The sequence below is a fragment of the Paenarthrobacter aurescens genome, from assembly GCF_025421775.1.
Classification (GTDB): domain Bacteria; phylum Actinomycetota; class Actinomycetes; order Actinomycetales; family Micrococcaceae; genus Arthrobacter; species Arthrobacter aurescens_B.
This window is the reverse complement of the sequence record NZ_JAOEFX010000009.1, coordinates 1-112675: the sequence shown is the minus strand read 5'-3', so window position 1 is coordinate 112675 and position 112675 is coordinate 1. Positions and strand designations below refer to the sequence as shown.

The 112675-nt window shown below is 63.4% G+C and carries 113 protein-coding genes and 1 tRNA gene (1 of these 114 cut by a window edge); 51 read left to right on the top strand and 63 right to left on the bottom strand.

Annotated elements, in window-relative coordinates:
- Positions 1-153: the 5' end (the start) of a sigma-70 family RNA polymerase sigma factor gene (locus tag N7568_RS18415; protein WP_261611225.1), read on the bottom strand. It extends 1476 nt beyond the left edge of the window; 153 of the gene's 1629 nt are visible here — the first part of the coding sequence; its start codon is at positions 151-153; its stop codon lies beyond the left edge, outside the window.
- Between the two features lie 145 nt (positions 154-298).
- Here N7568_RS18415 and N7568_RS18410 point away from each other — a divergent pair, with 145 nt between their 5' ends.
- Positions 299-880, top strand: a complete 582-nt coding sequence (locus tag N7568_RS18410) for a hypothetical protein (protein WP_261611224.1) — start codon at positions 299-301, stop codon at positions 878-880.
- Positions 881-883: 3 nt separating this feature from the next.
- On the opposite strand, the gene N7568_RS18405 is transcribed toward N7568_RS18410, so the two are convergent.
- The 4 genes from N7568_RS18405 to N7568_RS18390 all read right to left on the bottom strand — a co-directional run bounded on the left by N7568_RS18405 (position 884) and on the right by N7568_RS18390 (position 5286).
- Positions 884-1240, bottom strand: coding sequence for a GNAT family N-acetyltransferase (locus N7568_RS18405; protein ID WP_231340820.1), 357 nt, complete (start codon positions 1238-1240; stop codon positions 884-886).
- Positions 1237-2592: an acyltransferase family protein gene (locus tag N7568_RS18400; RefSeq protein ID WP_261611223.1), complete on the bottom strand. Its 1356-nt coding sequence runs from the start codon at positions 2590-2592 to the stop codon at positions 1237-1239. Before N7568_RS18400 ends, N7568_RS18405 begins: the two co-directional genes overlap by 4 nt.
- 88 nt (positions 2593-2680) lie before the next feature.
- Entirely contained in the window at positions 2681-3871 is a 1191-nt protein-coding gene (locus N7568_RS18395) for a M20 family metallopeptidase (protein WP_261611222.1), read from the bottom strand.
- Positions 3868-5286, bottom strand: a complete 1419-nt coding sequence (locus N7568_RS18390) for an MFS transporter (RefSeq protein WP_261611221.1) — start codon at positions 5284-5286, stop codon at positions 3868-3870. The genes N7568_RS18395 and N7568_RS18390 overlap by 4 nt, the downstream gene beginning before the upstream one ends.
- A 112-nt stretch (positions 5287-5398) precedes the next feature.
- Between N7568_RS18390 and N7568_RS18385 the strand changes: the two genes are divergently transcribed.
- Together N7568_RS18385 and N7568_RS18380 are read left to right on the top strand one after the other, a co-directional pair.
- Positions 5399-6454 carry an Lrp/AsnC family transcriptional regulator gene (locus tag N7568_RS18385; RefSeq protein ID WP_261611220.1) on the top strand — a complete coding sequence of 352 codons (1056 nt, stop codon included), beginning with the start codon at positions 5399-5401 and terminating at the stop codon, positions 6452-6454.
- Positions 6451-6870: a VOC family protein gene (locus N7568_RS18380; RefSeq protein ID WP_261611219.1), complete on the top strand. Its 420-nt coding sequence runs from the start codon at positions 6451-6453 to the stop codon at positions 6868-6870. Before N7568_RS18385 ends, N7568_RS18380 begins: the two co-directional genes overlap by 4 nt.
- Here the strand turns inward: N7568_RS18380 and N7568_RS18375 are convergent.
- From N7568_RS18375 to N7568_RS18355, 5 genes are all read right to left on the bottom strand, one after another.
- On the bottom strand, positions 6867-7259 hold the full coding sequence (locus N7568_RS18375; RefSeq protein ID WP_261611218.1) for a DUF1304 domain-containing protein: 393 nt from the start codon (positions 7257-7259) through the stop codon (positions 6867-6869). The genes N7568_RS18380 and N7568_RS18375 overlap by 4 nt on opposite strands.
- 39 nt (positions 7260-7298) lie before the next feature.
- On the bottom strand, positions 7299-8174 hold the full coding sequence (locus N7568_RS18370) for a class II fructose-bisphosphate aldolase (protein WP_261611217.1): 876 nt from the start codon (positions 8172-8174) through the stop codon (positions 7299-7301).
- On the bottom strand, positions 8174-9640 hold the full coding sequence (locus tag N7568_RS18365) for a GntP family transporter (protein ID WP_261611216.1): 1467 nt from the start codon (positions 9638-9640) through the stop codon (positions 8174-8176). The genes N7568_RS18370 and N7568_RS18365 overlap by 1 nt, the downstream gene beginning before the upstream one ends.
- Positions 9641-9742: 102 nt before the next feature.
- On the bottom strand, positions 9743-10645 hold the full coding sequence (locus tag N7568_RS18360) for an NAD(P)-dependent oxidoreductase (protein WP_261611215.1): 903 nt from the start codon (positions 10643-10645) through the stop codon (positions 9743-9745).
- A 25-nt stretch (positions 10646-10670) separates the two neighbouring features.
- Positions 10671-12194, bottom strand: coding sequence for a four-carbon acid sugar kinase family protein (locus N7568_RS18355; protein ID WP_261611214.1), 1524 nt, complete (start codon positions 12192-12194; stop codon positions 10671-10673).
- A gap of 131 nt (positions 12195-12325) precedes the next feature.
- Between N7568_RS18355 and N7568_RS18350 the strand changes: the two genes are divergently transcribed.
- Both N7568_RS18350 and N7568_RS18345 read left to right on the top strand, forming a co-directional pair.
- A complete protein-coding gene (locus N7568_RS18350; protein WP_261611213.1) occupies positions 12326-13126 on the top strand; it encodes an alpha/beta fold hydrolase in 801 nt (266 codons plus the stop codon).
- A gap of 71 nt (positions 13127-13197) precedes the next feature.
- The gene (locus tag N7568_RS18345; protein WP_261611212.1) at positions 13198-13899 is read left to right on the top strand and encodes a FadR/GntR family transcriptional regulator; all 702 of its coding nucleotides are present in this window, start codon (positions 13198-13200) and stop codon (positions 13897-13899) included.
- On the opposite strand, the gene N7568_RS18340 is transcribed toward N7568_RS18345, so the two are convergent.
- On the bottom strand, positions 13900-14868 hold the full coding sequence (locus tag N7568_RS18340; protein WP_261611211.1) for an AraC family transcriptional regulator: 969 nt from the start codon (positions 14866-14868) through the stop codon (positions 13900-13902).
- Between the two features lie 161 nt (positions 14869-15029).
- Here N7568_RS18340 and N7568_RS18335 point away from each other — a divergent pair, with 161 nt between their 5' ends.
- The 7 genes from N7568_RS18335 to N7568_RS18305 all read left to right on the top strand — a co-directional run bounded on the left by N7568_RS18335 (position 15030) and on the right by N7568_RS18305 (position 23299).
- A complete protein-coding gene (locus tag N7568_RS18335) occupies positions 15030-15188 on the top strand; it encodes a hypothetical protein (RefSeq protein ID WP_261611210.1) in 159 nt (52 codons plus the stop codon).
- A gap of 114 nt (positions 15189-15302) precedes the next feature.
- Positions 15303-16091 carry an SDR family oxidoreductase gene (locus tag N7568_RS18330; protein WP_261611209.1) on the top strand — a complete coding sequence of 263 codons (789 nt, stop codon included), beginning with the start codon at positions 15303-15305 and terminating at the stop codon, positions 16089-16091.
- 52 nt (positions 16092-16143) lie between these two features.
- Entirely contained in the window at positions 16144-17385 is a 1242-nt protein-coding gene (locus N7568_RS18325; protein WP_261611208.1) for a styrene monooxygenase/indole monooxygenase family protein, read from the top strand.
- A gap of 27 nt (positions 17386-17412) precedes the next feature.
- The gene (locus tag N7568_RS18320) at positions 17413-19158 is read left to right on the top strand and encodes a flavin reductase (RefSeq protein WP_261611207.1); all 1746 of its coding nucleotides are present in this window, start codon (positions 17413-17415) and stop codon (positions 19156-19158) included.
- 25 nt (positions 19159-19183) lie between these two features.
- The gene (locus tag N7568_RS18315) at positions 19184-20812 is read left to right on the top strand and encodes a phytoene desaturase family protein (RefSeq protein WP_261611206.1); all 1629 of its coding nucleotides are present in this window, start codon (positions 19184-19186) and stop codon (positions 20810-20812) included.
- Between the two features lie 7 nt (positions 20813-20819).
- On the top strand, positions 20820-21626 hold the full coding sequence (locus tag N7568_RS18310; protein ID WP_261611205.1) for a cyclase family protein: 807 nt from the start codon (positions 20820-20822) through the stop codon (positions 21624-21626).
- Positions 21623-23299 (top strand): thiamine pyrophosphate-binding protein, encoded by a 1677-nt coding sequence (locus N7568_RS18305; RefSeq protein WP_261611204.1) that lies wholly within the window; start codon positions 21623-21625, stop codon positions 23297-23299. The genes N7568_RS18310 and N7568_RS18305 overlap by 4 nt, the downstream gene beginning before the upstream one ends.
- 66 nt (positions 23300-23365) lie before the next feature.
- Here N7568_RS18305 and N7568_RS18300 read toward each other — a convergent pair whose 3' ends face one another.
- The 3 genes from N7568_RS18300 to N7568_RS18290 are packed head-to-tail and all read right to left on the bottom strand — an operon-like array spanning position 23366 to position 26843.
- A complete protein-coding gene (locus N7568_RS18300) occupies positions 23366-24394 on the bottom strand; it encodes a LacI family DNA-binding transcriptional regulator (RefSeq protein ID WP_261611203.1) in 1029 nt (342 codons plus the stop codon).
- A complete protein-coding gene (locus N7568_RS18295; RefSeq protein WP_261611202.1) occupies positions 24391-25971 on the bottom strand; it encodes a glycoside hydrolase family 43 protein in 1581 nt (526 codons plus the stop codon). Before N7568_RS18295 ends, N7568_RS18300 begins: the two co-directional genes overlap by 4 nt.
- Before the next feature lie 5 nt (positions 25972-25976).
- Entirely contained in the window at positions 25977-26843 is an 867-nt protein-coding gene (locus N7568_RS18290) for a PmoA family protein (RefSeq protein WP_261611201.1), read from the bottom strand.
- A 301-nt stretch (positions 26844-27144) separates the two neighbouring features.
- On the opposite strand from N7568_RS18290, the gene N7568_RS18285 reads away from it, so the two are divergent.
- The 5 genes from N7568_RS18285 to N7568_RS18265 all read left to right on the top strand — a co-directional run bounded on the left by N7568_RS18285 (position 27145) and on the right by N7568_RS18265 (position 33876).
- Positions 27145-28455, top strand: a complete 1311-nt coding sequence (locus tag N7568_RS18285; RefSeq protein WP_261611200.1) for an ABC transporter substrate-binding protein — start codon at positions 27145-27147, stop codon at positions 28453-28455.
- Positions 28456-28488: 33 nt separating this feature from the next.
- Positions 28489-29439 carry a carbohydrate ABC transporter permease gene (locus N7568_RS18280; RefSeq protein ID WP_261611199.1) on the top strand — a complete coding sequence of 317 codons (951 nt, stop codon included), beginning with the start codon at positions 28489-28491 and terminating at the stop codon, positions 29437-29439.
- A gap of 9 nt (positions 29440-29448) precedes the next feature.
- Positions 29449-30345 (top strand): carbohydrate ABC transporter permease, encoded by an 897-nt coding sequence (locus tag N7568_RS18275; protein ID WP_261611198.1) that lies wholly within the window; start codon positions 29449-29451, stop codon positions 30343-30345.
- 68 nt (positions 30346-30413) lie between these two features.
- The gene (locus N7568_RS18270) at positions 30414-32396 is read left to right on the top strand and encodes a pectinesterase family protein (RefSeq protein WP_261611197.1); all 1983 of its coding nucleotides are present in this window, start codon (positions 30414-30416) and stop codon (positions 32394-32396) included.
- A complete protein-coding gene (locus N7568_RS18265) occupies positions 32365-33876 on the top strand; it encodes a pectate lyase family protein (protein WP_261611196.1) in 1512 nt (503 codons plus the stop codon). The genes N7568_RS18270 and N7568_RS18265 overlap by 32 nt, the downstream gene beginning before the upstream one ends.
- A 70-nt stretch (positions 33877-33946) precedes the next feature.
- Here N7568_RS18265 and N7568_RS18260 read toward each other — a convergent pair whose 3' ends face one another.
- On the bottom strand, positions 33947-34378 hold the full coding sequence (locus N7568_RS18260) for a universal stress protein (RefSeq protein WP_261611195.1): 432 nt from the start codon (positions 34376-34378) through the stop codon (positions 33947-33949).
- Between the two features lie 162 nt (positions 34379-34540).
- On the opposite strand from N7568_RS18260, the gene N7568_RS18255 reads away from it, so the two are divergent.
- Both N7568_RS18255 and N7568_RS18250 read left to right on the top strand, forming a co-directional pair.
- Positions 34541-35347: an SDR family oxidoreductase gene (locus N7568_RS18255; RefSeq protein WP_261611194.1), complete on the top strand. Its 807-nt coding sequence runs from the start codon at positions 34541-34543 to the stop codon at positions 35345-35347.
- Positions 35348-35455: 108 nt separating this feature from the next.
- Positions 35456-35665 (top strand): dodecin, encoded by a 210-nt coding sequence (locus tag N7568_RS18250; protein ID WP_011773002.1) that lies wholly within the window; start codon positions 35456-35458, stop codon positions 35663-35665.
- 60 nt (positions 35666-35725) lie between these two features.
- Here the strand turns inward: N7568_RS18250 and N7568_RS18245 are convergent, their stop codons facing one another.
- Positions 35726-36610, bottom strand: coding sequence for a helix-turn-helix transcriptional regulator (locus N7568_RS18245; protein WP_261611193.1), 885 nt, complete (start codon positions 36608-36610; stop codon positions 35726-35728).
- A gap of 201 nt (positions 36611-36811) precedes the next feature.
- On the opposite strand from N7568_RS18245, the gene N7568_RS18240 reads away from it, so the two are divergent.
- Genes N7568_RS18240 through N7568_RS18220 form a run of 5 tightly spaced genes read left to right on the top strand, consistent with a single transcriptional unit; the run spans position 36812 to position 41519 of the window.
- The gene (locus tag N7568_RS18240) at positions 36812-37633 is read left to right on the top strand and encodes an aldo/keto reductase (RefSeq protein WP_261611192.1); all 822 of its coding nucleotides are present in this window, start codon (positions 36812-36814) and stop codon (positions 37631-37633) included.
- 13 nt (positions 37634-37646) lie between these two features.
- Positions 37647-38618: an aldo/keto reductase gene (locus tag N7568_RS18235; RefSeq protein WP_253465660.1), complete on the top strand. Its 972-nt coding sequence runs from the start codon at positions 37647-37649 to the stop codon at positions 38616-38618.
- The gene (locus N7568_RS18230) at positions 38615-39655 is read left to right on the top strand and encodes an NAD-dependent epimerase/dehydratase family protein (protein ID WP_261611191.1); all 1041 of its coding nucleotides are present in this window, start codon (positions 38615-38617) and stop codon (positions 39653-39655) included. Before N7568_RS18235 ends, N7568_RS18230 begins: the two co-directional genes overlap by 4 nt.
- Positions 39652-40482, top strand: a complete 831-nt coding sequence (locus tag N7568_RS18225) for an aldo/keto reductase (RefSeq protein WP_261611190.1) — start codon at positions 39652-39654, stop codon at positions 40480-40482. The genes N7568_RS18230 and N7568_RS18225 overlap by 4 nt, the downstream gene beginning before the upstream one ends.
- Positions 40483-40484: 2 nt before the next feature.
- Positions 40485-41519: a lactonase family protein gene (locus N7568_RS18220; protein ID WP_261611189.1), complete on the top strand. Its 1035-nt coding sequence runs from the start codon at positions 40485-40487 to the stop codon at positions 41517-41519.
- Between the two features lie 74 nt (positions 41520-41593).
- Here N7568_RS18220 and N7568_RS18215 read toward each other — a convergent pair whose 3' ends face one another.
- The 4 genes from N7568_RS18215 to N7568_RS18200 all read right to left on the bottom strand — a co-directional run bounded on the left by N7568_RS18215 (position 41594) and on the right by N7568_RS18200 (position 43806).
- Entirely contained in the window at positions 41594-41824 is a 231-nt protein-coding gene (locus N7568_RS18215) for a hypothetical protein (protein ID WP_261611188.1), read from the bottom strand.
- A complete protein-coding gene (locus N7568_RS18210; RefSeq protein WP_261611187.1) occupies positions 41821-42018 on the bottom strand; it encodes a hypothetical protein in 198 nt (65 codons plus the stop codon). Before N7568_RS18210 ends, N7568_RS18215 begins: the two co-directional genes overlap by 4 nt.
- A 239-nt stretch (positions 42019-42257) precedes the next feature.
- Positions 42258-43295 carry a hypothetical protein gene (locus N7568_RS18205; RefSeq protein WP_261611186.1) on the bottom strand — a complete coding sequence of 346 codons (1038 nt, stop codon included), beginning with the start codon at positions 43293-43295 and terminating at the stop codon, positions 42258-42260.
- Position 43296: 1 nt separating this feature from the next.
- On the bottom strand, positions 43297-43806 hold the full coding sequence (locus N7568_RS18200) for an RNA polymerase sigma factor (protein WP_261611185.1): 510 nt from the start codon (positions 43804-43806) through the stop codon (positions 43297-43299).
- Positions 43807-43955: 149 nt separating this feature from the next.
- Between N7568_RS18200 and N7568_RS18195 the strand changes: the two genes are divergently transcribed.
- On the top strand, positions 43956-44933 hold the full coding sequence (locus tag N7568_RS18195) for a serine hydrolase domain-containing protein (protein ID WP_261611184.1): 978 nt from the start codon (positions 43956-43958) through the stop codon (positions 44931-44933).
- On the opposite strand, the gene N7568_RS18190 is transcribed toward N7568_RS18195, so the two are convergent.
- From N7568_RS18190 to N7568_RS18155, 8 genes are all read right to left on the bottom strand, one after another.
- Positions 44930-45976 carry a HoxN/HupN/NixA family nickel/cobalt transporter gene (locus N7568_RS18190; RefSeq protein WP_261611183.1) on the bottom strand — a complete coding sequence of 349 codons (1047 nt, stop codon included), beginning with the start codon at positions 45974-45976 and terminating at the stop codon, positions 44930-44932. The genes N7568_RS18195 and N7568_RS18190 overlap by 4 nt on opposite strands.
- Complete coding sequence (locus N7568_RS18185) at positions 45976-46899, bottom strand: urease accessory protein UreD (RefSeq protein ID WP_261611182.1); 924 nt, start codon at positions 46897-46899, stop codon at positions 45976-45978. The genes N7568_RS18190 and N7568_RS18185 overlap by 1 nt, the downstream gene beginning before the upstream one ends.
- 199 nt (positions 46900-47098) lie before the next feature.
- Positions 47099-47716, bottom strand: a complete 618-nt coding sequence (ureG, locus tag N7568_RS18180; RefSeq protein ID WP_261611181.1) for an urease accessory protein UreG — start codon at positions 47714-47716, stop codon at positions 47099-47101.
- A 21-nt stretch (positions 47717-47737) separates the two neighbouring features.
- The gene (locus tag N7568_RS18175; protein ID WP_261611180.1) at positions 47738-48409 is read right to left on the bottom strand and encodes an urease accessory protein UreF; all 672 of its coding nucleotides are present in this window, start codon (positions 48407-48409) and stop codon (positions 47738-47740) included.
- A gap of 138 nt (positions 48410-48547) precedes the next feature.
- Positions 48548-49021 carry an urease accessory protein UreE gene (gene ureE, locus N7568_RS18170; RefSeq protein WP_261611179.1) on the bottom strand — a complete coding sequence of 158 codons (474 nt, stop codon included), beginning with the start codon at positions 49019-49021 and terminating at the stop codon, positions 48548-48550.
- 8 nt (positions 49022-49029) lie between these two features.
- On the bottom strand, positions 49030-50760 hold the full coding sequence (ureC, locus tag N7568_RS18165) for an urease subunit alpha (protein ID WP_261611178.1): 1731 nt from the start codon (positions 50758-50760) through the stop codon (positions 49030-49032).
- The gene (locus tag N7568_RS18160) at positions 50757-51125 is read right to left on the bottom strand and encodes an urease subunit beta (RefSeq protein ID WP_261611177.1); all 369 of its coding nucleotides are present in this window, start codon (positions 51123-51125) and stop codon (positions 50757-50759) included. The genes ureC and N7568_RS18160 overlap by 4 nt, the downstream gene beginning before the upstream one ends.
- A gap of 7 nt (positions 51126-51132) precedes the next feature.
- The gene (locus N7568_RS18155; RefSeq protein ID WP_261611176.1) at positions 51133-51435 is read right to left on the bottom strand and encodes an urease subunit gamma; all 303 of its coding nucleotides are present in this window, start codon (positions 51433-51435) and stop codon (positions 51133-51135) included.
- A gap of 200 nt (positions 51436-51635) precedes the next feature.
- Here N7568_RS18155 and N7568_RS18150 point away from each other — a divergent pair, with 200 nt between their 5' ends.
- Positions 51636-52157 (top strand): flavin reductase family protein, encoded by a 522-nt coding sequence (locus N7568_RS18150; protein WP_261611175.1) that lies wholly within the window; start codon positions 51636-51638, stop codon positions 52155-52157.
- Here N7568_RS18150 and N7568_RS18145 read toward each other — a convergent pair.
- Both N7568_RS18145 and N7568_RS18140 read right to left on the bottom strand, forming a co-directional pair.
- A complete protein-coding gene (locus N7568_RS18145) occupies positions 52154-53254 on the bottom strand; it encodes a D-TA family PLP-dependent enzyme (RefSeq protein ID WP_261611174.1) in 1101 nt (366 codons plus the stop codon). The genes N7568_RS18150 and N7568_RS18145 overlap by 4 nt on opposite strands.
- Before the next feature lie 40 nt (positions 53255-53294).
- The gene (locus tag N7568_RS18140; RefSeq protein WP_261611173.1) at positions 53295-54299 is read right to left on the bottom strand and encodes a LacI family DNA-binding transcriptional regulator; all 1005 of its coding nucleotides are present in this window, start codon (positions 54297-54299) and stop codon (positions 53295-53297) included.
- A 169-nt stretch (positions 54300-54468) separates the two neighbouring features.
- Between N7568_RS18140 and N7568_RS18135 the strand changes: the two genes are divergently transcribed.
- On the top strand, positions 54469-54843 hold the full coding sequence (locus N7568_RS18135; protein WP_231339654.1) for a hypothetical protein: 375 nt from the start codon (positions 54469-54471) through the stop codon (positions 54841-54843).
- A 3-nt stretch (positions 54844-54846) separates the two neighbouring features.
- Here the strand turns inward: N7568_RS18135 and arfA are convergent, their stop codons facing one another.
- Positions 54847-56382: an arabinosylfuranosidase ArfA gene (gene arfA / locus N7568_RS18130; protein WP_261611172.1), complete on the bottom strand. Its 1536-nt coding sequence runs from the start codon at positions 56380-56382 to the stop codon at positions 54847-54849.
- A 125-nt stretch (positions 56383-56507) separates the two neighbouring features.
- Here arfA and N7568_RS18125 point away from each other — a divergent pair, with 125 nt between their 5' ends.
- Positions 56508-57128 carry a class I SAM-dependent methyltransferase gene (locus N7568_RS18125; RefSeq protein ID WP_261611171.1) on the top strand — a complete coding sequence of 207 codons (621 nt, stop codon included), beginning with the start codon at positions 56508-56510 and terminating at the stop codon, positions 57126-57128.
- A 67-nt stretch (positions 57129-57195) separates the two neighbouring features.
- Here N7568_RS18125 and N7568_RS18120 read toward each other — a convergent pair whose 3' ends face one another.
- The 7 genes from N7568_RS18120 to N7568_RS18090 form a co-directional block, all read right to left on the bottom strand.
- A complete protein-coding gene (locus N7568_RS18120) occupies positions 57196-57681 on the bottom strand; it encodes a hypothetical protein (RefSeq protein ID WP_261611170.1) in 486 nt (161 codons plus the stop codon).
- A gap of 198 nt (positions 57682-57879) precedes the next feature.
- The gene (locus N7568_RS18115; RefSeq protein ID WP_261611169.1) at positions 57880-58473 is read right to left on the bottom strand and encodes a hypothetical protein; all 594 of its coding nucleotides are present in this window, start codon (positions 58471-58473) and stop codon (positions 57880-57882) included.
- 83 nt (positions 58474-58556) lie between these two features.
- Positions 58557-59048 (bottom strand): hypothetical protein, encoded by a 492-nt coding sequence (locus N7568_RS18110; protein ID WP_261611168.1) that lies wholly within the window; start codon positions 59046-59048, stop codon positions 58557-58559.
- A 190-nt stretch (positions 59049-59238) separates the two neighbouring features.
- On the bottom strand, positions 59239-59844 hold the full coding sequence (locus N7568_RS18105) for a hypothetical protein (protein WP_261611167.1): 606 nt from the start codon (positions 59842-59844) through the stop codon (positions 59239-59241).
- 93 nt (positions 59845-59937) lie between these two features.
- Positions 59938-60528, bottom strand: coding sequence for a hypothetical protein (locus N7568_RS18100; protein WP_261611166.1), 591 nt, complete (start codon positions 60526-60528; stop codon positions 59938-59940).
- A 23-nt stretch (positions 60529-60551) separates the two neighbouring features.
- A complete protein-coding gene (locus N7568_RS25980; RefSeq protein WP_261611165.1) occupies positions 60552-62570 on the bottom strand; it encodes an alpha/beta hydrolase family protein in 2019 nt (672 codons plus the stop codon).
- Between the two features lie 125 nt (positions 62571-62695).
- Positions 62696-62768: transfer RNA gene (locus tag N7568_RS18090), tRNA-Lys, on the bottom strand.
- A gap of 239 nt (positions 62769-63007) precedes the next feature.
- Between N7568_RS18090 and N7568_RS18085 the strand changes: the two genes are divergently transcribed.
- Positions 63008-63667 carry a hypothetical protein gene (locus N7568_RS18085; protein ID WP_231339664.1) on the top strand — a complete coding sequence of 220 codons (660 nt, stop codon included), beginning with the start codon at positions 63008-63010 and terminating at the stop codon, positions 63665-63667.
- 236 nt (positions 63668-63903) lie between these two features.
- Here N7568_RS18085 and N7568_RS18080 read toward each other — a convergent pair whose 3' ends face one another.
- On the bottom strand, positions 63904-64635 hold the full coding sequence (locus N7568_RS18080) for a hypothetical protein (RefSeq protein ID WP_261611164.1): 732 nt from the start codon (positions 64633-64635) through the stop codon (positions 63904-63906).
- A gap of 194 nt (positions 64636-64829) precedes the next feature.
- Between N7568_RS18080 and N7568_RS18075 the strand changes: the two genes are divergently transcribed.
- The gene (locus tag N7568_RS18075) at positions 64830-65447 is read left to right on the top strand and encodes a DUF47 domain-containing protein (protein ID WP_261611163.1); all 618 of its coding nucleotides are present in this window, start codon (positions 64830-64832) and stop codon (positions 65445-65447) included.
- Between the two features lies 1 nt (position 65448).
- Entirely contained in the window at positions 65449-66465 is a 1017-nt protein-coding gene (locus N7568_RS18070) for an inorganic phosphate transporter (protein ID WP_261611162.1), read from the top strand.
- A 160-nt stretch (positions 66466-66625) separates the two neighbouring features.
- On the opposite strand, the gene pstB is transcribed toward N7568_RS18070, so the two are convergent.
- The 4 genes from pstB to pstS form a co-directional block, all read right to left on the bottom strand.
- Positions 66626-67405 carry a phosphate ABC transporter ATP-binding protein PstB gene (pstB, locus tag N7568_RS18065; RefSeq protein ID WP_011772968.1) on the bottom strand — a complete coding sequence of 260 codons (780 nt, stop codon included), beginning with the start codon at positions 67403-67405 and terminating at the stop codon, positions 66626-66628.
- A gap of 69 nt (positions 67406-67474) precedes the next feature.
- A complete protein-coding gene (gene pstA, locus N7568_RS18060; RefSeq protein ID WP_261611161.1) occupies positions 67475-68578 on the bottom strand; it encodes a phosphate ABC transporter permease PstA in 1104 nt (367 codons plus the stop codon).
- Positions 68579-69511, bottom strand: a complete 933-nt coding sequence (gene pstC, locus N7568_RS18055; protein WP_261611160.1) for a phosphate ABC transporter permease subunit PstC — start codon at positions 69509-69511, stop codon at positions 68579-68581.
- Between the two features lie 144 nt (positions 69512-69655).
- Complete coding sequence (pstS, locus tag N7568_RS18050) at positions 69656-70777, bottom strand: phosphate ABC transporter substrate-binding protein PstS (RefSeq protein WP_261611159.1); 1122 nt, start codon at positions 70775-70777, stop codon at positions 69656-69658.
- 238 nt (positions 70778-71015) lie between these two features.
- On the opposite strand from pstS, the gene N7568_RS18045 reads away from it, so the two are divergent.
- From N7568_RS18045 to N7568_RS18030, 4 genes are read left to right on the top strand one after another with little or no spacing between them, the layout of a single operon-like run.
- Positions 71016-72143 carry an FUSC family protein gene (locus N7568_RS18045; protein WP_261611349.1) on the top strand — a complete coding sequence of 376 codons (1128 nt, stop codon included), beginning with the start codon at positions 71016-71018 and terminating at the stop codon, positions 72141-72143.
- Between the two features lie 50 nt (positions 72144-72193).
- Positions 72194-72892, top strand: coding sequence for a phosphatase PAP2 family protein (locus N7568_RS18040; RefSeq protein WP_261611158.1), 699 nt, complete (start codon positions 72194-72196; stop codon positions 72890-72892).
- Positions 72893-72924: 32 nt separating this feature from the next.
- Complete coding sequence (radA, locus tag N7568_RS18035; RefSeq protein WP_144653216.1) at positions 72925-74298, top strand: DNA repair protein RadA; 1374 nt, start codon at positions 72925-72927, stop codon at positions 74296-74298.
- Between the two features lie 53 nt (positions 74299-74351).
- On the top strand, positions 74352-74975 hold the full coding sequence (locus N7568_RS18030; RefSeq protein WP_253465598.1) for a Pr6Pr family membrane protein: 624 nt from the start codon (positions 74352-74354) through the stop codon (positions 74973-74975).
- Here the strand turns inward: N7568_RS18030 and N7568_RS18025 are convergent.
- Positions 74972-75682 carry a TetR/AcrR family transcriptional regulator gene (locus tag N7568_RS18025; RefSeq protein ID WP_261611157.1) on the bottom strand — a complete coding sequence of 237 codons (711 nt, stop codon included), beginning with the start codon at positions 75680-75682 and terminating at the stop codon, positions 74972-74974. The genes N7568_RS18030 and N7568_RS18025 overlap by 4 nt on opposite strands.
- A 228-nt stretch (positions 75683-75910) precedes the next feature.
- Here N7568_RS18025 and N7568_RS18020 point away from each other — a divergent pair, with 228 nt between their 5' ends.
- The 6 genes from N7568_RS18020 (at position 75911) to disA (ending at position 85922) form a co-directional block, all read left to right on the top strand.
- On the top strand, positions 75911-77455 hold the full coding sequence (locus N7568_RS18020) for an amino acid permease (protein WP_261611156.1): 1545 nt from the start codon (positions 75911-75913) through the stop codon (positions 77453-77455).
- A 42-nt stretch (positions 77456-77497) separates the two neighbouring features.
- Positions 77498-78385: an urea amidolyase associated protein UAAP1 gene (locus N7568_RS18015; RefSeq protein ID WP_261611155.1), complete on the top strand. Its 888-nt coding sequence runs from the start codon at positions 77498-77500 to the stop codon at positions 78383-78385.
- Positions 78382-79038 (top strand): urea amidolyase associated protein UAAP2, encoded by a 657-nt coding sequence (locus N7568_RS18010; RefSeq protein ID WP_261611154.1) that lies wholly within the window; start codon positions 78382-78384, stop codon positions 79036-79038. The genes N7568_RS18015 and N7568_RS18010 overlap by 4 nt, the downstream gene beginning before the upstream one ends.
- Positions 79035-82739: an urea carboxylase gene (gene uca / locus N7568_RS18005; RefSeq protein ID WP_261611153.1), complete on the top strand. Its 3705-nt coding sequence runs from the start codon at positions 79035-79037 to the stop codon at positions 82737-82739. The genes N7568_RS18010 and uca overlap by 4 nt, the downstream gene beginning before the upstream one ends.
- Complete coding sequence (gene atzF / locus N7568_RS18000) at positions 82736-84610, top strand: allophanate hydrolase (protein WP_261611152.1); 1875 nt, start codon at positions 82736-82738, stop codon at positions 84608-84610. The genes uca and atzF overlap by 4 nt, the downstream gene beginning before the upstream one ends.
- A 235-nt stretch (positions 84611-84845) precedes the next feature.
- A complete protein-coding gene (disA, locus tag N7568_RS17995) occupies positions 84846-85922 on the top strand; it encodes a DNA integrity scanning diadenylate cyclase DisA (RefSeq protein WP_231339680.1) in 1077 nt (358 codons plus the stop codon).
- Between the two features lie 30 nt (positions 85923-85952).
- Here disA and N7568_RS17990 read toward each other — a convergent pair whose 3' ends face one another.
- Positions 85953-86675, bottom strand: a complete 723-nt coding sequence (locus N7568_RS17990; RefSeq protein WP_261611151.1) for a hypothetical protein — start codon at positions 86673-86675, stop codon at positions 85953-85955.
- A 170-nt stretch (positions 86676-86845) separates the two neighbouring features.
- On the opposite strand from N7568_RS17990, the gene N7568_RS17985 reads away from it, so the two are divergent.
- The 4 genes from N7568_RS17985 to N7568_RS17970 all read left to right on the top strand — a co-directional run bounded on the left by N7568_RS17985 (position 86846) and on the right by N7568_RS17970 (position 90530).
- On the top strand, positions 86846-87376 hold the full coding sequence (locus N7568_RS17985; RefSeq protein WP_261611150.1) for a GtrA family protein: 531 nt from the start codon (positions 86846-86848) through the stop codon (positions 87374-87376).
- 79 nt (positions 87377-87455) lie between these two features.
- Complete coding sequence (locus N7568_RS17980) at positions 87456-88406, top strand: A/G-specific adenine glycosylase (RefSeq protein ID WP_261611149.1); 951 nt, start codon at positions 87456-87458, stop codon at positions 88404-88406.
- Positions 88407-88519: 113 nt separating this feature from the next.
- Positions 88520-89002: a hypothetical protein gene (locus N7568_RS17975; protein ID WP_261611148.1), complete on the top strand. Its 483-nt coding sequence runs from the start codon at positions 88520-88522 to the stop codon at positions 89000-89002.
- Between the two features lie 142 nt (positions 89003-89144).
- Positions 89145-90530 carry a cation:dicarboxylate symporter family transporter gene (locus N7568_RS17970; RefSeq protein ID WP_261611147.1) on the top strand — a complete coding sequence of 462 codons (1386 nt, stop codon included), beginning with the start codon at positions 89145-89147 and terminating at the stop codon, positions 90528-90530.
- On the opposite strand, the gene N7568_RS17965 is transcribed toward N7568_RS17970, so the two are convergent.
- The gene (locus N7568_RS17965) at positions 90490-91296 is read right to left on the bottom strand and encodes an AraC family transcriptional regulator (RefSeq protein ID WP_261611348.1); all 807 of its coding nucleotides are present in this window, start codon (positions 91294-91296) and stop codon (positions 90490-90492) included. The genes N7568_RS17970 and N7568_RS17965 overlap by 41 nt on opposite strands.
- Before the next feature lie 65 nt (positions 91297-91361).
- Here N7568_RS17965 and N7568_RS17960 point away from each other — a divergent pair, with 65 nt between their 5' ends.
- Complete coding sequence (locus N7568_RS17960) at positions 91362-91874, top strand: VOC family protein (protein ID WP_261611146.1); 513 nt, start codon at positions 91362-91364, stop codon at positions 91872-91874.
- 11 nt (positions 91875-91885) lie between these two features.
- Here N7568_RS17960 and N7568_RS17955 read toward each other — a convergent pair whose 3' ends face one another.
- From N7568_RS17955 to N7568_RS17905, 11 genes are all read right to left on the bottom strand, one after another.
- Positions 91886-92245 carry a VOC family protein gene (locus tag N7568_RS17955; protein ID WP_261611145.1) on the bottom strand — a complete coding sequence of 120 codons (360 nt, stop codon included), beginning with the start codon at positions 92243-92245 and terminating at the stop codon, positions 91886-91888.
- Between the two features lie 3 nt (positions 92246-92248).
- The gene (locus N7568_RS17950; RefSeq protein WP_024818999.1) at positions 92249-92509 is read right to left on the bottom strand and encodes a DUF4235 domain-containing protein; all 261 of its coding nucleotides are present in this window, start codon (positions 92507-92509) and stop codon (positions 92249-92251) included.
- A 92-nt stretch (positions 92510-92601) separates the two neighbouring features.
- A complete protein-coding gene (locus N7568_RS17945) occupies positions 92602-92778 on the bottom strand; it encodes a CsbD family protein (RefSeq protein WP_144653226.1) in 177 nt (58 codons plus the stop codon).
- A gap of 90 nt (positions 92779-92868) precedes the next feature.
- The gene (gene dhaM / locus N7568_RS17940; protein ID WP_261611144.1) at positions 92869-93546 is read right to left on the bottom strand and encodes a dihydroxyacetone kinase phosphoryl donor subunit DhaM; all 678 of its coding nucleotides are present in this window, start codon (positions 93544-93546) and stop codon (positions 92869-92871) included.
- The gene (dhaL, locus tag N7568_RS17935) at positions 93543-94205 is read right to left on the bottom strand and encodes a dihydroxyacetone kinase subunit DhaL (protein WP_261611143.1); all 663 of its coding nucleotides are present in this window, start codon (positions 94203-94205) and stop codon (positions 93543-93545) included. The genes dhaM and dhaL overlap by 4 nt, the downstream gene beginning before the upstream one ends.
- A gap of 2 nt (positions 94206-94207) precedes the next feature.
- Entirely contained in the window at positions 94208-95209 is a 1002-nt protein-coding gene (dhaK, locus tag N7568_RS17930; RefSeq protein ID WP_261611142.1) for a dihydroxyacetone kinase subunit DhaK, read from the bottom strand.
- A 151-nt stretch (positions 95210-95360) separates the two neighbouring features.
- Positions 95361-95549, bottom strand: a complete 189-nt coding sequence (locus N7568_RS17925) for a hypothetical protein (protein ID WP_261611141.1) — start codon at positions 95547-95549, stop codon at positions 95361-95363.
- A gap of 13 nt (positions 95550-95562) precedes the next feature.
- Positions 95563-97011 carry an FAD-binding oxidoreductase gene (locus N7568_RS17920; protein WP_261611140.1) on the bottom strand — a complete coding sequence of 483 codons (1449 nt, stop codon included), beginning with the start codon at positions 97009-97011 and terminating at the stop codon, positions 95563-95565.
- A gap of 169 nt (positions 97012-97180) precedes the next feature.
- Positions 97181-97690 (bottom strand): amino-acid N-acetyltransferase, encoded by a 510-nt coding sequence (locus N7568_RS17915; protein WP_261611139.1) that lies wholly within the window; start codon positions 97688-97690, stop codon positions 97181-97183.
- Between the two features lie 52 nt (positions 97691-97742).
- Positions 97743-99839 (bottom strand): S9 family peptidase, encoded by a 2097-nt coding sequence (locus N7568_RS17910; RefSeq protein WP_261611138.1) that lies wholly within the window; start codon positions 99837-99839, stop codon positions 97743-97745.
- Positions 99840-99923: 84 nt separating this feature from the next.
- Positions 99924-101132, bottom strand: a complete 1209-nt coding sequence (locus N7568_RS17905) for a glycosyltransferase (protein ID WP_261611137.1) — start codon at positions 101130-101132, stop codon at positions 99924-99926.
- A gap of 57 nt (positions 101133-101189) precedes the next feature.
- Here N7568_RS17905 and N7568_RS17900 point away from each other — a divergent pair, with 57 nt between their 5' ends.
- Complete coding sequence (locus N7568_RS17900; protein WP_261611136.1) at positions 101190-101930, top strand: TetR/AcrR family transcriptional regulator; 741 nt, start codon at positions 101190-101192, stop codon at positions 101928-101930.
- 71 nt (positions 101931-102001) lie between these two features.
- Here the strand turns inward: N7568_RS17900 and N7568_RS17895 are convergent, their stop codons facing one another.
- The 4 genes from N7568_RS17895 to lysS form a co-directional block, all read right to left on the bottom strand.
- Positions 102002-104494, bottom strand: coding sequence for an ATP-dependent Clp protease ATP-binding subunit (locus N7568_RS17895; protein ID WP_261611135.1), 2493 nt, complete (start codon positions 104492-104494; stop codon positions 102002-102004).
- Positions 104495-104865: 371 nt separating this feature from the next.
- Positions 104866-105192 carry a histone-like nucleoid-structuring protein Lsr2 gene (locus N7568_RS17890; protein ID WP_211711044.1) on the bottom strand — a complete coding sequence of 109 codons (327 nt, stop codon included), beginning with the start codon at positions 105190-105192 and terminating at the stop codon, positions 104866-104868.
- A 129-nt stretch (positions 105193-105321) separates the two neighbouring features.
- Positions 105322-105495, bottom strand: a complete 174-nt coding sequence (locus N7568_RS17885; protein WP_261611134.1) for a hypothetical protein — start codon at positions 105493-105495, stop codon at positions 105322-105324.
- A gap of 2 nt (positions 105496-105497) precedes the next feature.
- A complete protein-coding gene (lysS, locus tag N7568_RS17880) occupies positions 105498-107027 on the bottom strand; it encodes a lysine--tRNA ligase (RefSeq protein WP_261611133.1) in 1530 nt (509 codons plus the stop codon).
- 76 nt (positions 107028-107103) lie between these two features.
- Here lysS and N7568_RS17875 point away from each other — a divergent pair, with 76 nt between their 5' ends.
- The 3 genes from N7568_RS17875 (at position 107104) to N7568_RS17865 (ending at position 109779) form a co-directional block, all read left to right on the top strand.
- On the top strand, positions 107104-108000 hold the full coding sequence (locus N7568_RS17875) for an alpha/beta fold hydrolase (protein ID WP_261611132.1): 897 nt from the start codon (positions 107104-107106) through the stop codon (positions 107998-108000).
- 9 nt (positions 108001-108009) lie between these two features.
- Positions 108010-108864, top strand: a complete 855-nt coding sequence (locus tag N7568_RS17870) for an alpha/beta fold hydrolase (protein ID WP_261611131.1) — start codon at positions 108010-108012, stop codon at positions 108862-108864.
- 81 nt (positions 108865-108945) lie between these two features.
- Positions 108946-109779 (top strand): alpha/beta fold hydrolase, encoded by an 834-nt coding sequence (locus tag N7568_RS17865; RefSeq protein WP_261611130.1) that lies wholly within the window; start codon positions 108946-108948, stop codon positions 109777-109779.
- A gap of 38 nt (positions 109780-109817) precedes the next feature.
- Here the strand turns inward: N7568_RS17865 and N7568_RS17860 are convergent, their stop codons facing one another.
- A complete protein-coding gene (locus N7568_RS17860) occupies positions 109818-110687 on the bottom strand; it encodes a DMT family transporter (protein ID WP_261611129.1) in 870 nt (289 codons plus the stop codon).
- A complete protein-coding gene (locus N7568_RS17855; RefSeq protein ID WP_261611128.1) occupies positions 110684-111577 on the bottom strand; it encodes an alkaline phosphatase family protein in 894 nt (297 codons plus the stop codon). The genes N7568_RS17860 and N7568_RS17855 overlap by 4 nt, the downstream gene beginning before the upstream one ends.
- A gap of 71 nt (positions 111578-111648) precedes the next feature.
- Between N7568_RS17855 and N7568_RS17850 the strand changes: the two genes are divergently transcribed.
- The gene (locus N7568_RS17850) at positions 111649-112509 is read left to right on the top strand and encodes a LysR substrate-binding domain-containing protein (protein ID WP_261611127.1); all 861 of its coding nucleotides are present in this window, start codon (positions 111649-111651) and stop codon (positions 112507-112509) included.
- Positions 112510-112675 lie beyond the last annotated feature (166 nt).

Sequence of the window (112675 nt, the reverse complement as noted above, 5' to 3'; positions counted from 1 at the left end):
ATAGTAAGCGACTTTCAAGTGCCGTTCATAGAGCACGTCGAAGGCATCCGTGTCTCCCTGGCGCACCAAAGAAATGATCTGGGGATCGCTGCCGGCGGCCATCGCCAAAGTCGAGGAAGCCCCATCGGCCCGTGCCGCAAATACTTGATCCATAAACAATAGTGTGACATCAGAACGTCAGTGACTTGAATCGAGCGGCGCCACCCTGTAGAGAACTTACTTTTTCGCAACACGATTCCACCCTCCGCGTCACTTGTTAGGCGTGACCTTCCAAACCTCCGGAGCGAATCGAGGATCCATGGACATCAGGCGTCCCCGCCCCTTCCTTAAGCTGATGCGTGCCATCCACAAAAACGCATCGCAGCAACAGGGCGCTATCGTCCGGGGACTGCCACCCCGCCGCTCGGATTTGCTCGCTCGAAAGAAGAATGCGGGACATATCGCCCTCGTCTATGGAGCGGACAGGCCCATCGCCATCCCGGGTGACACCGTCATTTTTACGGCGTGGATCACGAATGACTCAGCCAGCCATCTCAGGGACGTAACACTTGTACCGCGTTCCTTCACGAACGAGGGCATGGAGATGCTCACCTACACCACGGAACCTGTGGACCGGGACCTCCGGATTCGTCACCTGGCTCCCGGACAGTCCGTGATGCGGAGCTTCTCTTACCTTGTGACTGACTCCGATCACATCCATGGTGGCAGCCTCGTCAGTGCGATGCAGGTCCGGGCCACGTGCCGCGGCCACGCGATTTCCGACGAACACGACGCAATTGTCTCCCTCAGCGGTACACGGAAGGACTGGCCTTTCCCGCCGGCCGACCCCGGGCAGCCCCGGAGGCGAAGGAAGGACGCTGCACAGTCTGTGTCCTTTTAGGCCTTACTCGTTGTCCGGTTCGCCCACCGGCTTCTCAGCGGGCCAATCCACGTCCTGTTCGTAGCCCTCGTGCTTTTTCAGGTACGCGGCGATGTACGGGCAATGCGGGATGATGCGCTTGCCGGACGCCACCACATCGTCCAACGCGAAATGTGCCAAGACCTTGGCCAGGCCCTGCCCGTTGAATTGGGGCTTCGTTTCGGTGTGAATGAAGTCAATATGACCCGGGCGGTCAAGGAACTGGGAAATCACCGCCAACTCCCCGTCTACGTGAAGCTCATAGCGGTGAAATTTGTCGTTGCGCACCGTGGTGACGCCCGGGCGGAACGACTCTGCCAGTGAATCCGTGTACTCGGTCATGTTTCGAGATTGGCACGTAAATCCGGCTCTGGCAACGTGGGCACCCCACCCTGTCGCCCTTCCAGGACATTTACTTCAGACGGCGGCTGAGCCGGCGTCGGAACCCTGCCAAGCAGAAGGACGGAAAGGGCGAAGCACGCCGCTCCCCCACCCAACAGGGCCAGCGTCAATCCGTTGAACGCAGCATCCGCCACGGGGACCATAACCACGACGGCGGCGGTCACCACAGCGGCACGAGAGGGACCCCGCGCGTGGCTGGCCGCCGTCGGACGGTTCTCCAAGCGGCCAAAAAGCCACACCACCGGCACCAGCAGGGTGATAACGGCGACGAAGACGGGGATCCGCGCCCACCACCACTCCCCGGTCCCTGCCAAAGGTTTGGGCACGTCGGTTAACAACAGCAGCCCGGACATGCCCACCAGGAGTGGAAGATGCCACAGGTAAACGGTCATGGATCGGTGGCCAGCCACGGAAATGAGTGACTGGATCCAGCGGACTCCCGCGATCCCTTCAAGGCCTTTACGGACGAGTTGGAGTGTGGCCGTCTGTGAGATTCCCAGAAGCAGCAGACACAGGTTGGGCGGATTGATATTCACCACCATGTTCCCCGGGTACACGGCCACACCGGTCGCCACCCCCAGCAGGAGGTTGCTGGACACAATGGCGCCCACCAGCCAAGCGCGGCTGCGCTGTTCGAAGAAGCCATCGGCCATGAGGAAGCCCAATTGCTGGACAGCGCACCACACGAAGATCATATTGGCGAAGGCGATCACGGGAAGCGCCCCGCGGAGGGAATCGACAGTGATGATCAGTGCCACCAAACCGCCGAAAGTCAGAAGCGGGGCGCGTTCATGAAAACGGGCCAGGAGCGGAACGCTTACCTGCGCCGTGAGATATGCGGCAAGGAACCACAACGGCATCGCGGCACCGGCCGTCATTAACTGGATGACTTGTGGGTGGACACCAAGCAGAAGGGCGACCCACAAACCTCCCCACATGAAGGCGAGCAAGGCCATGGCCGGGCGGACCAGCCGCAGCAACCGAAGCTGGGCGAAGTTGAATCCGGTACCACCGCGAGCCTTCAGCCGCCGCCACGACTGCAACGCGGTCACTCCGCCCAGGACAAAGAACAACGGAACGATCATGAGCGCCCAGGCAACGGGCACAAACCAGGCTTCCTCCATGAGGACGTTTTCGGTGGTGACCGTTCCGTCCTTGTGCAAAGCAGGGCTGACCATCATGCAATGGCATGCCACCACCAGCAGCAGGCAGGTGAAGCGGACAAGGTCGATCACCGGGTCCCGTCGCGCAGCCGTTGCCGCGCCGACCGCAGGATACCTGTCCCTCTCCATGGCTCTCCCTACGAGGCACGCACCTGCGTGCTGACTCCATTGTCCGCCCGTGCGGACAATGGAGCCAGCACGCTGACCTTTCGGAGGCCTACCCAGACGCGTTTTGCAGCAGGCGTTTCCGTTGCTCCGCGTCCAGGGCCGCAGCACAGGCGGCCGCGGCCATCCCGAACGACCCGTCCAATACTGCCGTGTCCGCCCCGGCTGACGCGCCGAAAGCGGCGAACTCGGCGGTATGGTGGGCGGCGCCCCGCACGTCGTAACCGACCACCGGGTGAATTGACGGCACCACCTGGGATACGTTGCCCATGTCCGTGGAGGCCACCGGGGCGGAGTCGAACTTCACGTCCCTCCCTTTGGCCTGCATCGCTGCGCGGTAGGCCTGGGACAGGAACTGATCCTGGCGAAGCTCTGCATAGTCGTTACCCTTTGGGGCCACCTGCAGCCTGCAGCCACTCGCCAGGGCACCGGCTTCCAGGCAACGCCGGACCCTGCCCTGGATCAGGCGCAGTTGATCAATGCTTGGCGCCCGCATTTCCACACTCGCCCGCGCACGCCCGGGAATAACATTGACGGCACTGCCGCCCTCAGTGACGATCAGCGACACGATCGATCCGGACGGAAGTTGCTGCCTTGCCAAAGCAATGGCCATCTGCGCGACGACCAGCGCGTCGAGCGCGTTGACTCCTTCGGATGGCGCCGCCGCCGCATGGGCCGGGCGCCCCTCGAACAGCACATCCCACATGGACATGGCCAAGGACGAGCCACCCACTACATCCGCTGCGCCGGCGTGGGCCATCATGGCCAGCGAAACGTCATCGAAGAAGCCTGCCTCAATCAGGTCCACTTTGCCGCCGGTGGTCTCTTCCGCCGGTGTACCGAGAACTTTGACGGTGATGTCCAGCAACTCGGCCGCTGCGGCCAACGCCAGTGCCGCCCCCACCGCGCTGGCAGCGTTGACGTTATGTCCACACGCGTGGCCGATCTCCGGCAAGGCGTCATATTCAACGCAGAGCGCCACAACCAGTTGGCCGGATCCGAATCGCGCACTGAACGCGGTGGGCTCCTCCGGTTGTGTTTCGTCGAAGGTGAACCCGGCCTTGCGGAGTACCTTTTGGACGCGTTTAGCGGCCCGGAATTCCTGGCCGCCAAGCTCCGGGTCGGCATGGATGGCATGGCTCAGGTCCAGGATCTCGGGTCGCCATCGCTGCACTTCGTCTTCCAACATGGCGTGGACGTCCCTTGGGGAGGAAAGCACGACGGCGGCCCGCCCGGCGGTCATGCCGTCACCTCGGCGGACTGTCGCTTCGGGTACCGGGCACTGGCCGCGGCAGCTATCAGGGCCGCAACTGCCAAGGCACCCCAGATGGTCAACAATCCAGCTTCGGTGATGCGCCCGGATTCAACCGCGGCAGAAGACAAGAGCTTGACCACTGCCGCTCCCACAGCGATGCCCACTGACAATGCCAGCTCGTTGAGCCCTGCAGCCGTGGACGTTTCCTCCAGGGGGACGCCTTCCACAGACAGCGACCGGGTGCCCGCTTGGTACATTCCCAGGCTCAGGTTGAACATGGCGAAGCCGATGCAGTACCCGGCAAAGGAACCATGGGCGAGCATCATGACCAGGAAGCCGCCTGCCAGCAGAACGCCTGCAAAGACCAGCGTGGCACGCTCACCGAATCGTCGCAGGGCCCGTGCAGTCAGGAGGGATGACAGCAAGGAAAGTATGGATGCGAGGGCAAGGACAATCGCGATCATCAGCGGGCTGAGGGCGAAGCCGTAACCCGTCTTCCCAGGGTTGGAGTGAAGGAAGATCCCGTTGGTGCCGAAGTAGCTGATGGAAGCGAAGCCGAAGAAAAACGTTGCCACGGAAATGGTGCGGATCCGCGGGTTGGCAAGCATACGCAGGTCCATGAAGCGCTGTCCGGCGGCACCGCTGTAGTCGCGTCTGGCCCAGAAGGCCAGCAGGGCAAGCCCCAACAAGCCAGCCGCGAGGGTGCGGGCATCCAGCCAGCCCCATTCGGGCGCCATGGAGAGTGCCACCACGAAACCAATCAGCCCCAGCGAGCATGCCAGCAACGGCGCAAGGGCGATCCCCTCACGGGTCGGGACCCCGGCGTCGGGCAGTAAGAACGAACAGACGAAAGCGACTACCGCGAACGGAACCGCCACCCAGAATCCGAGCGTCGGATCGGTAACGCCAACAATTCCGGCGAGTAGGCCACCTGCGCCCACCATGATCATGAGCATGCCGATCATGACGCTGACGCCCGTGCGGGTGTGGGCCGGGCTGGTGACGCGGAGGATTCCCATCATGAGCGGGATGAAGCCCACCACGCAGGTCAGCATGACGACGCCGATGGTCACCGTCCATAGCGACGGCCACAGCGCCATTTGTACGACGCCGACCGTCACCACACCCGTGGACCACCGGAGCACGAGACGGTAACCGTAGCTGTCCCCGAGCCTGGAGATGATGGGTGTAAGGACGGCGAAGCTCACGTTGGAGATGAGGAAAATGCCGTTGATGGTGGGGTCGTCAATCTCGAAGACCGGTCCCAGCGCGGGCAGGATGGGGTTCAGGTACCCCTGCGTAACGCCGCTGAGTGATTCGATGAGTGCCATTGCCAGGATCATGCTTGCGATGGTCCTGCGAGAGATGGCCGCTGCCGCAGGTGGTGCTGTCTTGCTTGCCATGAGCTTCCTTGAGTCCGGGGCGGATTCGCCGGTGGTGATGCGAGTCACAACGTTATGACCGTCGATTACACTGGCGTTCAAATCGTTTGAAACCCACACAAGGCAGCCAATATTGAACGAATCATCCACCATCTCGGAACTGGACCTTGAAATCGTCAATGCCCTCCAGATCAATCCACGGGCGGAATGGAGCCGGATCGCGGATGCTCTTGACCTGTCTGGCCCCACGGTGGCCAGGCGCTGGAACGTGTTGGCCGGACAGGGGCTGGCGTGGATCACGCCTTCTCCGGGACAGCGGTACCTCAGCGCCGGCTGGTCGGCGTTTATCCAACTGTCCTCGCTGCCAGGCGAAAGCGAAGCACTGATCCAACGGCTATGCGCGGAGCCCGCCTTCGGCACAGTTTCGATGGTCACGGGCTCGCATGACGTCTTCATGGATTGCTTTGCCTCCAGCCACGAGGAACTGATGGACATCGTGACCGGGTCCTTTCCGAGGCTGCCCGGCGTCACGCACCGGGAGGTTGTCTTCGTCACCAAGCTGTACCGGCAGGCCTCGGAATGGCGCAGCGGAACACTTGAACCCGCACGCGCACGACTGGTCTCAACGGAAGCCAGGCCCGCACCGGCCGGCTACTCGCCGGATCGGCTGGATGCCGCATTGCTGGAGGAACTTTCCAAGGACGGCCGTGCCAGTTGGGCTGATCTGGGTGCCGCATGTGCCGTGTCACCGCAAACCGCTCGACGCCGGGTGGAACGGTTCCTGGCCTCCGGCTACATCACGCTGAGGTGCGATGCGTCCACCGCAGCGAACAGAGGCCTGAGGGAGGTCACGCTGATGCTCAACGTCCCGGCGCAGTACGTTGACGACGTTGGCCGGTATTTCGCCGCGCAAACGAACTGCAGGCTCAGCGCCCAGGTGCTCGGTGCGCAAAACCTGGTGGTCACGTTGTGGGTCCGGGACTACTTGGAGGCGCAGGCGTTCGAACGGGAACTGGCCGAGCGGGCGCCCGGGAGTTCGGTGATCTCACGGCAAGCGGTAGTCCGGACGTACAAGCGTCTGGGTCATGTCCTTGACGAGTCCGGACGAAGCATGAACGTGGTGCCGCTGCCACTGTGGAGGGAGGGGTCTGGACGGGGCAGCGAAACACCGGCAGGATCAGACGCATGACTACGTCCATTTTCGTCAATCTGCCCGTCAGCGACCTTGAAGCGTCCAAGGCCTTCTACACAGCGCTCGGCTACACCATCAACCCGAACTTCACGGATGAGACAGCGGCATGCGTCGTCTTCAGCGACACCATCTATGCGATGCTCCTGACGCACGCCAAGTTCAGCGAGTTCACCAAGCAGCCCATTGCTGACACGAAAAACTCGACGGCGGCAATTGTCGCCATTTCTGCCCCCAGCCGCGAAGACGTGGATGCACTGGCTACCAAGGCTCTCGAGGCCGGTGGATCCGAAACCTACGACGCCCAGGATCTTGGCTTCATGTACAGCCGTGCGTTCCGCGATCTGGACGGCCACCACTGGGAAGTCCTCTGGATGGACGAGGCCGCAGCCCAGGCCGGCCCACCGGAGGCCTAGCCCAGCGTCAGCGCCAACACTCCAAGCACGACGGCGAGCAGCGGCGTTGTGCCTTGGAGCGTTGCTGCGCGGAGGTACTTTTTGCCGCTGGCTGCGAGCACCAGGGCGGCCAGGAGCATGGAACCACAGCTGCTGAAGACGAGGGTCCAGCCCACCTGCGGCGCCCCAGCCCAGACTGCGATGATTCCCACCAGCGCGCCGATGGCCAGGAACAGGTTGTAGAAGCCCTGGTTATAGGCCAGGGGTTTGGTGGTTTCGGCGTCAGCCTGGGAGGTGATGCTGAACGTCTTCCACGTGGCCGGTTTGGTCCAGGTGATGGACTCCATGGTGAAGATGTAGACGTGCAGCAACGCCGCAAGCAGGGCGAAAATCAGGGAGGCCAGGATCATGGTTTGATCCTAGCCTCCCCGTGTTCTTGGCCTGGGCCGTTAGGTACTGAGCAGCTCCAGCGTGGCGCCCGCGAATGTCGCGGCCGAGCCATTCCAGCGCGCCAGCAGACCTTGAAGATTCTCGCCATCAGCCCGGTGTGCTGCGGTTTCAGATTCCAGCGTCGCCAGGATTCCGGTGCGCAGCTCGGTGTTGAAGTTCACCTTGCCCACCTGCATGGAGGGGGCCTTCGCCAGTTCGTCGGCGGGGATGCCGGACGCTCCGTGCAGCACCAACGGCACGTCCGTCCTCGAAGCCACTTCCTGCAGCACGTCCCAGCGGATGTTGGGCTCGCCCTTGTACTTGCCGTGCACGTTTCCGACGGCGACAGCCAGCAGTTGCGCGCCGGTTCGCTCCACGAAGTCGGCCACCTGTGCAGGGTTGGTGAGCCCCGCAACTAAAGTGCCGGCGTCGTGCGCTGAATCAGCGGTACCGAACGCCCTGTCCTCATCGCCCGCAAGGCCGCCGAGCTCCGCTTCGATCACGACGTCGGAAGCACCTTGCGCGTCCAGCGCGGCACGGACCTCACGGACCAGTGCGATGTTGTCCTCATAGGGCAAGGACGAACCATCAGCCAGGACGGCATCCGCACCGGCGGCCACGGAATCGAGGATGATCTTGAGGTCCGAGGCGTGGTCCAACTGGACCGAAACCGGAACGCCGGCGTTGTCGGCAAGGCCCCGCAGTGCTGCAATGAGGCGCAACCCGTTGGGCGTTGAGGCCGTCTTTGGAGCGACGAGCAGAATCACACCCAACTGGGCCTTCTCCGCCGCCGAAACAACGGCCAGCGCGGTGGTGAAGTCGTAGCAGGTGAAGGCCGGAACTGCGGAGCCGGAAGCCAGGGAAGAGTTGACCAGGTGGTCGAGTTTGGCGCGCATCAGTGGGCCAGGCCTCCCACCAGGATCCAGGCGACGTACGTCAGCGCGAAGCCGGCCAGGCCCAGGATGGTGGTGAGGACAGTCCAGGTCTTGAGGCCGTCGGAAACGGTCAGGCCGTAGTAGCGGATCACGGTCCAGAAGCCGGCGTCGGTGACGTGGGACAGGCCCAGCGAGCCGAAGCCGATGGCGATGACGATCACGGCGATCTGGGCCGGCGAGTAGCCACCCTCCATGACCGCGGAAGTAAGCAAGCCGGTGGTCGTCACGATGGCGACTGTGGCCGAACCCTGGGCGGCGCGCAGTGCCAGGGAGATGATGAAGCCGAGCACGATCACCGGCAGGCCGAGGCTGTCCAACGTGTGGGACAGTGCGGCGCCGATGCCGGAGGTGCGGAGGACTTCACCGAACACGCCACCTGCGGCAACCACCATGAGGATGGACGCGATGGGAGGCAGGGCGCCTTCGAAGATCTCGCCTGTTTCCTTGAGGGACCAGTTGCGGCGGACGGCCAGCAGGAAGAAGGAGAGGGCCACGGCGACGAGGAGCGCGAAGAAGGGATTGCCGATGAACGCGGCCACGCCGTACCAGTAGTTGTCCTTGGCGATGGTCAGTGTTCCGACGGTGCCGAGGAGGATCTGGACAATCGGAGCGGCGATCAGGAACATGATGAGGCCGGGACGCGGAGGAGCAATGGCGCGGGCACCGGGACCTTCGTGACCGACGTGGACCAGGGAGTCGGAACCGAATTCCTCCACCTGCTGCTTCACGCCGGGGAGCAGTTCGTAGTCCTTGCGGTTCATGATGCTGGCAACCCAGTAGGACAGGAATCCGAGGGGGATGCAGATGATGAGCGAGATCATCGTGATGAGTCCGATATCCGCGCCGAAGACACCTGCGCCCGCCACGATGCCCGGGTGCGGCGGGACTGCAACGTGGATGGACAGCATGATGCCGGCCATGGGCAGGCCGAACTTGATCGGGTGCACGTTCGCGATCTTGGCAAATGCGTAAACGATGGGGACCAGTACGATCACACCCACCTCGAAGAACACGGGGATCGCCACCAGGAAGCCGACTGCGGTCAGTGCGATGGCAACGCGCTTGGCGCCGAGCTTCTCAGTGAAGTGGGTGGCCAGCGACTGCACGCCGCCGGAAACTTCGATCATGCGGCCAAGGATGGCGCCGAGGGCGATCAGCAACGCGACCTTGCCCATGGTGCTGCCAACGCCAGTGGTCACCACGGTGAAGATGTCCTTCAGCGGGATCTGGGCTGCAACGGCCACCAGGATGCTGACCGCCAGCAGGGCAACGAAAGCCTGGATCTTGAAGCGGATGATCAGCACCAGCAACAGCGCGATACCGGCTGCGGCAATGGTCAGCAGAAGGGGTGTTCCCAGCTCCACTGCGGGCTTAATGGCTGGGGCATCGGCCGCCCGAACCATCAACGAGTTGACGAGGGGATTCATTGGGGGGTGTCTCCTTTGACAAACCAGTCTAAAGAAGACCGGCGGGAGGTGCGACGACGGCGAAGGGGGGACCGCCGTCGTCGCGGGTTCTTGTTGGGGTGGTTAGGCGGTGCGCTTGGACGGCGCGACAACCTTGATGACGGCTGAATCGTCGGCAGCGGCGAGGCCCTGGGCCTGGCCGAGAAGGTAGAGCTGTTCAGCAGCGGCGGCAACGGGCGCGGCGAGGCCGGCGGCACGGGTTGCCTTGCCCACGATGCCCATGTCCTTGACGAAGATGTCCAGGCGGCTGAGGACCTCTGCGCCGTCCTCCGTGTAGGCCTCCAGGATGCGCGGGCCGCGGTTGGAGAGCATGAAGGAACCAGCGGCTCCGGCTTCGAGCGCGGCGAGAGTCTTGGCCTGATCGAGCCCGAGGGCATCGGCGAGGGCCATGGCCTCTGCGGCGGCAGCGATGTGGACACCGCAGAGGAGCTGGTTGACGGTCTTGAGTGCCTGGCCGTCGCCAGGCTTGTCGCCCACGATGCTCAGCGTGGAGGCCAACAGTTCCAGTGCGGGACGGGCCTTTTCGAGTGCCTCGGGCTCGGCGCCAACAACGATCAGCAGGTCACCTTCGCCGGCACGTTTGGGGCCGCCGGACAGCGGAGCGTCCACCAGCGCGACGCCATACTCAGCCAGCTTGGCCACCGTGGCGGGGATGGCTTCCGTGCCCACGGTGCTGCCGAGGATCACGACGGCGCCCGGCTTGAGGACCGAGGCCACGCCATTCTCGCCGAAGAGGACATCGTTGAGCTGTTCGCCGTTGCGGACGGCCAGGAGCAACGCGTCAGCTTCCTGGGAGGCTTCGCGGGCTGAGGCGAAGGTCTTGATCCCGGCTGCGGCGGCGAGTTCCAGGCGGGGCTCGGCGATGTCGAAGCCGTGGACTGTTAATTCGGACGCGAGGCGGGTGGCCATGGGCAGTCCCATGGCGCCGAGGCCCAGGACGGTGACGGTGTAGTTGCTGCTGGTCATGGTGTTCTCCATTGAATTTTTGCTGTTAGAAAGTTGCGCTGAGCTTGCGGGTGACCTGGGTGAGGGATTGGTCGTCGCCCACGTTGCCGGCGAAGACGATGTACGGGATGCCCTTTGCGGGGCCGTCCACTGGCTCCCACAGCGAGACGATGCCCGGGAGCATGGGTCCGCGGACGATTGCGTGGCGGATCTCCAGGCCATGCGCGGCGACGTCCGAGGATGTGATGCCGCCCTTCGCGATGACGAACCGCGGCGGGAAGGTCTTCAGGGTGCGGTTCACAACAGCCACGACGGCGGCCGACACGGTGCGGGCGATCTTCAGGCTCGCTGCGGCGTCGTCGGTCTTGATGAGCAGGCGGCTGGTGTGGACGATGACGTCGCCGTGGCGGAGGGCGTCGACGACGTCGGACACGACGGTTCCGATGTAGGCGTCGGCTTCTGCTTCACCTGCGGTTTCGGTTCCGGCAATGAGTTTCTCGACGTCGATCTCGATGGTGCGCGCGGAGCTGTGCTCGGCTGTGAGGTCATTGAGCTGGCGGGTGGTGACGCCAACGTGGGAGCCGACCACGATCAAGCCGCCGGCGGCGGAGGGAGTGTTGCCCGCAAAGGCTTCCTCGGAGGTCAATGCCGCGCGGATTTCCTGGCCGATCCGGCCGCGGACAAACGGCGGGCCCACGCGGTAGAGGAGTTTCTTGCCGCGGCGTTCGGCTTCCTCGAGGCCAAGGGCCAGTGCGCGGAAGTCGTTTTCGGTGACGATGTCGGCCACGATCGGGGTGGAGTTGGTGGCGGATTCCAGGGCATCGGCGATCGCCTTTGCGGAGATAGTGGAGTCCTGGGCGGAAGCTCCGGCGCGGATGATGTTCAGGTCCAGGACGATCACGTCGCTGGCGGGGAACCGGCCCTGCGACTTCTCCTCGACATACTTGGCCATCTCGGAGTTGGCGAAGCCGAAGCTCGCGTCCTTGGCGAACTCCGTCTCGGCCACCGGAGTGAGGGAGCCGGCATCTTCTCCGGTGCCACGCATGTAGTGCACGCCGCCGATGGTGACGCGACCGGCGTCGGGGAATGCGGGAACGATCACCACGCCGTCGGTGACTTCGCCGGTTTCAGCAGCCACGGTTGCGGCGATGACGTCCGGTTCCAGCGGGTAGTGGCCGCGGAGGGTGGAGTCGCTGCGGCTGACAAAACCCAGGCGCAGCTGAGGACCAACACCTGTGCCGGCTGCTGCCGCCAGGGCGTTGCGCACGATTTCTTCGTTGCGGGCTGCTGCTTCTGCCGGGTCAAGGCTGCGGGTGTTGGTGAGGACGTAGACCGCGGGCTTGGTCCGGTTTTCCCGGATGTGGGTGAAGGCCCACATGAAATCTGCGACCTCCCAGTGGGTGAGGACAGCGAGGTCGGCAACGGACTGCGTGCCGGTGGGGTCGTCGTCGAGGACGACCAGAACGCGGGGAGATGTTGCCGAGGACGCCGCAACGGCGTCGGCAACCAGCTGAGCAGGAATCTGGACTTCCGCCGGGAAAGCGGCCAGAACGTCGGCTTCAAGGGTCACTATGCACTCCATCGTGGGAAATCTCTGTTGCGGTTTAGTGAATGTAAGATGTCAGACATCTAACATTTGAATGCCAGTGTGACACACGGCTCCTCACGGCGCAAGATGCCCGGTGTCACTAGGCTGGGAGCATGGCTGACAGCGCGGTTCCGCTTTCCTACGTGGACGTACGAACGCCTGCGAAAGCTGCGGAGGACATCCCGGCGGTGCTGATCCACGGCTGGGCGTCCGGTTCGGCCTATTGGGAACCGCTGGCGGAGGAACTCCTCGACGCCGGGCGCGAAGTCTGGATCCTGGACCTCCCCGGCTATCACCCGGGTGAAGTACTGCCGCCGGGTTTCGAATGGACGCTGGAATCAGCGGCGGCTTCGGTAGCGGCCACCCTGAACCGGATGGGCGGAACACCGGTGCATCTGGTCGGGCATTCCCTGGGCGGCAGCATTGCCCTCACGTTGGCAGCGAATTTTCCGCAGCTGGGGGCTACGGTGACGCTGGTAGGCATGGTGCCTGCGCCTCCGAACGAAGGATTCCGGTCCATGCTGCAGTCCCAATGGGACCAAGGTTTCCTGGATGCCGGAACCAGGGCCAGGTGCATGGACGCTTGGTACGGGCCTCTGACCGCTGCGGAATCCGGGTACCTCGGCAAGGGGTTCGACGTTCCATTTTCGGTTCTTGGCCCCAGCGGCAAGGCGGCCATGACCGGCGTCGAATCTTCAGTTCCCGGACGGGTGCGGGCACCCTTGCTGGTGATCGCCGGCACCGGGGACCGCGTGCGGTCCATCGAGCAGATGGCCGCTTTCGTGTCGGCTGGGCCCCGGCGGCAACTGAAGGCCGTTCGCGACGCAGGCCACAGCGTCCACTGGGAACAGCCGCAGGAATGCGTCACGGCGTTGCATGAATTTTGGAGAACGAGCTGGCCACCGCCAGCGTAAGATGTCTGACAACCATCCGTCCCGGGAAGCCGCGGGACGCAGGATGGCCGGAGTACAGGAAATGGGGATACATGGCACGCAAGTCGCTGGTCGGCGTCGTCGCTGACGAGTTGCTGGACCGCATCATCGCGGGTGAATTTCCGCCCGGAACGGTGGTCCCCGGCGAGCTTGAGCTCAGTGCCAAGCACGAGGTAAGCCGCATGACCGTGCGTGAAGCCATGAAGACCCTCGAAGCGCAACGGATCCTCAGCGTGGAACGCGGCCGTGGAACGTTTGTTAATCCCCTGAACCAGTGGGCATCGCTGGAAGCGGTGCTGCGTGCTGCGTCTGAAGGATCCAAGGATGCTGCTGCCGCGATCCAGCTCATTGAGCTCCGCCGGATGCTGGAAACCGGCGCCTGCGAACTGGCCGCCGAGCGCATTTCCGACGACGAGCTCACCGCCCTCAAAGAGCACGTGGAAAAGATGCAGGCCGCCCACGAAGTCAACGACCTCGCAGCTTTTGTGGAGGCAGACCTCGCCTTCCACGACGTCATCCTCCACGCTTCAGGCAATGTGTTCGTGGCCGTCCTGTTTGAGCCGCTGCACCGGGTCCTTGAGGCCCGACGCACGGAAACGTCCGCTTTCCCGGAGATCCAGGAACACGCTATTGGCCATCATCGGAAGATTGCGGCCGCCCTGGAGTCCCGGAATCCGAACGAGTCACGGCTCGCCATGGATGCGCACATGCAGCAGACCCTGGACGACCTAAAGACGTACGTGCTGGAGGCGTAGCTAGCGGCGCAGGCTCTCGGAGGGCAGCTCGCCGAAGGCCTTCAGGTACAAAGCAGAAAACCGCCCTTGATGCGTAAACCCACACAGCTCCGCAACGGCCGTGACGCTTCGCTCCCGCGGGCTCGCCTCCAGGAGCATCTCCCGCGCCCGGTCCAACCGGATACTGCGTAACAACTCCGACGGCGTCGCACCCGTTTCCGCCCGAAGGGCCGTTTGCAGCGTTCGCACCGAAACGCCAAGGCACTCGGCGATGTCCGGCACGGTGAGTTCTTCAAAGGCGTGCTTTTCCAACAATTCGCGGCATTCGCGGACCAGCCGGCTTTCGGACCCGGCGTCCCCGGCCTCTCCGCCTGGTGGCTCCATCGCCATCAGCAACCGCGACACCATGCTGTCCGCCAGCAATCCCTGAACAAACGCGGGGGCGCTGGATGCGGGTTCGCTGATCATGTCGTCATGAAGTTCGACGACGGACCTCAAGAATGCGCGACCGGCGGCACCTGAAAGGTCCATGCCGTAGCCCAGGTCCACCGCACTATCGCCGTACAACTGTTCGGCCACCCGCTCCAACGCAGTACGCCGTACGTAGACGATCAGGTGCGGACTACCGCCGTCCCAACTCATGGAAAATGGCCGGTCAATGGGCGGAACTGTGGCTAAGCGCGGGCTGGAGTCCACAATGTCCGCACCCACCTGCATGGAGGCGTGCCCGGCCAACGGGATTTGCACCAGATGGAAATCCTGCAGGCCCTCAGGCTCAATTCGGACGTCCGCGCCGTAGTCCAAAAACTCGATCCCGACGTCGCCCCGATGCAGGGAACGCAGCTTCATGTCCACTGACGACGTCCGGGTCCGTGGGGCGAGCTCATGACTGCAGAACAGCTCGGCGATCTTGGCGTGTGCCTCGTCCACGTCAGTCGTGGCCGTTGTTGGCTGCCCCCGCAGAACTTCACGGGCAAGAATCCTCACCATCCGCCACCTACTTCACAGGGTATTTCGCAGCTTTTCGCCTTTCGGATGATCCTCGCGCCAAGTGGATATTCCGTTGTGCAGCGGCTGTCTAGAGTCGCTTTTAAGACAAGTATGACGCAGCTCACATCACCATAACAGTGTTGGAAGCGGGGTGAGGACCAGTGAAGAACATCAAGCTCGTACATGACCGCAGAGGCGAATGGGACCGAAGCCACTTCGAACTTTGGGCGGCGGAGCTCCAGGCCGCGGAAACCCAGCTCACCTCCGCGGCTTGGGTTGGTTGGCACGAAGAAGAGGAAGACCCTGCGCAATCCGGATGACCCCTGCGCCAAGTGGATAGTCCGGGTTCCAGCGACTGCCTAGAGTCGCTTCTGGAACAACTATGACGCACGTCATATTTTTACAACATGACAAGTACGGGAAAGGCTTGCACCATGTCAGGACTCGAAGGCAGGACAGCGATTGTCACCGGCGGCGCAACCAAGGTGGGCCAAGGCGTTGTCACGGCGTTGCGGGACGCCGGAGCAACGGTGGTGGTTGCGGACATAGCCCCCGACGGCGCATCACTCACCGCCGGGCTGGGCGAAGGGATCACCTACTCCCACACTGACATCACTGATGACGACGCCGTGAACCAGCTCGTCAGCGGGACCGTAGCCCGGCACGGCAGCTTGGACATCCTGGTAAACCTCGCCTGTACCTACAAGGACGACGGCGGAGCTTCCGGCCGAGCCGACTGGCTCGACGCACTGAACGTCAACCTCGTCAGCGCCGTAGTCGCGAGCAACGCAGCCCGCCCCTACCTCAAGGCTTCGGGGCACGGCGCGATCATCAATTTCACGTCGATCTCAAGCTCCGTGGCGCAAACCGGCCGCTGGTTGTACCCGGCCAGCAAGGCTGCCTTGGTCCAGGTCACCCGCAGCATGGCCGTGGATTTCGCGGCAGATGGCATCCGGGTCAACTCGGTCAGCCCAGGCTGGGTGTGGAGCAACATCATGGACTCCCTCAGCAACGGGGATATCGAGAAGACCGACTCAGTGGCGGCTCCGTTCCACGCGCTCAAGCGGGTCGGTCGCCCACACGAGGTGGGGGACGTCGTCGCGTTCCTCGCCAGCGACCACGCCAGCTTCGTGACCGGTGCCGATTGGGCCGTCGACGGCGGCTACTCCGCCTTGGGCCCGGAGCGAGCCGAAGAAACCATTCCGCTGCTCGCCGCAAACTGACAACCCTCAGCAGACCCACACTCCAAACAGACCAAGAGAAAAGGGCAACACCATGACGCAACGCCACATCACCATCGTCGGCGCCGGCCAGTCCGGTCTGCAGCTCGGCATCGGCCTGCTCGACGCCGGGTACCAGGTCACCACCATCTCCAACCGCACACCTGAAGAGATTGCCGAAGGCAAAGTAGCCTCCAGTCAGTGCATCTTCCATAACGCCCTGGAACACGAGCGGGCGCTTGGGCTGGATTTCTGGCCGGACGCTCCCACCGTTGACGGTGTCTCCTTCACCATCCCCCACCCCGAATTGCAGGGCGAAAAGGCCATCAGCTGGGCATCCCGTTTGGACCACCACGCCAAGTCGATCGACCAGCGGGTGAAGTTCCCCAAGTTCATGGAGGAGTTCACCGCGCGGGGCGGCGAGCTGATCTTCGAAGACGCAGGTGTCGAAGAGCTGGAAAAGTACACGCAGAAGTCGGACCTGGTCATCGTGGCAGCCGGTAAGGGCGAGATCGCGCAACTCTTCACCCGCGACGCCGAACGCAGCACCTACGACGCCCCACAACGCGCCCTGGCTTTGACCTACGTGAAGGGCCTCAAGCCTCGCGAAGACTACTCGGCGGTCTCCTTCAACCTCATCCCTGGCGTTGGCGAATACTTCGTTTTCCCAGCGCTCACCACCACCGGCCCGTGCGAAATCATGGTCTTCGAGGGAGTTCCGGGCGGACCCATGGACTCGTGGAAGGGTCTCACTCCCGAGGAGCACCTGGAGAATTCCAAGAACATCCTGAAGACCTTCCTGCCATGGGAAGCCGAGCGCGCCACGGACGTGGAACTGACCGATGCCAACGGCGTCCTCCAAGGCAGGTTCGCGCCGACCGTCCGGCACCCGATTGCCACGCTGCCGAGCGGCCGGCAGGTGCTGGGCCTGGCCGACGTCGTGGTCTTGAACGATCCCATCACCGGACAGGGGTCCAACAACGCAAGCAAATGCGCGGCGTCGTATCTGGACAGCATCATTCAACACGGCGGCGCGGCTTTCGATGGAAACTTCATGCAGGCCACGTTCGAGCGCTATTGGGATTACGCGCAGCACGTTGCACACTGGACAAATGCCCTCCTGGCCCCGCCGCCACCCCACGTCCTTGAACTGCTGGGCGCCGCGAACAATGAGCCGGACATCGCGCACCGCTTCGCCAACGGCTTCAACCACCCTCCGGAATTCCAGGAATGGTTCATGTACCCGGACAAAGCCGCCGACTATCTGGCGAGCCTTTCTGCCGCCAAGGTTTCGTAGCACGACCCTGCTAATAAGGACTCAACCATGCGAAAGATAGCAATCATCGGGGCCGGCGAATCCGGCGCCCAGTTGGCTTTGGGCCTGCAAAGGGATGGCTACGCGGTAACGCTCCTGTCCGACCGCTCTGCGGCCCAGGTCCGCACCGGCAAGGTCATGTCCAGCCAGTGCATGTTCTCCACGGCCCTCGACGCCGAGGCCCAGATGGGGACGGCGCTCACCGAATACTATGACTCGGGTTCCGTCCCAAGCATCACTTCCATCCGGCTGCGGGTGGATGCGGTTACAGAGGCGATCGAATGGGAAGCCCCCTTGGACGGGCCCGCCCGTTCCATCGACCAACGGATCAAAAGCGCCCTGTGGATCGAAACGTTCGTGGCCGCCGGTGGTGACTTCCGCATTGAGAAGGTCACCCCCCGCATGCTCGAAGAACTCGCTCGCGACTATGAACTGGTCATCGTCAGCACGGGCAAGGGCGAAATCGGGCAAATCTTCCCGCGGGACAAGGCAAAATCTCCCTTCGATCGGCCGCAGCGGGTTTTGGCGCTCAACTACGTGAAGCCCGACGGCGGCGCTGCCGCCGGCTCGGACGGCGCGGACAGTAACGCCATCCGCATGTCCATGGCGCCCGGCGTCGGCGAATTCTTTACGTTCCCGGGCCTGACCGTCTCCGGCCCCTGCCGCATGATGGTGTTCGAAGGCGTAGTGGGCGGCCCCATGGACCGTTGGACCGACGTCGGAAGCCCCGAAGAGCAGCTCAAGCGTTCACTGGAGATCCTGCGCGAGCATTTCCCGCACGAGGCAGCGAACTTTGCCGACGCAGAACTGACAGATGACGGTGCCACGCTCCTGGGGCGCATCACACCGACGGTGAGGTCCGCCGTCGGGGAGCTCGGCAACGGGAAACTGGTGTTCGGACTCGGAGATGCCGTGGTGCTCAACGATCCCCTCACCGGGCAGGGCTCCAACAACGCAACTCTGGCCGCCAAGTACTACCTTGATTCGATCGTTCGTCGGGGTCAGCAGCCCTTTGACCGCCAATGGATGGAGCGGACGTTCGATGAGTTTTGGCGTGGATGGGGCCAGTGGGCAGTTGAGTGGACCAACGATCTCCTCAAGCCGCGCAGGGACCACCAGAAGACGTTGCTGCGCGAAGCCGGCGACCATCCGGCTCTGGCGGCGAGCATTGTGGCTGGCTTCGACGATCCGCGGACGTCGTACCCGTGGTGGTTCGACCCCACCGCCGCGGCCGATTTCATGCAGGCCCGGAAAGAAGAAGACACATCGGTTTTCGACGTCCGGGATTTCCGGAGTGCGTTGGGACAATTTGCCACCGGCGTCACTGTGGTCACCACCGTCTCGGCAGACGGCCGCAAGGTGGGCATGACCGCGAATTCCTTCACGTCAGTTTCCATGGACCCGCCGCTGGTGCTGTGGTGCCCCAGCAAACGCGCACCCAGCCTGGGCGATTTTGAGGACGCCACGCACTTTGCCATCAACATCCTTGCGAGCGACCAACACGTTCTGTCCCGCCAGTTCGCCACTCCTGCGACGGATAAGTTCGCCGGCGCGGAAACCACCGAAGGCATCGCCGGTGTCCCGCTCCTGGATGGGGCGGTGGCCACCTTCCAGTGCCGTACGGTCTCACGGCATGACGCCGGCGACCATGTCATCTATGTGGGGGAAGTGGAGAAATACCACCACGACGGCGGCGCTCCCCTGGTGTTCCACGCCGGCAAATACCACGCCACGGCCAGCCACCCGGATTTCTGATCTCCACTGAAAGGAACGGTTCCGCATGAACGATTCTGTTGACGTTGCGATCATCGGCTCAGGGATTAATTCCCTGGTTGCCGCGGCGGAGCTCGCCCTGGATGGGAAGCGCGTGTGCCTCATTGAGCGCTCGGATCGGCTGGGCGGTTTCATCCACTCTTCGGAGCGGACCCTGCCGGGCTTCATCCACGACACTTTCTCGTCCTGGCATCCGTTGTTCGTCTCCGGCGGCGCCTACGCAGCGCTTGCCAAGGAGCTGCACGCCAGGGGCCTGGAGTACTGCAACACCTCCGGTCCGGTCACAGCGAGCGTTGCCGCGGATCCTGCCACCGGGGTGCACCGCGCCGTCATCGCGCACCGTGATCCGGCCGCGACAGTCTTTGAGGAACCTGGCGACCATGCTGCATACCTGGCCATGTTGGCTGATCTTGGCCGCAATGCCGGGACTGTTTTCGGGGCATTCGGCGCGGAGCTTCGTTCCTTCAAGGAGGTCGCGAAAATTGCGTTCGGAGCGGTGCGGCGTGGGCGCTTCTCCGGGACGGAGGCTTTTGTCCGGGACTCCGTGATGAGCGGCCGAAACTACGTCCGCAGCCGGTTTGATGGCTGGGAAACCGACCAACTGTGGTCGCCGTGGCTCCTGCACGCAGGTCTCGGACCGGACCAGGCAACAGGCGGGGTGATGCTGCCCGTGATGGCCATGAGTATGCACAGCTTCGGCCTCCCGGTGGTGAAGGGTGGTGCCTCACGGTTCGTGGCTGCGTTCGAGTCTTTGCTGCGCGACAACGGGGTTCGGATCATGCTGGGCGCTGAAGCCGAGGAGATCCTGGTGCACTCCTCCGGCGCCGTAACCGGCGTCCGCACCTCACAGGGGGTGGTTACGGCTGACACAGTGTTGGCGAACGTCTCTCCGCAAGCCCTCTACACATCGTTGCTCCGCCAGCCTCCTGCCCCGGCTGCCCGGGCCGCTGAAAGGTACCAGAACGGCCGCGGCGCCATGCAGATCCACCTCGCCCTGGATAAGCCCGTGGAATGGCTCGATCCCAGGCTCACCGCAGTTCCGCTGGTGCACCTCAGCAACGGTTCGGACGGCACCGGGATTGCCTGCGCCCAGGCCGAAGCGGGCCTCCTGCCCAGCGACCCCACGGTTGTGGTGGGCCAACAGTGCGTTCTGGATCCGTCCCGGGCGCCGGCGGGCAAGGCCACCCTATGGTTGCAACTGCAGGAAGTTCCCTTCACTCCGGTGGGCGACGCCGCCGGTGAACTCTCTGTTGACGGAGGCTGGACCGAGGAGTTGAAACAGGGCTACCTGGATCGCATCCTGGGACGGCTTGAGCAGTTCGCGCCGGGAACCCGCGCCACAGTTCTGGCGTCGGACATCCTTGCGCCCACGGACCTGGCCGCTGCTAATCCCAATGCCGTCAACGGCGACCCCTATGGAGGCTCCGCTGAGCTGTTCCAGAACCTGCTCTGGCGGCCCTTCCCGGAGGCGGCAGGACACCAAACCGCCGTCGAAGGTCTCTGGCATATCGGCGCGTCAACCCACCCCGGCCCCGGGCTATCCGGCGACTCGGGACACCTGGTGGCCCAGAAGCTGACCGCGAAACCTTCACGATTTTCCCGTATTCAAGCAGCACTGAAACCAAGCAAGCGATAGGAGAACAATGTCTGTTCTGGCCGGGCTCACTGCAGCCCTTTCGAGTGGGTCGGTGGAAATCATCGACCTCACCACGCCCCTGAGTTCTGAAACGCCAATCCTGAACCTCCCGCAGCCGTTCGCGAACACGGTGGGGTTGACGGTCTCGCCGGTCAGCAACTTCGACGACGCCGGACCGGCCTGGGCGTGGAACGACGTAACCGTGGGCGAACACGCCGGGACACACCTGGACGCTCCCGTGCACTGGATCACGGGCAAAGACGGAAAGTCCGTGGACCAGATTGAGCCGCATCGACTGGTGGGTCCGATTGTCGTGATCGACAAGACCGCAGAAGTTGCCGCGGACCCGGATTTCCTGCTCGAACCGGAGCACTTCGAACAATGGCAGGACGAGCACGGCGCTTTCCCGGAGAACTGCTGGCTCATCTTCCGGACCGGGTGGGCCGCCCGCGGCACTGACGCTGCGGCTTTCGTCAACGCCGACGACGCCGGACCCCACACACCGGGGGTCTCCGCGGCAGGTGCCAAGTGGCTGGCCGGCAACGCTTCGATCAGCGGTTTCGGCGTTGAAACCGTGGGCATCGATGCCGGCCAGGCTGGTGCCCTGGATCCGATGTTCCCCGTCCACTCCTTCCTCCTCGGGGCGGACAAGTACGGCGTGACCTCACTGCGGAACGTGGACCGGCTCCCCGTCACGGGCGCCACGCTGGTGGTTGCTCCCCTGCCGATCGTGGGCGGCACGGGCAGCCCGAGCCGCGTGTATGCGCTGGTGGAAAAGAACCCGCTGGAAAAGTCCGCGGCGGAAACAGCATGAGTGAACAGATGAGGGTTTCCACCCTGGTGGGCAGGACGCTGGCGAAGCTCGGCGTCGGGCATGTTTTCGGGGTGGTGGGCAGCGGCAATTTCGACGTCACCGGCACCCTCATGGCCGAGGGCGTCCCTTTCACCGCCACGCGGCACGAGGGCGGCGCGGCGACCATGGCCGACGCCTACTCCCGGATGTCAGGAAAGGTTGGCGTGGTCACCACGCACCAAGGCTGCGGGCTGAGCAACGCCATCACGGGAATCGGGGAGGCAGCGAAGAGCCGCACGCCCATGATCGTCCTGACCGCCGACACCCAAGCTGCCGCGATCAGGTCCAATTTCAAGATCGACCAGGACGCCCTGGCACGCAGTGTTGGGGCGGTCGCTGAACGCATCCACTCCCCTGCAACAGCTGTCGCGGACACCGTCAGGGCTTTCCGGACCGCCGTGAATGAGCGCCGCACAGTGGTCCTGAGCTTGCCGTTGGACGTCCAAAGCGGAACCGCCGCGGACGAGGTGGGTGCCGTCGTCGTGCCTCAACCCCTGAAAGTGCGCCCGGACGCTGCCGCCGTGGAACAACTGGTCGCTTTGATCGCCGCCGCGGAACGTCCGGTGTTCGTCGCCGGACGCGGCGGCAGGGGTGCCCGGGACGAAATCCTGGACCTGGCCCGGTACGCCGGAGCATTGGTGGCGACCTCAGCGGTGGCAAAAGGGCTGTTCAACGGCGACTCCCACAACCTCGGTATCTCCGGAGGTTTCTCCTCCCCGCTGACCGCCGGGTTGATCAGCGATGCGGACCTCATTGTGGGCTGGGGATGTGCGTTGAACATGTGGACCATGCGGCATGGGCGACTGATATCCGCCGACGCGAACGTGGTGCAGATCGACGTCGAAGATTCCGCACTCGGCGCGAACCGGCCCATCGCCCTGGGCGTGTTGGGCGACTCCGGGCTCACCGCCGCCGACGCTCTGACGGGGCTGCGCTCCGTGCAGACCGAGCCTGCCGAAAAGTACCGCACCGAAGCCAACGCCCTGGCGATCAAACAGGGCTCGCGGTGGCGGGACGTGGAAACGGAAGACTTGTCCACCGCGACGGCCATCGATCCACGCGTCCTCAGCCGCGAACTCGACACCATGCTCCCCGCGGAGCGGATCGTGGCCGTGGATTCGGGCAACTTCATGGGCTATCCCAGCCAGTACCTCGCCGTGCCGGACGAATTTGGGTTCTGCTTCACCCAAGCGTTCCAAGCGATCGGGCTGGGCCTGTACACGGCCGTTGGCGCCGCGCTTGCCCAGCCGCACCGGCTGCCGGTCCTCGGTGCCGGCGACGGCGGATTCCTGATGGGCATCAGCGAGTTGGAGACGGCAGCGAGGCTGAAACTGCCGCTGGTGTGCATCGTCTACAACGACGCCGCCTACGGAGCCGAAGTGCACCACTTCGCCTCCGAGCACTCGGAAGCCGAGCTCTCCAGCGTGGTCTTCCCCGACACCGATATCGCCGCCATAGCCCGCGGATTCGGAGCCGAAGGGGTGACAGTCCGGACCGTCGCCGACCTCGAAGCAGTGCGCCCATGGATCACCGCCTACCAAGCCGGGACGCAGGACCGGCCACTGGTGATCGACGCCAAGATCGCGTCCGACGGCGGCTCGTGGTGGCTGGCTGAGGCGTTCCAGGGCCACTAGGCACGGGGCCCCAACCAGGTCGCAGCACCTGCTCTGATGAGCGCTCATTGCGACAGGTGCTGCGACCTACTTGGGTGGTGCGGTGCTCGCGCGCACCACTAACTCCGTGGCGACTTCGAGCGCCGCCGAGGAGCCACTCCCCTGCTCGATCTGTTCCGTGAGCATGCCCACCGCCATCGACGCGAGCTGGGCCAAGGGCTGCCTCACAGTGGTGAGCGGCGGTGATGTGAGGGCAGCTTGGGCGATGTCGTCGAACCCCACAATGCTGAGATCGCCGGGGATATTCAACGATCGCTGAGCTGCCGCGTTCATGACACCCAAAGCCTGGAGGTCGCTTCCAGTGAAGATTGCCGTGGGCCGCTCCGGCAAGTCCAGGAGCTCTCCGCCGAGCCGAAGCCCGGACTCGATGCTGAAGTCGCCATCGCGAACGAACTCGGGAAGTACCGGGAGCCCGACCTCGTGCAGGGCAGCGGCGTAAGCAGCGTAGCGGGCACGCCCGTGACCCGGACTGTGGACGCGGCCGGTAATGATGCCAATGCGCTCATGTCCCAGTTCCAGAAGATGAGACACCGCCCGCAAGGCTCCGGAGAACGACGCCGGGCTGACGCTGGGAATCTGCAAGCCCTCGGACCCTTCGGGGTCGATGGCGACGGCCGGGATGTTGAGTGACCGCGCCTGGTCCACCAAGGCTGATCCCTGGCGCGGGGCCAGCAGCATCACGCCATCGAGGCGATTGCTGGAGGGCTCACGCAGCTTCTGCCAACTCTCTGCAGTGGCGTTCCCGGCCCGGGTGTAGGCCACGGTGTAGCCGAGCCGCGCAGCAGCAGCTTCCACTCCCTCCATGGTTTCCAGGACCCAGGGGGAATCGAAGTTGTTCACCACCAATTGCAGCAGTCCGGGCTCAGTGGCAGTGTTCCGTTTGGTGTAGTCGAGCTCCTCCAAAGCCTGCTGGACCCGGGCCCGCGTGGCTTCGGAAACGTGCGAGCGCCCGTTCAGGACTTTGGACACGGTAGGCACGGAAACGCCCGCAGCCGCGGCCACGTCTGCGATCTTGGGGCGCGGGGTGGCGGTCAACGGGGCGGTCCTTGAACTCATGGGGAAACGGGAACGGCAATGCGCGGAGCCGTTGACCGGCGGACCGGCGCAGTTTCGACCCGCACGGGTCCAACGATAACACTGCCGCTTTCCCGCGAACCCAAGGGTGAAGCCGTGAAAATCCCCAGCTCAGCCCCGATCCAGCGTCCCTCCACCACGGCGAAATCCCACAGCGGAATCTGCCAAGGATCCGTGGGGCCCACGCGCCAGGCGAAAGTTGCCCGCGGGGTCTCATCCGTCCTGATTTGGAGTTCGATCCGTGGACCCGGAAGTTCCACCGCACGCCCCACGGGAAGCTCCTGCGGACCTTCGCTGCCAGTGCCGCCGCCCAGGACGTACCCGTCGCCCGTCCGCACTATGCCCAACCACGCGTACCGCTGGCCAAGAATCACGACGCCGGCCCTGGTGCCTGCCGGGACATCGTCCAGTTCCAGCGTGGTGGTGAAGGTGGACGGCATACCAAGGAGGATCTGGCCCAGGACGTTGGGGAGTTCGCGCAGGTTGATGGGATCGTTGGCTTGCGGACGCAGGACCAGATGCCCTCCTCCGCAGGTGGACAGCCACTCCTTGCGGGGATTGGCCTGCCAGTGCCACTGCGGGCCGAGGCCGGGCGACGTGAAATTGTCGCTGGTGGGAGGAGCCACGTTTTCCGGTGAAGTACCCGCCGGGTAGGGGTGGACCAGAACCGGGGTTCCCGGTCCGTCGTCGTCCGCTTTTGCGCCCATCCACGGCCAGCCATCCGCGTCCCAACCCATGGGTTGGAGGTGGACCACACGGCCGTAGGCTCCGCGGTCCTGGAAGTGCAGGAACCAGTCCTGCCCCTCGGGAGTGGTGACCCAGGCGCCCTGGTGTGGGCCGTTCACCGGCGAATCACCCTGCTCCAGCACCCGGCGTTCCTCGTAGGGCCCAAAAGGAGACCGTGAACGGAAGACCGATTGCCACCCGGTGGAAACCCCGCCCGCAGGTGCGAAGATCCAGTACCAGTCGTCGCGCTTGTAAAACTTCGGACCCTCCAGCGTTGTAAACCCGGGCAGGTCTTCGCCGTTGATGACGTGGGTTCCGTGGTCCAGCAAGCGTGTGGCATCGGGACTCATCCGGTGGACCGTCAGCCGGTTCTTCACCCCGATGCGGCTCTTCGCCCAGCCGTGTACCAAGTAAGCCTGCCCGTCCTCGTCCCACAACGGGCACGGATCAATGAGGCCCCGGCCGGCGTAGAGAAGGTGCGGCGTAGTCCATGGGCCTTCAGCATTCTCCGCACTCAGGACAAAGATGCCGTGGTCCGGGTCCGGGTAGAAGATCCAGAACTTTCCGTCGTGATGGCGCAGCGCTGGAGCCCACACGCCCCCTCCGTGCCGCACCAGGGAGTAGTGGTTCGTTTGAGGCAGTTCCGGGAGCGCATGCCCGGCATGCTCCCAGTCCACCAGGTTGTTGGAGCGAAGCACCGGCAGCCCGGGAACCCGGTTGAAGCTGGAAGCGATGAGGTAGTAGGTGCCCTCAACCTGGACTGCATCCGGGTCCGGCCAGTCGCCGTTGAGGATGGGGTTGCCGTACTCGGGCACGCGGTGTCGATTTCCCATGGCTGTCATGGTGTCCTGTCGGGTGAGTTGCGGAAGGTGAAGTGCTGGTGAAGTAGTTCTTCGGCGTGCCGGCTGTTGGCCACTTTGCCGTCGTGGATCACCGCGTGGAGGTTGAGCGTGAGGGGTTTGTCCCGGTCCGCAGTGGCTGGTTTGTCCCACGCGACTGCCGGCCCGGCTCCGACGTAACCCTCGGTTCTGACGAACCATGGCCGGAGCTGCCCGGGGTCCTGCGCGAGTATCACGCTGGCGTCTTTGCCGTGATGCCGGATGCCCACCAGGAGCCACGGAGACAGGGAACCATGCGCTGCCTCGGCGCCCGCTCCTGCGGAACAAAACACCTGAGGGGGGCCGTCCCCTGACGGGAAGCGCCAGAAGATTCCGCCGTAGCCGGCTCCTGTACGTCCTTTAACGGCCGACGACGACACAGACAATTGCTCCACGGCACCGGCGGGGCGGATCACCGAGGCAAACGAAAGGCTCCACGTGTTCGGGGCCGGATGCTCTTGATAGGAATAGCTCCGGCGCTCGCTGGCCACCTGCTGGTCACTGTGGTTGATCCAGGCGATGCTCCCTTCCGCGTGCCCGTCCTGATGCTTCCATCCCGAGGGGACCTGGCGTCCGTGGTTGGGGAGGACCGCCGGGCCGTTCTCTGTGTAGGTTGACCCACCCCAAAAGTTGGTTCCGTTCACGTCGGAGAAGGCCAGCGACAAGCCGAAGTGGTGCGGGTGGTCCTCGGGGGCGGCCTCGGTGAGGACCACCCCGGCCACCGTGCGGACGGGGTGGAGGTAGGGCCTGGGAGCCATACGGGTTGCCAGGTCATCGCCCGGATTCTCCTGCACCACGTTGGCTCCCTTGACGTGGAAGCTTCGCATCTGGACCTCCTTCGGGGCGGATTGGCGGGTGTGGGATCAGCATAAACATGACAGAAAGACTTCGGCAACACTTCAAGAAAGTTTCTTCCATCTATTTTCCGAGTACGCGCTGATATGTGTTGACAGTCACAGTGATTACTTGCTAGAAATCGTTTACTCACTACTTTCGGACCCCTTTCATGATCACCAAGGCCATGATTCCGATCATTTCTCCGATCCTGAAAATCAGAAACTTTCTGTCACTGAACGCAGAAACCCAGCATCCGAGCCCTTCGCCGGGCACCCAGAAAGGCGTCATTCAATGAAGAAGACAGCAAGCACTCCCATCCCGCGCAGGACGGTCCTGGGGGCGGCGGTGGTGGCAGCCGGACTCGCGCTCAGCGCCTGCGGGGGAGGTGGTGCCGCCCAGTCGGGCAGCGGCGGAAACGTTGAGTTGAACTTCGTGTTCTGGGGCGACGCCAACCGGGCCAAGATGACCGAAGCGGCACTGCGGATCTTTGAGAAGAAGAACCCGGGCATCACTGTCAAGACCGAATACCAGGACAGCGGGCCCTACGCAGACAAGCTCGCCACGCGCTTCGCCGGCGGCAATCCGCCGGACGTCCTGGCCATGGCCAACCGCAGTCTCCTGGAGTACGCCCAGCGCGGCACGTTGGCCGACCTCAAATCATTCCCCGAGCTGAACCTGGACAAGGTTCCTGAAACCACCCTCAGCCGAGGCGAGGTGGACGGCAAGCTCTACGGGCTCGCCACCGGTGTCACCACCATCGGCATGGTGGTCAACAAAACCATCACGGACCAGGCAGGCGTCACCATCCCGGACGACAAGACCTGGAGCTGGGAGGACTACGCCAGGTTCGCCACCGAAGTCACGCAGAAAACCGGCGGAAAAGTCTACGGAGCCGGTTACGACGTCGCCACCGAAACCGGCCCCATCATCCTCGCCCGTCAGCGCGGCGAGGACTTCTACACCAAGGACAACAAGCTGGGTGTCAGCGAGAAGACCATTGAGGACTGGTTCCAGTACAGCGTGGACCTCCGCAAAGCCGGCGGCTACCCACCGGCCGGGTTCTTCGAGCAAATCGGCGGTTCCCCAGCACAGTCCTACCTGGCCAAGGGCACCGTGGCTTCCCAGATCATCCCCATCAACAACTTCCGTGGATACAACGAGGCCGTTGAAGGCGAAGTGGTCCTGCTGCGCATTCCGGGCGAAACCACCGGCGAGCGCCGTGGCTACTCCGCGGACCCCACCATGTTGTGGTCCATCGCTGCCAAGTCCAAGCACCCCAAGGAAGCTGCGAAGTTGGTGGACTTCCTGACGAACGATACCGAGGGCGCTGCCGAGGTCCTCACCCAGCGTGGTGTTCCGATCAACCCGGAGGTGGCTGATGCCATCACCCCGAAGTTGAGTGCGGATGACAAAACGTTCGTGGACATGATGGCCGCCATCCAGGAGGACGAACTTCCCGCCGCGTACGTGTATCCGAAGGGCGCGAGTGTTGTTGCCGACACCCTCAAGCAGTTGACCACCGAGGTGGAGTTCGGCCGTGTCAGTCCCGCCGATGCCGCAAAGACCTTCATGGAGAAGAGCAATGCAGCCATCAACAAGTAACTCCGGAGCTACTCCCGAGAGGAAGCTGGCGCCATGTCAGTCTTGACCAAACAACCGCCCGGCGCCTCCGCTCCGGCTCCGACAACGGACGGCAAGCCCCGCATCCGTCCCTCCCGACGGAAGAAGCAGCGATCCGGGTATCTATTCCTGCTCCCCTGGTTCCTGGGGATGCTGTTCACCGTCATTCCGTTTTTTGCCTCGCTGTACCTCGCGTTTACGGATTACAACCTCTTCACCGAACCCAACTTTGTGGGTCTGGCAAACTTCCAGGCAATGTTCGAGGACCCTCGGCTTCTCCAGTCGCTGAAGGTCACGTTTATCTACACCTTCGTCTCGGTGCCTATATCCCTCGCTGTTGCCTTGCTTGTTGCCTTGGTGCTGAACCGGGGGCTTCAGGGTCTTTCGATCTATCGCTCCGTGTATTACCTGCCCTCGCTGCTGGGCGGGAGCGTGGCCATCGTCATGCTGTGGCGCTACATCTTCGGCAACGACGGCATCGTCAACGGATTCCTGGGATTGTTCGGAATCCAGGGTCCGGCCTGGGTCACCGATCCCCAGTTCTCACTGAGCACGCTTATTGTGCTGAACGTTTGGACCTTCGGTTCCCCCATGGTGATCTTCCTTGCCGGCCTGCGACAGGTCCCTGGGATGTACTACGAAGCCGCCTCGATTGACGGCGCATCCAAGTGGCGGCAATTCCGCAGCATCACCCTGCCACTGATCAGCCCCATCATCTTCTTCAACCTCATCATGCAGCTCATTGGTTCATTCCAGACCTTCACCCAGGGCTACGTCATGAGTGGAGGTACCGGCGGACCAGCGGATTCCACGCTGTTCTACAACCTTTACCTGTACCAGAAGGGCTTCACCGAGTTCGAGATGGGGTACGCCTCGGCCATGGCCTGGCTGCTGTTGATGATCATCGCGATTTTCACCGCCATCAATTTCATCGCATCCAAGTTCTGGGTCTTCTACGACAATTAAGGCAACCCCATGGCACTCCTTGATCTACCCCTCAAGCGCAAGCTGGCCAAGCAGGAACAGCCCGAAGACGCCCTGACGGGCTCGCCGGCATCCCGTTTCTCGCGGCACCTGATCCTCTGCCTGGTGGGGCTGGTAATGCTCTATCCCCTGCTGTGGCTGATCTCCAGTTCCCTGAAGCCCAGCAACGATATCTTCCGTCAATTGGGGCTGTGGCCGGAGAACTGGGACTTCTCCAACTACGCCCAAGGCTGGACCGCCCTGGACCAGCCTTTCCACGTCTACCTGATCAACTCGATGGTGGTGGTGATCTTCTCCATCATCGGCAACATCTTCTCCTGCGCCCTGGCGGCGTACGCGTTCGCGCGGATGGAATTCACCGGCCGGAAGCTGTTCTTCGCACTCATGCTTGGCACACTCATGCTGCCGGGCCACGTGCTCCTGGTTCCGCAATACATCATCTTCTCGCAGCTCGGCTGGTTGGACACCTACCTGCCACTGATCGTCCCCAACTTCATGGCCACCAACGCATTCTTCATCTTCCTCATGGTGCAATTCATGAAGTCGCTGCCCCAAGAGCTCGATGATGCGGCCCAAATCGATGGCTGCGGCCCGTTCAGGACCTTCATTCGCGTCATCCTCCCGCTTTGCGTCCCTGCGATGGCCACCACCGCTATCTTCACGTTCATCTCTACGTGGAACGAGTTCTTCGGCCCTCTGCTGTACATCCAGAACCAAGACCTTTACACCGTCCCCCTGGCCCTCCGCGCGTTCATGGATTCTGAAGGGCAGAGCATGTGGGGTCCCATGTTCGCCATGTCGGCGGTGTCCATCGCACCCATCATCGGCTTCTTCATTGCCGGGCAGAAGTACCTGATCAACGGCATTGCCACCACGGGCCTCAAATAGCCCCTCACCACCCGAAAAGATCACCATCCGGACAAGACCACCACTCAGACAAGACAAAGGAGTTTTGCATGCGCTTGCGACGCTTACTGGGCGCGGCCACCGCCGTCGTCATTCTTGGAAGCCTTACCGCTGTGCCCGCACAAGCGGAGCCTCAACACAGCGGCACCGAATCTCCGGCCACAGCGGCCGCCCTGTGGAAGCAGCGCCCGGACGGGTTCGCATCCCTGCCCGGCAACGGACTCGAAGGGACCACCGGCGGCCAAGCCGGGAGGCACGTCAGCGCTGCTTCGCTGGAAGAGCTGAAAACATTCGCCGCAGCGGAGGAGCCCCTGGTCATCTTCCTCAAAGGCAGCATCAACGCCCAGGAGTACGTCAAGATCCCCGTCACCTCCAACAAGAGTTTCATCGGCACCGGTGCAGGGGTGGAACTGGTCAATGCCGGGTTCAAGCTGATCAACGTGTCCAACGTGATCTTCCGGAACTTCACCGTCCGTGATTCATACATACCCGGAGACTGGGACGGGAAGCGCCCGGACAACGACCGCGACGGCATCCAACTGGATACGTCTCACCACATCTGGGTGGACCACATGAAGTTTGAGCGCATGGGTGACGGCATGATCGATACCCGCAAGGACTCGGACTACCTCACGTACTCGTGGAATGTCTTCGCGGACAACAACAAGGCCTTGGGCGTCGGATGGACCAGCAACGCTGTCACCAAAATGACCATCCATCACAACTGGATCCGTAACACTGTCCAGCGGAACTTCAGCTTGGACAACACCGCGGCCGCGCACGTCTACAACAACTATCTGCAGGACATCGGCCAGTACGGAATGATGGGCCGCAATGCCGCCAAAGTGGTCCTGGAGGGCAACTACTTCACCACGGTTGCGGATCCAGTGGTGGCCAAGGATCCAGCGACGGAAATCGTCAACCGGGGCAATATCTTCGATGCCACGCGTGGTCGCAAGGACAACGTCGGCAGTGCCTTCGATCCGACGCAGTTCTACGCCTACGCCAAGGACGACGCCGCCAAGGTTCCTGGACTGGTCACGTCAGGTGCCGGACCGCGCGAAAATCAGCGGCCGAACACGACGACGGACGTCACCGTCGCGCTGGACGGCACCGGTGATTTCGCCAGCCTGCAAGCGGCCATCGGCTCAATTCCGGTGGGCAACACCCAACCGCGTACGATCACCATCAAGCCGGGCTTCTACAGGGAAATGGTGAACGTCTGGGCTGACCGGCCCAACGTGACGCTGCAGGGAGCAACAGGTGACCCGGCCGACGTCGTGATTTCCTACGACCTGCCGGCCAACGGCGCCAAGTTCTTCGGGGGCACGTGGGGCGCTGCCGGCAGTGCCACGCTCAACGTTCTGGCCGAGCAAACCACCATCCGCAACCTCACAGTGGAGAACGCCTACGACGAGGCCGCCAACGGCGGGAGCCAAGCCCTCGCAGTCCGGACCGTGGCCGACCGCGTAATTTTCGACAACACCAGGTTCCTGGGAAACCAGGACACCTACCTCGCGGACACCACCGGTCGGGACGCGACCGCCCGCACCTATCTGAAAAACTGCTACATCGAAGGTGACGTGGACTTCCTCTACGGCCGGGGCACCGCGGTCTTCGACGGCTGCACCATCCACTCCCTGGACCGTGGCAGCGACACAAACAACGGGTACATCGTGGCCCCCAGCACCAAGAACTCCAACCCGTACGGCTTCCTGATCGTGGACAGCACCCTCACGTCCGATGCCGCCCCCGGAACAGTCAGTCTGGGACGCCCGTGGTTTGCCAGCAGTGACCCCGATGCCCACCCCATGGCCGTCATCCGGGACTCGAACCTGGGATCTCATATCGCCGAGCAGGGCTGGTCCGACATGAGCGGACATGCTTGGACCGAGGGACGCTTCGCTGAGTACAACAACACGGGACCCGGCGCGTACATCAACGAGTTCCATCCCCAGCTTTCGCCCCAGGAGGCCCTGAAGTTCACCAAGGAGACGTTCCTTGGCGACTGGACTCCGGCTGCAGGTGCTTGAGATGGCGAATCCACACGACATAACCATCCGACGCCGGACCCTCCTTTCCGCTGGACTCGCTGCCGGCACCTTGGCGTCGACCGGTCTCTTCAACGAGGCAGCGCCGGCGGTGGCAGCGCCGGCGGTGGCAGCGGAAGGTGCGCCTCCCGGCGTCGGCCCCAACGGGTTCGTTGAAGCGGAGTTGCCGACAAAACGTGGGCCAGGGGGTTTCTGGACTGTGGCGCCGGAGGGGTTCGCCGGCGTCGCATCCCACGGCCGCGGTGGCACCACCGGCGGGGCCGGCGGCAGGCTGGTCCATGCCGACACGCCTGATCAGCTCCGCGTCTTCGCGAAAAGCGCCGAACCCCTGGTGGTGATCCTGCGCGGCGAACTGGTCTTCGGGCAGTACGAAAAACTCACGGTGACCTCCAACAAATCCTTCCTTGGAGCAGGCGAAGGAGCCGCGGTGGTCAATGCCGGTTTCAAGCTCGTCAACGTGGCCAACGTCGTGTTCCGCAACTTCACTGTCCGGGACTCCTACATTCCCGGCGACTTTGTGGGGAAACGGCCTGACAACGACAGGGATGGGATCCAGATGGACACCAGCACGCATGTCTGGGTGGACCATATGCATTTCACACGGCTGGGCGACGGCTTGGTGGATATCCGCAAGGACTGCGACAACGTCACACTGTCCTGGAACGTGTTCTCGGACCACAACAAGGCCCTCGGGGAAGGTTGGACCCAAAATGTGGTCACTCGGGTGACCCTGCACCACAACTGGATCCGGAACACCCACCAGCGCAACGCCAGCTTGGACAACACCGCAGCATCGCATGTCTACAACAACTACCTGGAGAACATCTCCAGCTACGGGATGCTGGGGCGGAACGCCGCCTTGCTTCTTGTGGAGGGGAACTACTTCCGGGATGTCCGGAACCCGCTTCACCACCAAGGGCCGGGCGGTGGGTTGGCAGCCCGCAATAATGTCTTTGACGAGTGCACCGGGAACACCGGCGAGGAACGGGGCGGGACCTTCGATCCCCCGTATTCCTACAGCCTGACGCCCGCCAAGGCGGTCCCAGCGTTGGTGCGCGCGTTTGGCGGGCCCTTGGGCGGGACTGAGCCTGCGCTCCGAAAGGTCATCACGGTGGCGCTCGACGGGACAGGCGACTTCGCCAGCATCCGGGCCGCGATCGGGGCTATTCCGCCGAAGAACCCCGCTGCTGTCACCGTGCTGGTGAAGCCCGGCATCTATCACGAACCTTCGGTCCTGTGGGGCGATCGGCGCAACATCACCCTGGCCGGAGCAACAGGAAATGCCTCGGACGTGGTCCTGACCAACAGCGAAGGGGTGACCCTGCTGGTGGCGGCGGACGGTTCGACCCTGCGGGACCTGACCATCACGTCCGATACACCACAGCCTGGCCATGTCCTGCAGCTCACCGGAAGGGGCGTGACCTACTCCAACGTCACAGTGCTCAACGGCACGTCCGGCTGACCCAGCTGAGTCGCAGCAGAGCGCGTTTTGAGTTCTGGAAACGCGCTCTGCTGCTACTTACTTGGGTGGGTTACGCGTCCACGTCCGTGTTCACGATGTAAACGTCGCACGGAGCACCGTGTGCCACGCTGTTCGCGATGCTGCCCAGGACACGGCCCAGGCCCTTCATGCGCTTGTTGCCGACCACGATCAGCGAAGCGTTGTTGGTCTCGGCGTAGTTGATGAGGGCGTTGGCCGGAGTGCCTCGGGCTGCGTAGTACTTGACGCTGTTGTTGGGGATGTCCAGCTCTTCGGAGACCTTGCGGGCCACGTATTCCGCGGAGTCGGCCGAGGAGACGGTGATGCGGTCGCTGCCGCTGCCGAATTCTTCGATGCGGTCATCGGAGAAGCCGCTGATCACGTGCAGCTCGGCACCAAGAGCGGTGGCGAGCTTCGCTGCTGCCACGGCTGCGCGCTTGGCCGTTTCGCTGTTGTCAACGCCGACGACAATAACTTCTGACATGAGTACTCCTGGTTGTGGGGATTCGCTGGGTGCTGCTGCAAGAAAATCTACACTCCATCCTGATCCGCCGGGATGACCGTGTTGGTTCGCGAGTGTTTACATCGTGCCGGGACCGGGTAGGGGTAAGTCATCGGAAGGATCACAGGACCGAAAGGCAGGACCATGAGCGACACATCATTTTCTCCGCAGACCGCCATCGTCACTGGATCGGATTCAGGTATCGGACGGGCCACGGCGGTCGCGCTGGCCAAGGCCGGCATGGACGTTGGCATCACGTGGCACAGGGACCAACAGGGTGCGGAGACCACGGCTGAAGAGGTCCGCGGATTGGGCCGCAAAGCCGTTGTGCAGCAGCTGGACACCACTGATGTCCCAGGGACGGCTGCGGCCATCGACAAACTCGCCGACGAACTCGGTGGCGTGGACGTCTTCGTCAACAACTCCGGAACCGGTGACGGCACCAAGTTCCTTGACCTCGACTACCAAACCTGGATGTCCACCTTGGACACCAACCTCAACGGGGCCTTCGTGGCCATGCAAACAGCGGCGAAGCGCATGGTGAAGGCCAGCCGCGGCGGGCGCATCATCGCCGTCACCAGCGTGCACGAGTTTCAACCTCGAGTGGGGGCGTCAGCCTATGACGCTTCCAAGCACGGCTTGGGCGGCCTCATCAAGACCATGGCCTTGGAACTCGCCGGGTACGGCATCACCGCAAACAACGTGGCACCGGGCGAGATAGCAACTCCCATGACGGGTCAGGAAGACGAGGATCCCACGCAGAAGGAAAGACCCGGAGTTCCGCTGGGACGCCCCGGTGATGCTCGCGAAATCGCCGCCGTCATCGCCTTCCTCGCATCCCCGGCGTCGAGCTACGTCAATGGAGCGTCCTGGCCCGTGGACGGCGGAATGCTGCAGATGGGACCGCAGGCCGGTTCGCACATCACCAGCAATGATTGGCGCGAAAGCTAGGCCATCGCGGGCTCTGGCCGCACGGAGATCCGTGGGCTAGTCTGCTTGGACGGCCTGCCTGGCGGGCCGGATTTTCCAGAGATTCGTAAGACGTTGATGAGGAGCACCATGGCTGGCCACACATATAGCGTTTCCGAAATTGTAGGAACTTCCACCGAAGGCGTTGACGACGCGATCAAGAATGGCATCGCAACAGCCTCCCAGACACTGCGGAACCTGGACTGGTTTGAGGTCAAGGAAATCCGCGGCCACCTCGAGGACGGCGCAGTGGCCGACTGGCAGGTCACCATCAAGCTCGGTTTCCGCCTGGAGCGCTGAAACCCTTTCCGCACTCCGCGGGATGACAGTTAATGCCGATGTTTCAGAGGAACATTGGCATTAACTGTCATCCCGGCGGGCGGGTTCCGGTGCTTCGACGGGTGCGGTGGTCACCTCGCCAAAGCTGCTCAGCAGCATCAAAGCGTCCGACGACGGCGAACCGGCCTTCGCGGAATAGACCCGGAGGAGCTGGTCGGGGTCGTCCGGGAGACTCAGCGTTTCAAAGTTCAGTTCGAGGTCCCCAACCACCGGGTGGTGCAACCGCACTGTTCCTGCGGAGCGCGTGGCTACCCTGTGACCGGCCCACCATTGGCGGAAGTGATCGCTGTGCACGGCGAGTTCGCCCACGAGTTGGTTGGTCTGGGGGTCATTCGGATGGCGACCCACGTCCATGCGCAGTGCCCCAACAGCCTCGGCGGCCACGGTCTTCCAGTCCCTGAACAGTTGCCCCGCGATGGGGTCCAGGATGATCCAGCGTGTCAGGTTCCGCTCATTGGCCGGTAGTTCGGCGAAGTCGGTGAAGAGCAGGTGGGCCATCCGGTTTCCGGCCAGCACGTCAGCACGCCTTCCCAACACCATTGCGGGTACGTCTCCGACGGCGTCCAGCAACTGCCGTAGCGCAGGCCGCACCTTTTGCGCGGGGCCGGGGTTGCCGGCCGAGCTGGCGCAGTGCTCCAGAAGATCCATCATGTGTGCTTGCTCCCCGGCGTCCAGCCGCAATGCCCGCGCCACGGAGTCAAGGACAGCCTTGGACGGGTGGATGTTGCGGCCTTGTTCCAGGCGCGTGTAGTAGTCGGTGCTCACTCCGGAGAGCCGCGCAACCTCTTCCCTGCGGAGCCCAGGCACCCGACGGGAACCGCTGGACTCCTGTGCCCCGGCGTCCTCGGGTGAGAGGCGGGCACGCATGACTTTGAGGAACTTACCGAACTCGGCGCTTTGACCCATCCGTCCATTCTGCCGTTCACGGCGTGTGAAAGACCACCATTGTGGGTAGGACTACCAGACCTAGGAAAAACAGGATCACGCTGGACTGCTGACTCTGCCGCCAAAACTGCATAGGCTCAGTACAGAGCCTCCGAAAACGCTTTCTGAGAATCGCCAGCGTGGAGAGTCACCGCCATACCCATCCCGTCGAAGGAGACCGTCATGCCAGAGCTGACATTAAATAACGGCGTCACCATCCCCCAGCTCGGATTCGGTGTCTTCCAAGTACCTGCGGACCAAACGCAGAAAGTAGTGGAAGACGCCTTGGAAGCCGGCTACCGCCACATCGACACCGCGGCGGCGTACCGTAACGAGGCAGGGGTCGGCGCTGCCATCGCGGCATCCGGGATCCCCCGCGAAGAACTTTTCATCACCACCAAGCTTCGAAACGGTGAGCAAGGCGAGGCACATGACGCGTTCCAGCGCAGCCGGGACGCCTTGGGCCTTGATGTCGTCGATCTCTACCTCATCCACTGGCCGGTCCCATCACAGGGCCTCTTCACGCAGGCGTGGAAGGAGATGGAGAAGCTTTACCAGGACAAGCAGATCCGGGCCATCGGCATCTCAAACTTCCTCCCCGATCACGTGGACACGCTGCTGAAGGAAGCGGACGTAGTGCCGGCCGTCAACCAGATTGAACTCCACCCCACGTTCCAACAGGCCGAACTCGCCAACAAGTGCCGCGACCTCAGCATTGCCGTGGAGGCATACAGCCCGTTGGGCCAGGGCAAGGACGTCAACGCCGAGCAAGTGGCACTGGTGGCCGCGGCGCACGGCACAACTCCTGCACAGGTGATCCTGGCGTGGCACCTCGCGCAGGGAACCATCGTGATACCCAAATCGGCGGATTCGACGAGAATGCGCGAGAACTTCGGCGCGGCCGATCTTACCCTCACCGAATCCGAACTGGCAGCCATCACGGCCCTCGAGGCGGGCGCCCGCATTGGCTCCGATCCCGCCGTCGCCGCCTTCACCCAGCTCTAAGAAAAGGACAAACATGCAGTACACCCACCTTGGCCGCTCCGGCCTGAAAGTTTCACGTCTCTGCCTGGGCACCATGAACTTCGGCCCGCAGACGGACGAGGCAACAGCCCACTCGATCATGGATTCCGCACTGGATTCCGGCATCAACTTCTTTGACACCGCCAACGTTTACGGCGGAGTCGAGCACCGTGGCTGGACCGAGGAAATCATCGGCCGCTGGTTCGCGAAGGGCGGCGAGCGCCGGGAGCGGACCGTTCTGGCCACCAAGCTGTACGGCACCATGACAGACCGTCCAAACGAGTCCAAGTTGTCGGCCCTGAACATCCGCCGCGCCCTGGACGCGAGCCTGAAGCGGCTGCAGACGGACTACATCGATATCTACCAGTTCCACCACATTGACCGCGATACGCCGTGGGACGAGATCTGGCAGGCAATCGAGGTAGCTGTCCAACAGGGCAAGATCCTGTACTCGGGCAGCAGCAACTTTGCCGGCTGGCACATCGCCCAGGCACAGGAAGCGGCCCGCAGGCGGAACTACACAGGGCTGGTCAGCGAGCAGTCCATCTACAACCTCTTCAGGCGTGAGCTGGAGCTTGAGGTCATTCCCGCCGCCCAGCAGTACGGTCTGGGCTTGATTCCCTGGTCGCCGCTGCAGGGCGGGCTGCTGGGTGGCGTGCTGAAGAAGGAAGAGCAGGGCGTGCGCCGCGCAGAGGGCCGGGCACTGGAAACCCTCAAAAAGCACGAGGACCAGATCCGCCAGTACGAGGATTTTGCGGACGAACTCGGCCACGCACCCGGCGACGTCGCCCTCGCCTGGCTGCTCCACCAGCCTGCCGTGACGGCACCGATCGTCGGTCCGCGCACCCAGGAGCAGTTGGATGCCGCCATCCGTGCACTCGACGTCACGTTGAACGAGGACGCCCTCAAGCGGCTCGACGACATCTTCCCGGGCCACCGCCCCGCCCCCGAAGATTACGCCTGGTGAGCAGCCTCCTCCCCGGCAGTTTTGGAGAAGCAGCAGACACCGTCTCGCCACGGAACATTCTGTTCATTGGCGGGACAGGGGTCATCAGTGCGGCGGCGGCCGAACGCGCCGTCGCACTGGGCCACCGGCTGACCATCCTCAACAGGGGCCGGTCAGCCGGGCGGCCGGTCCCCGATGGCGCGGAAGTGTTGCACGCGGACATCCGCGATCCCCAGGCTGTGCGTGAGGTACTTCGGGGAAGGGAGTACGACGCCGTTGCGGACTTTATTTCCTTCACACCTGACCAGGCGCTGGCTGGCTTGGAGATGTTCCGGGGGCGGACAGGACAGTACGTCTTCATCAGTTCCGCTTCGGCGTACCAAAAGCCCCCAACAACACTTCCCATCAGGGAGTCGACTCCACTGAAGAACCCGTTCTGGAAGTACTCACGGGACAAGATCGCTTGCGAGGAGCTGTTGTTCGAGGCTTATCGTGAGCAGGACTTTCCTGTGACCGTGGTGCGCCCTTCCCACACTTACGACCGGACCAAGATCGCCATGGTGGGCGGTTGGACCGACATCCACCGCATGCGCGCCGGGATGCCGATCATGGTCCATGGGGATGGGACTTCACTGTGGACGCTGACCCATAGCCGTGACTTCGCCAAGGCCTTCGTTGGCCTCCTGGGCAGGCCGCAAGCCGTGGGCGAGAGCTACACGATCACCTCTGACGAGTTCCTCCCGTGGAACCAGATTTACCGCTTGTTTGCCCGTGCGGCCGGTGTACCTGAACCCGAGCTGTTCCATGTTTCCTCAGAGACCATCGCAGCCCACAGTCCGGAGCTCGGCCCCAACCTGCTGGGCGACCGCTCGCACTCCGTGGTGTTCGATAACTCCAAGATCAAAGCGCTGGTACCTGATTACCGGGCCACGATTCCGTTCGCGGACGGTGCCAGGGAGATCGTGGCGTGGCATGATCAGCATCCTGAGCTGCAAGTGGTGAAGGAAGACTTTATGGAGCTCAGCGACCGGCTTTATGAAAGGAACCTACGCCCATGACACGCGCCCCACTCATCGAACTGAACGACGGCAACCACATCCCCCAGCTCGGGTTGGGCACGTGGCCCCTGAACGATGCCCAGGTTGCTGAAGCCGTGGTGGAGGCGGTATCCCACGGTTACCGGCACATCGATACTGCGGTGAAGTACGGCAACGAGAAGGGTGTGGGCAACGGCATCCGCGACTGCGGGGTGGATCGCGCGGAACTCTTCATCACCACCAAACTGGACGGCACTTACCAGGGTTCCGGAAAGGCTGTCGCCGGGCTGGACGGCTCATTGGAACGTCTGGGGCTGGACTACGTTGACCTGCTCCTGATCCATTGGCCGCTCCCCCGCCGCGACGAGTTTGTGTCCACATGGAAGACCTTCGAGGAACTTCAGGCTTCGGGCAAGGCGCGCTCCATCGGCGTCTCCAACTTCAAACCGGCGCATCTTGACCGCTTGTTCCGGGAAACAGACGTCATTCCGGCCGTCAACCAGATCCAGGTCAGCCCTTCCATCCCCCGGTCGGTCGCCCGGGCCTTCAACGAGCAGCACGGCATCGTCACGGAGTCCTACAGCCCTCTGGGCGCCAGCAGCGATCTCCTGAATGCTCCAGTTCTGGCTGGTATCGGCGAAAAGTACGGAAAGACGCCTGGCCAGGTGGTTCTTCGCTGGCACGTCCAACAGGGACTCGTCGCGATTCCCAAGACCGCCAATCCGCAACGGATGAAGGAGAACCTGGACGTTTTCGACTTCGAGCTGGACCAGGACGACCTCGTCAAGCTGCAAACCCTCGATGGCGGACCGGACGCGGGCGTCGACTCCGACGTCCAGGGGCACTGAGCATGGAAACCCTGATCTGGGTCGGCTCCTACACGGCCGACAGGAATGGCAACGGCAAGGGCATCACGGCGCTCTGGGCTGAGGATGATGGCCAGCTGACGTCCGTCGGCTTGGCCATCGAGGCCAACTCTCCGTCGTTCCTCGCGCTGCACCCCACAAAGCCGGTGGTCTACGCCGTAGCCGAGGAAGGCAAAACCGTGCGGGCATATCACCGGACGGGCAACGCCGGGCTGGAGCCTTTCGGCGTTCCCTGGCCGGCAGGCGATGCCACGTGCCATGTCGCAGTGGATCCGCAAGGCCGCTTCATCGTGGCCACCTGTTGGGGCGACGGTCAGGTTGTTCTTTACGAACTGGACCCCGACGGCGCCATCACCTCGCGCACCAGTGCGGCAGCCGCCGTCGACCCCCACTCCACAGCACCCGTCGACGCTGGGCGACCCAGCCGCGCGCATTCCAGCCTGATGCTCCCCGACGGCCGCGTGATGACGACGGACCTCGGCCATGACCTGGTCCGTGTGTGGAAGTATGCGCCGGGTGAGGGCTTGCAGCCGGACCATCAGGTGATCCTGCCGAGAGGTTCGGGCCCCAGGCACATGGCACGCCACCACAGCGGGACAGTCTTCGTGGACACGGAGTACTCGGTGGAGGTGGCTGCGATCCGCATGCAACCGGACGGCACATACGAGCTCACCGGCATTGTTCCGGCCAGTATCAACAAGGCCTCCGACGGCGACTCCGGAGCGGAGATTGCGCTGTCGCCGGATGGCCGCTTCGCCTATGTGGGAGTGCGGGGATCCAACCGCATTTGCGTGCTGACCGTATCCGGGGACGGGACGGAGGTCGAGCCCCTCGCGGACGTTCCGTGCGGCGGCGACTGGCCGCGCCACCACTTGGTCCGCGAAGGCTGGCTGTACGTGGCCAACGAAGGTTCCAACGACGTCGTGAGTTTCACACTGGACCCGGAAACCGGGCTGCCGGACGGCCCGGTGGGCCGTGTGGAGACGGGGTCGCCCAGCGTGCTGGTTCCCGCCGGTTAACTGACGCCGAGATGGCACTTAATGACAATCATCCGCTCAGACATTGTCATTATTTGCCATCTCGGCGAGTCTTTTCAGGCGGCCCAGACCTCGACGTCGTCCGTGCCGCAGATCAACTTGCGGCCCGTCGGTTCGAGGACAACCCAGAGCAGCTCCTGGTGCTTGGAAACATCGTCGACGCGACCCGTGCCGGCGCCCCACGCGACGTCGTAAATCCACACGGGATCGCCGGAGCTGAGCTCGGACCACTCCCCGGCCGGGACATGCCGATAGTCAGCAGGCCGGTTCAGGATGGAGCTGGTCACGCTGAAACTTCAGCGGCAGTGCGGCGCCGCCAGACGGTGGGTACACCATCGTGCGCCGGCAGGACATGGCCTTCAGCGAACACCTGGACCGCATCCGGATCGGAATCCGGGCTCCACAGGCCCGACGCCGGGCAGTGGGAACCGGTAGGCATGACGCGGGTGGCTCGTTCGCGCAGGAGGGCGATGCTCTTCATCGTTGAAACTCATCCTTGGGTAGATCGGGGCACTGCGTGGTGTGAAGCAGATCTCTTCAACCCTATGCAAGTCGCACGGCGATCGTTATGGACAGTTGCATAGCGTTTCGTAGCCCTGCCATGCACAAGCACAGTGAGAATTCCGCACGACATCGGCTAGGCCCCTCCGGTAACCCACGTTGATCGCAGTTGACGCCGTTTGGGCTCTCAGAACGGCGTCAACTGCGATGCAGATGTGGTTACTCGTAGCTCAGGCTCAAGAGCAGGCTCTTCAGCTGGGCGTACTGCGTAGTGTTCATCCAGGCCTTGGCTGCTTCGGGCGTTGCAAAGGCAGGGTTCTTGGTGGAATCGAACTGCACGTAGGCGCTCATGATGCCGTTGGGAACACGGACCTGGTTGGTCCCCGAGGAACTGATGCCGGCCTTGAGCTCCGAGGACTTTCGCACATCCATGATGTAGGTCGGAGGGCCTTCAACAGGTCCCGTTCGGGGTGAGGGCATTCCCTCGTAGGGAGGCCCTTCGTAAGGAATGTACTGCGACTGGTTCGAAGAGAAACCGAACTCCACAAGCTCACCCGAATTATCCCGAACACCGGGAACCACTGCCCTGTCGAGGATGGTTCGGTCCACCAAACCCGCGGTACCGTCGCCATAGTTGCCGTTGAATATCACGGCGAGCTCAGTGCCTGCATTGTCCAAGACCCTGGCGATGGTGGACGCGGCTTTATCCGCCTCCGTGGCATATGGCCCCTGCTCCGTCTTCACGCTCCAGCCATCAGGAAGAGCGAAGGAGAGGTGCCCATCGGGGAAGGTGAACCTTTGGGGGATCGCCACCGGCGGCTGCGTTGGAGCAAGTGTCGGCGCCGCCGCCGGAACGGTGGGAACCGCGGGCGGGGTAGTCACCGGCGCTGCCACTGTGGGCGTTGGCGAAGGTGTCGCCGTGGGGGTGGGTGTTGGGGTGGTTGAAGCACTCGGCGTGGGCGTCGCTTCGGTGGAGTTGACGGTCACTGCCGGCGCGGGCGCGGTTGTGAGCGGGCCGAAGTTGGCCGCAACCAGGACTCCTGCCGTTACCGCCGCGGCACCGAGCAGCAGCCCGCCCGCGATCCGGACCTTCCGACGCCTGCGGTCCGCCAGGGACACCACTCCGGCTGTTGGGTGGCTGTCGCTGAAAACCCGTGGACCGGTGAGCATACGCGCCAAGGCTTCTTCCGAATTGACCTCCGTTGGCTCGTTCGCAAGCGGGTCGATCGCGGAAATCTGGCTCTTGATCGAATCCATCTCAGACTCCCATCTTCTGTGTAGTCGTTTCGGCACCGGCAGGCATCTGTTTCCGGAAGGCTGTCCGCGCCCGGTGCAGCCGGACCTTGGCTGCGGATTCACTGCACTGCAGCACCCTCGCGATGTCAGTGGTACCCAGGCCGTCCCAGTAAGCCAGCTGCAAAATGTCGCGGTCCTGCACCCGCAGGCGATCCATCGCATCCTGTACCGCGACGTTTTCAGAGTCATCGCCGTAGCGTTCCACCGCCGTCGTGCGCAGCTTCTCCTGCAGTGCCAGCTGCCGATCGCGGCTGCGGTAAGCATTGCCCACCAAGTTGCGCGCAACGGTCAGCAAGTAGGCGAGATCGGGCCGGGCATCATCCGACCACTTTTGCCAGACGACCCGGAAAACGTCAGCGGCGATCTCTTCAGCCATCTCTGCCGATTCCACGCGTCGGCGTACGAACCTGAAAACGGATGGATAGCTGTCTTTGTGAATGGCGATGAACGCCAATTCGCGCTCTGAAAGCACGATTTTCCCCCTGGTATTTAGAGCCCTGAACTGCAGGATACTTGTATAGTTTCCGGCCGGGCCGCCACGGTTACAGGTGCTGGCAGGTTTCTTCAAACGCCCGCGATAGATTCAAGTCACAGACCCCCGAGCGAAAGCGTGGCACAACAATGGTGGAAACAGGACCCGCTGCAGACTGGGCCCGCAAGCAGGTAGACCTGGGGCGGGTGCCGGTCGCTGTGCTCGGCATCGCCTCGAGCCAGGGCATCGAGGACATTGTGGCGTTCGGGACCGACGGCGGCAGGCAAGCCACAACCGACGACCACTTTGCGTTGTTCTCAGTCACCAAACCGGTCAGTGCAATGACCGTCATGCGTCAGGTGGAGCTCGGGAAGTTGTCGCTTGGCTCTGCGCTGAGTGACGTACTGCCGGGTTTCGGCGCGGGCCGCACGGACAACGTGACGCTCGAACACCTGCTGAGTCACCGCTCCGGGATTGCAGATCCAGCGCTCGACGGCGGCACTCCCCTTCGCGAGGACCTCACCTCCGCAGAGCAGGCCTTCTATGCGGGTTCACTGGTCCAGTACTGCAACATCGCCTTCGAAGGGGCCGCCGCGATGGCAGAGTGGGCTGACGGGCGCCCGTTCGAGGAACAGCTCCTGACTCTGGCAGCGGACACTGGAGCTCAAGGCCTCACCTTCGACACCACCTGCAATCCGCACACGGTCCACGGCACCGAGGGGCCAGGTCTTAACGTGGAGGGAATGTATCGGAAAAAGCATCCCGGCGCCGGGCTGTTCGGCACAGCCACTGACCTGCTCAACCTGGGCTCGGAATTGCTGAGGGATTCCGGCACGGCTGTGCAGCCGGCAACCCTCGCTGCCATGCGTCGAGCCCGCACCACCGAGGTTTCCCACATCACCACCCGGCCAAAGCCCCTGCGCCATACCGGACTTGGGTTTCAGTTGCCCGCCAACCAGTCTGAGCTGCTGGCGCACGGAATCTATGGCCACCCTGGCTGGGCGGGAACAGAATGGTGGATGCTCCCCGAACAGGACCGCTGCGTGGTGTTCCTGACCAACGTCCTGGGCACTCCGGACCTCGGCGTGGACACTACCGAGCTGTTCAACGCGGTGGCAGCCTCCTAGGCTCCGGCCCTGACGGTCCGGCCGCGCATCGCGGACACGGCCCACACCAGCACGAACATACCCACCAGGATCAGCCCGGCATCGCCAAGGTCGATGCCAGCGAGCCAGGTAGTCAGCGGATCGCCCAGTTCAAAGGCCGAGTTGATGAATCCGCCGAGCGTGATCACGGCGATGAACAATGCCGAGACCGCAGAAATGCCGGTAATCACGGCGTTGAAACCGAGCTTCCGCCGCGGGTTGTGGATGGCGGATTTGTACATCTTCATCATCGCCACGCCGTTGATCGAATCGCACAGGGTCATGGCCGCTGTGAAAGCGAGAGGCAGGGCCATCAAGGCGAGCGGCGAAACTCCGGCGAGTGACGCCGTCGTCGTGATGACCAGCAGCCCAATGGTGGTGGCGGTGTCGAAGCCAAGCCCGAACAGGAAACCGATCACGTAGATGTTCCTGGGCCGTTCCACCTTGGACAGCGGCTTGGCGAGGAGGCGGGCCACGAAACCCTTGGCCTCAAGGTCGTCGGGACGCACCTCGCCGCCGGCCTGAACGTTCCGGTAAACCTGCGTTGCGCGGATGAACGCGGAGCCGTTGAACAGACCCATCGTCAGCAGGAACAACCCCGACACGCCACTGCCGATCAGGCCCAGCACCTTGTTTCCGGTGGTCCCGTCCTCCATGAACTGCCCGATCAGCGTCGCACCGGCCACCACCAGCAGGCCCGCCAGGATCACCACGGAGCTGTGGCCCAGGCTGAACGCGAACCCCACGCTCACGGGGTCCTTGTGCTGTGCCACGAACTTGCGTGTGGAGTTGTCGATCGCGGCGATGTGGTCCCAGTCGTAGCTGTGCTTGATGCCGGCCACATACGCGGTGATCACCAGCCCGAGCGCGAGCGGTTGCGCGGCACCCGCTGTTCCAGCAAGCAAGAGCACGACGGCGGCAACGTGCAAAGCGGCGACAGCACCGAACGTGAACAACAGCCGGGTCCGCAGGGACAGCGTTTCCCGCTCCCGGTACATGGTGGCGAACTCGGTCAGCGCAGTCATTAATACTTCCTCAGGTTCAAGGGTCCCTGGCCGTACCAGCGTTCCCGAAGGACACCGGTGCAGGCACCCAGCAATGTATTGAGTTCCTCAGTGCTGTTCGACAACGATCGCAGCACGAGCCCACAGGTCCCGGCAATAGCCGCCGTCAAGGAAACGCCCGTGTAGGCGTCAAAATCCCGGGCCATTTGGTCCAGCTCATCGGCGAGCGCCTGATCCACCCGCGGATCCACCACCACCAACGACCCCAGATGGCTGTAGCCTTCCATGAACCCCATCCCGGTCACGTCGTTGACAGGTGGGCGAATCAGGAGGTTATCGAGCGCCAACAGCTTCGAACCGTCTCGGGTTTCAACATGGATCTCATTCCGCAGCCGCACTTCTTCGTATTTGAAGGATGCACCGTCCGGCGACCACCCCGGAGTGATGACCTCGGCCATGACAAGGCTCGACGTCGGGTGGAGGCTGAGGTGCGAATTCTGCCGATAGCTGGCCTCCCGGTAGGCAATCAATTGGTCAGGCATCAGCTCCAACCGCGAGCCCTCCCCCAGCCGGACACTCATCCGCTGCTCAGCAAACGACCCCGGTGTCCGATAAATCTTGGTGGCCGATTGCGTGGTCAACAGCAGCTCCGCCCCCGCCTCGACCTCCACCTCAATGAGAAACAAATCCGCCCCAAGGTACGCCCCGCCAGGGTTGACCATGACGTAGCAAACCTGCCCGGACCCATCAAGATAATGCGGCCTCAGCACCCTCAAAGCGCCCTCATGAAACTGCCGCAAAGCAACGGACCGCCCACCCCGCAAAGAAACCCCAAGCTCCAACCGCCCCCGCACCTCCCGCTCCAAAGAAGCCAACGCGGAGCCGGGCCCCACGTTTTCCCGAGTGACCGAACCGACGACAGGAACCTGCACCGGCGTATTCATAGGCTGTGGCCTTCAGGTGACTCGACCGCAGAGGCGGCGGAGCCGGGGATAAGGGGCCGCGGCGTGGCGGGCCTCGTGGGGGGCCCACTGCCGCGAGGGCCCCGACTTGAGCTTGCGAGAGTTGGGAGCGGCTGGGGACGGGCACGGCCCCTTATCCCAGGCGTAGCCGCCAGACCCGGCGCCGCCGTAGCCGCGTTGATCACTGCGCCAAGTCGAGCATCAGGACGTCCCGCCGGATCCAGTTGAGGACTGCGTCCAACCCTTCGTCCGTCTTGAGGTTCGTGAAGCAGAACGGCTTGTTTCCGCGGAATTCCTTGGAGTCCCGCTCCATGACGGCAAGATCTGCCCCTACGTGGGGTGCCAGGTCGGTCTTGTTGATGATGAAGAGGTCGGATTTGATCATGCCTTGGCCGGCTTTGCGGGGGATCTTCTCACCTTGGGCGACGTCGATGATGTAGATGGAGAAGTCCACCAGTTCGGGGCTGAAGGTGGCGGAGAGGTTGTCGCCGCCGGATTCGACGAAGATGACTTGGAGGTCGGGGTGCCGCGTCTTGAGTTCTTCGATGGCCGCAGTGTTCATGGACGTGTCTTCGCGGATGGCGGTGTGGGGGCAGCCGCCGGTTTCAACGCCGATGATCCGGTCTTCGGGGAGGATGCCGTTGGCGGCCAGGATTTTGGCGTCTTCGATGGTGTAGATGTCGTTGGTGATGGCGGCCATGGAGATGTCGCCGCTCATGTGCCGGGTGATACGTTCCACGAGCTGGGTTTTGCCGGCTCCGACAGGTCCGCCGACGCCGATCTTGATGGGTTCTGACATGTTTTCTGTCCTTTGCACTAGCTAACTCATGAACATGCGGGCGCGTTGCCGTTCGTGCCGCATTTGTGAAATTTCAAGTCCGGGGCTGACGGCCCCAAAGTCGTCCCAGCACAGCTGTGCTATATCGTCGACGGCGGCAGCAACGGCGTCGCGCGCGTGGCGAAGTACCCGCTGCCCGGCGTTCTGCCCCAGCGGGATGGCGCGCACGGCGTTCTGCGTCAGCGAAGTCACTGTGGCAAACAAATACGCAGAGAGCGCCGCCTCAAAGGGGACCCCCAACGACCGCGCGATCACCCCAAAAGCCAACGGCTGATGCCCCGATGCACCACCCCCACGAACCAGTTCCCGATAGTCGGCCAACTCCCCTGACGGAAACACCTCAGCACCGATCTCCAACAACCGTCCCCCCATTTTCAAAGAAGCCTCCCGAACCTCCCGAGCCAACAACTGCCCTGAAAGAACAGAGTCCAACAGCCCAACCCCCACCCCCTCATACAGGAACCGCAGAGCCAACCCATCCGAATAGGTCAACTGCTGCCCCACAAAAGCGGAAAGCCAAACCCCAAACGACCCCTCATCAGTAACCAACTCACGATGTATGTAACTCTCAAACCCCAAAGAATGAGCAAAAGCGCCCGTAGGCAAAGCGGAGTCAGTCAACTGTTGAAGAGCCAGCTGATATGTCGCACTCAAAGCGCACCCCGCTGGAACTGGGCCCGAGAAGCGGAGGCGGGTGATAGGGGCCGCGGCGTGGAGGGCATCGCGAAGCGGGCACGGCCCCTATCACCCGCCGGAGGCTTGCCAACCCCAAAAGCCAGCACCGGAATTTGCCTAGTGCGAATGCTCAGCATGGCGGAACGGCACCGGCATGACCCGCTCTTGCCTGTCGTAGGGGACGCCGACGCTCTTCAGATAGTCCTCCACGGTGTGGTCATACTGGCAAACCATCACTTCGGCCCTGTACTCAGACGCAGCGTCGAAGAACTGCGCCTGCAGGTGGCGGTTGCCCAGCGAGTGGGCCACGACGCCCATTTCGTGGATGCTCCGCGGCGCGATGACGAGGACGTCCGTGGGCAGCACGGAGATGACGATGAGGTTGTTGTCACCGACGGCGAGGATGTCGCCGTCGCGGAGATCGCCGGTGCCGGTGGGGAGGCGGATGCCGAGTTCTTTGCCGTGGTCGGTGGTGACGCGTTGGATGCGTTTGACCAGCAGGGCGCTGGGGAGGACCACTTTTTCTTTGTGGTGGCCGGCGTAGTCGTTGGGCTGTTCGTGGAGGTTGCCCAGGATTTTTTCGATGATCATGAAGGCTCCTAGAAGAGGAAGTAGCGCTGCGCCATGGGCAGCACGTCGGACGGCTGGGAGGTGACTTCGACGCCGTCGACCGTCACTTTGTAGGTTTCGGGGTCGACGGCGATGTCCGGGGTTTCGCCGTTGTATTTGAGGTCCGCTTTGGTGAGGTTGCGGATGCCGGAGACGGGTTTGATGATGCGTTCGAGGCCCAGTTCGGCGGGCACTCCGGCGTCGATGGCTGCCTGGGACAGGAACGTGATGGATGTTTGCTGGAGGGCTTTGCCGTACGTGGCGAACATGGGCCGCATGGTGCGCGGCTGTGGTGTTGGGATGGAGGCGTTGGCGTCGCCCATGAGTGCGTAGGCGATCTGGCCGCCTTTGATGACGAGCTCGGGTTTCACGCCGAAGAAGGCGGGATCCCAGAGGACGAGGTCTGCGAACTTACCTTCTTCAACGGAGCCGATGACGTCTGCCATGCCCTGCGCGATGGCCGCGTTGATGGTGTATTTGGCCACGTAGCGCTTGAGGCGGAAGTTGTCGGATTCGGCGGAACCATGGGCTATGCCGGATGGATCCTTCAGTACGCCACGCTGGCGTTTCATGGCGTCGGCTACCTGCCAGGTCCGGGTCACTACTTCGCCCACGCGGCCCATGGCCTGGGAGTCGGAGGAGGTGATGGCGAAGATTCCGAGGTCGTGGAGGACGTCTTCCGCGGCGATGGTTTCGGCGCGGATGCGGGAGTCGGCGAAGGCCACGTCTTCCGGGATATCAGGGTTGAGGTGGTGGCAGACCATGAGCATGTCCAGATGCTCTTCGATGGTGTTTTTGGTGTAGGGCAGTGTGGGGTTGGTGGACGCGGGGAGCACGTTGGGCAGGCCGGCGATTTTGATGATGTCCGGTGCATGCCCGCCTCCGGCGCCTTCGGTGTGGAAGGTGTGGATGACGCGGCCGCCGATTGCCCGGATGGTGTCTTCCACGAACCCGCATTCGTTGAGGGTGTCGGTGTGGATGGCCACTTGGACGTCGTATTCGTCGGCAACGCGCAGGGACATGTCGATGGAGGACGTGGTTGAACCCCAGTCCTCATGGACTTTGAGCCCGACGGCACCTGCGCGGATCTGCTCGGCGAGGGGCTCGACGGCGGATGCGTGGCCCTTGCCGAACAGGCCGATGTTGACGGGGAGTCCTTCGGCGGCCTGGAGCATCCGGGAGATGTGCCAGGCGCCTGGCGTGATGGTGGTGGCTTTTGTCCCTTCGGCCGGACCGGTGCCCCCGCCCACCATGGTGGTGATGCCGTTGCAGAGGGCGGCCGGGACCTGCTCCGGGGAGATGAAATGAATGTGGGTATCGATGCCGCCGGCGGTGAGGATCTTCCTTTCGCCGGCAATAATCTCCGTGCTGGCGCCAATCACGATGTTCACGCCGTCGGCAATCTGTGGGTTACCGGCTTTGCCGATCCTAAAAATGTGACCGTCTTTGAGGGCAACGTCGGCTTTGTAGATTCCGCTGTAGTCCAGGACGATCACGTTGGTGATGACGGTGTCCGGGATGTCCTCTGCGCGGGTCAGTTGGCCGTTCTGGCCCATGCCGTCACGGATTACCTTGCCGCCGCCGAACACTACTTCTTCGCCATGAACCGTGTGGTCCTTCTCGATCTCAAGGAAGAGCTCAGTATCGGCCAGGCGGATGGCATCGCCCGTCGTCGGGCCGTACAGCTCGGCGTACTGCTTGCGGGAAATCTCGAAACTCACTGGTGGTCCCTTTCCGCTGCGACGCCCGGGCGCGGTTCCCCGGTAACGCCAGTTCCGCCGTCGAGCTTTCCGTTAACTGCGTTGCTGAGGCCGAAAACCTCACGTGTTCCCGCCAAGGCAATGAGCTGGACGGTCTTCCGGTCACCGGGTTCGAAGCGCGCGGCCGTGCCCGCCGGGATATCCAGTCGGCGGCCGTGAGCTGCTTCGCGGTCGAATTCCAGGGCGCGGTTCGCCTCGGCGAAGTGGTAGTGCGAACCTATCTGCACGGGACGGTCTCCGCGGTTCACCACCTCGACGGCGATCGCCTCACGGCCGCTGTTGCAGGCGATGGATCCGGGTTGGAGCCTGTATTCGCCGGGGATCATGGGGCTCCTATCGGATGGGGTTGTGGACGGTGACGAGCTTGGTGCCGTCAGGGAAGGTGGCTTCGATCTGGACGTCGTGGATCATCTCTGGAACGCCCTCCATCACGTCTTCGCGGCGGAGGAGCGTGGTCCCGTAGCTCATGAGATCGGCGACTGTTCTACCGTCCCGGGCGCCTTCGATGAGCTCGTAGCTGATGACGGCCACGGCTTCCGGGTAGTTCAGTTTGAGCCCTCGCCCTTGGCGGCGCCTGGCGAGATCGGCGGCCACCACGATCATGAGTTTCTCCTGCTCACGGGGCAAAAGATGCATCGATTCTCCTGATAGCTGGGCACTTTAAGGACAGAGTGTGACCAGCGTAAGGAGCGGAAATTTCAGCTACGTTTCCACGGCGTCACAGGCGGGGGTCGAATATGCCGAATTGACCTCAACTTAAGTTGAGGTCTTAGCATCGTTCAGGTGCGCTTCCGCAAGGCGGCGCCAACCCCAACCAGTCCCACGAAGGTTCATGAATGTCCCATCACACCCCCTTGCCGGCAGAGCCGGTCGGCGAGCTCTTCAAGGCCGCCTTCCGCTCTCATCCAGCAGGAGTTGCCATCATCACCGCGTCAGGGCCGGAAGGAGCCGTGGGGCTCACGGCGTCCTCGGTGGCATCGGTGGCGGTGGATCCGCCAACGCTCGCTTTCTCCGTCACAGGCGGCCGGTCAGCTTCGCACATCGCTGCCGCGCAAACGATCGTCGTGCACCTGGTGGGCGCGGACCAGGTAAACCTCGTGCGCACATTCTCCGACCCCAACGCCCCGCGCTTCACCAGCGACATGGACTGGGAACTGCTGCCCACAGGCGAGCCCCTGCTCAGGGAAGCACCATGGGCGCTGCGATGCGAAATCGTCCATCGGGCGCCTCTGGGTGGCTCTGTCTTGCTGGCCGCAACCGTTGTGGATATCCGGTTCAGCCCCGCCGATTCAGCCCCGCTGGTCTACCACAACCGGGAGTTCCACACCCTGTTCCAGGGCGTTCCGGTGCTGGGCTAGTTGTTGCGCCCGCGCGCCGCCACAGCCCACTGATCCACCACGTCACCGTCGCGGACAACCGTGACCTCATCCACCAGGTTCATGGTCAGGCACACATGGTTGGGGATCACCCGGAGCCGGGTACCCAGCGCCGGGAGTTCCAAGGAGTCCGGCCAAACGACCGTGGCGTGGTGCTCGGACAACGCAGTCACCTTGGCTTCGGGGTATTCGGGGAGCCGCCCGTATCCTGTGGCCCAATCCGGACGGTCGCTGCCCAGGACCTTGCTGCCGGCGTCCACCACAACCCGGCGGACGTTGCCACCGTTGGCCTCGTGCCGGCTGACCACGGTGGCGGCAACCGTCAGCGCAATGTCGTCCCACGTGCATCGTTCGAGTTCCAGTTGCTGGGCATCCCCGAATACATAGACACCGGGGCGGAGCTCTGTGGCCACCGTTTCGCCGTCAATCAGGGCCGTTGGCGTAGACCCTCCACTGATGGTGGTGACTTCAAACCCGGCCGAGGTCAGCGCAGTCGCGGCCAGGCCAAGCGCCTCATTCTCGTTGCTGGCCGCACCCGTGGGCATTCCCGGCTTGTAGCTGTGTCCGGGGAACGTGAAGACGCCTTGCACGCTCAGTCCAGCGGCAGCCGCTGCGTGGGCGACGTCCACCACCTCGTCGGGCAATACGCCGCTGCGGTGATGTCCACTGTCCACTTCGATCAGCACCTCAATGCTGCCGGCATCCGCGCCCAAGTGGCGACCCATCGCCGTCGCACTCTCAGCAGAATCCACGCCAACGGCGATGCGGCCCTTGGCTGCCAAAGCCCGAAGGCGTTCCGCATGAGGGGCTTCAACCCAGAGCGGGTAGGCGATAAAGATGTCCTTCACTCCATCCGCCGCGAAAACCTCAGCCTCGCCGATAGTCGCGACCGTGATCCCCACGGCTCCGGCTGACAACTGCTTGCGGGCGATCTCCAGCGTCTTGTGCGTTTTGACGTGCGGGCGGAGCTTGAGCCCCCTGCTGAGCATGCTGGACGCCATGCGTTCGATGTTCCGGTCCAGGACATCGACATCGATCATGACGGCGGGGGTGACGACTTCAGCGGGGATCACGTTCATTCCTCAAACACTAACGGCCCGGGACACCAACTGCAGGCGGTCAGGGCGCGGACTGCCTGACTCGCAGCTCGAACGCCGCCTCCGGCTGCTGAACCTTGGCTGCTGGGGTTTTGCTTTCAATCCGGTTGATGAGGAGTTCGACGGCGCGCTCCGCAATTTCCGCACGCCCCGGCGCCACCGTGGTCAGCGACGGCGAGGCAAACCGTGCCTCGTCGATGTCATCGAAGCCCGCAACGGCAACCTGCTGCGGCACCTTCTTGCCGCGGACCAGGAGTTCGTGAAGTGCTCCGAGGGCAAGTGCATCGTTGAGCCCGAAAACAGCATCGAACTCCACGCCGCTGTCCAGCAACCTTGCAATGGCATCAGCACCGCCGTCGCGCCGCCAATCGCACGGAACCACCAAGGCGGGGTCATACTCCACGCCGGCGTCAGCGAGCGCAGCTTTGTACCCCTCAAGGCGCAGGCCACCGCTGCCGGTGGTGTCGCCGTCGTGCGCACCTACAACAGCTATACGACGGCGGCCGCCCGCCAGCAGGTGCGTGGTGACGGCGGCGGCGGCTCTGTGGTTTTGGATAAGGACCATGTCCAGGCGCGGATCCTGTACGTACTCGCCAAGGAGTACCAGCGGTTTCTTGCCCGCGGCGGCGATTATCTGCTCAGCGTCCAAGGCGAGAGGTATGAAAAGAAGGCCATCCGTGAGCGTGCGGAATTGGCCTTGGAGCGCGGCCTTTTCGTGGTCAGGCTCGTTACCGGACTGTTCCACAAGAACGCGGTATCCCCGGGCCCACGCCACTTTCATGATGTCCGACGCCAACTCGGCGTAATACGGGATGGAAAGGTCTGCCAGGACCAATCCGAGCATGCTGGTCTTGCCTGAGCGGAGGCTGCGGGCCGTCAGGTTGGTTTCGTAGCCGAGCTCATCGATGGCATCGAGGACGCGCTGTTTGGTGGTTGGCCGGATGAACTCGTAGTTGTTGATCACGTTGGACACCGTCTTCAACGAGACCCCGGCAACCCGTGCGACGTCGTTCATGGTGACGGCCATCAATGTGCTCCTTTTGAACTGTTGGCATACATCGTTGCAGATGGGGCGGCAGTCGGGCCGTCACTCAAGCCCCTGCAGCCGTCATACATCGCTCATCCCCTTGCAACGCGCCTGCAACAAACATGCGCAAAGCTGAGGACAAGGACGGCGACAGCTGGGAGGAGCAGACATGAGTATTGCAAACAGGGATCTTTTCCAGGCGCTGAAAATGCAGGCGAGCCTGGCGCAAGCATTCGGCACCATGCCGGGGAGCAAAGACGAGCCGCACGCCCTGAGCGCGGGCGATCATGTGGAGGCTTGGCATAACGGCCGCCTCTATCACCGTGGCACCGTGGTCAAAACCGTTGCTGGCACCGACCTTTTCTGGCTCACGGACGACACCGGGAGCAGGCGGCTCCTGGACATGGAGTCCATGGAAATCGTCACCGTTGACGAGCCGGCTCCGGCACCCGCATCGCGGGCACCGGAACCAACTCCGTCAGCTACGGTCACACCGATCTCCGCGTACCCCATGTTCCACGACGGCACGCAGCAGATCGCCTAGTTTTCAGTTGACCTGGTCCTCAAGCGACAACCGGATCATGGTCCAGCTCACGGCCGGAAGCCCGGCGGTGAGGCGGCCGCCGTCGAGCTTTACGCTGACGTTCTCGGACGGCAGGACCGACGTCGAATCGTCGGCAGTGGCCTGCCAGTAAGGGTCCTTGTTCGAGTAGGTGACGGCCTCAATGACTTTGCTTGCGTTGAGGCTTCCGACGGCGGCATCCAGCGTCAGCGCGTCCGACGCCGAGCGGTTCACGGCGAACACCACGGCCTCCTGGGCTTCTGCATCATAGGTCGCCACGGCTGACAGGGCGGTGAAGCCCGCCGTCTTTTCGGTCTCCAGCAGCGGGGACTCGACGGCGAGGTTCAACACCGTGCCAGAGGCATTCTGCGAAGTGAGCGCAAACGGGTGGAACGTGGTCTGCTTCCAGGCCCGGCCACCCGGCTCGGTCATGATGGGTGCGATCACGTTGACCAGCTGAGCGAGGCTCGCGGAGTGGACGCGGTCCGTGTTGCGCAGCAGCGTGATGAGAAGGTCTCCCACCACCACGGCGTCGGCAACCGTGTACCGGTCCTCGAGGAGCACCGGCGCCACGGGCCAATCATCTCCTGTGGGCGCCTTGGATTCGTCGCGGGACATGTGCCACACGTTCCATTCATCGAAGGAAATATTGATCTGCTTCCCAGACTTTTTGGCCGACCTCACGTGGTCGATGTGGGAGACCAAGTCCTTGATGAACGCCTCCATCCGGTGCCCGGCTGACAGGTGCTCCTGCAGGTCACCGAAATCCTCAAAGTACTGATGCGCCGAGATCAGGTCCACCAACTCGTATGTCTCATTGAGGACCACGCGCTCCCATTCGCCGAACGTGGGCATGGTGGGTCCGGAACTTCCACAAGCCACCAGTTCCAGGTCCGGGTTGACCATGCGCATCGCCCGCGCCGTTTCGGCGGCAACCCGCGCGTACTCGTCCGCCTTCTTGTGGCCGATCTGCCAGAAGCCGTCCATCTCGTTCCCGAGGCACCACATGGTGATGTTGTGAGGCTCGACGGCGCCATTCGCCTTGCGCTGTTCGGAAAGGGCCGTTCCACCCTTGATGTTGGAGTACTCCAGCAGGTCCAGCGCTTCCTGCGGGCCCCTGGTACCCAGGTTGACCGCCATCATGGGTTCCACGCCGGCCTTCTCCGACCACTTTGCGAACTCGTCCACGCCCACCAGGTTGGGATCGCTGGAGTGCCAGGCGAGGTCGAGCCTTGTTGGGCGGTCTTCTTTGGGCCCCACTCCGTCTTCCCAGCGGTACCCCGAGACGAAGTTTCCGCCCGGGTACCTGACCGTGGAGACGCCGAGTTCCTTGGTGAGGTCGAGGACATCGGTGCGGAAACCGTCGTCGTCGGCTTTAGGGTGCTCAGGCTCGAAAATGCCCGTGTAGACGCAGCGGCCGAGGTGCTCAACGAAGGCGCCGAAGGTCTTCCTCCTGACGGGGCCTACGACGAACGCGGGGTCGATGGTGATTTTGGCCGTGGGGTTTTCTGGGTTTCCCAAAGGGTGGGTCCTGTCTGTTTGTTCTGCTTGTCGATTTACAACGTTGTAGAATCTATGCTGGCGTGGTGTGGGTGCGGGAGTCAAGAGATTTCTTGCCGAGCGTTCCGGCTCCTAGGCTGAGTTCCATGTCTTCCGGAGTTGTGAGAGCCGCCTATTCAGCCCGTGCAGCCGAGTACACCTCGCTGTTCGGGTCCATTAGCAGCACGCATCCGGTCGATAGGGAGCTGGTGTTGTCGTGGGCCCGGGGATTGCCCGGGAAGGTTATCGACGCCGGCTGTGGGCCTGGGCAATGGACAGCCTTCCTGCACTCCGCCGGAGTGGACGTCCAAGGCGTGGACTTGGTACCGGAGTTTATTGAGACAGCCAAGCAATTCTGCCCGGATGCCCAGTTCTCTGTCGGGTCACTTGAACGGCTGCCCACCCCGGACAACTCATTGGCGGGAATCCTCGCTTGGTACTCCCTGATCCACATCTCCCCTGCTGAAATCAGCCGTGTTCTGGAAGAGTTTGCCCGCTGTCTCACTCCCGGCGGGAGCCTCCTGCTCGGTTTCTTCGATGGCCCGGCGGGTGAGTCGTTCCCGCATGCAGTGACTCCCGCCTATTTCTGGTCTCTGGAGGAGATGTCGGGACGGTTGCAGGAAGCCGGTTTCAGCGTGATTGGCACGCACTCCCGCGCCGACCCCGGAGCGCGTCCCCACGCGGCCATCGTCGCGCAACGGCTGCTCACTCCCGGTCGCGTTGGCTGAACGCACCTACGCGCATTGATTTCTGTGCACCAGCCCAGAGTCAACAAGGGGCCAGGGCTCGTCAGCTCTACTTGGTACTCGGCGAGGGACTGGCACTCGCTTCCTGGCTGTCCAATTCTTCGTAGATTTCATGCTGGTTCCCAGCGATGCAGACAGTGTCCATTTCCAGGCCGGAGCCTTTGACATTCGCGGTGAAGGATATGAGGTTTCCGCCGTTCTGATTGGCGTAGAGGCGGATGAGACCAGGGTCCAACGGGTTGGTTTCGACGCGGGTGGTAAAGCCCTTCGATTCCCAGAACGTTTTGACCACGATGACTGATGCTTCCAGGTCGACGGGATCAGGGGTTTGGCTCATGACGCTGTAGTTCACGCCCTCCCTGCCATCACCTGCATTGCAGGCGCTGTTTCGGGTGCCTTTATCGACCCATTTCTGGGGTCCGATGGCTTTCTGGGTTTCGGTTTTGAACGCGTGGAGATCCTTCAGGGCTTGCTTGAGTTCTTCAACCTGTGCTTTGACAGTTGCAGGGTCGCTGGGATTGGCTGAGCCGGTCATAGTGTTCTCCGTGGTGGGTGTGCAGGCGCTCAGTGCAACGGCCGCGCAGACTAACGCGGCGAGTAGGCGGCTGGTCTTTAGTCGGGCCTTGGGTTCATGGGGCATATGGTTCACTCTTCCTGAAACTGTTCCACAGCCCACACACCGGCAGGAGGCAGGACTGTCCAGCCTCCCGGAAGGCATCATGCCGCAACGCCTCTACTCTGCAGTCGGTGAGGGGCTGTCGCTTGCTTCCTGCCTGTCCAGCTCTTTGTAGATTGCGCTGAGGTCTCCGGCGACGCAGGCGCTGTTCATCTCCAGGCTGGAGCCCTCGATGTTTGCGAAGTAGGACACGAGGTGCCCGCCGTCTTCGTTGGCGTAGAGGCGGATGAGGCCCGGTTCCCGGGGGTTGGTTTCGGTGCGGGTGGTGAAGCCCTTGGATTCCCAGAACGTTTTGACGACGTTGACTGAGGCTTCCAGGTCTACGGGGTCGGACGTGAGGGTCAGGACGCTGTAGTTCACGCCACCTTCTCCGTCGGGTGTCTTGCAGTCCATGTTTCGGAGGCCTTCGTCGACCCATTTTTGGGGTCCGATGGCTTGTTGGGTTTCGACTTTGAAGGCGTGGAGGTCCGCGAGGGCTTGTTTGAGTTGTTCGACCTGGGCTTTGACGGTTGCGGGGTCGCTGGGGTTGCTTGAGCCGGTCATGGGGATCTCCGTGGTGGTCGGCGTGCAGGCGCTGAGTGCAATGCCGGCACCAAACAAGGCGGCAAGAATACCGCCGTCCTTTAGTCGGGCCTTGGATTCATAGGACATGCGGTTCACTCTTCCTGAAATCGTTCCAGACTCACTCGCCAGCATGAGGCAGGACAGGACACCCCAGAAGCCAGCACTCTGCGTCAGCTCTCCTTGGTACTCGGCGTGGGACTGGCACTCGCTTCCTGCCTGTCCAATTCCTTGTAGATTTCATGCTGATTCCCAGCGACGCAGGCGCTGTTCATCTCGAGGCTCAAGCCATTGGTGGTAGCCGTGAAGGATACGAGATGTCCGCCGTTCTTATTGGCATAGAGACGGATGTTTCCTGGGTCCTTTGGGTTTGATTCGACGCGGGTGGTGAAGCCTTTGGATTCCCAAAACGTCTTGACAACGTTGACCGACGATTCCATGTCGAGGGTTTCAAGGGTCTGACTCATGACGCTGTAGTTCACACCCTCTTCTCCCTTAGGGGTGCTGCAGTCGATGTTTCGAAGGCTCTTATCCGCCCAGGTCTGGGGCCCGACAACGTTTTCAGTTTCGGTTTTGAAGACGCGGAGATCCGAGAGAGCTTGCTTGAGTTCTTCGACCTGGGCATTGACAGTTGCAGGGTCACTGGAACTGTTTGAGCCGATCATGGGGTTCTCCGTGGTCGTGGGCGTGCAGGCGCTCAGCGCAAGGGCGCGCAGAACAGTCCGGCGAGTAGGCGGCGGGCCTTTAGTCGGGCCTTGGATTCAAAGGACATGCGGTTCACTCTTCCTGAAGCCGTTCCACAGGCCATAGCCAGCACGAGGCGACATAGGCAGCTCCTTTGGCGCACCAGACAGCCTAATTAGCAGACGGAGAGGAGCCGAGGCTAGACGGGGTCCCGTAAATTTCGGGATACAGCTCCTTGTAGATTGCGGTCTGGTCTCCGGCGACGCAGGCGCTGTTCATCTCCAGGCCGGAGCCTTTGATGTTTGCGAAGTAGGACAAAAGGTGTCCGCCGTTCTCGTTGGCGTAGAGGCGGATGAGGCCCGGTTCCCTGGGGTTGGTTTCGGTACGGGTGGTGAAGCCCTTGGATTCCCAGAACGCTCTGACCACGCTTACTGATGCTTCCAGGTCCACGGGGTCAGGCGTTTGGGTCAGGATGCTGTAGTTCACGCCGTCTTGCCCGTCGGAGGTTCTGCAATCCATGTTACGAGTGCCCTTATCGACCCATTTCTGGGGTCCGATGGCTTGTTGGGTTTCGGTTTTGAAGGCGTGGAGGTCCGCGAGGGCTTGTTTGAGTTGTTCGACCTGGGCTTTGACGGTTGCGGGATCGCTTGAACTACTCGAGCCGGTCATGGGGTTCTCCGTGGCAGCGGGCGTGCAGGCGCTCATCGCCATGGCCGCGCCGACCAACGCACCGAGGATGCAGCTAGTCACCGTACGCGTCTTAGGTTCATAAGACATGCGATTCACTCTTCCTGAAACTGTTCCACAGCCCACACACCGGCAGGAGGCAGGACTGGCCCCTCTCCCGGAAGGCATCACGCCGCAACGCCTCTACTCTGCAGTCGGTGAGGGGCTGTCGCTTGCTTCCTGCCTGTCCAGCTCTTTGTAGATTGCGCTGAGGTCTCCGGCGACGCAGGCGCTGTTCATCTCCAGGCCGGAGCCTTTGATGTTTGCGAAGTAGGACAAAAGGTGTCCGCCGTTCTCGTTGGCGTAGAGGCGGATGAGGCCCGGTTCCCTGGGGTTGGTTTCGGTACGGGTGGTGAAGCCCTTGGATTCCCAGAACGCTCTGACCACGCTTACTGATGCTTCCAGGTCCACGGGGTCAGGCGTTTGGGTCAGGATGCTGTAGTTCACGCCGTCTTGCCCGTCGGAGGTTCTGCAATCCATGTTACGAGTGCCCTTATCGACCCATTTCTGGGGTCCGATGGCTTGTTGGGTTTCGGTTTTGAAGGCGTGGAGATCCGCGAGGGCTTGTTTGAGTTGTTCGACCTGGGCTTTGACAGTTGCAGGGTCACTGGAACTGTTTGAGCCGGTCATCGGGTTCTCCGTGGTGGGTGTGCAGGCGCTCAGTGCAACGGCCGCGCAGACTAACGCGGCGAGTATGCGGCTGGTCTTTATGCGGGCCTTGGGTTCATGGGGCATATGGTTCACTCTTCCTGAGTTGTTCAACGGCCAGCAAATCCCGCCGGCGGTGATAGGGGTCGTGCGGCTGGCAGGATCTGGTCTCCGTTACCGGTTGTTGTTAGGGCAGCGTCATGCAGGGCCGTAGTTTCTTTATCCAGGTAGCCGTAGCCGTCACTGGCTGTCCTGTGTACCAAGGTGTTGTGTTCTGTGGTGCCTTGGTACTGGGTCCCGTCGATCGTGGCCTCTTCCGAGGAGAAGACTTTTGCGCCGAATGATTCCATGCGCGGATCCTGGCGTTGGAAGCGGCCCAATTGGGCCAGGCCGTCGCCGGCGGCTTCGGTGGCGTAGACCTGCCCGGCAGGGACGTGGAGATCTCCGGCGTTCCGGATCTCTTTCTCTATCCCGGCCGAGCCGAGCATCGTGAAAGAGGCGACGTTCAATGCCGCGGCGGCAAGGGCGTTGGACGTCACGGTGGTGCCGTAGGAATGGGCCAGTACGTTTAAGGTCTCCGGGGTCCTGTTGCCCAAGCCTTCCCTGACGGCGTTGAAACCTTGCAGGTCAACGATGAACCGGTCGGCGCCTGCCCGTGCTGCATCGCCGCTGTTCACAGTCGGAACCGTGGGCGGTTCATAGTTGATCCACGCCACCACAGCGAAGGTCTCGTTCTCGGAAAGCAACTGCTGGTGCCGCTGGAGGTTCGCGGCGTTTTTCGCCCAGTCGTTGAAACCGCTTTGAGGTGTGATGAGCATGCCGGACACAGCGTAGGTAACGTTGTCAGCCGTATCGGGATTACCCGCAGAGACCTGTGCCTTCGGTGAGCCGTGAGTCAGATCGAAACCCAGCAGGACAGCGTTGATTCCGCCCGCGTTCCTCAGTGCCTCGGTGATGCCATCCAGCGCTTTCTGCTGCGTTTGCAGCCGGGTCCAAGCCGGGTTGGTCATGGACATGCCTTGGCTGGCGGGCAGGAGTTGAGGCGTCCTGGCCAGTTCGGCGTTGATGCGGTCCTGCTCGGTGATGAGGCGTTTGCGGTTGGCGAGGTTCCGGGCGGTCGCGGTGATTCCGTTCAGATTCCCGATGACTCCGGGGATGGCCTCGATCAGGAGCAACTGGGCCTCGCCGGGTTCAAGTGTCCCGCCAGCGACTGTCTGGCCGAACCCAGCCCACCACTTTGCTATCACCACGGGGTCCTGCCCTGGTTGTTCAAGCAGCCCCTGAAGTCGGTCCTTGTTGGCAGGTGCGGCGAGCCAGGCTTTCAGCTGTGCGGCGTTCAGGGCCCCGATGTCGTCCAAACTGACTTGCTCGGGTGGTGCGTAAAGTATGAGAGCTCTGTTGAGCGTGATGTCGGCCATGGACCCGCTGCCTGCTGCTTCGAATGCCGCGGCGATCTGCTCAAGCCAGATCGCGTCAGCGGCGTTCTCAGTCAGCAGTTGCTCGAATCCCGACACAAACGTGACACTGCCGCTATTTACCCAGGAGCAGGCTGAGGTGAAACCGCTCCACGCGTTCCGGATTCTCCCCAGTTCCGCGTCCATGATGTTGGTGTAGGCGCGGGATTGGGACACAAATTCGCGCAGCTTTCCAGGATCAGCCGAGCTGGTAGCGCCCCCCGATCCACCGGCGAACCGGGCCCGAGCCATCGCCGAGAACACCGCTGAAATCGTCGGAGCAGCGACCGGCCATTCCGCTGGCATCGGATCGCTCGCCACGCTCTGGAAAGTCTGAAAGTGTTGTTCACGGAAGTCGGCGCGTTGCTGCCAGGCAGCAAGTTCCCTCAGCCGGGACTTCTCTTCCCGTGCCTTGAGCTTTGCTTGCCTGACGTCCTCCGCCAACGCCGCGAGGACACCGGCAAGCCGGCCACGGTCATCGGCCCGGACGGCCAAAGCGCTGGCGAACAAGGTCGCATAGCCGCCCCTAAAGTCCTCCATTGCATAACCCGTGGCGACACCCAGGAAGCTACCTTCGGAGCGCAGGGTCTGATCCGCGGAATCAGCAGCGCTGATCAGAGCGTCGGCGGCGCCATCGTCGAACGCAATCTCCACCGCCGTATCAAAGATCCCCACGCCGAGCCCCCTCACTTGAATAGTTAATCCATCGAATAGCATAACTGACGGAACCAGAGTGTGGGACGTGACCGGGAAATAAAAAACAGGCCGGAGACTGAAGGTCTCCGGCCTGTCTTGGAGGGTGGGCCCTGTGGGGATCGAACCCACGACCCACGGATTAAAAGTCCGATGCTCTACCAACTGAGCTAAAGGCCCCTCCAGCTGTAGAAACAGCCATGAATACTGTACCCCAAGGTCAAGGCCAGCAAGGAACTCAACGTGACGTGCGCCGTCGTCACCTTCTTCGGGCGAACGTTCGACGGCGGCACGCGGCGGCCGCGGCGTGTCGGGCCCAGCGCGGCGGCAAAGTGGGTGGTGACGGCACGCCACCAGTAACAAGGCAGCCCCGGCAACCGTTACTCGACCCCACCAGAGCACAGGAGTACGGTGAACTCATGAGCGAACAGCCAGAACCGCGAGCGTACGGCGGAGCAAACCGGCATCACAAGCCGAAGCCCTTCGCGCCCATCGATTTTGAACCGTTCGCAGGTGGCGCCGACCCCGCGCGGGTTTCCGAGGCCGCCCATCTTGCCGCGCAGGCACTGGTGAGACGGGGCCGCGACAGCGACGACCCGAAGGTCACGCGCCGCCTGGTGAAACTGGCCGATGAGCAGGGCTTGGAAGCCATCGCCGAGATGTGGGCAGAAAGCCCCGCCCGCAGCCTTCCCGGCGCGCTGTGGCGGCTCTACGCCCTCCGCGCCGCCACCATCCAGAACCCTGAGAAGATCTCCGTCTACTTCCGGGCCGGACGCGATACCGCGCAGGTTTCCAACGTGGTGGCAGGTGCCGCAGAGCCGCCCGGAGCAGACGAAATGAAGACCATGGCTGACGCCATTTTGTCCGGCGCGTTCGACGGCGAGTTCGACGTCGCGCTGGAACGTTCCGCCGCTTTCTGCCGCGTAGTAGCACTCGGCCAGGCCACACTTGCCGACGGCGCAGAACACAGCAATGAAGGCCACGCGAGCAAGCTGACCCGCAACTCGCACCAGCTGGTCAAAACGGCCGAGGACCTTGAGCACGCCGCCAATGCGTGGCGCCTGGGCGAGCTGGACTAGCCAACAAAGAGGGCGAAACGTACCCACGCCGGCCCCGGACTGTCAATGTTGACTTAGACCGCCTGACGGTGAAAACTAAAACTGGTGTCGAACCGCGAAACCCCCGGGCTTCAACTTATAGCCGCTTCGAGCGGCCTACCGCCGAGAGGCGTATCCGGTTCGGCACCATTTTTATGCCCGAACGAAGTTTGCCCGGGCCAGCACTGAAGCGGACCCGGGCAAACTGCACTGGGAAACTACTTCAACGTGACAATGGTTTCCGCGGTTTCCTTCTTGTCGTGGTCAAGGTCGCCTGCAGCGTCCTGCGGGGTCATGGTCGCCGAGATCTCGGTTTCCTTGCCGGCGGTGTAGCCGAAGTTCTCCGCGATGTTGAAAGACTCGCCCGGCTTCAGGATGAACGGGTCCTTCTCCTTCAGCTTCACACCGGAGCTGCTCAGCCCGTGCTTCTTGTAGCCATCGCTGCTGGAATCTGACGGCATGCCGCCCATGTACTTCCAGTCCGTGTACTTTGCCTTGGGCGTGATCAGCGAGTGGCTCAAGGGGATCTCGGCCGATGAGGTGTTGGTGACCACGTAGTTCAGGTACACCACGGGATCGCCCTTCTTGAGCAGGTTCTCCTTGGTGTCCTTGTCCACGAACATGCTGTCCTTGGACGCGACGTCCGTGGCCACCTGGTAGATATCTACGCTGAAGCTGTCACCCTTGATGGTGCCCAGCTTGTCCCCTGCCTCGGAGATCGGCAGCGCCCAAGCAGCCACCTTGTAGGAGCCCGACGAAGTACCTGCTCCCTCCGACGAGGTGGAAGCCAACGGGGACGCCGAGGCTGACGGCGAGGCAGCCACGGAGGAGGACGACGACGGTTCGGAACCACCCGTCGTCGAGCCGGCTGTTGCTCCGCCACAGGCGGTCAGGGCCAGCAGGCCGGCAGCGGCGAGGCCGGAAATTTTGATGACATTGTTGAAGCGCATGGTTCCCCCATTGAGTGGATTAATCGGTGCTTGACCTAGTGTCGCACGGTTGCGGGGGCGCAGCGATGGGGAGATCTGCCCGCAACGCTCCCCGAACTTCGCAGACGCCTCGGCCGTGCCGGTAAAGTTGAGACCGAAACGGGCGCCGTCAAGTCAAACTGCCCGTGCCCATCCGTCCCCGGCCCGGAAGCGACATGAAGCTGCGCCTTTTTCCCCAGGAACCTGCCGGGCTCGTACTGCTCGCGCAGATGGCCGGCGTCATCGTGGCCGCCACCGGAACGCTCTCCGAAATTCTGGGCGTGCCAGCCAGCGAACACGAACGTCTGGCCGAGGAACTGCACGAACACGAGTCCAAGTCGTTGGACCTGCACTTCGCGCTCCTGACCCACATGCGCACCAGCTTCGTGAACCCGCTCCCCCGCGAAGACATGTACACGCTCTCCCGCCACCTCAACGAGGCCATGGAGAAGCTGGATGCCGCCGGCGACCTCGTAGCCCTGTACAAATTGGATCGCCTCCCCAAACGGGCGGCAGACCAGCTGGAGATCATCAGCAGGCAGGCTGAGCTCACAGTGGACGCAATGCGGAAACTCGAAGACCTGGACGAACTCGAGGACTACTGGATCGAGATCCTCCGGCTGGCCAAGCGCGCAGAGCGCACGCACCGGATCTGGGTGGCCGAGATGCTCAAGGATATGAAGTCCACGCAATATGCGCGGCACCGGGACGTCGCCAACCAGCTGGTGGAAGTTACCAAGGACATGCGGAAGGTCGCCACGCAGGTAGGCAGCATCATCGTCAAGGAATCATGACGTGACCATCGCCATCCTGGTCCTTGTAGTGGGCCTGGCCTCTGGGTTCGCGTTCCTCAACGGCTTCCGCGACGTCTCCAACGCCGTCGCGCTGTCCACTCGCACCCGTGCCCTCACTCCGTCAATCGCGGTGCTCCTGGCGGCCCTCTTCAACTTTTTGGGTGCCATGCTCAGCGGCACCTTCATTCTCGCGTTCACCCAATCGTGGATCACGTTGCCCGACGGCACCAGCGGCCTGACCATCCTTGCCTCAGCGCTCACGGCCTCCATCCTGTGGGGCGTGTACGCGTGGTGGCGGGGCATTCCTTTGTCCTCCACCAACTCGCTGGTGGGTGGCCTGATTGGCGCGGGCGCTGCGAGTGTCCTGGTCGGCGGCAACGCGGTGGGCGGCATGGACAACGTCCTCCTCACCCAAGTGGCGCTTCCCTTGGTTCTCTCGCCGCTCATAGCGTTCGTGGCCGCGTACCTGCTGGTCTGGCCGGTGACTTGGGCGGCCCGCTACACGCAGCCCAACGTCGTGAACAGGCGGTTCCGGCGGGCTCAGGCCGTATCCACGGCAGCTGTGGCGTTTGGTCACGGCCTTCAGGATGGTCAGCGAACAGCTGCCGTCATTGTGCTGGCCGTGGTGGCTGCGGGGTTCTCCAGCGGCGGGGAGGTGCCGCTCTGGATCTTGGTACTCACGGCCTTCATGCTCACAGCGGGCACCCTGTTCGGTGGCTGGCGGATCTCCCACACTCTGGGCCACAAGCTCATCCGGGTAGATCCGCTGCGCGGTTTCGTAGCCCAGACGCTGACGTCCGTGATGCTGTTCATCGGCGCCATTGGCTTCCACTTGCCCCTCTCCACCACGCACACACTGACGGCGTCTGTGCTGGGAGCGGGCATCAACCAACGGTTCCACACGGTCAACCGTCGTCTGGTCCGGCGGATTCTGCTGTTCTGGGTGGCTACTCCGCTGGTCACAGCCGCAGCCGCCTTCATCCTGGAGTTGGCGTTCTCGCCACTCGCGGACCTCTAGACCCAACTGAGAAACAGCAAACGTTGCAAAGAGACCTCATCACGACGTTTGCTGTTACCTCCTTGGGTAAGAAAAAACGACGGCGACCGTACCCCCAAGGCGACGGTCGCCGTCGTTCTGTGCCGACTCCCCCCATAGAAGCCGGAACCTGCAAGAACCCTTATCCGAAGCGGCCGGAGACGTAGTCTTCCGTTGCCTTCTGGCCGGGGTTGTTGAAGATGCTGGTGGTGTCAGCGAACTCGATCAGCTTGCCGGGCTTGCCGGTGCCTGCGATGTTGAAGAACGCGGTCTTGTCCGACACACGGGCAGCCTGCTGCATGTTGTGGGTCACGATCACCACGGTGTACTGGTCCTTGAGCTCGTTGATGAGGTCCTCGACGGCCAGGGTGGAGATGGGGTCAAGGGCGGAGCAGGGCTCATCCATGAGGATCACCTGGGGCTCAACCGCGATGGCGCGGGCGATGCACAGACGCTGCTGCTGGCCACCGGAAAGGCCGGAGCCGGGCTTGTCCAGGCGGTCCTTGACCTCGTTCCACAAGTTGGCGCCCACCAGGGACTTCTCCACGAGGGCATCGGCTGCTCCCTTGGAGATCTTCTTGTTGTTCAGCTTCACGCCGGCCAGCACGTTGTCCCTGATGGACATGGTGGGGAACGGGTTGGGGCGCTGGAAGACCATACCCACCTGGGTGCGTACGGTGACGGGGTCCACGCCGGGGCCGTAGAGGTTGTCGCCATCCAACAGGACCTCGCCCTCGACGCGTGCGCCGGGAAGGACCTCGTGCATGCGGTTCAGCGTGCGGAGGAAGGTGGACTTGCCGCAGCCGGACGGGCCGATGAAGGCCGTGACGGACTTGGCCTGGATGTTGATGTTGACGTCCTCGACGGCCAGGAAGTTGCCGTAGTAGACATTCAGGTCTTTGACGTCGATGCGCTTGGACATGATGTTCCTTTGTTCCTTGGGGGTGTGGAAGTTTTTAGGGGCCGCCGTCAGAGCCGGCGGCGGGCCCGGCTAGCGTCCCGTTTTGGGCGCGAACAGACGGGCGATGAGGCGGGCTCCGAGGTTCAGGAGCATCACCAGGATGATCAGCACCAGCGCGGCGCCCCAGGCACGCTGGTCAGACGGCTCCGGGTTGGACGGCGACGTCGGGTTGAGGATCTGCGTGTAAATGAACGTGGGCAGCGAGGCCATCCAGCCACCGAACACGTTGTTGTTGATGGTCGTCGCGAAGCCTGCAGTCACCAGGATGGGCGCGGTTTCGCCGATAACGCGGGCGATCGCCAGGGTGACACCGGACGCGATGCCGGAGATCGCCGTCGGGATAACCACCTTGGTGATGGTGCGCCACTTTCGGACGCCCAGCGCGTAGGAGGCCTCACGAAGCTCGTTCGGGACGATCTTCAGCATTTCCTCGCTGGAGCGGACCACCACAGGGATCATCAGCACGGAAAGCGCGACGGCGGCTACCGCACCGGTCTTGGTGCCGGGGCCGACGATGGCGAAGAAGAACGCTGCCGCGAAGAGGCCGGCCACGATCGACGGGATGCCGGTCATGACATCCACGAAGAACGTGATGGCGCGGGCCAGCGGACGGTCGTTGCCGTATTCCACCAGGTAGATCGACGTGAGCAGGCCCACCGGCACGGAGATGACCGTGGCCAGGAGGGTGATCTGGAGGGTGCCCATCAGCGCGTGGTAGATGCCGCCCAGGACGGGAGCGCCTTCTTCCACTGCCTTGTTGTCGAACGCGCCGGTGACGCCGTTCATCGACGTACCAAGGAAGCCAGGGGTGATGAGCCCGGGAATACCGTTGACCAGCACCGTCCAGATCACCGAGATCAGGGGCAGGAGCGCGATCAGGAACGCACCCACAACGAGGCAGGTGGCCAGCTTGTCCTTGGCTTTGCGGGCACCTTCAACAGCGCCGCTCCACGCGACCAGGCCTACAGCGAAGAGAACGGCGGAGACAAGGCCCCAGCCGAAGGCGTTGAAGCCGATGAGCGCCAGGATTGCCGCGCCGACGACCAATGCGACGGCCAGGACAATGTAGGGCGCGAACTTGGGCAACTGGCCCTTGGTGAGCGCGGAGCGCTTGCGGACTACTGTGGCGGTCATTTAGTTGGCTCCCGAGAATTCTTTGTGCTTGGTGATGATCCAACGGGCGATCATGTTCACGCCAAGGGTGATGACGAACAGCACCAGGCCGGCGGCGATCAACGTGTTGACCTTAAGGCCGCTGGCTTCGGGGAAGTTCAAGGCAATTTCAGCGGCGATGGTCTGGTTGCCGGACTGGATGAGGCTGGCGGTCAGGACGCCGGAGGACAGCACCAGCGCAACAGCCATGGTCTCGCCGAGTGCACGGCCCAAGCCCAGCATGATGGCACTGATGATGCCCGGGCGGCCGAACGGCAGCACCGCCATCTTGATCATTTCCCAGCGGGTGGCTCCCAATGCGAGCGCTGCTTCCTCGTGCAGCTTGGGGGTCTGCAGGAAGATTTCGCGGGACAGGGAAGTGATGATGGGCAGGACCATGACGGACAGGACGATGCCGGCGGTCAGGATGGTCTTGCCGGTGGCCGATGCCGGGCCTTCGAAGATCGGGATCCAACCGAGGTTGTTGGCCAACCAGTCGTACGCCGGGGAGATTTCCTTGGCCAGGAAGGCCGCACCCCAGGCGCCGTAGACAACGGAAGGGATGGCGGCGAGCAGGTCCACCACGTAGCCGAGGCCGGAAGCGAGCCGGCGCGGGGCGTAGTGCGAGATGAACAGTGCCACACCGATTGCCACGGGGGTGGCGATGATGAGCGCGATGACGGCGGCAATGAGGGTGCCAACAACAATCGGAGCGATGTAGGCGAAGAAGCCGTGGCCGCCCTGGATGTCTTCGGGCGGGGCGGTCAGTGCGGGGATCGCCTGCACCACAAGGAACAACGCGACTCCGAAGAGAACCGCGAGAATCAGGCACCCTGCGGCCATGGCGGCCCCGGAGAAAACCTTGTCCCCGGCGCGTCCTGCGCCTTGGGAGGTTGTCAGGGAGTTGGTGGTCACTTCACGATCCTTCAGTCTCAGTGAACTGGTCTTACATGGCTAAGTTCCCTGCCCCGCGGAGTGGACCAGCCAGCGGCTGCAGCCACTCCGCGCGGACAGGGAACTTCAGTGTTCAGCTGGGTTCAGTAAACCCGCCGGGAAACCTTAGGCCTTGGCCTTGATGGTTTCGATGGCGGCCTTGGCCTTGTCCTGCAGCGTCTTGGAGAGCGGTGCGGACTTTGCGGCGTCGGCTGCGGTCTTCTGTCCTTCGTCGGACACTACGTAGGTCTCGAAGGCCTTGACCAGGTCGGCAACAGCAGCAGTTTCGTAGGTGGTGCAAACAACGTGGTACGAAACGAGGACTACCGGGTAGGCGCCGGATTCGGTGGTCTTGCGGTCCAGCTTGATGGCAACGTCGTTGGCGGCGCGGCCGTCAACGGGCTTACCGGCTTCGACGGCCTTGGCGGCAGCGTCAGCGGAGATCTTGACGAACTCTTCGCCCACCTTGATGGAAGCGGTGCCCAGCTTGCCGGAGACGGCGGAGTCATCAGCGTAGGTCACGGCACCCGGGGTGTCGGTGACGGTCTTGACGACGCCGGAGGTGCCCTTCGCGTTTTCGCCCTTCAAGCCGGCGGGCCAGATGCCTGCAGCCTTGTCCGTCCAAACCTCGGGAGCAGCAGCTGCCAGGTAGTCGGTGAAGTTGGTGGTGGTGCCGGAGTCGTCAGAGCGGTTCACCGGGGTGACCTTGAGGTCCGGCAGGGTGACGCCTTCGTTGAGGGCGGCGATGGCGGGGTCGTTCCAGTTGGCGATTTCGCCGCGGAAGATCTTGGCCACCGTTGCGGCGTCGAGCTTCAGTTCCTTGACGTCAGGAATGTTGAAGGCGACGGCGATCGGGGAAATGTACACCGGAATGTTGATGGCACCGTCGGGGCCGCACTTGGCCCTGGAGCTCTCCAGCTCTTCGTCCTTCAGGTAGGCGTCCGAGCCGGCGAACTGTGCCGAGCCGTCGATGATGGCCTTGCGGCCTGCGCCGGAACCATCCGGGGAGTACTGCACTGTGGCGCCCTGGTTGGCGCTGGCGAAGCCAGCCTTCCAGGCGTCCATGGCTGCGCCGGTGGAGGAGGCGCCGATGCCGGTCAGGGTGCCGGTGACTTTGGTGCCGGCTGCAGCGGACTGGGTGCCGCCAGTGGTGCCCGTTGCGTTGTCTGAACCGCAAGCGGTGAGCGCCAGTGCGCCTGCTGCGATGACCGCGATTGCCGCGTTGCGGCCGAAGCGAGTTGCCTTCACTTGGATGTGCCCCTTCCAGGGATTTCTCTGATGCGTTCCGAACGGAGATTTCGGCGTGCGCGAGCTATGGACCTTTTTGTTCCTTTACTGAAGGTAAAGAGCGCAGGTAACGGGATCTGCGGTGGAAGGTGAACAGAAAGTGAACGACGGCGGACCATTGGGTTATGTGGCGCGCGCCACCTTGAGCGACGCCCGGGTTGCCGTCGTTGGGCGACCCCGGACAAATAGACTGGGAGGCATGGCCGCCGCGAAGGGATTTTCTGCAAGCAAGAGGTTCCTGCGCGCCAGAGTCCGGACGGGATTGGTGCGCAGCCGGAACTCGTTGACTCCCGCCATCCAAATGACCGTGTGCGCTGTTGGTGCTTACGCGTTCGCCGAGTACGTGCTGGGTCACCAAGGACCCTTGTTTGCTGCTACGTCCTCTCTGATCGCGCTCGGCTTCTCCCGCGATCCGCGGCTGCGCCGGGTGATAGAGGTGGGGCTTGGCTGCACACTGGGCATCGTTGTTGGTGATTTGCTGCTTCACTGGCTGGGCGCCGGGATCTGGCAGGCCGCCATCGTCCTTCTTTTCTCCATCCTGCTGGCCAGGTTCCTGGACAGCGGCACGATCTTCACCACCCAGCTGGGGTTGCAGTCGTTGCTGGTGGTGCTGCTGCCGGCGCCGGCTGGCGGGCCGTTTACGCGAAGTCTGGACGCGGTGATTGGTGGCGTGTTTGCGCTGCTGGTGACCATCCTGGTGCCGAAGGATCCGCGCCGGGAACCCCGGAAGGACGTCCAGAAGATCCTGCACGAGCTCGCCGAGGTGCTGCGTGAGTGTGGCAAGGCCCTGACCGAGAGCGATTCCACCATCGCCTGGCATGCCCTGATCCGCGGCCGGAACTGCCAGCCCCTGGTGGACCGGATGCGGCAGACACTGCGGGCGTCTGGCGAGGTGGCAACACTGGCTCCAGCCCATCGCAGGCATCGCGACGAACTCGCGGGCCTTGAACACTCCTTGGAGTACATCGACCTGGCGCTGCGTAACAGCCGGGTGTTCGCCCGGCGGCTCACCAGTGCCATTAACCATGCTGCGTTGTCCGATGAAGCGATCGAGAGCATCTCCGAAGTGCTGCAGGAAACCGCCGCCGCAATCGATGAAATGACCATTGGCTTGTCCGAGCAAAGCGAAGGGACGCGCCGCGTCCATCTGCGCCGCGCCAGGAACGAGCTCTCGGACATCGCCGCCCGCCTGCACCCCAAGATGCTGGACGTCCAGCGGCTCGAGGGCGAGACCGTGGTGATGCTGTTCCGGCCCCTCATGGTGGATCTGTTGGAAGCCAGCGGGATGGAGCCGGAGGAAGCGCGGGCAGTGCTGCCGGCGCTGTAGCCCGCCGTTCCTCCCAGAGAAGCCCCAGACCTGTTTGGCAGAATGGGCCGATGATCCCTGCCTTATCCACACGCTTCCGGGCTGCGCCGGTGCTCCGGCAACGGCAGCGGCTGCTGTTCCTGTGGGCAGGTGGTTTGCTGGTGGCCGGCGATGCCATCTTTTGGCTGATGTTCGCCGCCGTGCTGTCCGGGACCGGGCTGGCCACCGTGGATGGCACGGTCCACAGTTTCATGGTCGATTCGCGCGGCCCGGTGGTCACGGCCTTCCTCACGGCGTTGACTACGGTCACCTCACCCGTGTGGATGACGGTCATCAGCGTGGCGGTGGCCGTCGCATGGACGGCCTGGAAGCGGGAACTATGGCGGCCGGCTGTGCTGATGGGCGCTATGTTGCTCGCCGGTGTTCTCTCCACCCTCATCAAGCAGGAAGTGGGCCGCTCCCGACCGCCGTCATCCGATTTCCTCCTCGGCCCGGACTCCGCCCTGTCCTTCCCTTCCGGCCACACGCTTGGCGCCGGCATTTTCGCGCTGGTCCTCACCTACCTGATCGTCTCGCGTTCGGGCACGCGAACGACGGCGGTGCTCGCCTTCACTGGCGCCGCCTTGGTGACGCTGCTGGTCGCCTGCAGCCGGGTCTACCTTGGGTACCACTGGCTGACGGACGTCGTCGCTTCTCTTGGGCTCGCGCTTGGCGTGACGGGTATAGCGATATTCGTGGACGCAGCCCGGCACGGTGGACGGAACGGCTAATACTGTCAGTCCCCGCGGCTAACCTTGAACCCATGGCTTCCAAGACATCCCGCGCATCCAAAACACCCGCCTACAAGTGCGCCGAATGCGGCTGGACTGCCATCAAGTGGGTGGGCCGGTGCGGCGAGTGCCAGGCCTGGGGAACCGTTGAGGAGTACGGCGCCACGGTAGCGCGTACGACGGCGGCCGCTACAGTTTTGGAGCCGGCCCGCCGTATCGCTGAGGTGGATGGGACCACTGCCGCGTTCCTGCCCACGGGCGTGGACGAGCTGGACCGTGTCCTGGGCGGAGGGCTCGTCCCGGGTGCCGTGATCCTGCTTGCTGGGGAACCCGGCGTCGGAAAGTCCACGCTCCTGCTGGACGTCGCGGCGAAGTTCGCCCGTACGGGCCAGGATGTCCTGTACATCACCGGCGAGGAATCCGCGGCACAGGTGAAGCTGCGCGCGGAGCGGATCGACGCCGTCGCCCATACGCTGTACCTTTCCGCGGAGACCGACCTCGGGCAGGCGCTGGGCCAAGTGGAGAAGCTCGAACCCAAGCTGTTGATTGTGGACTCCGTGCAGACGCTGAGCAGCGCCGACGTCGAAGGCAGCGCCGGCGGCGTTTCCCAGGTGCGCGAGGTCGCTGCGTCCATTATTGCTGCGGCCAAGCGGCGCAACATGACCACGCTCCTGGTGGGCCACGTGACCAAGGAAGGCACCATCGCCGGACCGCGGCTGCTGGAACACCTGGTGGACGTCGTGTGCCAGTTCGAAGGCGAGCGCCACTCCCGCCTGCGTCTGCTGAGAGCCGTCAAGAACCGCTACGGTGCGACAGACGACGTCGGCTGCTTTGACCTGAACGAGGCCGGTATCGAGGGCCTGGCTGATCCCAGCGGATTGTTCGTTTCACGCACGCGTGAGCCCGTCTCGGGCACCTGCATCACGGTGACCATGGAGGGGCGCCGGCCGCTGCTCGCAGAAGTCCAATCGTTGCTGGCTGAGAGTCCCAACTCCCAACCGCGCCGGGCAACCAGCGGGCTGGAAAGCTCCAGGGTGGCCATGCTGCTCGCGGTCCTTCAGCAGCGGGCCGGGTGCATGCTGCACAAGGACGATTCCTATGTGGCAACTGTTGGCGGTGTGAAGCTCACGGAGCCGGCCACTGACTTGGCGGTGGCACTGGCGGTTGCCTCCGCCAAGTCCCGCAAGGCACTCCCCCAACGGCTCATTGCTTTCGGCGAGGTAGGGCTGGCAGGCGAGGTCCGTCCCGTTCCGGGCATTAACCAACGCATCCAGGAAGCGCACCGACTGGGCTTCACCCACGCGATTGTTCCGGCCAGCCCGGCGGGCGCCGGGGTCATCCCCGACGGCTTCTCGGTGCGCGAGGTAGGCCACTTGGCGGAGGCCCTCGAACTTCTGATCACTTAACCCTTCCGGGGTGTCGAACGGCTCTGAGCTGCGGTTTCGGCAAGGATTGGGTCATGACCAAGAGGACTGTGCTTATCGGGGGACGCTTTTTCTTTGGCCTTTTGACCTTGGTGGCGGTGGGGACACAGCTGACAGTTCATCTGGGCATGGGCTATGACCTCTGGAACTTCTTCAGCTACTTCACCAATCTGTCCAACATCTTCGCGGCACTCGTACTGCTCATCAGCGGCTACAGGGTCCTGATCCGCAAGCGGCCGAGCGAGATCGACGACGTCACCCGTGGCACGGCAACTATCGCCATGGCCGTGGTGGGGTTGGTGTTCGGTGCGCTGCTTGCCGGCGAGGACCTTGGCTCCCTGCTCCCCTGGGTCAACTTCGTGGTGCACTACCTGATCCCCGTAGTGATGGTGGCGGACTGGCTCTTCCAGCCTCCGCTGGCCACCCTGCAACCCAGGCACATTTGGTACTGGCTGCTTTACCCCATCGGCTACCTCGTCTACAGCCTGATCCGGGGAGCCTTCGTCAACTGGTACCCGTACTGGTTCATCGACCCCTCACGCGCCGGCGGCTGGGGCGGCGTGATCATCTTTGCACTCGCCATCTCCGTTGGCTTCCTCGTGGTGAGCTTGGCAATGCTGTGGCTTGGGAACAAGCTGAAGCGGCAGGTGGATTACTAGGCGCTCTTCGCTGCGAGCGCCGGCTCAGGCGCCGCTCCAAAGCGGCTGCTGAGTTCACCACTGATGGCCCTCACTGCCGGAAGATCGTTCCTGAGTCCCGCAAGGAACATCACGGTGTCGGCCGTAGTGGACGCCGAGTCTGCTGAGATCAGTCCGTCCGCGCGGAGGTTGATCAAGGACTCCACCAGCCGGAAGGCCGTATCTCCGAGGCTGGCTTCCGAGTCCGCCACCGCCGTCAGTTCCCGCCCCAAGTCAGCGTAAATGGTCCGAAGTTCCTTCCGGGCGTCCATGAACGGCTGGAAGACCTCCGCCCTGGCCTCCGGCAGGTGGTACAGCACGCCGAGGTTCCAGCGGGAGCTGCAGAGCTGCGAACCGTCGAACAGCACCACCGCATGCAACCGTGCCGCGGCGGCAACCGGGCCACGCCCGGCTTCTCCCGGGTGGCCGTGCACCGCACGGGCGAAGGCCAGGCTGGTGGACACCGTCCCGCCAAGGAGCTCACCCAGGATCTCGTCCTTGGTGGAGAAGTGGTGATACAGCGATGACTGTCGGATTCCGACGGCGTCAGCGATGGCCCGCGTGGACGTGTTGGCGAATCCTTGGCCCGTAAAGAGCTCGGCTGCCGCGTCCAGGATCTCGTCGCGGGCTGTGGCTCCCCGGCGTACCGCTTGCTGCTTGCGGGGGCGTCCCGGTCCGACTGTACTCACTCTTTCATTCTTGCATCGCAGCACCGCCAAAAGAGCCGTTCACGGCCTGCTGAGCCGACGGTGAGATTTCCTTTACCTCCCCGAAACGCACGGTAACCAAGGCTTTACATCGGCGAAACGCTGCGGGGACACCGCGCTGGAAAACTATCAAGTGACCGATATTCCGGACGGGTCATCAGAAACCTCTCCGGGCTGGTTCCACATCCCGTTCCAGACACGGAGAAACCGATGACTTCCACCCTTTCGACGACCGCCGGCCGCACTGACGACGCAGACCTGACAGCCCTCGGCTACCAGCCCACCCTGCACCGCAAGCTGGGCCGCTACGCATCGTTCGCCGCAGGTTTTTCGTTCGTCTCCATCCTGACCACCATCTTTCAACTCTTCGCTTTCGGCTACTCCTTCGCCGGCCCGGCCTTCTTTTGGACGTGGCCCGTGGTGCTGGTCGGCCAACTCCTGGTAGCCCTGAACTTCGCTGAACTCGCCGCCAGATACCCCTTGTCCGGCGCCGTCTATCAGTGGTCGCGCCGTATGGGCGGCGAAGTGGTGGGCTGGTTCGCTGGCTGGTTCATGTCCATCGCCCAGGTCATCACTGCTGCCGCAGCTGCCATTGCGCTCCAAGTGGTACTCCCCCAGCTGTGGGACGGATTCCAAGTGGTGGGCGGCGACCCCTCACTGGCATCCCCCACGGGCGCGGCCAACGCAGTGATCCTTGGCGCCATACTCCTGGTGATCACCACTGTGATCAACTGCCTCGGTGTGAAGCTCATGTCCCACGTGAACTCCATCGGCGTCACCTGCGAGATTGTGGGCGTCGCCGCGGTAATCCTTGCCCTGTTCTCAGCCGCGCAGCGTGGCCCGGAGGTGGTGGCGGACGTCAGTGTGGTCACGACGTCGGACCTTGGTGCCGTGGGTGCCTTCCTGGTCTCAGGTTTGATGGCCGCGTATGTGATGGTCGGCTTCAACTCCGCCGGCGAACTCTCGGAGGAAACCAAGAACCCCCGCAAGACCGCACCGCGCACCATCCTGTCGGCGCTGATCATCTCAGGTATTGGCGGCGGGCTGATGATTATCGCTGCCCTCATGGCAGCGCCAAGCCTCGACGACGGCAGGCTCGCCACCGAGGGACTCCCCTACGTGCTGACGGCCGTGTTGGGCACGTTCTGGGGCAAGGTGCTGCTGGTGGACGTGGCAATCGCCATCTTTGTCTGCACCCTGGCCATCCAGACGGCCGGTTCACGTCTGGTGTTCTCCATGGCCCGCGACGGCAAGCTGCCTGCCTCGGCCCGGCTCGCTAAGGTCCACCCCAAGCGTGGAACTCCCATGTGGCCCTCCATCGCGATCGGCGCCCTGGCGGTGGGGATCCTCGCCATCAATATCGGCAACTCCGCTCTCTTCACCACCCTCTGCAGCGTGTGCATCGTGATGGTGTACCTGGCGTACCTGATGGTCACGGTTCCTCAGCTGCTCAGCCGCTTCCGTGGTGACTGGGACCGGGTGGGCCAGACCATGCCGGCAGGGCTGTTCTCCCTGGGCCGTTGGGGCCTGCCCGTCAACATCCTGGCCGTGCTCTATGGCGCCCTGATGGTCATCAACCTCTCCTGGCCCCGCCCCGAGGTGTATGACCCTTCCGGGGAACACGGAATCCTGCTCTTCTCCGCCCCCATCATGGTTGGCGCCGTCCTGCTCCTGGGCATCTGGGTCCGGAGGAACCTCCGGGTCCGGCAGAACAAAGCGGCAGAGGTATTGGACCCCGCCAACCCTGCCGGCTGACCCGCCGCACCACCATCCCGCTCAAGCACAGAAATGAATGCCATGACACAGACTCTCGAAACACGGACTACTGAAAACGGAACCGCCACCACGGCAGGCGCCAAGTTGCATGCCCGGGCCCAGCACGGCCGGGCAGCGGAGACCATGATCCATGTCCCGCCCGCTTCCGCTCCGGCGCGGTTGACGGAGAGCCTCCCCGCGGAGGCAAAGACGGCGTTGACCTGGGCCGAGACGCTGGCCTTTGGCCGCTACACCCATCTGGAACTGGCCCGCGGGACGCGCATCAGGATCACAGACCTCGACGGCGATGCTTGCGTTCACGCTGTCATCGTCCGGAGCGGCGCCCAGCACGAGCGGCTCAACGTCGCGGACACGGTCAAGGTCCCCTGGCAGGCCTACATGACCACAGGTCACCCCCTGCTGTCCGACGCCGGCCGGCTGATGGCCACCGTGGTGGCCGACTCGTCCGGCAACCACGATGCCCTCACCGGCACCACACACCTCGCCGGCAACACCGCAAAGTACGGTGCCGGATCAGCGCACAGCCCGTCACCGGCCGGCCGTGAACTGTTGACCCTTGGCGGCATGAAGCATGGCATCAGCCAAACGCAACTGCCGCCGTCGATCTCGTTCTTCAAGGGCATCACCGTAGACCCTGATGGCAGCATCCAGTTCGGCGGCAGCGCCGGTGCCGGGGCCGCCGTCGAACTTCTCCTCCACATGGACGCAGCGCTGGTCCTGGCCAATACCGCCCACCCGTTGGACCCGCGTCCGGAGTTCACGGGAAGCGCCGTGGACATCGTTGCGTGGCAGGCCCCCCAGGACCTGGAGGCACTCAGGGACGGAACCCTCAACGTAGACCTGGGCCCGGAGGGGCGTCTGGCCCTCCACAACACAGAACTCGACTACAACGCAAGGACCTCCGCATGAACGCCACCGCAGAAATCACCCCCGCACTGGTCCCTGGCCGCGTCGTATTGGACGAGCTGGTGGAAGCCCGCGGCCCATGGTCTGCCGTGGTTGAGGCCGGAGACGTGCTCACCATTGTGGACCTCGACGGCAACCAGGCCGTGGACTGCATTCTCTACGCGGCCAAAGACACCAGCACCCGGTACTCGGCGGCCGTGACCGTCGCAACCCAAGGCAGCATTTTCCTCACCACTGGCTCGGTCCTCCGCGCCGACAGCGGCCAGGCACTCATGACAGTGGTGGCGGACGAAGTTGGCGTCCACGACACCATCGGCGGTGCCTGCTCCCAGGAATCCAACACTCTCCGCTACGGCCAGCACACCCACGAACAGCACGCCTGCGTTGAGAACTTCCTCATTGAAGGCGCCAAGTGGGACCTCGGAAAGAAGGACTTGGTGTCCAACATCAACTGGTTCATGAACGTGCCGGTGGATCCTGACGGCGCGCTGGGCATCGTGGACGGGCTGTCCGCGCCAGGCAAGCGAGTGGCACTCCGCGCCGAAGTGGACACGTTGGTACTGGTGTCCAATTGCCCCCAAATCAACAACCCCTGCAACGGCTTCAACCCCACGCCGGTGCGCATGATCGTCACACGTCCGGAGGCCCGCGCATGAACCGCTTCGACACCCTCCTCATTGCCAACCGGGGCGAGATCGCCTGCCGGATCATCGAGTCCGCCCGCAAGGCAGGACTCCGCACCGTCGCCGTCTTCTCCGAAGCGGACCGCGGTGCCAAGCATGTAAAGCTCGCTGACGAGGCCGTCCTGCTCGGACCTGCACCCGCCAAGGAGTCGTATCTCAAGGTCGACGCCATCCTCAGTGCGGCAGCCGCCACCGGGGCGGGAGCCATTCACCCTGGCTACGGGTTCCTGTCCGAGGACGCAGCCTTCGCGGAAGCTGTTGAAGCGGCCGGCCTGGTCTTCGTAGGCCCCACCCCGGACCAGCTCCGGATCTTCGGCACCAAGCACACGGCCCGCGATGCCGCCCAACGCGCTGGCGTTCCCATGATCGCCGGATCCGGCCTCCTGGAGGATCTGGACGAAGCCGTGGCAGCATCGGAAACCATCGGTTTCCCGCTCATGCTCAAGGCAACCGGGGGTGGCGGTGGTATCGGCATGGCCGTCTGCCGCGACGAAGCCGAACTCCGCGACAACTACTCCCGGGTGGCCCGCCTGGCCAGTTCCAGCTTTGGAACGGCCGGCGTCTTTGCCGAGCGCTACATCGAACATGCCCGCCACGTGGAAGTCCAGGTGTTCGGCGACGGTGAGGACCGCGTGGTGAGCCTCGGCGACCGTGACTGCTCGCTGCAACGCCGCCACCAGAAAGTGCTTGAAGAAGCCCCGGCGCCGGACCTCCCTGATGCGTTAAGGGAGGAACTGCACCGAAGCTCCCGCGCGCTGTGCGCCTCCGTGGGCTACCGCTCGGCCGGAACGGTGGAGTTCGTGTACGACCCCGTCCGGCAGGAAGCATCCTTCCTGGAAGTCAATGCACGGCTGCAAGTAGAGCACCCAGTCACCGAAGCCATCACCGGCGTTGACCTGGTGGAGTGGATGCTGAACCTCGCCCAGCAGGAGCCCGTGCTTCAGGGCGTGCCGGACAGCGTGCCCGTCTCAGGCCACGCTGTGGAAGCCCGCATCTATGCAGAAGACCCGGCCCGGAACTTCCAGCCCAGCGCCGGAACCGTCACCAACGCGCAGTACCCGGCCTCCGACGTCGTGCGCATTGACGCCTGGGTGGAGACCGGCAGCGAAGTCTCCACCAGCTACGATCCCCTGCTGGGCAAGGTCATCACGTCCGGCACCACCCGTGACGCCGCCTTCGACGCCCTGGCTGCCGCGTTGGCGGAGACCCGCATTGATGGCATCGAGACCAACCTGGGCATGCTGCGCGCCGTGGCCGGCATGGACGTGGTCCGCGCCGCGGAGCATTCCACCGGAACCCTGAACACCGTGGGTGATCCTGAACCGCGGATCACTGTTGAACGGCCGGGTCTCCAGACCAGTGTGCAGGACTGGCCGGGCAGGATCGGGCTGTGGCAGATCGGCGTCCCGCCGAGTGGCCCCATGGATGATTTGTCGTTCCGGCTGGGCAACACCGCGCTGGGCAATCCTGAGGGTGCACCCGGCCTGGAATTCACCATGGCCGGACCGGCGCTCCGCTTCACCCACGCCACCACAGTGTGTGTCACCGGCGCCGACGTCACCGTGACCGTCAACGGCAAGCCTGCCAGCACTTGGGAGCCCATCACCGTACCTGATAACGGCCTGCTGGATGTTGGAACGGCCGACGGATCCGGGCTGAGGGGCTATGTCCTCTTTGAAGGCGGGCTGGATGTTCCCCGGTACCTCGGCAGTGCGTCCACCTTCACGTTGGGCCAGTTCGGTGGCCACGGCGGCCGCGTGCTGCGGGCCAGCGATGTGCTCCGCACGGTCACCGGTCACCTGCCCGAAACCGTCCCCGGCGCAGTTCCGGTGGAGAGCCGCCCGGCACTCACCACGGAATGGCAGCTGAATGTGGTGGAGGGGCCACACGGTGCACCGGAATTCTTCCAACGCGAAGACATCGAGGAACTGTACGCCACCGAATACGAGGTCCACTTCAACTCGGCCCGCACCGGCGTCCGCCTGATCGGCCCCAAACCGCGCTGGGCACGCAATGACGGCGGAGAGGCCGGACTGCACCCCTCCAACATCCACGACACCGCCTATTCGGTGGGTGCCTTGGACTTCACCGGCGACACCCCCATTCTCCTGGGTCCTGATGGTCCCAGCCTGGGCGGTTTCGTCTGCCCCGTCACCGTCGTGACCGGCGAGCGCTGGAAGCTGGGCCAACTCCGTCCGGGCGATAAGGTCCGCTTTGTGCCCATCCGCTCGGTTGAGGCGCCTTCCATTAACGAACTTGGCGCTGCGAGGCAGCTGATTTTGCCGGGTAGCGCCGGTTTCACCACGGGCACCCTCTCGGCTTCCGGTTCGGCTTCAGGCACCGCCGGGCTGCTCCGCGGAGACGGCGACGACGGCGTGCTGGGCCGGGTGCCCGAAGGCGACGGCCGGCCCGCAGTCACCTACCGGCGCTCCGGTGATGACAACCTTTTGGTGGAGTACGGCGACATGGTGCTGGACCTTGGCCTCCGCGCCCGTGTCCACGCCCTCCATCAGGAACTCGAGCGCCTCGCAGTCCGGGGCATCGTGGATCTGACTCCCGGTATCCGTTCCCTGCAGATCAAGGCCGATCCGTCGGTCCTTCCCACTTCGAAGCTGTTGGGCCTGGTGCGCGAGGTGGACGCCTCTCTCCCTGCAAGCTCGGAGCTGGTGGTGCCCAGCCGCAGTGTTCGCCTCCCGTTGTCCTGGGACGATCCCGCCACCCGCGAGGCGATCGAGCGCTACATGGCCGGTGTCCGCGACGACGCCCCATGGTGCCCGTGGAACATCGAGTTCATCCGCCGCATCAACGGTCTGGACTCCGTCAACGACGTCTTCGATACCGTCTTCAACGCGGAGTACCTCGTCCTGGGCCTGGGCGACGTGTACCTCGGAGCGCCGGTGGCAACTCCATTGGATCCGCGGCACCGGCTGGTAACCACCAAGTACAACCCTGCCCGCACCTGGACACCCGAGAATGCCGTGGGCATTGGTGGAGCTTATATGTGCATTTACGGCATGGAAGGTCCCGGCGGCTACCAGTTCGTTGGCCGCACCACCCAGGTTTGGTCGCGGTACGCGGATTCGGCACCGTTTGAACCGGGCTCGCCTTGGCTGCTCAGGTTCTTCGACCGCATTTCCTGGTACCCCGTCAGTCCCGAGGAACTCCTGGACCTCCGCGCAGACATGGCTGCAGGCCGCGGCCGCGGCGTGGAAATCCAGGACGGCACGTTCTCGCTGGCGGAACATGAGGAATTCCTGGACCGCAACAGCGTCTCCATTGCGGAGTTCCGCGAGACCCAGTCGGCCGCTTTCGCCGTGGAGCGCCAGGCTTGGGAGGAAGCCGGGGAGTTCGACCGTGCCGAGCAGGCCGTTTCGTTGGCGCCGCCGGCCGACGACGTCGTAGTGCCCGACGGCGGCACTTTGGTGACGTCGCCGTTCGCCGCCAGCGTCTGGAAAGTGGACGTGGAACCCGGAGACTTGGTGGTGGCCGGTCAGCCGCTGGTCTCCCTTGAAGCGATGAAGATGGAGACGGTCATCCAGGCTCCGGTGGATGGCTTGGTTCAACGGGTCCTGCCCACCGCCGGCGCCCAAGTGGTGGCAGGCGAAGCACTGGTGGTCCTGGAGCCCGTGGATGTCCGGGAACCCGCGCTCGTTCTGGAAGGAAGCACGTCATGAACAGCCCTACCGGAGTCACAGCGGAACGCGTCCGGGCAGCGCTCCGTGCGATCGACGCCGTCGGCCGTCCTGAAATCTGGATCCACCTGCGGGGGCGGGATGAACTGCTGGCAGAAGCGGCCGGGATTGACGCCGCCGTGGCGGCCGGTGAGAACCTTCCGCTTGCCGGCCTCTTGCTCGCCGTGAAGAACAACGTGGATGTTGCCGGTTTAACCACGACGGCGGCGTGCCCCGGCTTTGGGGAGGTACCCGCCCGGGATGCGGTACCGGTTGCAAGGCTCCGCGCCGCGGGCGCTCTGGTGCTCGGGGCCACCAATCTTGACCAGTTCGCCACTGGTCTGGTGGGTACCCGCAGCCCGTATGGTGCTGTCCGTGATGCGAGGCGTCCCGAGAGGATCTCCGGCGGCTCCAGTTCGGGATCTGCCGTGGCGGTGGCCTTGGGCCTTGTGGACATTGCCATCGGCACGGACACTGCGGGTTCGGGCAGGATTCCCGCCGCGCTGCAGGGAATCGTGGGGATCAAGCCGACCTTGGGCGTTGTGTCCACCGAAGGCGTGGTCCCGGCATGCCGTTCCTGGGATACGGCAACCATCTTCGCCCGCGACCTCGCCACTGCGGAGCTCGCCATGGGAATCATGGCCGGGCAGGGCCGCCCCTGGCCTGCAGACGCCAAGGTTGCGGCGCCGTCCACACCGAGGGTGGCCTATCCCGCCGCTCTGCCGGCACTCCCGGACGCCTGGGCGGCCGAGTTCCAGGCGCAGATTGAGCGGTTGCGGTCCACGGGAGTAGTGGCCGAAGCCATCGAACTGGACGTCTTCCTGGAGGCCGCACGGCTGCTGTACGACGGCGGATTGGTGGCCGAACGCTACGCCGCCGTCGGCAGCTTCATTGACTCGGTGACCTCTGGCGGGGCGCCCGCAGCGCTGGACCCCACAGTCGCCGGCATCATCAAGGCTGCGGGCAACGTACCTGCGCACCAGTATGTGGCGGACACGGCGGCGTTGGAGCAGCTCAGGCATCAAGCCATGGAACGCTTGGAGGGCTTCGATGCGCTGATAGTTCCCACGGCGCCGTTCCATCCGACGCTGGCGGAGGTCGCAGCCGATCCCGTGGGGGTCAACTCCCGGATGGGCACCTATACCAATTTCTGCAACCTCTTCGATCTCAGTGCCGTGGCGGTGCCGGCGGGCACCGTCAACGAAACAGGCGGCGCGGGCGACACAAGCAGCACCGCGCAGTTCGGCCTGACCGTGGTTGCCCGGACCTTCGAGGACGGGGTGGCCGCGGACATCGCGCGCCGGATCGAGCTCACCCCGGAACTGCCGGAACTGTTCGCCGCGGGTGCCGCAGCAAGGCCCGCACCCGCCCAGTCGCCCGATCCCAAGGTGCCGTGGCCGGTTGCTGCGGGAGCCGCCGTCGTTCCCTTGGTGGTGGTAGGGGCGCACCGTAAGGGGCAACCACTGGCGGCTGAACTGGAACGCCGCGGAGCTTTCTGGGACGGCAAAGTGACCACGGGCCCGCAGTATCGGATGGTGGCGTTAAAGACCACGCCGCCCAAGCCCGGTGTGGTGCGATCAGCCCGGGGAGCCGGGCTCGTGGCCGAGAGGTGGCTGCTTTCAGAGGCCGGGCTTGGATCATTTCTTGCTGAACTGCCGGAACCCATGCTGCTGGGTTCCATCACGCTGGACGATGGCAGCAAAGCCGTGGGCTTTGCCTGTGACGCCGTGGCTGCGGCAGAAGGACAGGACATTACCGAGTACCGCGATTGGATTAAATACCTGGAGAATGACGCTGCTGGATCGGGAGGCCACGGGTTTTGGCGCGAGGCAGGAGGAGCGTTGCTGACCGGGCTTGGGCGCGGCCGGATCTAGGCGGCAGGCGGCTGATCAACGGAAATGGGGGTTCCGTCGATTGGCCGCCAAACCACTTTCAGGGCATTGCCGAACATCACGAAATGACCCACTTTGGGGCTTGCTGGTGCGGTTAACGGTGCCCGGAAGCCCTATCATTGTGCTTGTCGTCATTGGGCCATTTTTCATGAGTGCCCACTGATGCCGGATTCAGCTTGTCTGTGAGCCGAGGCTTGCACCTTCGAAGGGAAACCCTATGGCCCGGAGCCCGGAAGAGTCACTCAAGGCGACTCTGGCCAGAGTCGCACCCGGAACTCCGTTGCGTGATGGCCTTGAACGCATCCTCCGTGGACGAACAGGCGCCTTGATTGTGCTGGGCTATGACCGCACCATCGACTCCATCTGTTCCGGCGGATTCGATATCGGCATCGATTTCTCCCCCACGCGCCTGCGTGAGCTGGCCAAGATGGACGGTGCCATCATCTGTGACAAGGATGCCAGCAACATCGTCCGCGCGGCCGTCCAACTGGTTCCGGACTCGAGCATCGAAACCCAGGAATCCGGTACAAGGCACCGCACAGCCGAACGCGTCGCCATCCAGACCGGCGTGCCCGTCATTTCCGTCAGCCAGTCCATGCAGATCATCGCGCTCTACGTGAACGGCCTGCGGCACGTGCTGGAGGGGTCCGAGAAGGTCCTGGCCCGCGCCAACCAGGCCTTGGCAACCCTTGAGCGGTACAGCGCCAGGTTGGACCAGGTCACCAGCTCACTCTCTGCCCTGGAAATCGAAGCCCTGGTCACGGTCAGGGACGTCGCCGTCACCCTGCAGCGCCAGGAAATGGTCCGGCGCATCTCCGAAGAAATCGCCCAGTACGTGCTGGAACTTGGCGAAGACGGCCGGCTCCTTTCCCTCCAGGTGGAAGAGCTCACCATGGGCCGCGGGCCCGGCAGCGACGTCATCATCCGCGACTACTCTGACCCGGACGCCTCGCCTGAGGAAATAGAGGAAGCCGTCCAGGCACTCCTCAACCTGGGCCCTACCGAACTGATCGATCTCAGCCGCATCGCGCACATCATCGGTTTCGCCGGCGGGGTTGAGCAACTGGACGCCGTAGTCCAGCCGCGCGGCTACCGTCTGCTGTCCGGTTTGAAGTCAGTGCCCAAGGCCGTCGCCGACCGACTGGTGGACTACTTCGGCGGGCTGCAGAACCTCATGGCAGCAACTATTGACGACCTCATGACAGTGGACGGCATCGGCGACCAGCGTGCCCGCACAGTCCGCGAGGGCCTGAGCCGCATGGCCGAGGCCAGCCTCCTGGACCGGTTCCTCTAAGCCGCCTGCCGTCGTCGGACGCCCAAAGCGTTAGTTCAGCTGGAAGACGGCTTTGGGGCTGGCTTTGTTTCCCAGCCGCGCCTCGAAGGTGTAGTAGGCCCCGCCGCCACCGGGCTTGGCGTTGATCGCACCGCAGCCCTCAAGGGTCCGGTTGCGTTGCCACGGGAAATTTGCGGTCTCACTCTTGCCGGGCTGGATGGTCTTGATGAGGTCCTCGCCGCCGGTCTGGCAGTCCTTGGACGAGAAGATCCGGTCCCCGCCACTCATCACCAGGTACTCCATCTGGGATGTACCCACGTTGACCTCGCAGGGGGCTGCGCCACCGTTGGTGATGGTCATGGTGAGCAGCGGCTTGTCCTCCGCACCGTAGGCGGGCTTGTCAGTCTTGGCGGCGACGGTCATCAGGTTGAAGTCGCACACTGGCGTGGGAGAAGCGGAGGGTGACGGCGTTCCGGACGGGGCACTGCCCTGCGTCGGCGCCTGCGAGGCCTCCGGGGTAGTGACGGCTTGCGGCTCGGACTGCCCAGTGAGCGCCCCAGTGACGGCCACCGCGCCAACCACGAGCAAGGCGATCACCAGCAGCAGCGCACCAAATACAACCTGTCGACGACGGCGGTACACGGCAGGACTGGGCCTGCGCCTGTTCGTCGGGCTGCTTTTGCCCGGCGTACCGGCGCCGGATGAGCCACGGGCAGCACCCTTCGCCGGCGCTGATGAGCGCACGGTCGACTGCTGCTTACCCTTGTTGGCCATGCTTCTAGGCTAGGCTCGCGCGTGTCAGGGCGCCTAACCTACACGCCGCTGGGCCTCAATCCGGACCTGTGTGACGTCGGCCTCGATTAGGGTAGTGGCGGGGTTCCTTCAAGCAGCAATGCGGTGCCTCTGATGATGTCATTCCCCAGGCAACCCTTTCGGAAGGAACTGTGAGCACTCTTGTGACCCGAATAGCAGGGCTGATTAATCTCCTCTGGCGGGAGGTAGCGAAGTTCGGCCTTGTGGGTGGCCTTGGCTGGGTTATTGATAACGGAATCTATACCGTCCTCTGGCATGGACCGATGTCGGACAGCACCATCAAAGCTCGAATCGTCTCTACCGCCGTGGCGACACTGTTCTCGTGGTTCGCCAACCGCTATTGGACATTCCGGCACAGAAGGTCCGAGCGTGCGTGGAAGGAGTTCGCATTGTTTTTGGCCATGAACGGCATCGGCCTCCTGATCGTCCTCGTCTGCCAGGTCGTCTCCCGCTATGTTCTTGGCCTGCAGTCATTCACAGCAGATTTCATCGCAGGTGGAGTCATTGGATTGATTCTTGGAACAATCTTCCGCTTTCTCGCCTACAGGTTCTTCGTTTTCAATGAGGAGTTGGACGAAGAACCTGCATTCTCACATGACCACGAAGTCTTCGACCACGAAGCACCGAAGCAGAGCGTCCACGCTGCCACCGACAGCCGATAGGGTCAGGCAGCTCAGACCTCTGGCGGCGGATTCGGGGGCGTCTCTTGGCAGACGGGATTCCACTACAGTGGATGGCAGTATGACACTTCCCGATTCCCACCAGCTGGCCAAGCTCCACGACGCCTTGGATCACTGGTTCGCAGAAACGGCCAGGGACTTGCCGTGGCGTGAACCGGACTGCAGCGCATGGGGCATCCTGGTCAGCGAAGTCATGCTCCAACAAACACCCGTGGTGCGGGTGCTGCCCGTGTGGCGCGACTGGATGGACCGCTGGCCCACGCCGGGTCACCTTGCCGCGGAGCCTTCCGGAGAGGCCGTCCGTCACTGGGGCCGCCTCGGATATCCACGCCGCGCCTTGCGACTGCACGCGGCCGCCGTCGCCATCCGAGAGCAGCATGGCGGCAACGTTCCTGACACGTATACCGAGCTGCTGGGGCTGCCGGGCGTCGGCAGTTACACCGCCGCCGCCGTCGCCGCTTTTGCTTTCGGCCGCCGCGAGACTGTGGTGGACACCAACATCCGGCGCGTCCACGCGCGGCTCATCTCCGGAAACGCCCTGCCCGCTCCGGCATTGACGGCGGGGGAAATGCGCCTGGCCGAGACTCTCCTCCCCGCCGAACAGAAACTGTCCGTTCGCTGGAACGCGTCCGTCATGGAACTCGGCGCCATGGTTTGCACCGCCCGCAGCCCCAAGTGCGCCGACTGTCCTGTCCGCTCAAGCTGCGCCTGGCTTGCTGCAGGTGAGCCGCCGCCGTCGTACACGCCCAAAGGCCAGTCCTGGCACGGCACCGACCGGCAGGTCCGCGGTGCCGTGATGGCCGTCCTCCGCGAGGCCGCCACCCCCGTCCCGCGCCAGATGTTCGAACAAGCACCGGCGGACCTCGGATTCGCACCGTCGGGCATCGGGATCCCCCTCGCCGCTCTGCACCGGCTCAACTCGGCGCCGGAGCAACTCGAGCGCGCACTGGATGGCCTGTTGGTGGACGGCTTGGCAGAAATGCACGACGGCGGGTTGCGGCTTCCGGCCTAGCGTTCGGCAGGGCCGGTATCGGTTCGGCAACGGGACAAGGTGAGCCGTAACGATGCAGGTGCTTCTTCGGGACGCACTGGAGACGCCGGCCTCGCCCGGCCCTACGCTGAAGCATGGGCAAAATCGGAGTGGCGTTGACCCTTGCCGGAACGGCGGCTTTGCTTCCGGGCTGCTATCCCGAAGCCGTAGCCTGCCCGGCCATTGGGCATGTTGCCGGGGTGTCCCTGAGTGTTACAGCGAGCTACGCAGACCAGGTGGGGACGCTGCGGCTCAAGGCCTGCCAGGACGGCACCTGCACCGAGAAGGACGTGGATCTACACCCGGGCGCTGCAGCCGTGGATCAGGGGTGCTCTCCAGAGGGTGTGTGCTCGGCTACCTCGTCGCCTGATGGGACCCTGCAGGGTTTCCTGGAAATGCCCTCAATCTCCGAATCAGCCATCGAGGCAACCGTGAGCGGCACCTCCCCGGCCGGCATAGCCTTGCCCCTGCGGACGCTGAGGTTTACGCCGAAGGGCGACTACCCCTATGGCGAACAATGCGGCCGGGTCATTTCCGCCGCGGTGACCTTGGATGCGAACGGACTAAGCCAGACCTAGAGTTTCCACATCGTGAGAATCTAGTTCCGATATTAAACACAACAGGCCTCAGGAATTAGCAATTCGGAAACACGGCCCTCATAGCGTCTTGTGTGATCCCAGCCGCGTCCCCAGCGCGGCCCTTGCACAGATAGGCGCCACCTTGAAGATCCCCGCACCCGCAGCCACCGTGAACGCACCAGCGAAGAAGCCGCTGTACAAGTCCTTGTTCTTCCAGATCCTGGTGGCCGTGGTGTTGGGCATCGCCATAGGCTACTTGTGGCCAAGTGTCGGATCCGCGCTTCGTCCACTCGGCGATGGCTTCATTCAGCTCATCAAAATGATCATCGCACCACTGATTTTCCTGGTCATCGTCACGGGCATCTCTGCGGTGGGGGACGTGAAGTCCGTGGGTCGCGTAGGCGTGAAGGCGCTGATCTACTTCACCGGTGCCACACTCTTCGCGCTGGCCTTTGGGCTAGTGGTTGCCAACCTTGTGCAGCCGGGTGCGGGCCTGAACATCGACCCGGCGTCCTTGTCCGAGGATGCAGTGAACGCCAAGACCACCACGGCCCCACCCAAAGACGCGGGTCAGTTCCTGCTGGGCATCATCCCCACCAGCGTCGTAGGAGCCTTCGCGTCCAACTCGCTGCTCCAGGTCCTGTGCTTCGCTATCTTCTTTGGCGCAGCCATCGTGGTGGTGGGCCGCGAGAAGTGCAAGCCGGTCATCGACCTCATGGAGACCACGCTGGAGCTGTTCTTCAAGATCATGGCGTGGGTCATGCGGGTTGCTCCGGTCGGGGCCTTCGGCGCCATGGCCTTCATCATCGGCCAGTACGGGCTCAGTTCGCTGAGCACCTATGCCCTTCTGGCTGCCGCATGCTACGGCTCAGCCCTGGTGTTCATCGGCCTGCTGTTTGTGGTGGCCTGGGTTTATCCCCGCGTTCCCTTGTGGCAGTTCATCAAGTACTCACGTGAAGAATTCATGCTTGCCCTGGGCACGGCCTCCACGGAATCCGTTCTTCCCCGCATCATGACCAAGCTGACCAACGCCGGTTGTTCCCGGGCAACCACAGGTTTAGTGGTGCCCACCGGATATTCCTTCAACCTCGACGGCGCCGCACTCTACCTGTCCATCTCACTCCTTTTCCTCGCCCAGGCCTTTGGCCACAACCTGGATCTGGGACAGCAACTGGCCGCGTTGGGCATCCTGATGCTGACGTCCAAGGGAATGGCCGGCGTTCCAGGTTCAGCCTTCCTTGCCCTCTCCGCGACGGCGGGAGCACTTGGGATCTTCCCGGTGGCGGGAGTTGCCCTCCTGCTGGGAGCGGACCGCTTGATGGACTCCATGCGGGTTGTGGTCAACTTGCTGGGCAATTGCGTCGCCACGTTCGTGGTTTCCAAATGGGAAGGTCAATTCGATCGCGAGGCAATGCTGGCATCTTTCCGCGGCGAGGACGCAACCCCGGAGTCCACGGGCCCGGGCACGGAAACTTCGGTGCCACCGCTCACGGTTCCCCAGCTGAGCGCCGATACGCGCTCGGCGTGAAACCCAAGTACTTCCGGAAGTCGTTCGTCAGGTGTGCGTGATCGGCATAGCCAAATTCGACGGCGATGGCTGCAAGGTCCGCTGTCGGCTCGGACCTGGTGCGCTCGGCAGCATCCTGCAGTCTTCGGCGGCGGATCAGGGCAGAGGGACTCAGGCCAACGTACTTCTTAGCAATTCGTTGCAGCGTTCGCGGCGACACCGCAAGACGAAAAGCCGCATCCTCGATGAGGGCTATGTCCGGTTCAGAAGCAATGACATCCATCATCCGGTTCGCGAGAAGTGCCTCCTCGGACAGCGCAACGTCCAGGGAAAGCAGCCAGTCTACAAAAACCGCTACTGCCCGCTCGCGGCGCGGACCGCCGTCGGACGCTGTTTCGCCGGCAGGTGCGCTCATTGCAGCCGAGACCACGCTGTGCAGATCCGCCAACGCCAAGTCCACTTCCTTGTCACGCAAGGTTCCGGGATCGTCCGTGAAAAGCGGCGAGGCCGCAGGTCGGAGAAGGGCGCCGACAGCCCATCCTGTTCCCGTCAGATCCCGGTAGGCCGCGCGGGTGGTGGGCCCGGAGAAGACCACGTCAGCAGGCTGCACCACCAGGTTGGAAGCCGGGTAGGCGATCACGTGCTGGCGGGACGAACGGCCGGGTTCAATGTCCCATTCGGGGATCCAGAACCACTGGACCAGGTCCGCCACGGATGCGGGGGCGGGAAGGCGATGAAAAGTGGGCAGCCGCGCGGGGTAGAGGATGCCTTTGAAGGACCCCTCCATCAGACCCCCAAACCCGTCGCGAATCTCCAAGCGCCGGCCCTCACCAGGCACGTAGCGTCATCACCATGACAGATACTACAAGCACAGAAGCCACCACCGCCGCCCACGGCGAACACACCACGCACGGCGTCCCGAACGGCTTGACCAGCCTCACCCCGTTCATCGCAGTGCCCAACGCCAAGGAAGCCATCGCGTTCTACCGGGACGTGTTTGGCGCCAGGGTGGTGGGCGAGACCGAGATGGGTGGGGTTGTGGTCCACGCCGAACTCGACTTCGGCAACGGCCACCTCCAACTCGGTGAGCCCAACCCCGAATACCACCTGGTCCCGGCACCGGCCGGCGAGGACGACTGCTACTCCCTGGGCCTCTACTGCTCCGACGCGGACGGCCTGGTCCAGCGTGCAGAGCAAGCCGGAGCCACCATCCGGGAACCGCTGTCCACGTTCGTTTCAGGTGACCGCTACGCCAGCATCCGCGATCCGTTTGGTGTTCGCTGGTCCATCATGACCCGCGTCGAAGACCTTTCCGAAGAGGAAAGCAACCGCCGGGTAGAGGAATGGGCAGCCCAGCAGGGCTAGGGCCCGGGAACCTACGAAAGGCAGAGGCAGAAGGGGTGCCCGGCCGGATCAAGGAATACCCTGAACGTCTCACCGGGCTGGTGGTCGGCCTTGGTCGCCCCGAGTGAAAGGGCAACCTCCTCCCCCTTGTCCAGGTCCTCCACCACCATGTCCAGGTGCATTTGCTGAGGGATCGTTTGCCCGGGCCAGACGGGCGCTTGGTACACGTCCACCTGTTGGAAGGAGATGCAGTTGCTGCCGTCGCCGGGACGGATGTCGAACCAGTCGCCCTTGTCCTCGATCTCCCAACCGAAGAGCTCGCCGTAGAAGGCGGCCAGTGCGGCTGCGTCGGGACAATCAATAACGACACTCGGGAATTTAGCTATAGCCATGGTCTAAACCTCGTCAGCTGTCTTCTTCATACGGGCCAGGGCGCTCTTGGTGCCCCGCTGGGTAAGAACGTGAACTATCGCGCCGACACCTGCAGAAACTACCGCGAAGACCAGCACGCCCGGGAGTGAGTCACTGAGGTCCGTGCTGTCTTTGGGGGCAGGCTTGCCGGTCTTCTTCTCCCATAGGCCTTCCAGCGTTTTATTTGCGAGCGCGCCGGCGCCGAGGCCAATTGCCAGGCCAAACACTTTTACCAGTATGTTCACGAAAAAGATCCTCCATCACATAGGAGGCCCCGTAGCGAGGCCCCACACAACAAGACAGGGCCGCTGCAACCGCAGCGGCCCTGTCCACATTCCTAGTCCTTCTTGAAGGCGTCCTTCAGCTTCTCGCCGGCGCCCTTGAGGTCTGCCTTGACCTGGTCGCCCTTGCCTTCTGCTTCGAGGCCCTTGTCGTCCGTCAACTTGCCGGCAGCTTCCTTTGCCTTGCCGCCAAGCTTCTCGCCGGCATTCTCCATCTTGTCGTCTGCACCCATGATCGCACCTCTTTCGTCGTAGGAACCTTGTACCTCTACAACATCACTAATCAGCATACTTAGCAATATCTGATGGCAGATCCGGTGAAACTAGACCTCACCAAACCCTTCCTCAACAAGCCGCCCCACGTAGTCAACAGCCTTCAACGCGTCCTTGCCACGAGCCTCAACACGGAGGGTAGAACCTTTCCCCGCGGCAAGAGCCATAAGCGCCATGATGGACATGCCATCGACGCCGTTGACCGTCACCTCCGCGTCCAACCCGGACAGGCCACCCGCGATCTTGGCGGCGGGACGGGCGTGCATACCCAAGGGGTTGATGAGCACGAAGTCGCCGCCTGCATCCGGCTGGCCTACGTCTGCCGACCCGGGCGGTTCCGCAGCCCTGAATCCCACGGCCTCAGCCGCTCTGCGCACATCCTCGACGCCGGCACCTCCTTGGGCGGCAACGGCCGCAGCCACCAGCCCCTCCACCAACGGCGCATCGGCGAGGAGGACGGCGTCGGGATCGCTGGCGAACTCCACTGCCGACTCCGCCGTCATCACCGCCGAGCCCAGATCCGTGAGGACCACAACGCCGTCACCTCCGGAATCAACAAGCGACTGTTCGACGGCGGCCAGCACCTTCTCGAGGCTTGTTCCGATCCGGTCGTCGTCAGTGCCCCCGGCGGCGGCGAGGTCGACGTCGGGCGCCATCTGGGCGGCGAGTTCCACCGCCCCCTCGGCGATCTTGCCGCTGTGTGAAACAACCACAATCCCCACCGTCATGCGGCGCCTGCTCCCGTACCACCGCTGGAGCCGGCCGCGGCAGTTGCTGCCGCACGAAGGAGCAGGGCAGTTGATGCCGCCCCAGGATCACGATGCCCCGCACTGCGCTCTCCCAGGTAGCTGGCCCGGCCTTTGCGGGCCACCAACGGGTCCGTGGCCACCGCCCCGGCCTCGGCAGCTTCTGCGGCCGCTTCCAGGACACCTAAAGGATCTGCGCCGCCTGACGCTGCCCCTTGGGCCGCTTCAACAGCAGGCGTCCACGCATCGATCATGGTCTTGTCGCCAAGCTCGGCCTTGCCCCGGGCCACCACGCCGTCCCGGGCGGCAACTAGGGCCGCCACCAGCACCTCGGCATCTACATCGGCAGCATCCCCCAACGAGGTAGCAGCCCGCAGGTAAGCCGTGCCGTAGAGCGGTCCCGCCGCACCGCCAACCTTGGACATGAGCGCCATCGCCGCGGCCTTGAGCGCCGCTCCGGGCGTCTCCGGCGGGGTCTCGTCCAGCTTTTGGAGTACCGCCTGAAAACCGCGATCCATGTTCTCGCCGTGGTCCGAGTCCCCGATTGGCCGGTCCAGTTCAATCAGCTCCACGCGATGTTCTGCCATGGCCTTGGCAGAGAGCTTCAACCAGTCCAGCGCCCAGTCAACATCCAGGCCCATCCTCAGGCCCCCCACCGCAGTGCTGCGGTGTGGACGGGAGCGTCCCACAGCCTGGTCAACTCGTCATCGAGGCGCAGCACGGAAATGGAGCAGCCCTGCATCTCCAGGGACGTCACATAGTTCCCCACCAAGGACCGTTCCACCGTGGCGCCGCGCTCGGCGAGGACCTGTGCCGCACGCCGGTACACGATGTACAGCTCACTTTGCGGGGTGCCGCCCATGCCGTTGACGAAAAGCAGCACCTTGTCGCCGGAGGCCAAGCCAAGATCCTCAAGCACCGGCTCCAGCAGGCGGTCCGTGATGGCGTCTGCACTTTCCATCGCGATCTTGTGCCGGCCAGGTTCACCGTGAATGCCGATGCCGATCTCGATCTCATCATCGGCAAGCTCGAAGCTCGGAGTTCCCGCGTGCGGCACCGTGCAACCGGACAGGGCAACGCCCATGGTCCGCACATTCGCCACCACGCGCTCGGCAATGGCCGTGACAGTATCAAGGTCGTCGCCTCGCTGGGCTGACGCACCCGCGATCTTCTCCACCAGGACGGTCCCGCCAACCCCGCGGCGGCCAGCCGTATACAGCGAATCCTCCACCGCAACGTCGTCGTTCACCAGTACCGAACGGACATGCACACCTTCGGCCTGCGCCATCTCGGCTGCGGTCTCAAAGTTCAGGACGTCCCCGGTGTAGTTCTTCACGATGTGCACCACCCCGGCACCCGAGTCCACGGCGACGGTTGCCGGGATGATCTGGTCGGGCGTTGGCGAGGTGAAGACCGCGCCGGGGACAGCGGCGTCGAGCATGCCGAGCCCAACGAAGCCCGCGTGCAGGGGCTCGTGGCCACTGCCTCCGCCGGACACCAGGGCGACTTTGCCCGCTACCGGCGCGCCCTTCCGGATCACGTATTTGGGCTCGGGATGGACGTCCACGATGTCGGCATGGGCCATGCCGAAGCCTTCGACGGATTCGTCCACCACGGCGCGTGGATCATTGATGAGCTTTTTCATGGGATGCTCCTGGGCGTGCTGTGGCTGGTGCTCTGACCCTACTACCGGCGGCCCGGGCCACGGTAGGCCTTGCGCGGGTGACAGCGCTTAAATAACGGAAGGGACAGCCTTGTTGGCTGCCCCTTCCACCTGCGCCTTCTTTCGAAAAGCGCTATTCCTCGGTGACCGGCGCCGTCACCGCCTCGGAGTCCTGCCTGGCGTGGAACTCGGGCCAGAACGCCGAGTACAGGTCCGGGTCCGAGGGGCGGTCCCCGGACCATGAGGCTTCATGCGGCCATGACCCGTGGGGAATATCGATCTGGAACGCGGAGAAATCAGGGAACGTGACGCGATGGTCCATTGTCCGCATCCCCTTAGTTGTTCAGCACGGCGTCGCCACCGGCGGTCACAACATCTTCGAGCAGCACAGTCTGGTCGATGACGGGAAGCCCTACAACGTGGCCAAAGCTGAACATATTCTTCGGATCCAACTCGGCCTTGGCCTTACGGAGCCGTTCCCGTGCGCTGGGCAGCCAAGGCCTCTCCCTGTCTTCTGCATCCACAAAGTGGCCGTGCAGGTTCACAAAGGTTCCGGCGTTGGCTGCTGGACGAAGGTCTTCATGGACAGCGTTGAAGACTGCCGGCAGTACCTCGAGAACCGGCGGGACAGCGATAGCACCCATAAAGAAGCTGAACGCCGCGTCACGCCCACCAACAATGTCCTCCCCCTCCGCGCTCGTGGCCAGGGCTCCACCCAGGAGACGGAGTTCTGCCAGCAACACAGGACTTTCGACGCCGGGGCCAAAGTGCCGCAGCAGCGCGTCTGCGGCTTGGTCGTCCAGCCGATCCAGCAGGAAGCCGTGCTCCCGCACTGGTACGGGCTGATCCGGATCCTGGTGGATGGTGTCGAATTGAGTGGAGTCCAACGGCCCGGTGGCGTCCATCATGAAGGGGGCGCTCCGGCGCATTGGTTCGAGGAGATCTGCTGCCGCAGCCAGATCGCCTTGGTAGGCATAACGGAGGTGGATGACGAACTTTCCGCGCAGCGGCTCGGGAATCATATCCATGTCCGGAAGCCGCAGGAAGGCGAGGGATGCCGACGCCTCCAAGGGCAGTGCAGGCACCCAATCCCTGAACGCCTGCAGCACCTCGGGGGCATGCCCGCCGTCGTAGTACACGCCGCCGGCATACAGGTCCGAGCCCGGGAACAGGTGGAATTCCATGGCCGTGACGATTCCGAGGTTGCCCTTGCCTCCGCGCAGGAGATGGAACAGCTCTGAATTCTCATCCTTGGTCACCCGACGCTGGGTGCCATCTGCCGTGACGAGTTCGAAGGCGATGACGTGGTCCGAAGCGAAGCCGTACTTGCGGCCGAGGATCGGCAAGCCACCGCCCAGCGTGTAACCCACCACGCCAACGTCAGTGGTGGAACCGCAGAGCCCCATCAAACCGAAGGTTGCGGCCAGGTCCACTACGGCTTTCCAGCGGACGCCCGCACCCACGCGGGCCGTCTTCTCCAGGGGATCTATGCTGAGTTCGAGCATGCGGCGGGTGCTGATCAGCAAACCGCCCTCAATGGCATTGGTGGCACCGTGTCCGGTGGATTGAACGGACACGGGCATTCCCCGCTCCGCGGCCCAGTGGACTGCCGCCGAAACGTCCTCTGCGTCGAGGGCTCCGAAGGCAAGATCCGGCTGGTGCTGTGTGGACAGATTGAAGGCCGCTACTTCTGCGGCGAAGCCGGGATCGGCAGGCGTGAACACGGGACCGCGCACGCTGAGTTGGAGTTCTGAAACATCTGAAAAGGACGCGTGGGACTGCATGATCTTCTCTCAATTGACCGATGTGGTGGAAGCTTCCCCAGCAAGCCTCAATCAGTTTATCCATCAACTGGATATAAGAGAAGAGATAATAAATCACCCATAATGGGGCAGGGTTGATCGACGCGCCACGCAGGACGGAATCAGATGCAGAGACTGATGGGGTGCGGCCCTAGAGCTGCTTGATCATGCGGGTGTTGCCCAAGGTGTTCGGCTTTACCCGGGCAAGGTCCAGGAACTCGGCCACGCCCTCGTCATGCGAGCGCAGCAGCTCGGAGTACACCTGCGGATCCACGGCCGACTGGTCCGCCATGACTTCGAATCCATGGCGCTTGAAGAAGTCCACCTCGAACGTCAGGCAGAACACGCGGCTCACACCGAGGGCCCGCGCTTCTTCCAACAGGTCCTCCACCAGGACGTGCCCCACCCCACGGCCACGCCAGGAGTCTGCCGCAGCCAGTGTACGGATCTCGGCCAGGTCCTCCCACATTACGTGCAGGGCACCGCAGCCGATCACCTCGCCGTCGCCAGACTCGGCGATCCGAAATTCCTGGAGACTCTCGTAGTACGCCACAGTCTCTTTGGCCATGAGAATCCGCTCCTCAGCCAAAGGCGCCACAAGCCTCTTGATAGCCGCCACATCACTGGTGCGGGCAGGGCGGAGGCTGAAGGTCGAATTCACTCCCCCATCCTAACGAGGAAGCAAGTTCTCCCCAGCCTCCGCCATTACGGTGTTACAGCCCCAACTCCTCAGGAACCGGCAGGTCTTCGCCCAGCACCTGTTTCGCCAGGAAGTGCTCGACCACGCCATACCAAACCTTCGCGTGTTTCGGTTGCAGGATCCAGTGGTTCTCGTCCGGGAAGTAGAGGAACCGATGCGGGCTCTGGCCGTTTTCGTCAGCAGGCAGTTGGGATGACGACAGGAGCTCGTACCAAAGCCGCAGGCCTTCGCCGATCGGCACCCGATAGTCCTTGTCACCGTGGATCACCAGCATGGGCGTCTTGATATTGCCTACGTTCCGGTGCGGCGAGTTCGCTGTCGCCATCTCCTCCGTCATTTCCTTCAGCCAGTACTGTGCCGCATCCGTAGTGGGGCCGAACTGGTCCAGCGCCCACAAGCTGGCGTGGGTGACGATCGCCTTGAAGCGGTCGGTTTGCCCGGCGACCCAGTTGGCCATGTAGCCGCCGAACGATCCGCCCATCGCAGCAGTCCGCGACTCGTCAATTTCCGGCCTCGCCACCACCGCGTCAGTAATGGCCATGAGGTCGGTGAAAGGTTTCTTGCCCCACTCGCCCCATCCGCGTTGGATGAAGTCCTGGCCATAACCTGTGGAGAGGGCAGGATCGGGCAAGAGCACGGCATAGCCCTTGGCCACCAGCAGCCACGGGTTCCAGCGCCACGTCCACGCGTTCCACGAGGCCAGCGGCCCGCCGTGGATCCACAACAACAGCGGCGCAGGGTTTGCCGCGGACGCAACGTCCGGGAGCGCGAGGTACGCCGGCACGCGCGAGCCGTCCTCCGCCGTCGTCTCCACGCGCTCCAGGCGACCCTTGTATGCTGGCCGCTCCGCCGGAGCCTGCAGCCGGGCCGTTTCCCCTGTGGCGAGGTTGATCCGCACCGCTTCGGCGGGGAACTCGTACGAGCTTCGCAGCGCATACGCCGTGGTTCCGTCAGGGGAAACCACGACGTCGGAATAGGCGGCGGCGTCCTTCGTCACCCGCGTGACCCCACCATCTGCGACGTCAATCCGGAAAACCGGCGACGCGCCGTCGTCGTCCGCTGTAACAAGCACCGCACTGCCGTCCGGAAGCCAGGCGAGGGGTGTGGACCAACGGTCCCATTGGTGCGCCAGCGGCTCCAGGTCCGCAGCCCCGCCGCCGGAGACGTTCAGCAGGTGCAACTTCACCTGGGGAGCGCGGGCGGGGGTGGTGTCGCTCTCACTCTGCACCACCAGCGTTCCATTGTCAGGGCTGACCGGCCCCGGGAAGTAGCTCATCCCCTCGTGGTCGAGCAGTACCTTGACGTTGCCGGTGGCGACGTCGACGGCGGCCAACACCTCACGGCTGTCGGCCTTCGCAAGCGCCTTGGACATGCTTGTATAGATGGTCTTTCCGTCCGGACTGACCACCGTTGTGGCCTCGCGCAGCGAGCCGCCGACGCCGGCAGTGAGGTTCCGGAGCTTGAGCGGGGCAGCGGCGTCCACGGTGGAAGGCTTGCCGGGCTCCTTCTCTTCACCCTGCTCCACCGCGAAGAGCCGCGGCTCGGCGGGGCCAAGGTCGGCATCCCAGTAGCGGACGGGGTAGCCGCTGTGCAGGATGGCGGAGACTTTGTTGTCCTTGCGGGCCTTGCGGCGCGCTTCGTCGTTGTCCTCATCCGCAGATCCCGCCAGGACCTCGGCGTTGACGAAGGTGGCGTCCGCGTCTTTGGCCGCCAGGACGGCGCTGATGCCGCCGGCGCGGGAGTGCACCACACGGGCTTCTCCCCCGTCGGATGGCAACAGCCAAAGTGCGTTGACGGGGTCGGCATCGGGGCTGTCCGGATCGGGACGCGCCGAGGTGAAGTACAGGTCGCCGTTGGCAGCGAAGACGGCGCCGGTCTCGCCCTTGGAGCTGCGGGTGATCCGGCGTGCATGCTTCCGGCCCGTGGGGTCGATCTCCCACAGGGCGGTGGCGAACTCGGTTCCCTTGCCGTTCAGCGTCGTCACGGTGGTGACCAGGCGTCTGCCGTCGGGGCTCAGGGTCAGGCCACCAACCCGTGGGATGGCGAGGTAGTGGTCGATGTCGTGGAAGGGGGTTTCGGGCTGCTCGCCCGGGGTGTCAGCAGAGTCCATGATCCGATTCAACACGCATTGTGTTGCCGATCACAGAGTGGTTCACTCACAGTGAAACAGTACTTTCAGATTCTTCCTTGAGCGTCAGAGCCCCCGCAGGGCCTCGAGTACTGCGACGGTTCCGTCTTCTTTCGCGATGGCGGCCCCCAGTTCCGCTGCCCGCGATGCGTACGACGGCGTAGTGAGGGTTTGCTTGATGGCGTCACCCAGGCGCTCCGGAGTGAGCTTCTTGTACGGAATCGGCGCAGGTCCGGCACCAAGGGCGGCAACCCGGGACGCCCAAAGTGGCTGGTCGGTGTACACAGGGACGCCCACGGCGGGCACACCGGCCCGCAGGCCGGCAGCCGTTGTTCCGGCTCCGGCATGGTGGACAACGGCCGCCATGCGTGGGAACAGCCACTCATGCGGAACGCTTCCGACGCCGATCACGTCGCCTCCCAGGGCGCCCTCGGCCCCCTGCACCACAGCCCTCACTCCGGCGCGGCGTGTGGCCTCGAGGATGAAGTCGGGATCGATATGTGCGCTGCTTCCAAAGCCAACGAAGACGGGCGGCGGACCGTCCGCGAGGAAGTCCACAAGGTCCGCGGGAGGCTGCCAGGCAGGCTTCGCCGGAGGCCACCAGTACCCGGCCATGACCAGGCCGGGATGCCAATCGGCCGGCCTTGGCAGGACCGTGGGGCTAATGCCGTGAAGAATAGTGGCGTTGGCTTTCCGGCGGCGACGTTCACCAGCCGCCCGGCTTTGCTGACGTAGACCAAGCGACTTGCGGAGCCGGGCACTGGGGGCATCATAGGGAGCCGGACCTGCAGCTGCCCGCTCCCCAATAATCCTGTTTCCCCACGAACCGAGGCTTCGCGCGGAGTTCATCAAGACCGGCGGATAAGCGGCACTGGGTTCCGTGGGCTGCAGATGGGCTCCAACAGCCGGAATGCCGAAAGCCTCGGCAACGTCATAGGCGTAGGGTGCCACCGAGTTGGCCAGAATGACATCAGCTCCCGCCTCGGCCGCCGCGAGGGTGCCGATAGCGGCGTTCTCCATGTATTCACTGAGCTCACGCCAGAACGAGAGCACGCTTCCGCCCGTGGCCTTGGCGCCCGGCGCCGGCTGCCTGATCAGCCGGGCGAGGTCGCCCGGGAGCGGCCTGAATTCGCATCCCGATTCAACGACCAAAGGTGCGTAGGCAGGGTTCGCCGCAATAGCAACCTCGTAACCCAGGCCCTGCAGGAGGCCACCGAGCCCGGCCATGGGCGCAACGTCCCCGCGTGTGCCCGGAGTAACCATCAGTACGCGCATTGCTGCCCCTCACCCTTGATAATTGCGATCACCGTTCGCAATTAAGAATATAGTCAAATGGGAAGAAGACAAAACCACGACGACCGGAGGAAAGGCGGTACTCGCTTGCCTGCTTTGGATCCCACCGATCTATGGCGCCGCCCTGAACGCTCGGTGGTCGGGCCTAAACCTGGACACTCCCGGACAGGAATCGCAACGGCGGCGCTACAAATAGCCGATCAGGAGGGATTGGCTGCGGTATCCATTCGACGCGTTGCCGCAAGTGTCGGCTCTGGCGCCGCATCCCTGTACCGCTACGTGAAATCGCACGATGAACTCGTAGAACTCATGATGGACACAGTCAGCAGCGAGTACCACCTCAAGCCAGCCGCCGGTGGACCACAGGAACAACTGCTGCATCTTGCGCGCCAAGGCCGGAGACTCATGCGACGGCACCCGTGGCTGGCGCCACTGCTGTTGACCCGTCCGTCCATGGGCCCAAACTCCCTCCGCTACCTGGAAGCCGCCCTGGCCGCTTTGGCGAAGGTGGACCTCCCCGGTCCTGCCAAACTCCAGACCGTGGCCATGATGACAGCCATCACTTCCGCATTCGTGCAAAACGAAATGGCCACAACCCACCCAACCGAACCAGAGGGTGTCGCATCAGGCCGCGGGCAATACCTCACCGAAGCCCTCATGGCCGGGGATTACCCACACCTGGCTGCGGCAATGACGGGGCACACCGGCGAAGGCCAACCGGACGAGCAATTCACCAGCATCATCACGAACTACCTGACCGGCGCAGGAGTCCCCTCCTAGCATCCGGGGTTAACGCAAAAGCCCCACCCACTCCTTGCGGAACGGGCGGGGCTTCTTTGCGCTGAAGTGCTTTACGCGGTCGGAGCGATCTCCGGGATGCGCGGCTTGGCGTTGCCTTCGAACGTGAACCTGGCGTCGTCACCTTCGCCGTCCACGTCCACCACAACGATGTCGCCGGAGTGGAGTTCACCGAACAGGATCTTCTCGGACAGCTGGTCCTCGATCTCGCGCTGGATGGTGCGGCGCAGCGGCCGGGCACCCATGGCGGGATCGTAACCACGCGTGGCAAGGAGAACCTTGGCTGCAGGGGTGAGCTCGATGCCCATGTCCTTGTCCTTGAGGCGACGCTCCAAGCGGGTCACGAACAGGTCCACGATCTCGATGATCTCGTCCTGCGTCAGCTGCGGGAACACCACGACGTCGTCAACACGGTTGAGGAACTCAGGGCGGAAGTGCTGCTTAAGCTCTTCGGTAACCCGGGCCCGCATCCGGTTGTAGCCGGTCTGGGTGTCCGTGCCGGACTGGAAGCCCGTTGCCACGCTCTTGGAAATATCGCGAGTACCAAGGTTGGTGGTCATGATGATCACGGTGTTCTTGAAGTCCACCACGCGGCCCTGGGAGTCGGTCAGGCGGCCGTCTTCCAGAATCTGCAGCAGCGAGTTGAAGAGGTCCGCGTGGGCCTTCTCAACTTCGTCGAACAAGACCACGGAGAACGGACGCCGGCGTACCTTCTCGGTCAGCTGGCCGCCTTCTTCATAGCCAACGTAGCCCGGAGGTGCACCGAAGAGACGCGAAACCGTGTGCTTCTCGGAGTACTCGGACATGTCCAGCGTGATGAGGGCGTCCTCTTCACCGAACAGGAACTCGGCAAGAGCCTTGGCCAGCTCGGTCTTGCCGACGCCCGTGGGGCCGGCGAAGATGAACGAGCCACCGGGACGCTTGGGGTCCTTCAGGCCGGCACGGGTGCGGCGAATAGCCTGGGACAGGGCCTTGATTGCCTCGTTCTGGCCGACGACGCGCTTGTGCAGTTCGTCTTCCATCTTGAGCAGTCGCGAGGACTCTTCCTCCGTGAGCTTGAAGACCGGGATGCCCGTGGAGTTCGCAAGAACTTCGGCGATCAGGTCTTCATCAACCTCGGAAATGTCGTCCATGCCGCCGGACTTCCAGTTGCGTTCCTTCTCTGCGCGCTCGGCAATGAGCTTCTGCTCCTTGTCGCGCAGCGAGGCAGCACCCTCAAAGTCCTGGGCGTCGATGGCGGATTCCTTCTCCATCTTCACGTCCGCAATACGCTCGTCCATGGCCTTGAGCTCCGGCGGAGCGGTCATGCGGCGGATACGCAGGCGTGCGCCGGCTTCATCGATAAGGTCAATCGCCTTGTCCGGCAGGAAGCGGTCCGAGATGTAGCGTTCGGCCAGCTGCGCAGCTGAAGCGAGGGCGCCGTCGGTAATCGTGACACGGTGGTGTGCCTCGTAACGGTCGCGCAGGCCCTTGAGGATCTCGATTGCGTGCGCAACGGAGGGTTCCTTGACCTGGATGGGCTGGAAGCGGCGCTCAAGTGCAGCGTCCTTCTCAATGTGCTTGCGGTACTCGTCCAGCGTGGTGGCACCGATGGTCTGGAGCTCGCCACGGGCCAGCATGGGCTTCAGGATGGACGCAGCATCGATGGCGCCTTCGGCAGCACCTGCACCAACGAGGGTGTGGATCTCGTCGATGAAGAGGATGATGTCGCCGCGCGTGCGGATTTCCTTGAGGACCTTCTTCAGGCGCTCTTCGAAGTCACCGCGGTAGCGGGAGCCGGCAACCAGGGAGCCGAGGTCAAGCGTGTACAGCTGCTTGTCCTTGATGGTTTCAGGGACATCGCCACGGACGATCGCCTGGGCGAGGCCTTCGACGACGGCAGTCTTACCGACGCCGGGCTCACCGATCAGCACCGGGTTGTTCTTTGTGCGGCGGGAGAGGACCTGCATGACGCGTTCCATCTCCTGCTCGCGGCCGATCACAGGGTCAAGCTTGTTTTCGCGGGCAGCCTGCGTGAGGTTGCGCCCGAACTGGTCAAGCACCACCGAACCGGCAGGAGTACCTTCCGGCTGGCCCTGGCCGGAGCCGCTGCCTGCGGTCTCCTTGCCCTGGTAGCCGGAGAGCAGCTGGATAACCTGCTGGCGGACCCGGTTCAGGTCTGCGCCCAGCTTGACCAGCACCTGGGCGGCCACGCCTTCGCCTTCGCGAATGAGGCCGAGCAGGATGTGCTCAGTACCGATGTAGTTGTGGCCGAGCTGCAGTGCTTCGCGAAGGGAAAGCTCAAGCACCTTCTTGGCGCGCGGCGTGAACGGGATGTGACCGGACGGGGCTTGCTGGCCCTGGCCGATGATCTCCTGTACCTGCTCGCGAACGCCATCGAGCGAAATGCTCAGGGACTCGAGCGCCTTGGCAGCAACGCCTTCACCCTCGTGGATCAGACCCAAGAGGATGTGCTCGGTACCGATGTAATTGTGGTTGAGCATCCGTGCCTCTTCTTGGGCAAGGACGACCACGCGACGGGCACGGTCCGTAAATCTCTCAAACATTTCGCCACACTCCTAGCTACGACGTACTTTGATGCTACGTGCCGGAGCAACACTTTTGGGGCGTGTTCGCCACAGGGGAAACATGACGCGGTGGAGGAATAAAACCGGAGCTGCCCCTTGACCCCGGCGGACGACAGTGGCATGCTGCCAGCCGCTTCAGGCCCCTCTCTCCCGACCCGGCCGGGACCATTTGGCGGCAGCCCCGTTCCGCAGCTTTGAGATAAACCCAATAGCACCCGTATTCGGAGCCCTCAAGGGACGACGCGATTCCCGGAATATTCGGAGCTGCAGTGGAAGGCCGTCCCCTCAACAAACCGCCCCTTAAACAACCAATGCCCCGGCAGTGACTGCCGGGGCATTGAAGCGGTGAATCAGGAATTGGCCTTTTGGTAGGCTTCCTGAATTTCAGCCTGAATACGTCCGCGACTGTTGACCGTGTACCCGTTATCACGGGCCCACTGCCGGATCTGTGCGGAATCCTGGCTACGGGCAGCTGTAGCCCGACCCCGTGTGGCGCGGCCGGAAGATGTCTTCCGGGCCTTGGCGACGTACGGTTCCAGGGCCTTCCGAAGCGAAGCTGCGTTGGCGGTGGACAAGTCCATCTCGTAGCTCACGCCATCCAGGCCGAAGCGGACAGTTTCGTCCGCAGCCCCTTCATCCAGGTCATCGACGAGGATGATTTTTACTTTCTGTGCCATGAGTTGCCTCTCTTTTGGAGGGTTGGATAATCAGAAATTCCCCGGATTCCTTTGTTGATTATCGTTCACGGCAAGCACGCACGTCAAAGCACAATTGGATTCCCCTGTAACCGGAACCCATTTAGGAGCCTATTTAGCGACCGGGCCTTCAGGGGACGGGCCTGAATTTTTCGAATTTGCTTCAGCTTGGGCCCGCGCTTCTGCCTGACGCTCGGATTTGTCCGCATTGAAGATCGACTTCATTGCAAACCAGAAGATCAATCCAACGACGATTGACGGCGCAAGGACGGCGATGTACTCCATGATCAGTGACCTTCGGGCTTCAAGAGGGGGAACAGGATGGTTTCGCGGATCCCGGCTCCGGTGAACAGCATCACCAGGCGGTCGATGCCGAGCCCGATGCCACCCATGGGCGGTGCACCGTACTCGAGGGCGCGGAGGAAGTCCTCGTCCAGCTGCATGGCTTCCTCATCCCCGGCGGCGGAGCGGCGGGACTGCTCCGTGAGGCGCTCACGCTGGATCACGGGGTCAATGAGTTCCGAGAACGCGGTGCCGCGCTCCATGCCACCAATGATCAGGTCCCAGGCCTCGATGAGCCGGCCATCCTCGCGGTGCGGGCGGGCCAGCGGCTGGGCAGAGGGCGGATAGTCGTAGACGAACGTGGGGTTCAGCAGAGTGGGTTCCACGATCTCGCCGAACAGTTCAACCACGATCTTCTCGGCGTCCCACTTGGGGTCCACCTTGACCTCGTGCTTGGCAGCAATCGCCAGCAACTCCTCCACAGTGGTGTCCGGAGTGATTTCAACGCCCACCGCTTCGGAAATACCGGGGTACACCGAAACCCAAGCCCATTCGCCGTCGAGGTTGATCTCGCCGGCATCCGTTTGGATGCTCCGCGTACCAACAACGTCGGCCACATTCAGGATGATTTCCTTCATGCGCTCGGCCATGACGAACTGGTCAGCCCAGGCTTCGTAGCATTCGAGGGTGGTGAATTCGGGGCTGTGCGTGGAGTCCACGCCTTCGTTGCGGAAGACGCGGCCCATGTCGTAGACGCGGTCGATGCCACCAACAACTGCGCGCTTGAGGAAGAGCTCGGTAGCGATGCGCAGGGTCATCTTCTGGTCAAACGCGTTCATGTGGGTCTCGAACGGACGGGCCGTGGCGCCTCCGTGGACCAGCTGCAGGATGGGGGTCTCCACCTCCACGTAGCCGTGGCGGTCCAGGGTGTCGCGGACCGAGCGGGTGATGGCGGCCCGCTTGTAGACCATCTCGCGGGCTTCGTCGCGGACCATAAGGTCCACATAGCGCTGGCGAACGCGGGTCTCTTCGTTCAGTTCCGCGTGCAGAACCGGGAGTGGGCGCAGGGCCTTGGACGCCATGGACCAGGAGTCAGCCATGACGGACAGCTCGCCGCGGCGGGAGGAAATGACTTCGCCCTTGATGAAAACGTGGTCGCCCAGGTCAACCAGGGCCTTCCACTCGGCGAGCGCTTCCTCACCGACGTTCGCAAGGCTCAGCATTGCCTGGAGGCGTACGCCCTTGCCGTCCACCCCGCCCTCCTGGAGGGTGGCGAAGCAGAGCTTGCCGGTGTTGCGCACAAAAACGACGCGGCCGGTAACGCCAACGGTATCGCCGGTGGTTTCATCGGCTTCCAAGTGCGCGTACTTCTCGCGGATTTCGCCGAGGGAATGGGTCCGTTCAACACCCACCGGATAGGCCTCTGTGCCGCGCTCGATCAGCTTGGCGCGCTTCTCCATACGGATGCGCATTTGCTCGCTGGCGTCGATGGGCTCTGCGGAGGTGTTCAGGGCTGGGGTGTTTGCGGAAGTCACAGTCCTTAAGTTTACCGGTCATTACGGGCCTTTACTTCCGGACCCCAAGATCAGGGGAACGCATAGACTCGGGGCTGTGGAGTCATGGACGGTTGAAACGGACGACGGCGGCGGGCAGCTTGAGGTACACACGTTCCGCCCGGCGTCGGGTGCTTCAATTCCCGGCTCGAAGGCACCCGCTGAACCGGCCGGCGTCGTGCTTGTCCATGGCACTTTGGTAACCGACTCCCTGTACTGGCCATTCGCGCGGACCCTGAGCATCATGCTGGGGCGACCGGTTCACAGCTACAACCGGCGTGGCCGGGGGCAGTCTGCACCGCAGCCGCCTGGCTATTCGGTGGATACCGAGATCGCCGACCTCCAGGCGGTGATGGCGAAAAGCGGTTCCACCGATGTTGTGGCACACAGCTATGGCGGCTTCGTCGCCCTGCAGGCCGCCCGTCGGGCCAAGATCAACAGACTGGTCACGTACGACGCCGCGGTGTCGCTTTCAGGCAACCTGAGCAGCCGGTGGCGGCCCGAACTCGAGGAAGCTGTGACAGCCGGCCAACTTGACCACGCCTGGGCGCACCTGGTGCAGGGCTTGGGAACCGCGGGGCCGATTTCCTACCTGCCCATGGGCGCGCTGCGTACTCTCAGCGTCCTGTCGGCCCGGACCCGGCTGGGCCTGGAGATGCGCTCGTTGCTGCCCACCGCCGTCGTCGAAATGCGGGCGGTACTCGACGCCGACGCGCACCTCCACGACTTCATGAATCTCTCCACCCCCACGCTGATGCTCAGCGGTGGTTGGAGTCCGTCGTACTTCGCAGAAACCGGGCGCATCCTGGCCGGGGCCGTGCCCGCGATTGACTTCGCGATTGTGCCGTTGCAGTTCCATGAAGGTCCCCTGCGGCCAGGCAGGCGGCTCGCGGCCCGGATCGCCCGGTTCCTTTCCGGGAACCAGCTCCACGGGGAACCAGCCGGGGCCACCTAGGATGTTCCGGTGAGGGAACGCGATATAAAGACGCACGACGGCGGCAAGCTCGCCTTGTACAGCTACGGCACGGAGGACGCACCCGGGGAGCGTCGGGTAGTGCTCATCGGTGGAGCGTTCCTTACGGCACTCATTTATCGGCCCTTCTCCATTGCTTTGGCCAAGGGGCTGGGCGATGGCTGGGCAGTGGACGTTTACGACCGCCGAGGCCGGGGCAAGTCCACCGAACAGCCGCACAACTACTCCATGGCAACGGAAATCGCCGACGTCCGGACCATCATGGACGCCACCGGAGCCCGGAATATCTTCGGCCACAGCCTGGGTGGGTCTGTAGCTTTGAATGCCGCACAGGCCTTTGCCGGAACCCGTCACGAACCGGACAAGCTCGCCGTGTACGACGCCGCGGTGAACATCGACGGGAGCATGGACACCGACTGGCTGGCCGGATTTGCCGAGTCCGTCAACAAGGGCGACATTAACCGTGCAATGGCCCGGATGAAGCGGGGCATGCATCCAGGAACTGCCCTTGCCCGCGTCCCGGAGCCTGTCCTGGTTGGGCTCATGGCTGTGGTGTCGCGGACCAAGGTCAACAAGCTCTTCCGTGAGCTGATGCCATCGGGGGTCGGCGAGCTCAAAGCTGCTTTCGAGGCCACCGAGACTCCGCGCGACTTCTCGGTACTGCCTTCCAGCACGCACTTCATGGTGGGCAAAAAGAGTCCACGGTTCTACAAGGTCACCGCCGCACGGCTGAACAGGGCCGTCCCCGGCAGCACCCTGGAGGTCTCACCCAAGGGATTCCATGGTTCCATTCCTGCGGCCGTCAACGAACTCGTCTCGGATATTTCGGACTACTTCAAACGCTGAGTGCCCTTCCACGCTGGCTGCTTTTCCACATAAGGGACCGGCATGCTGCCCGCATTCAGGTCGCTCGGCTAGGCTCGAGTCATGACGCGCGACATCATCATCACAGCCGACGGCGGACACCTCGAAGTACTCACCACGGGCGGTGAGCTGGCAGCGGCAGGTTCCGGCGTCGTCGTCGTTCCTGCCTCAATGGTGACGGCCGCCGACTACACGCGTTTCGCGCAGAAACTCAGCGAAGCCCTTGGCCGCCCCGTTCATACTTTCAACCGGCGTGGACGCGGCGACTCATCCCCGCAGGCCGAGGATTACACGATCGAGGCCGATATCCGGGACCTCGACGCCGTCATGAAGCACACGTCCAGCACTGATGTGTTCGGGCACAGCTTCGGCGGTGCCGTGGCGCTGCATGCAGCACGGACGCTGCCGGTTGAGCGCCTCGCGGTTTACGACCCCGCAGTCTCGGTCAACCACAGCGTTAAGGCCGACTGGACACCCGATTATGAACGCGCGGCGGCGGCGGGAGACTACGATCGCGCCCTGGCCGTCCTGATCAAGGGCGTGGAAACCGGCGGTGCCTTCGCACGCATGCCATTGTCCATGTTGACCTTGGCCAACAAACTGGCCGCCGGGACGCCTCTGGGTAAGCAAATGCGTGAGCTGATGACCTGCGGCGTACGCGAAATCAAGGCAGTCATCGCTGCCGATATGCCCCCTGAGCCGTTCCTCGACCTGCCGTTGGAGACGCTGATCGTTGTGGGCGAAAAGAGTCCCGCCTACTTTGGTGTTGCCTGCGGCCAGATCCATAAAGTCCTCTCCGGATCGAGCTACACCATCCTCCCCGGGTTCGGGCATGATGGCCCGAACAAGGCGCCGGAGAAGCTGATCGCGGAGTTGTCGGAGTTCTACTCGGGCTAGTCCTGCGCAACTGCACGTCTGGCCAGGTTCCAGCGAGGTTACTGGCCGAGCTGGATGGCGGCGATACCCGCCACTGCGACGACAGTCAGGGCAAGCCGCACATGGCTGAACTTTTCTTTGAAGAACACTGCGCCGATGATCCCCGCCAACAGGACACTGGTCTCCCTTAGCGCGGATACCAAGGCCAGTGGCGCCATGCTCTGCGCCAACACCACAATCCCATAGGCCAGCAGGGACACCAGCCCGCCAACGAACCCCGGCTTCCAATACCGCGCCACCCTTTGTGGGAAAGAACGCCGATCCGTGGCCATGCGCCAGCACACTATTGGAATCAGCATGCCCTGCAACAGGAACAGCCACGAGATATAGGCCAACGGCTGACCTGACAAACGGACTCCAACACCGTCCACCAAGGTGTAGGCCGCAATGGCAGCGCCAGTCAGCACGGCGAAGAAGGTGCCCTTGCGGTTGCTGGTAGCCGGTTTGCCCGGCCCTGCTCTGCCCGGCCCTATGAGGGCAAGGCTCAGCAACGCACCCGTAACCACCGCCACCCCGGCCAGCTGCCACAGGCTTAGCCGTTCCGCCAGGAACGTGGTGGCAACGGCTGTGACCAGCAGTACCGCAAGACCACGGGCCAGCGGATAGACCTGGGAGAAATCGCCGTGTTTGTAGGACGTGGTGAGCAGGATCAGATAACAAGTCTGGAGCGCTGCCGAGGCCAGCACATACGGCCACGACTGCTGAAGGGGAACCCCCAAAACCGCTGCGCCCACGAGTCCTGAGGCCAAATAGGCCAGGGCAATCATCGTGGACGATGCGAGCCGGTCCGGAATCGCCTTGGCGATAGCATTCCAAGCACTGTGCAGGACCGCCGCCAAGAGGACGGCCGCCGTTACCGTAAGGGTCAACGAGAGCCTGCCGTGCTACGCAGGCCCTCCGCAGGCGGCTTCTGACGCGGGTCCTGCCGGCACCCAAACGGTACGCCATCGGATCCCTGGGCTGCGATGCCGAACGCTGCGAGCACCTGGGGGAAGATATCGGCGTGGTCCACTGCGGTCACGTCGTGGGGTGCGCCTGTGCCCATGGCCGCGATCCAGGCTGTGCGCTCGACGTCGGTCTCACCGCCATGGCCACCCGTGTCGAGGTGCCCGTGGTCCGTGACGACGATGATGGTCCAGTCTTCCCCAACCCGGCCGGGCCTTGACTCAACAGCTTCGAGCAGGGCCCCAAGGCGCGAGTCGCAACGTTGAATGGCTGACGGGTAGCCGGCACCCGTGCCATGGTTGTGGGCTTCCACGTCGGCCTCCCCAAAGTACACAAAAGAGGCGGCGGGATCCTCATCCTTCAGCCGCGCGACCGCGTATTGCGCAACTGCGTCATCGGCGCTGACCCAGCTGTCGGCGTCGTTCGCTTCTTCGGGGTCCTGCGCCGGTACCCAGCCGCGGGAAGAGAAGATGGGTCCGCATGCTGTTTTGGCCGCAAGAGGGTGCCAACTGGCGGCGATCATAGTCTGAAGCTCAGGTCGGGCGGCACGCACAGCCGCGGTGAAATCCACGAAAGTATCGAGCTCCGCCGGATGGTGGCTGTTGCCCGACACCCCGTGCCGGTCGGCATACACGCCAGTAGCCACAGTGGCCCACACCGGTCCGGAGATGGTGGCATTTTTCTCGTGCACGCGGACTGGGACCAGGAAGCCTTGCTCCGCGATCCGGTCCAACACAGGAGTATCTGCTGCGAGGAGCGAGTCGTAACGGACGCCGTCGATGCCGACAACAAGGACGTGGGGTTCATTCTTCACACCGACGACGGTACTGGCTTCGCACAACAACGCATAGGAAGAGCCGTTCCCATCTATAGGAGACTTAGGTCATGCCTATGAATCTGACCCACTTGCGGGCGTTCCACTATGTAGCCACCTACGGAAGCTATGTGGCAGCCGCCGCTGCGGCACATGTCAGCCAACCAACGCTCTCTGAGCAGGTCCGCCTACTGGAACGCCACCACGGGGTTAGTCTCCTGCAGCGCGCCGGACGGTCGGTGGAACTCACCCCCTTGGGAGCGAAGTTGTTCGCCGTCACTGCCACGTTGTTCGCAGCGGAGATGGAGGCCGAGGCAGTCCTCGCCAAAGCACGCTACGTAATGCAGGGAGAACTGCGCTTCGGCACCGACGCACCCATCAACGCCGTGAGCTTACTCAGCACCTTTCGACGCCGAAACCCCGGGGTCAGCATCCAGCTCATCAGCGGAAACTCCGCAGAAATACGCGGACGCGTGTTGGCCGGGACCGTCGATGTGGGCATCATCGCGGACGAGACACCCCATCCGGACCTCGTGGCCCTCGCGCTCGGAACGCAGGACCTCGTGGCGTTCGTGCGTCAGGGCCACGCTTTGGCTGCGGCCAAGGTGATCCGCCTCCGTGACCTGGTCAACCACCCGCTGATAATCCGGGAGAAAGGCTCCGTTACGCGCAGAACCATCGAGACGGCGCTATTGGCAGCTCAGCTCCAGCCGTCCGAAGTACTCGAAACGGACAGCAGGGAAGCGGTCCATGCCGCTGTTATCGCCGGCTTAGGTATCGGCGTCATCGCGGAGGACGAGTTTAACGATGATCCCCGTTTGGTCTTGCTTGACTTCACGGACCCAATTCCGCCCATCACGGAGTACCTGGTCCACAGAAAAGACAACCAACGCAGCCACGTAGTGGACGCGGTGTTGGGATGTGTTGGATAAGAATTCTGGTCCTGCAGTGTGTTGTGGGTCTGGTGGGTATGTTTTTGGGTCTGGTGTGACGGGTGTAATCCGGGTCGGTTCGGGTGTGGTGGTTTAAATGGGGAGAGCCCCGACCGTCGTGGTCGGGGCTCTGCCGTTAATGTGTGTCCGGCGGTGTCCTACTCTC

Coding starts and splice junctions, on each gene's coding strand:
- N7568_RS18275 (WP_261611198.1), top strand. CDS start 29,449: ATGGCACTCCTTGATCTACCCCTCAAGCGCAAGCTGGCCAAGCAGGAA.
- N7568_RS18140 (WP_261611173.1), bottom strand. CDS start 54,299: ATGGCCGTCACCATGAACGACGTCGCACGGGTTGCCGGGGTCTCGTTG.
- N7568_RS17920 (WP_261611140.1), bottom strand. CDS start 97,011: ATGCAGTCCCACGCGTCCTTTTCAGATGTTTCAGAACTCCAACTCAGC.
- N7568_RS18150 (WP_261611175.1), top strand. CDS start 51,636: ATGTCCCATCACACCCCCTTGCCGGCAGAGCCGGTCGGCGAGCTCTTC.
- N7568_RS18145 (WP_261611174.1), bottom strand. CDS start 53,254: ATGAACGTGATCCCCGCTGAAGTCGTCACCCCCGCCGTCATGATCGAT.
- ureE (WP_261611179.1), bottom strand. CDS start 49,021: ATGATCATCGAAAAAATCCTGGGCAACCTCCACGAACAGCCCAACGAC.
- N7568_RS17910 (WP_261611138.1), bottom strand. CDS start 99,839: ATGGACTCTGCTGACACCCCGGGCGAGCAGCCCGAAACCCCCTTCCAC.
- ureG (WP_261611181.1), bottom strand. CDS start 47,716: ATGTCAGAACCCATCAAGATCGGCGTCGGCGGACCTGTCGGAGCCGGC.
- dhaK (WP_261611142.1), bottom strand. CDS start 95,209: ATGAAAAAGCTCATCAATGATCCACGCGCCGTGGTGGACGAATCCGTC.
- N7568_RS17960 (WP_261611146.1), top strand. CDS start 91,362: ATGACAGATACTACAAGCACAGAAGCCACCACCGCCGCCCACGGCGAA.
- N7568_RS18100 (WP_261611166.1), bottom strand. CDS start 60,528: ATGCCCCATGAACCCAAGGCCCGCATAAAGACCAGCCGCATACTCGCC.
- N7568_RS18365 (WP_261611216.1), bottom strand. CDS start 9,640: ATGAATCCCCTCGTCAACTCGTTGATGGTTCGGGCGGCCGATGCCCCA.
- N7568_RS18195 (WP_261611184.1), top strand. CDS start 43,956: ATGGTGGAAACAGGACCCGCTGCAGACTGGGCCCGCAAGCAGGTAGAC.
- N7568_RS18075 (WP_261611163.1), top strand. CDS start 64,830: ATGAAGCTGCGCCTTTTTCCCCAGGAACCTGCCGGGCTCGTACTGCTC.
- N7568_RS18340 (WP_261611211.1), bottom strand. CDS start 14,868: ATGGTGAGGATTCTTGCCCGTGAAGTTCTGCGGGGGCAGCCAACAACG.
- N7568_RS18360 (WP_261611215.1), bottom strand. CDS start 10,645: ATGACCAGCAGCAACTACACCGTCACCGTCCTGGGCCTCGGCGCCATG.
- N7568_RS18110 (WP_261611168.1), bottom strand. CDS start 59,048: ATGATCGGCTCAAACAGTTCCAGTGACCCTGCAACTGTCAATGCCCAG.
- N7568_RS18345 (WP_261611212.1), top strand. CDS start 13,198: ATGGCACGCAAGTCGCTGGTCGGCGTCGTCGCTGACGAGTTGCTGGAC.
- N7568_RS18160 (WP_261611177.1), bottom strand. CDS start 51,125: ATGATCCCCGGCGAATACAGGCTCCAACCCGGATCCATCGCCTGCAAC.
- N7568_RS18370 (WP_261611217.1), bottom strand. CDS start 8,174: ATGCGCGCCAAACTCGACCACCTGGTCAACTCTTCCCTGGCTTCCGGC.
- N7568_RS17885 (WP_261611134.1), bottom strand. CDS start 105,495: ATGGAGTACATCGCCGTCCTTGCGCCGTCAATCGTCGTTGGATTGATC.
- N7568_RS17865 (WP_261611130.1), top strand. CDS start 108,946: ATGACGCGCGACATCATCATCACAGCCGACGGCGGACACCTCGAAGTA.
- N7568_RS18225 (WP_261611190.1), top strand. CDS start 39,652: ATGACACGCGCCCCACTCATCGAACTGAACGACGGCAACCACATCCCC.
- N7568_RS18020 (WP_261611156.1), top strand. CDS start 75,911: ATGACTTCCACCCTTTCGACGACCGCCGGCCGCACTGACGACGCAGAC.
- N7568_RS17965 (WP_261611348.1), bottom strand. CDS start 91,296: ATGGAGGGGTCCTTCAAAGGCATCCTCTACCCCGCGCGGCTGCCCACT.
- N7568_RS17945 (WP_144653226.1), bottom strand. CDS start 92,778: ATGGGTGCAGACGACAAGATGGAGAATGCCGGCGAGAAGCTTGGCGGC.
- pstA (WP_261611161.1), bottom strand. CDS start 68,578: ATGACCGCCACAGTAGTCCGCAAGCGCTCCGCGCTCACCAAGGGCCAG.
- N7568_RS18300 (WP_261611203.1), bottom strand. CDS start 24,394: ATGAGTTCAAGGACCGCCCCGTTGACCGCCACCCCGCGCCCCAAGATC.
- N7568_RS18255 (WP_261611194.1), top strand. CDS start 34,541: ATGAGCGACACATCATTTTCTCCGCAGACCGCCATCGTCACTGGATCG.
- N7568_RS18015 (WP_261611155.1), top strand. CDS start 77,498: ATGACACAGACTCTCGAAACACGGACTACTGAAAACGGAACCGCCACC.
- N7568_RS18210 (WP_261611187.1), bottom strand. CDS start 42,018: ATGAAGAGCATCGCCCTCCTGCGCGAACGAGCCACCCGCGTCATGCCT.
- N7568_RS18305 (WP_261611204.1), top strand. CDS start 21,623: ATGAGTGAACAGATGAGGGTTTCCACCCTGGTGGGCAGGACGCTGGCG.
- N7568_RS18205 (WP_261611186.1), bottom strand. CDS start 43,295: ATGGATTCGATCAAGAGCCAGATTTCCGCGATCGACCCGCTTGCGAAC.
- dhaL (WP_261611143.1), bottom strand. CDS start 94,205: ATGGGCCTGGATGTTGACTGGGCGCTGGACTGGTTGAAGCTCTCTGCC.
- N7568_RS17980 (WP_261611149.1), top strand. CDS start 87,456: ATGACACTTCCCGATTCCCACCAGCTGGCCAAGCTCCACGACGCCTTG.
- N7568_RS18135 (WP_231339654.1), top strand. CDS start 54,469: ATGAGTATTGCAAACAGGGATCTTTTCCAGGCGCTGAAAATGCAGGCG.
- N7568_RS18250 (WP_011773002.1), top strand. CDS start 35,456: ATGGCTGGCCACACATATAGCGTTTCCGAAATTGTAGGAACTTCCACC.
- N7568_RS18185 (WP_261611182.1), bottom strand. CDS start 46,899: ATGAATACGCCGGTGCAGGTTCCTGTCGTCGGTTCGGTCACTCGGGAA.
- N7568_RS18105 (WP_261611167.1), bottom strand. CDS start 59,844: ATGTCTTATGAACCTAAGACGCGTACGGTGACTAGCTGCATCCTCGGT.
- N7568_RS18295 (WP_261611202.1), bottom strand. CDS start 25,971: ATGGGAAATCGACACCGCGTGCCCGAGTACGGCAACCCCATCCTCAAC.
- N7568_RS18010 (WP_261611154.1), top strand. CDS start 78,382: ATGAACGCCACCGCAGAAATCACCCCCGCACTGGTCCCTGGCCGCGTC.
- N7568_RS17925 (WP_261611141.1), bottom strand. CDS start 95,549: ATGGACCATCGCGTCACGTTCCCTGATTTCTCCGCGTTCCAGATCGAT.
- N7568_RS18285 (WP_261611200.1), top strand. CDS start 27,145: ATGAAGAAGACAGCAAGCACTCCCATCCCGCGCAGGACGGTCCTGGGG.
- N7568_RS18395 (WP_261611222.1), bottom strand. CDS start 3,871: ATGACCGCCGGGCGGGCCGCCGTCGTGCTTTCCTCCCCAAGGGACGTC.
- N7568_RS18220 (WP_261611189.1), top strand. CDS start 40,485: ATGGAAACCCTGATCTGGGTCGGCTCCTACACGGCCGACAGGAATGGC.
- N7568_RS18190 (WP_261611183.1), bottom strand. CDS start 45,976: ATGACTGCGCTGACCGAGTTCGCCACCATGTACCGGGAGCGGGAAACG.
- N7568_RS18325 (WP_261611208.1), top strand. CDS start 16,144: ATGACGCAACGCCACATCACCATCGTCGGCGCCGGCCAGTCCGGTCTG.
- N7568_RS17905 (WP_261611137.1), bottom strand. CDS start 101,132: ATGCGCGTACTGATGGTTACTCCGGGCACACGCGGGGACGTTGCGCCC.
- N7568_RS17895 (WP_261611135.1), bottom strand. CDS start 104,494: ATGTTTGAGAGATTTACGGACCGTGCCCGTCGCGTGGTCGTCCTTGCC.
- N7568_RS18280 (WP_261611199.1), top strand. CDS start 28,489: ATGTCAGTCTTGACCAAACAACCGCCCGGCGCCTCCGCTCCGGCTCCG.
- N7568_RS18270 (WP_261611197.1), top strand. CDS start 30,414: ATGCGCTTGCGACGCTTACTGGGCGCGGCCACCGCCGTCGTCATTCTT.
- N7568_RS18410 (WP_261611224.1), top strand. CDS start 299: ATGGACATCAGGCGTCCCCGCCCCTTCCTTAAGCTGATGCGTGCCATC.
- N7568_RS17890 (WP_211711044.1), bottom strand. CDS start 105,192: ATGGCACAGAAAGTAAAAATCATCCTCGTCGATGACCTGGATGAAGGG.
- N7568_RS18380 (WP_261611219.1), top strand. CDS start 6,451: ATGACTACGTCCATTTTCGTCAATCTGCCCGTCAGCGACCTTGAAGCG.
- N7568_RS18125 (WP_261611171.1), top strand. CDS start 56,508: ATGTCTTCCGGAGTTGTGAGAGCCGCCTATTCAGCCCGTGCAGCCGAG.
- N7568_RS18120 (WP_261611170.1), bottom strand. CDS start 57,681: ATGACCGGCTCAGCCAATCCCAGCGACCCTGCAACTGTCAAAGCACAG.
- N7568_RS18240 (WP_261611192.1), top strand. CDS start 36,812: ATGCCAGAGCTGACATTAAATAACGGCGTCACCATCCCCCAGCTCGGA.
- N7568_RS18310 (WP_261611205.1), top strand. CDS start 20,820: ATGTCTGTTCTGGCCGGGCTCACTGCAGCCCTTTCGAGTGGGTCGGTG.
- N7568_RS18315 (WP_261611206.1), top strand. CDS start 19,184: ATGAACGATTCTGTTGACGTTGCGATCATCGGCTCAGGGATTAATTCC.
- N7568_RS18245 (WP_261611193.1), bottom strand. CDS start 36,610: ATGGGTCAAAGCGCCGAGTTCGGTAAGTTCCTCAAAGTCATGCGTGCC.
- N7568_RS17975 (WP_261611148.1), top strand. CDS start 88,520: ATGGGCAAAATCGGAGTGGCGTTGACCCTTGCCGGAACGGCGGCTTTG.
- atzF (WP_261611152.1), top strand. CDS start 82,736: ATGAACAGCCCTACCGGAGTCACAGCGGAACGCGTCCGGGCAGCGCTC.
- pstB (WP_011772968.1), bottom strand. CDS start 67,405: ATGTCCAAGCGCATCGACGTCAAAGACCTGAATGTCTACTACGGCAAC.
- radA (WP_144653216.1), top strand. CDS start 72,925: ATGGCTTCCAAGACATCCCGCGCATCCAAAACACCCGCCTACAAGTGC.
- N7568_RS18155 (WP_261611176.1), bottom strand. CDS start 51,435: ATGCATCTTTTGCCCCGTGAGCAGGAGAAACTCATGATCGTGGTGGCC.
- N7568_RS18080 (WP_261611164.1), bottom strand. CDS start 64,635: ATGCGCTTCAACAATGTCATCAAAATTTCCGGCCTCGCCGCTGCCGGC.
- dhaM (WP_261611144.1), bottom strand. CDS start 93,546: ATGACGGTGGGGATTGTGGTTGTTTCACACAGCGGCAAGATCGCCGAG.
- N7568_RS18320 (WP_261611207.1), top strand. CDS start 17,413: ATGCGAAAGATAGCAATCATCGGGGCCGGCGAATCCGGCGCCCAGTTG.
- N7568_RS17955 (WP_261611145.1), bottom strand. CDS start 92,245: ATGGCTATAGCTAAATTCCCGAGTGTCGTTATTGATTGTCCCGACGCA.
- N7568_RS18260 (WP_261611195.1), bottom strand. CDS start 34,378: ATGTCAGAAGTTATTGTCGTCGGCGTTGACAACAGCGAAACGGCCAAG.
- N7568_RS18045 (WP_261611349.1), top strand. CDS start 71,016: ATGGCCGCCGCGAAGGGATTTTCTGCAAGCAAGAGGTTCCTGCGCGCC.
- N7568_RS17900 (WP_261611136.1), top strand. CDS start 101,190: ATGGGAAGAAGACAAAACCACGACGACCGGAGGAAAGGCGGTACTCGC.
- N7568_RS18400 (WP_261611223.1), bottom strand. CDS start 2,592: ATGGAGAGGGACAGGTATCCTGCGGTCGGCGCGGCAACGGCTGCGCGA.
- N7568_RS18375 (WP_261611218.1), bottom strand. CDS start 7,259: ATGATCCTGGCCTCCCTGATTTTCGCCCTGCTTGCGGCGTTGCTGCAC.
- N7568_RS18290 (WP_261611201.1), bottom strand. CDS start 26,843: ATGCGAAGCTTCCACGTCAAGGGAGCCAACGTGGTGCAGGAGAATCCG.
- N7568_RS18040 (WP_261611158.1), top strand. CDS start 72,194: ATGATCCCTGCCTTATCCACACGCTTCCGGGCTGCGCCGGTGCTCCGG.
- N7568_RS18390 (WP_261611221.1), bottom strand. CDS start 5,286: ATGGCAAGCAAGACAGCACCACCTGCGGCAGCGGCCATCTCTCGCAGG.
- N7568_RS18330 (WP_261611209.1), top strand. CDS start 15,303: ATGTCAGGACTCGAAGGCAGGACAGCGATTGTCACCGGCGGCGCAACC.
- uca (WP_261611153.1), top strand. CDS start 79,035: ATGAACCGCTTCGACACCCTCCTCATTGCCAACCGGGGCGAGATCGCC.
- N7568_RS18235 (WP_253465660.1), top strand. CDS start 37,647: ATGCAGTACACCCACCTTGGCCGCTCCGGCCTGAAAGTTTCACGTCTC.
- N7568_RS17990 (WP_261611151.1), bottom strand. CDS start 86,675: ATGGCCAACAAGGGTAAGCAGCAGTCGACCGTGCGCTCATCAGCGCCG.
- N7568_RS18030 (WP_253465598.1), top strand. CDS start 74,352: ATGACCAAGAGGACTGTGCTTATCGGGGGACGCTTTTTCTTTGGCCTT.
- N7568_RS18085 (WP_231339664.1), top strand. CDS start 63,008: ATGAGCGAACAGCCAGAACCGCGAGCGTACGGCGGAGCAAACCGGCAT.
- N7568_RS17850 (WP_261611127.1), top strand. CDS start 111,649: ATGCCTATGAATCTGACCCACTTGCGGGCGTTCCACTATGTAGCCACC.
- N7568_RS18405 (WP_231340820.1), bottom strand. CDS start 1,240: ATGACCGAGTACACGGATTCACTGGCAGAGTCGTTCCGCCCGGGCGTC.
- N7568_RS18115 (WP_261611169.1), bottom strand. CDS start 58,473: ATGTCCTATGAATCCAAGGCCCGACTAAAGGACGGCGGTATTCTTGCC.
- N7568_RS18350 (WP_261611213.1), top strand. CDS start 12,326: ATGGCTGACAGCGCGGTTCCGCTTTCCTACGTGGACGTACGAACGCCT.
- disA (WP_231339680.1), top strand. CDS start 84,846: ATGGCCCGGAGCCCGGAAGAGTCACTCAAGGCGACTCTGGCCAGAGTC.